This window comes from Occultella kanbiaonis, from assembly GCF_009708215.1.
Lineage (GTDB): Bacteria > Actinomycetota > Actinomycetes > Actinomycetales > Beutenbergiaceae > Occultella > Occultella kanbiaonis.
In genome coordinates, this window is sequence record NZ_CP046175.1 from 3424462 (window position 1) to 3539804 (window position 115343).

Consider the following 115343-nt stretch of genomic DNA (forward strand, 5'->3'; position numbering starts at 1 on the left):
GCTCTCCATCATCTCGTCCCACGCGACGCCGGCGGGGTATCCCTCGAACAGGTCGGCCATGTGCGGAAACTACCCGCTGGATGTGTCTGGCGCGTGTCGACGCGCACCCGGGCCGCGCGCGACGAGCACCACGAGGGCCCGGCCGCAGCATCCCGCCCCGGCGGACCGGGCGCGAAGGTGCCCGAGTACAGTCCGTCGCATGGCTACTGACTGGCGATCGGACACCGTCGAGGAGGTCCGGGCCCTCATCCTCGAGGCCGAGCCGGACGTCGAGGAGGAGGCGAAGTGGGTGAAGCCGTCGAACCCGGCCGGCGTGCCGACGTTCTCCTGCTCGGGGCTCATCTGCACCGTCGAGACGTACAAGGACAAGGTGAAACTCACCTTCGCCAGGGGCGCCGCGCTCGCCGATCCCGGCTCCCTGTTCAACGCGAGCCTCGATGCCGGCACGCGTCGGGCGATCGACCTGCGCGAGGGCGACCGGATCGAGCCGAGCACGTTCGTCGACCTGGTCCGCGAGGCGGTCGAGCTCAACCGGGCGTGAGCACACTCCTCGGGCGCGAGACGAGCGCGAGAAGGGTGCAGAGAGCGCGATCACGACCCCCACCGCGATGAACGCCTTCGCGTAGCCGAGCTGACCGGCCAGGAGGCCGACGCCGATCGCGCCGAGGACCGCTCAGCCCGCCAGCGCCACCCGCACCGGCGGCTCGGTCGCGGCGACCACCTCGTCCACCGTGACCCCTGGCGAGAGCTCCACCAGCACCAGACCCTCGGGCGTGACGTCGATGACCCCCAGGTCGGTGATGATCCGGTCCACGACGCCCCGGCCGGTCAGCGGCAGGCTGCACTCGTTCACGATCTTCGGGCTGCCGTCCTTGGCGGTGTGCTCCATCAGGATGATCAGGCGCTTCGCCCCGTGCACGAGGTCCATCGCGCCGCCGGGGCCCTTGACCATCTTGCCCGGGATCATCCAGTTCGCGAGGTCCCCGGCCGCGGAGACCTGCATGGCGCCGAGGATCGCTGCGTCGATCTTGCCGCCCCGGATCATCGCGAAGCTCGTCGCGGAGTCGAAGAACGACGCACCGGGAAGCAGCGTCACGGTCTCCTTGCCGGCGTTGATCAGGTCCGGGTCCACGTCCTGCTCGAGCGGGTAGGGACCGACGCCGAGGATCCCGTTCTCGGACTGCAGCACCACGGTGCGGCCAGCCGGGACGTAGTTCGGGACCAGGGTCGGCAACCCGATGCCCAGGTTCACGTACGCGCCGTCGGGCAGTTCCTGCGCGGCGCGCGCGGCCATCTCCTGCCGGGTCAGTGCCATGCCTCAGCCCTCCGTCCGGGTCGTCCGACGCTCGATGCGCTTCTCGATGCCCGTGCCAACGCCCACCACACGGTGCACGAACACCCCGGGCAGGTGGATCTGGTCCGGGTCCAGCTCGCCGGGCTCCACGAGCTCCTCGACCTGCGCGATGCAGACCCGTCCGGCCATGGCGGCGAGCGGGTTGAAGTTGCGTGCGCTCTTGTTGAACACGAGGTTGCCGGTGCGGTCCCCACGCAGGGCGTGCACGAGCGCGAAGTCGGTACGGATCGCGTCCTCGAGGACATATTCGGCGCCGTCGAAGGTGCGGGTCTCCTTGACCGGCGACGCGACCGCCACGGTGCCGTCGGGGTGGTACCTGCGCGGCAGGCCGCCATCGGCCACCTGGGTGCCGACCCCGGTCTGGGTGAAGAATGCGGCGATCCCGGAGCCCCCGGCGCGCAACTTCTCGGCGAGCGTGCCCTGCGGGGTGAGTTCCACCTCGAGCTCACCGGAGAGGAACTGCCGTTCGAACTCCTTGTTCTCCCCGACGTAGGAGGAGGTCATCTTGGCCAGCCGCCCGGCGCCGAGCAGCAGGCCGAGGCCCCAGTCGTCGACGCCACAGTTGTTCGAGACGACCGACAGCCCGCTCGCGCCCTGGGCCAGCAGCGCCTCGATCAGCACCATCGGGTTGCCGCTGAGGCCGAAGCCGCCGACGGCGAGCGAGGCGTGGTCGCCGATGTCCGCCACCGCTTCGGCCGGGTCGGGCACCACCTTGTCCAGTCCGTTCATGCCGTCGCCTCCGCAGCGGTCAGGGCCCTGCGGACGGCGTCCGCGACGGCGTCCGCGCCGGTGGGGCCGAGGGTGATCGTGTAGTGGTTCGTGCCGGGTACGTCGGTGAGGTCGAGCCCGAGCCGGTCGGCGTTGGCCCGCGCGTAGGACGGTGAGTACAGCCCCGGTTCCTCGTCCATCAGACCGCGCTCCGCCCGGAGCCAGGCCACTCGGTGGGTCAGATGCGCGAGGGCGTCCAGGAGGGCGTCGCCGCCGGCCAGCTCGAGGGAGTCCTCGGTCACGGCCTCGATGGTCGTGCTCGGGTGCAGATCGGGCTCGGTGCCGTAGAGGTCGTAGTCCACGTAGTCCTCGATGACGTCGTTCCACTCCGCGAATGCCGGGTGCACCCGCCAGAACTCACGGTAGGCCTCCCGGGTCGGGAACGTCATGGCGAGCCGCTGCGCGGCCGGGCCGAGCACCACCGTGCCGACGTCCGCCGGGTCCAGGTCCGGGTCCAGGTCCAGGGGCACCCCGCCGTCGACCAGGACCAGCTCGCGGACCCGGGCCGGGTGCCGGCGGGACAGCACCACCGAGGCGAAGGCGCCCATCGAGTGCCCCAGGACCACCGCGCTGGGGACGTCGAGCGCGGTGAGCACGGCGGCCAGGTCGTCGGCGTGGACCGGCATCCCGTACGGGCCGGGCAGATCCCTGCTTCGGCCGCGGCCGCGCAGGTCCGGCGCGATCAGGCGCACCCGCGGCAGCCGCCGGGCGACCTGGCCCCAGGACCGATGCGAGGCCGTGATGCCGTGCACCGCGAGCACCGGCGTGCCCTGCGGATCGCCCCACTCGCCGACGTGCATCGTGCCGCCGCGGACCGCGACGTCATGGCTGCGGTAGGTCATCGCGCCGTCCACCCCCCATCCATCGTGTAGGAGGAGCCGGTGACCATCGCGGCGGCCGGGGACGCCAGCCAGCAGGCCAGGTCCGCGACGTCCGCGGGCTCGATGAGCTCCTTGATCGCGGAGCGCTCGAGAAGGATCTCGCTGACCACCCGCTCCGGCGCGATGCCGTGCACGCGGGCCTGGTCCGCGATCTGGGCCTCGACGAGCGGGGTGCGGACGTAGCCGGGGTTGATGCAGTTGCTGGTGACCCCACGGCCGGCGCCCTCCTGGGCGATCACCTTGGACAGCCCTTCCAGGCCGTGCTTGGCGCTCACGTAGGCGGACTTGAAGGCCGAGGCGCGCAGCCCGTGCACGGAGGAGACGTTGATGACCCGGCCGAAACCGCGCTCATACATGTGCGGCAGGGCGGCCCGGACGAGCAGGAACGGCGCCTCGAGCATCAGCATCAGGATGAGGTGGAACCGGTCCGGGTCGAACTCCTCGATCGGGCTGACATGCTGGATACCGGCGTTGTTGACGAGGATGTCGACGTCAAGGTCCACCTCGCGCAGCGCGGCGACGTCGCTCAGGTCGACGACCCAGGCCTGCCCCCCGGTGCGCTCCGCGGTGGCCGCCGCGGCCTCGGCGTTGACGTCCACGGCGATCACGTGTGCCCCACGGGCGGCGAACGCCTCGGCGATCGCGGCCCCGATGCCGCTGCCCGCGCCGGTGACGGCGGCCCGCCGGCCGGCCAGGTCCGCTCTGGTCTCGTGGGTCATGATCCCTCCGGGGGGTCGGTGGCGCGCAGGGCACCTGAGATGAGTCGCATCATTTCGTCGAAGACCGCCGGCGGCACCGCGGAGGTGCCGGACGCCGTCGGGTCGGAGTCGGCGCCCGCGTCGGCGCCGGAGCCCCACAGGACCCACCGCATGCCGATCATCTCGCCGATGCCCATCAGCGCCCAGGCGGCCACGGTCGGGTCGACGTTGCCGATCTCGCCGGCGTCGCGAGCCTGGGACAGGCCCTCGATATAGCCCTCGACGATCCGGGTGTAGTGCAGCCGCAGCGCCTCCGGGGAGACGAACTCCGCCTCGCGGATCACCCGGTACAGGGCGGGGTGCTCGGCGGTGAAGGCGAAGAACGCGGCGAAGCCGGCGCGTTCGGCCTCCATCCGGGTCGCGGCGCCCCGCGACCCCTCGGTCATGGCGTGCCGGACCCGCCGGTTCAGGTCCTCGACGAGTTCGTCGAAGACGTGCTTCTTCGTCTCGAAGTACAGGTAGAACGTGCCCTGCCCGACGCCGGCGGCCTCGGTGATCTTGACGATGCTCGCCTCCGCGTAGCCGAGTTCGGAGAACACGGTCTCGGCGGCCGCGAGGATCTTCGCCCTGGTCCGGGTGCCCCGTTCGGTGCGTGGGGTGCTGCTCACTGGTGGACCTCCCGGTGGCTGTGGCTGGGCGCGCTCGGCGGCTGTGGTGCGTGCGGGCCGGGCGGTGGGTGGACCGCGTCCGTGGGCCCTTCGGTCGGGGCCCGTTCGGCGGGAGGCGGTTCGGCCGGATGCCTCGCGGCCGGTTGTCGCGTGGCCGGTCCCTGCGAACGCAGGGCCCGCCGGACGGTCTTCCCGGAGGCCGTGTGCGGCAGTTCGGTGACGAACCAGATCCGCGCGGGCACCTTGTACGAGGCGAGTTCGCGGCGGCAGTGGTCGAGAAGTTCCTTCGCGTCGGTGGCGACACCGCGGCGCACCACGACGTGCGCGACGCCGACCTCGCCCCAGCGCTCGTCCGGCTCGCCGACGACGGCCGCGTCCGCGACAGCGGGGTGGGCCAGCAGCACGGCCTCCACCTCGGCCGGGGCGACGTTCTCGCCCCCGGAGATGAACATGTCCGAGAGCCGGTCGACGATCCGGAAGAAGCCCTCCGCGTCACGGACCACGAGGTCGCCGGTGCGCAGCCAGCCGCCACGCAGGGCGAGGTCGGTGGCCTCCTGGTCGCGGAAGTACCCGGCGAACACACCGGGGCCGTGGACCAGCAGCTCCCCGGTGGCCGGTCCCTCGAGCACCTGCCCGGTGACCGGGTCGGCGACGGCGACGTCCACGTACGGGTAGGCCGTACCGGCCCAGCCGCGGCGGTCCTGCGCGAGCGCGGCCGGCACGCAGAGCACGTTCGGTGACGCCTCGCTGAGGCCGTAGCCCTGCACCAGTTTCACCCCGCGTGCGTGCCAGGTGCGCAGCAGTGGCTCGGGCATCGGGGCGCCGCCGACGATCGCGAGCCGGAGCGCGGCGAGATCGGCGTCGGCGAACGACGGCTGCTCGGCGAGCATCAGGTAGTGCGCGGGCACGCCCATCATGGTGCTCACCCGCCGCTCGGCGATCAGGTGCAGCACCCGGGCCGGTTCGAAGGTCTGCTCCAGGACGACGGTGGCGCCGGTCCACCAGGCCAGCAGCGGCTGCACGTTCCAGCCGCCCACGTGGAACTGCGGCATCACGGCGAGCACCACGTCGTCGGGGGTGACCGGCGCAGTCCGGGACAGGGACAGGTTCGTCCAGAAGCAGTTCGCGTGGGTCAGCACCACGCCCTTGGGCCGGGCACTGGTACCGGAGGTGAACGTGAGCAGCAGCGGGTCTGCGTCCTGGGCCTCCCGGGGCGGCGGCGGCACCTCCGCCGGGTTGCGGGAGGGCGTTGGCACGGCCGCCTCGACCCCGGTGCTGCCGAGTTCGCCGATCGTCGGTGGCCGGCGCAGGCGGGCGACGGCGGAGCGCGCCAGGGCGCCGAAGGCCTGGTCGGTCAGGAGCAGGACGGGATCGGCGATGGCCAGCTGGTCGGCGACCTCCCGGGCGGCGAGTCGCCAGGAGAGCGGGGTGAGCACGAGGGCGGCCTTGGCGCAGGCGAAGAACAGCACGACGTGGTCGGCGCTGTTGCCGGTGAGCGTGGCGATCCGGTCCCCTGGGGCGCATCCGGCGGCGAGCAGGCTCCTCCCGAGGGCGGTGGCCCGACGGTCCAGCTCGCCGTAGTCGACCGGGACGCCGCGGTCGTCGATGGCGACCCGGTCCGATGTCTCGCGGGCGCGTTCGGTGGTCCACCGCCCGAGGGTGTGCCACTGACCGGTGCTCGCTGGACTCATCGGGCGTCGACCTCCATGGTCTTGTTCTCCGCGCTGTCCGCCTGCTCGAGCGTGGCTCGCGCGCGGGCCACGCTACCGCCGGACCGCAGCCGGGCGACGGTTCCGGTGATCCCACCCGGCAGGAACAGCACGACCAGGATGAACAGGGTGCCGAGCAGGAACAGCGGCTCCGAGAGCGGGATCCGCAGGACCGCCGGCAGCGACTGGATGAACTCGCCGCCGGCGAGGGCGCTCAGCCGCTGGTCCAGGAGCGTGTAGATCACGCCGCCGATCACGGCGCCCCACCGCGAGCCGACGCCGCCGAGCACCACCATGACGAGCAGGGTGAGGGTGAAGTCCGCGGTCGTGGCTCGCGCCTGGGCGCCGGCCTGGACGAGCAGGTAGGCCATTCCGACGATGCCGGCGAGGCTGCCCGCGGTGGTGAACGCGAGCAGCCGGACCAGGTAGGGCTGCATTCCGATGACTCTGACCCGCAGCTCGTTCTCCCGGGTCGCGGCGGCGACGTGGCCGGCGCGGGAGCGTTCGAACCACGTCACGAGCCCGAACACGGCGATCGCGATCACCAGGGACATCCAGTACAGGTTCCTCGTGTTCGCCACCCCGACGAACGCCTCCGGGATGTTCGTGATGTCCAGGCCCAGCCCCTCCTCGCCGCCGGTGAGGCCACCGGGGTTGCGGGCCACGAGCACGGACCCGGCCTGGGCGAACGCCAGCGTCACCATCGCGAACGAGATCCCGCTGACCCGCAGGGAGACCGCGCCGACCACCAGTGCCAGCAGGGTGGCCCCGACGAACACCACCAGGACGGCGGAGACCAGGGACAGCTGCCAGTGCCGTAGCGCGATCGCGAGCCCGTACAGCCCGGCCGCGAAGTAGAGGGCATGGCCGAACGAGAGGAGCCCGGCGAGGCCGAACAGCACGTGATAGCTGAGTGCGAGCCCGGCGATCAACAGGCACAGGGCCAGCACCTGGAGGGTGCCGGGCTCGTAGGTCGCGCCGGGGAGCAGGCCGGGGATCCGGATGTTGAGCAGGGGCAGGCAGGCAAGGACGATGACACCGAGGACGCCGAGCCCGATCCGCAGTACCGATGCGCGGTTCATGCCGCCACCCTTCCCATGATGCCCTTCGGCCGGATCAGCAGCACCAGGGCGAGAGCCAGCACAACGGCGAAGTCGCCGAGGCCCTGGCCGTAGAAGTTGACGAACTGCTGCAGCAGGGCCACGAGCACGGACGCGATCGCGGCACCGGTGAGGGAGCCGAGGCCGCCGATCACCGTGACGATGAAGGCGAAGATCAGGAGCGAGGGCCCCAGGTGCGGCGAGACGATGCTGTAGAACTGCGAGGCCAGCACGCCGCCGAGGCCGGCCGCCGCGCCGCCGAGCGCGAACACGAGCGTGAACGCCTTCCGGACGTCGATGCCGAGGGCCGTGACCATGGACCGGTTCTCGACACCGGCGCGGATGATGAGTCCGTACCGCGTGAACCTGAGGAACGCCACGATCGCGACCAGCACGCCCACCGCCGCGACGATCGTGAGGAACCGGATATTCGGCACCCGGGCCCCGAGGACCACGGTGACCTCGCTCATCCATCCCGGGCCGGTGATGGTGATCGCGTCGGTGCCCCAGATGCCGGAGGCCAGGGCGCCGAGCGCGAGCGCGAGCCCGACGGTGACCAGGACCTGTTCGATGTGACGTTCGTAGAGCCGCCGGACCAGGAGGAACTCGGTCAGCGCGGCGATGGCGGCGCCGGTCAGGATGCCGGCGATCGCGCCAACCGCGAACCCGGGCCAGGTGCTCGCCCCGATCAGCCGGGACACCTCGTAACCGGCGTACCCGCCGAACATCAGGAAGGCGCCGTGGGCGAAGTTCAGGACGCCCATCAGCCCGTAGATCAGCGAGAGGCCGGAGGCGACGAGGAAATACAGGGCGCCGAGGCCGAGGCCGGTGATCGCCAGCAGCAGGACGTTGTTCATGCCGGTGCCTCCGTCGGCTGGTCGGAGTTGGCGCTGCCGGCGGTCGAGGCTGCGGCGGGGGCACCCTCCAGTGGGTCGCCGTGCACGCCGAGGTGTCGCCGCACCAGCTCGGGGTCATCGAGGAAGTCGGCGGCCGGGCCGGTGTGCACCACCCGTCCGCCGGAGACCACGACGACGTCGCGGGCCAGGGTGCGCACCACCGCGAGGTTCTGCTCGACGAGCAGGATCGGGGCGAGCTCGGCGGCCCGGACGAGGGCTTCGGCGACCTCGTTGACGATCTTCGGGGCGAGGCCCTTCGTCGGCTCATCCACGAGCAGCAGCCGGTTCGGGTTCAGCAGCGCCCTGGCCAGGGACACCATCTGCTGCTGCCCGCCGGAGAGGGTTCCGGCGAGCTGGGCCGAGCGCTGCACCAGATCGGGGAAGAGGGTCTCGACGATGTCCCAGTGCGCGTCCGGGCCCCGTTGGGCCAGCTTCAGGTTCTCGGCGACGGTGAGGCCGGCGAACACTTCGCGGTCCTCGGGCACGTAGCCGACGCCGCGCTGCACGATCCGGTGGGTCGGTTCGTGCTCGATCGGGACGTCGTCGAGCAGGATCACACCGCGACGCTGGATGAGGCCGAGGATCGCCTTGATCGTGGAGGTCTTGCCGACGCCGTTGCGTCCGAGCAGGGCGGTGACCCCGGTGGCGGGCACGTCGAGGCTGACGTCCTCGACGACCTGCTGCCCGGCGATGGTCGCGCTCAGGTTGCGGACGCTCAGAATGTGCTCGGAGCTCATGCGCTCTCCCCCAGGTACGCGGACTGGACGGTGGGGTCGGCCATGACGACCGCGGGGGTGTCGCACGCCAGCAGGGCGCCGTGGTGCATCACGGCGACGCGGTCGACGAGGCCGAGCACGACCTCGATGTGGTGTTCGACCATGAGGACGGTGCAGCCTCGGTCGCGGTGCATCCGCCTGATGATCTCGGTGAGAGCAGGGACGTCACCCGAACCGACCCCGGCCATGGGTTCGTCGAGCAGGATCACGCTCGGGTCGGTCGCGAGGAGCACCGCGATCTCGAGCTTGCGCTTGTCCCCGTGGGACAGGTTGCCCGCGGCCACGGTCGCCAGGTGGCTCAGCCCGACCTGGCTCAGGCAGTCCCGGGCGGTCGTGGTGGCACGGTCCGAGGCGCGCGGGAACGCGAGGATCGACATCGAGCCGCCCTCCTTCGTCTGCGCCGCGAGACGCACGTTCTCCACGAGGTCCAGCTGTGGGAACAGGTTCGAGGTCTGGAACGTGCGGCCGAGGCCGAGGCGGGCCCGCCGGGTGATGCTGAGGGCGCCCACGTCCTGCCCGTCGAGCTCGACGGACCCGGTTGTGGGGCGAAGCACGCCCGAGATCAGGTTGAACAGGGTCGTCTTGCCGGCGCCGTTCGGGCCGATGACGCCGAGCATCTCGCCTGCGGGTACCTCCAGGTCGACGTCGATGAGGATCCGGGCGCCGCCGATCGTGAGTCCGAGGCCACGCGTGGCGACGGCTGGTGGTGTGCTCATGGGTGCTGGCCTCCGGGCCGGGACGGGAGCTGGAACGGTGAACGCGGGCGAGCGCGAGCCGGAGGGCCGACGGCGCGAGGGCCGCCGGCCCAGCCGGTCAGCCCGCTTCGGGTGGCGCGACCGCGTCCGGCGCGACCGTCTCGATCAGCTCGGGAACCCACGTGCCGCCCTCGTCCACGAGCCGCACCTGGAACATCGGCTGGATGAGCGCGTGGTCGCCCGGACGGATCGTCATCTCGCCCTTGGGTCCGTCGAAGGTCCAGCCCTCGAGCGCGGCGACCATCGCGTCCGGGTCGTCGCCACCCTCCTCGATGGCACGGACCACCATCAGGGCGGCGTTGAAGCCGTCCGGCGAGAAGAGGTCGGGGACGCCACCGGCGGCCTCGATCCCGGCGATCATCGCGGTGTTCACGTCGTTGTCCGCCGCGCCGGCGAAGTAGTGGTTGAGGAAGTTGATCCGGTCCGAGGCCGGGCCGTAGGCCTGGTAGGACGCGGTGTCGGCGAGTCCGGTCACCACCGTGGTGGCCTCCATGACGCCCTGCTGCTCCAGTGCCTGCCACATCGCGGCGGTGGTCTCGCCGGCCCACGCGACGAAGAGCAGGTCGGGCTCGGCGTCGAGGATCTTCAGCGCCTCACCGGTGAAGTCGGTGACGCTCTCCCCCACCAGGATCGGGGTCACCGTCGCACCCGAACCGCCCAGGACGGCCTCGACGGTGGCGGCGTTGCCCTGCCCGAATGCGTTGTCCTGGGCGAAGACGGCGACGTTCGCACCCTCGACGCTGTCGAGGAACGTGCCGGCGGTGGCGACGTCCTGATAGGTCTGCCGGCCGGAGCGGAACGTGTACCCGTTGATGCCGGTGACCGTGTCCACGGCGGCCGGGCCGACGATGTAGACGGTCTGGTTCTGCTCGGCCAGCGGGGCCACCTGGAGGGCGACGCCGGACGCCGCCGTGCCGACGATCAGCGGGATCCCGCTGCCCACCATGTCCTTGAACGCGTTCACGGCCTTGTTCGGGTCGCCGGCGTCGTCGACGATCTCCAGGTTGATCTCGTAGTCGCCGACGATGTTCGTGCCGTCGGTGGCGTAGTCGAGTCCCGCCTCGAACGCGGTCAGGTACTGCTCGCCGTAGCCGGCCAGTGGGCCGGTGCGGGAGTAGATGACGCCGACGTCGATCGTCTGGACCTCGGCGCCGGTCTCGGAATCGGCGTCCGCCGTGCTGCCGGGGTCCGCCCCCTGCGTCGGTGCACACGCGCCGACCAGCATCAGTGACGCCGCGATCGCCGAGGCGGCGACGTACCTCTTCGCCAGGTACATGGGCCTACCTTTCACTTCTTCGTGAATATCGAACCTGAGAGGTGCCTCAGGTTGCAGGTATGGTGGGTCACACGGGCCCTCGGCGTCAAGTCGATCGGCCCCGGCGCGGCGGATCGGATGTCGCGGAACTCGCGCCGAGCGGCCGAGCGATCGGCCCCGGCCCGGTCGTGGGGTGACAATGGAAGCCAGGAATCAGGCGAAGGAGCTACAGATGCCCACCTCCCCCGACGACGTCGTCATCGTGGGTGCCGCGCGCACCCCGTACGGCCGGATCAACGGCGGCCTCGCGAGCCTGCCCGGCACCGCGCTCGGCGCGCACGCCATCGCCGCGGCCCTGGCCGCGGCCGACATCCCGGGCGTGGACGTCGAGGTGGTGGTGCTCGGCCAGGTGCTGCAGGCCGGCGCCGGTCAGAACCCGGCCCGCCAGGCGGCCCTCGCGGCCGGCATCGCACCGAGTGCGCACGCCATAGCGTTGAACAAGGTCTGCCTGTCCGGGCTCACCGCCGTGATCGACGCGGCCCGGCTGATCCGCACCGGGGAGGCAGCCGTGGTCGTTGCCGGCGGCATGGAGTCGATGTCGCAGGCGCCACACCTGCTCACCGGAACGCGCGCCGGTTGGGTGTACGGCGACCGGACCGCCCTGGACCACCTCGCCTACGACGGCCTCACGGACGCCGTCGACGGGGACGCCATGGGCGCGCTGACCGAGCGCGGCAACGCCGCACTCGCGCTGACCAGGGCCGAGCAGGACGCCGTCGCGGCACGCTCGCACCGACTCGCCGCGGCGGCCCGAGACGACGGCGTGCTCGCCGCCGAGATCGCCCCGGTCACGGTGCGCTCTCGCAAGGGGGACGTGGTCGTGGCTGAGGACGAGGGCGTACGCCCGGACACCACCGCGGAGACCCTGGCCGGGCTGCGGCCGGCCTTCGCCGCCGACGGCACCATCACCGCCGGCAACTCCTCCCAGCTCTCCGACGGCGCCGCCGCGGTGGTGCTGACCTCCCGCGCCGAGGCGCAGCGGCGTGGTGCACCGGTGCTCGCCGCCGTGGACGCGGCCGGTCAGGTGGCCGGCCCGGACAACTCGCTGCACTCACAGCCGGCCCGTGCGATCGCTGCGGCGCTGACCCGGGCCGGGTGGACCACCGCCGATCTGGACCTGGTCGAGATCAACGAGGCGTTCGCGGCCGTGGTGTGCCGTTCGCAGGTTGAGCTCGGCGTCGACCCCGAGCGGGTCAACATCCACGGTGGGGCGATCGCCCTCGGGCACCCGATCGGATCCTCCGGCGCGCGACTGGTGGTGCACGCCGCCCACGAGCTGGCCCGTCGCGGCGGCGGACGGGCCGCCGTCGGGCTCTGCGGCGGAGGTGGCCAGGGCGAGGCTCTGCTGCTGCGTGCCTGACCCTCCTCCACCCGAGACCTCATCAGCGGCCCGAACGTTAGGCTCACCGACCATGAGCCTGCTCGATCGCGCCCTCCGGGTGGCCGGGACCGTCGCCCGTGACCTGTTCCGCTACAGCGGCCGGAACTCCGGCTCCCGCCCCTCGGATGGCCGGTCCAAGTCCAGGCCGGGCTCGGGCGGCCGGGGACCGTCGGGCTCCGATGCGGGGCCGCCCTCGTCGGAATCCGGCACCGGCCGGCCCTCGTCCGGCGGTGGCGCCCAGCGGACCGAGCACCCGCGCACGACCCGCGAGTTCGAGCTCGGCCGAGGCCTACCCCCTCTGACCTACTCCCCCAGCGACGACGGCGACGCCGATCCCGGCGAGGTCGTCTGGGCCTGGGTGCCCTACGACGAGAACGACGGCCGGGGCAAGGACCGCCCGGTCCTGATCATGGCCCGGCACAACAAGGGCTTCCTCGGCCTCCAGTTGACGTCGAAGGACCACGACCGGGACGCCGAGGACGAGGCCCGCTGGGGCCGGCGCTGGTTGGACATCGGTTCGGGCGACTGGGACTCCCAGGGTCGCCCCTCCGAGGTCCGCCTGGACCGGGTGCTGTACCTGCCCGCGGATGCCGTGCGGCGCGAGGGCGCCGCGGTCGATCGGCGCACGTACGACCAGGTGAGTGACGCGCTCCACGTTCTCCATGGCCGCTGATCAGCCATTTCCGTGTAAACTTGCTCGTTGAGTCTGCGGCCACCCACGGCATGCGATTCACCTCTGACCGTCGCAGGTATCCCCACGCCTCAGTCCCGGTCAGGCCAGAGCCCTCACCGACGTCAGATCGCGCGAGCGAATACACAAGAGAGTCCACGTGGCAAACATCAAGTCCCAGATCAAGCGGATCGGCACCAACGAGAAGGCGCGCCTTCGCAACAAGGCCGTGAAGTCCGAGCTCAAGACGCACGTGCGTCGAGTTCGTGAGGCCGTCGACGCAGGCGACAAGGAGGCGGCCGGCGACGCGCTGAAGAACGCCTCCCGCAAGCTCGACAAGGCCGTCAGCAAGGGTGTCATCCACCAGAACCAGGCCGCGAACCGCAAGTCGTCCCTGGCGAAGCAGGTCGCGGCTCTCTGAGTCGCACCGCCCGCAACGCGGGCGACAACGCCCGACGGCGCCACTCCCCTCCCGGGGTGTGGCGCCGTCAGTCGTTGGGCCGGGTGCCGCGAGCCCACGCCGATCGTGCCCGGCGCTCGCCGTGGGCGTCCCGGTCAGGCGGGCTGCAGCTCGCGCGCGTGGATGACGTCCTCGTAGTGTCCGAGCAGGGCGTCGCCCAGCGCCGTCCAGGACCGCGGCAGTACGTCACGTCGTCCGGCCTCGCCCATCCGGGCTCGCAGGCCCGGATCGGCGGCGAGCCGCGCGACCGCGTCGGCGATCGCGCGATCGTCGTCCGGCCGCACGAGGAAGCCGGTGTGGCCGTGCTTGACGATGTCCTTCGGCCCCCCGCTCGCGGGCGCCACGACGGGTAGGCCCGCGGCCGCCGCCTCCTGCAGGGTCTGCCCGAACGTCTCCTGGGTGCCGGCGTGCACGAACACGTCCATCGCGGCGTACGCGTTTGCGAGCTCGGCGCCGTCGAGGCGGCCGAGCAGCACCGCGTCGGTGCCGGCGAGCGCGCGCTCGACCAGCGGACGGCTCGGCCCGTCGCCGACCAGGACGAGCCGGACACCGGGCGTCCGAGCCGCGGCGGCAAGTCGCTCCACCTGCTTCTCCGGGGCCAGCCGACCCACGTAGCCGACGAGCACCTGGCCCTGCGGCGCGAGCCGGTCGCGCAGCGCCCTGACCTCGGCGAGGTTGCGACGGTTCGGGTGATAATTCCGGGCATCCACGCCACGCCCCCACCAACGGGTGCGCTCGACCCCGGCCGCAGCCAGGTCGGCAAGCGTGTCACTCGACGGCGCGAGCGTCAGGTCGGCCGTGTTGTGCACGCGGCGAAGCCACCGCCAGGCGGCCGGGGCGGTCAGCGACAGCCCGTATCGGCGGGTGTAGCCGGCCACGTCGGTCTGGAACACCGCGACGCTGGGGATGCCCTGGCGCTTGGCCAGGGTCAGCGCCTGGGCGCCGATCCCGAACGGGGCCGCGGCGTGCAGCACGTCCGGGGCCAGGTCGATGACGGCCTTGACCAGGCGTCGGTTCGGCACGGCCGCCCGGAACCCCTGGAAGTCCACGCCCGCGCACTCGCGAACCTGGAACCCGGAATAGCTGGAGGGTGCGGGGCCGGGACAGACGACCACCGCCTGGTGGCCGCGAGCAGCCAGATGATCCAGCACCCGTAGGACGCTGGTCGTGACGCCGTTCACGCTCGGCAGGAAGGACTCCGTGACCACTGCGACTCTCACGACTTCCACGGTCCACGGCACGGGTGACGATCGTCCCAAGACGCCACGGCCGGAAGGTGACGAGCAGGTGGCGGATCGGAGTCTCGGTCGAAGGGTCGTGGCCGCCGCGTCAGGCGTGGTTGACCGTGCGTCGCCACGGATCGCGGTCCGCTCGCCGGCCACGTGGCGACGGTGCTCAGAGGCCGTGCTCCACGGCGGCCGCCCACCCGTCAGGGTCGTCTCCGGGTGGCACGGCACCCAGGCCCAGCCAGAGGATGAACGCCTCGAGCCACCCCTCCTCGCGCTTCGTGAGCACGCCGCGCGAGCGGTAGCCGGCCAGGAAGTGTGCCCGTGCTTCGGGAGTCGTGGGGCGCCAGCTCCGGAACCGGGTGGCCAGGTTGACGACCGCGCGCGCCACGTCGTAGACGCGGTGGTCCACGGTCATCTCGTCGAAGTCCAGGATCGCGACCACACGCCGGCCGGACATCAGGATGTTCGTGCCGCGGTAGTCGCTGTGGATGAGGTGTGGCGCCGTGTCGATGTCGGGAAGCTCCGCGAGCAGCTGAGCCAGCCGTGCGCCGGCACGCGGCGCCCGTTCGGACCTGGCTGCGTCGACCCCGGTCAGGAGCCGGCGGCGCAAATCGGGGTCCGGGACGCTCCGGTTGATCGTGGCCCCTGCCGTGGGCAGGTCTGCGGCGGCCGCGTGCAGGTGCGCGAGCGCGGCCCCGGCGGCTCGCACGGCCACGGCATCGGAGGTGTCGAGGAGGGCGCCCTCGACCAGCGGCTGCACCACCACGGACAGCGGCCGGTCGGTGTGGTCCACGACGCGCCGCGCGCCGCCGATCGACGGCAGCGGCGCGGCCACGGGCAGGCCGGCCGCGTCGAGGTCACCGAGGACATCGGCGATCGCGGCGAGACGCTCGAACGCGGACGCTCTCGAGCCGACCTTGACCACCAGCCGGCTCGTGTCGGTGCGCACCCACGCGATCGCGTTGTGGTCGCTGATCAGGACGCGTTCGCAGTCCACGACGGACACGCCCCACTCCCGGCCGAGGACGCTCGTCAGCCAGCCGGTCGCCTCGTCGACGTCGGTGAAGCCGAAGCGGGTCCGCAGGGCATCGGGCGGATGGTCGCGTTCCCACAACATGGACAGTCCGGACGGAAACATTGCCGCATCGTAGGCAGGTCGGCGCGCCGATGCCGACCCAGCGCGCCGCGCACGACGCGTTCGGCCCGACAGCCCCGACAGTGCCAAGCCGGCAACCACTTCAGCACTCTCGAGACGGCGTTCCGATGCCGCAGCCCACCGGAGTGCCGCGCCGCCAGGTGGATCCGTCACTCCAGCACTCCCGGGCGGGCGGGTTACGACGTCAGTGCCCGCGTGCCGCCGCCACGCGCAGGACGGCCCGCTCGACGGAGAACTGCGCGTCCCGGCCCTCACCCTTGACCTCGGCGTCGGCGTCGGCCACGGCGGTGATCGCCGTGGCGAGGCCTTCGGGGGTCCAGCCGCTCAGTTCCCGGCGGGCCCGGTCCACCTGCCACGGGGCGAGGCCGAGGTCCGCGGCACTGGCCCCGCCACGGCCGCGCATCGCGGCGACCTTGGCGAGGGTGCGGAGCTTGACCGCCAGGGCCGCGACCAGGGGAACCGGGTCGACCCCGGTCTCCAGCGCGTGCCGCAGGAGGGTGACGGCCTCGGCGCTGTGCCCGGCGATCGCAGTGTCGGCCACTCGGAACCCGGTGGCCTCGACGCGACCGCCGTAGTACTGCTGGACCACGTCCGGGGTGATGGTCGTGGTGGTGTCCGCGATGAGCTGCTGGCAGGCGGACGCCAGCTCGCGCAGGTCGGAGCCGAGTGCCTCGACGAGGGCCTGGACGGCGGTGTTCGTCGCCTTGCGCCCCGCGGTCCGGAACTCCGCGGCCGCGAATGCGACCTTGTCCGCGTCCCTCTTGATCACCTCGCAGGTGACGACCGGGTAGCCGGCCTTGGCGATCGCATCCAGCAGCTTCTTGCCGCGGACGCCTTTCTCGTGACGCAGCACCAGCGTGACGTCGGTGACCTCGGTGCCGGCCGTGCCGACGAACGTGAGGGCGTCGTCGAGGAACGCATCGGACATCGCCTCGACGCCGTTCACGACGATGTGCCGGTGCTCCCCGAACAGTGACGGGCTGGCGATGGTCTCGAGCTGGCCGCGCTCGTAGGTGGCGGCCTCCAGGACGGTCTGCTCGTAGTCGCCTCCGTACTCGCGCACGAGCGACGCGACGCGAGCGACGGCACGGTCGGCCAGGACCGTCTCCTGGCCGCGCACCAGCACCACGGGGGCCAGGGGCACGTCCTGCCAGGTGGGGCCGGATGCGGAACTGGGGCGACGACGAGCGGGAGGCACGGACCCAGCCTGCCACGAGGGCCGGACACGCACCGAACGCCGGCGACGGACCAGCACCGTCCCGTCCGGGCTCAAGGGCTCTGGGCTCATTGGCGCCGGGTGGCGCGCCCGCGCAGCTGCCGGACGAGCATGCCGAGTACGGCGAGCGCGGAGGCCGTGAGCACCGCGAGCAGGAGCGCTCCGCCCAGCCCACCCGGCCAGGGCACCGTGGCCAGCGGAAGGGCCGCCGTCGAGGTTGCGACGGCAGCGATCCAGGCGGTGCACCAGCCCGCCCAGGACGCGAGCACGGCGGCGAGGGCCGGGCTCAGCGGCGCGATCAGGGTGGCCAACACGCCGAGCACGGTGGCCGGCGGGACTGCCGGCGCCGCCAGCAGGTTCGCCGGGACCGCATACATGGCCACGCCGGGCTGCAGGAGCACGATGATCGGGGCGCAGGCCGCCTGGGCGGCCAGGGGGACCGCGACGCCCAGGGCGAGCGGCCTTGGCAGATACCGGCCGAGCACGCGCGCGATCGGGCCGGCTCCGAGCAACAGCCCGGCGGTGGCCACGGCGGACAGGACGAACCCGTAGGAGCGCGAGATCCACGGGTCGGCGACCAGCAGCGCGAGGATCGCCACCCAGAGCGCCGGGAGCGCGGCCCGGGGTCGCCGCAGCGCGAGGCCGAGGAGCATCACCGAGCCCATCGTGGCCGCACGCAGAACGCTGCCGCTCGGGTAGACGAGGGCAACGAACGCGAGCAGCGTCGCCGCTCCGACGCCCACCCGGAGCCACCGCGGTGCCCACCAGACGGCGAGCATCACCGCACCGAGGATGATCGCCACGTGCGCGCCGGAGACCGCGGTGACGTGGGTGAGCGCGACCGTGCGCAGGTCCTCCTCGAGGGTCGCCGGGAGGGCCCGGACGTCACCCACGGTGATGCCCGGCACGAGTCCGCGGGCCTGCGGGGCGAGGCCGGAGCTGGCTGCGACGAGCCCCGCGCGCAGGTCGCTCACCCGGGCCTGCCACCAGGGCGGCCCGCGTTCGGTCTCGACGGCACCGTCGGCGATCACCAACAGGGCCGCGCTGTCCCCTGGGTCGGTGGCACCGAGCCGGGCATCGGTGCGGACCCGGCCGCCGACGGGTAGGTCGTCCCAGCCCTCCCCCGCGATGACCAGCACCGGGACCGAGCGGCGGTGCGTGGTTCCGGAGACGTCGGCCGCGACGAGGGTGGCGGGGATCCGCAGTGTCGCCCCCGACCAGCCCGGGAGCGCCTGCGCCTCCCCGCCGATCACGAGCGTGGCGACGGCGCGCTCTCCTGCGAGCGGCGCCACTGCGGCGGATCGTTCCGCGACCCGGGGCGCCGCGAGTGCGATGACCGCCGCACCGACGAGGGCACCGAGGGCCAGGGCGGCCAGGACCCGATCCCGGGGCGCGAACCGGTGCCGTGCCCGGTGCCGGCGTCCGAGCAGGTGCAGGCACACCGCGGTGAGCACGAGCAGGCAGAGCACGACCGCTGTCGCGACGACGGGTGGCACCACCAGCACCAGCCAGCTACCGGCCCAGGCCAGCGCGGCGGCCGGCAGCAGGCGCAGGTCGAGCGGCGTCCTCACACCGTCACCAGGTCGCGCAGCCGATCCATGGTCGCCGGTCCGATCCCGGAGACGTCATCGAGCTGTTCGACGCTGGTGAAGCCGCCGTTCTCGGTGCGCCAGTCGAGGATCCGCTCGGCGAGAGCGGGGCGTGCTCCATCATGCTTAAGGGAAGCGCGGCAAAGGGTCGCGCCGACCGAGGAGCAACGACATGCGCATCATCACGATTGACTGCGAGGAGCCGACCACGGCGCCCGCCCTGGCCGCCGAGCGAGTCGAGCCGAACAGGTGGAACGGCTGGGCCGTACCGGTAGCAACGCGCGCCGCGCTGGCCGCATTCATCACGGAATGGGCCCACGTCGACCCGAACGGGATATGGCGCCCGGCGGGCGTGGTCGAGGAGGGCTCGACGCTCACGTATGACGACGGCGAGCACGATGACCCGGACGTGTGGCAGGCCGTCGGCGTCGACTCGACGGGCGCGGCACTGTACGCGCTCGACGGCTGGTGCTGGATCGAGGCGGACCGATGAGCCCGCGCCGAGGATCCTTGCTGGGCTCAGAGGTCGAGTACGTCGACGCCGACGGCAGGCCCGCTACGGGCACCGCGTGGAGTGAGGGCCCAGCCGCGCGTACCTACTGGGTGCTGCCCGCGAACGGGTCGAGCGCGCACGCCGTACAGGGTCACGTGCTCGTCTACGCCCGGCCCAAGGACGCAGGCCTCGAGGCTGTCACCCGCGCCAATGCGACGGCGCCACGCTGGGCTGCGCTCGAGCGGGCCGAGGCTCTCTCCGAGCGGATGCTGCGCGACGCACAGGCACGCGCCGAGCGAGCCCGCCAGCACGCCGAGTACCTCGAGGAGGCGGCCGCCATCGAGACCGCGCGCGAGGAGATGGCGGCGCACTGGGACGCCGAGGCCTACGCACAGTGCGACGCGCTGAGCGATGAGGAGGCGGCCGACCACACCCGCGCCGACATCGACGCGCGCCGCTGGGCCGCCTACTGGCGAGCCCGCGAGGCAGGCATGGACGAGCGCGCCGCCTACCCGCTGTTCATCGCCGAGAGCGGGCCCAGCCCTGCCGACATGATGGCGGCCCTGGGCTGGCGCGCCCGCGAGATCCGCGACGGCTGCTGGTGGGTCTACGGGCCCAACTGGGCCGTCAACCGTGAGCAGATCGAGCACGCCTACGCCCGATGGCTGGAAGGGCTCGACGCTCGCTATGGCGTGGTGCCCGACTACGGCGCCCGCAGGTGGCAGGCGCGGCGCGACGGCGAGCCCGTCGGCGAGGCTCCGAGCCCGGCGCTCGCCTACCGACTGCTGGCGGAGGTGGCGTGACCATGGCTACCTCTCTGCGCGACGTGCGCGCCGCTTTCATCGGTACCTGCGCCGGAGCCCGCGCGGCCGGGCTCGACCCGACCGACTGGGTCCTCGAGGAGGGCTCGAGCACCTACGGGCGTCTCTGGCGCATCATCGGCCGCGACCCGCGCACCGGTGGCCACTACTTCGTGCCGGGCGTCTCGGTCCCGCTGGGCACCACGCGCAGCGAAGCGCTACGCAGCCTCGAGGCGATGCGGGCCGCGTGGTCGGCCCTCACCGATCGGCGGGCGTCATGAGCGCCGTAGCGGACGCGCTCGACCGCGCGCTCAAGGACCACGGGATCTCGGCGACCGTCGAGGAGATCCAGCACGGCGCCGCCGTCGACCGGTACTGCCTACGGCTGAGCCCGGGCGTACGGGTCGCGCAGGTCACGAAACTGGGCCCGGACATCGCGCTCGCCCTGGGCGCCGACCACGTCCGCGTGACGACGGCCGGGCACTTAGTGGGCGTCGAGGTCCCCGCCCGCGAGCGGGTCGAGGTGAGCCTGCTCGACCTGCAAGATGGGCTCGCGGCCGATCACCCGCTGCGGGTGCCCGTCGGGCTCGCCATCGACGGCTCCGGCGTCTCGGCGCGCCTCGATCGCCTGCCGCACCTGCTCGTGGCTGGCACCACGGGCTCGGGCAAGTCGTCATGGACGACGGCGATCCTCGCCCACCTGCTCACCCACGCCAGCCCGGCGCAGGTACAGGTGCTGCTCATCGACCCTAAGCGGGTCGAGTTGGCGCCGTTCGCTCGCGTGCCGCATCTCGGCGCGCCAGTGGCTACCGACGTCCCGGCCGCCCTCGAGGTGCTCGACGGAGCCCTCGAGGAGATGGAGCGCCGCTACGCCCGGATGCAGGCGGCCGGCGTACGCAACGTCGCCGACCTGACCGACGCGCCGCCGTATCTGGTGCTCGTCGTCGACGAGCTGGCCGACCTGATGTTGGGCACCGGCAAGCGAGCCGAGACCGCCATAGTGCGCCTGCTGCAAGTCGGCCGGGCCGCCGGTATCCATCTCATCCTCGCCACCCAACGGCCGAGCGCCGACGTCGTCACCGGGCTCATCAAGGCGAACACTCCGAGCCGACTGGTGTTCGCCGTCCAGTCGCACACCGACTCCGGCGTGGCCCTGGGCCAGACGGGCGCGCAGGCGTTGCTCGGCGCAGGCGATGCGCTCTGGTGGCCGTCGGGCGCCAGCCAGCCCGAGCGGATCCAAGGGCCCTACGTCTCCCCCGACGACCTAGACGACCTGCTCGCCGGGATCTCCCGCATCGAGCCGCCCGCCATCGCGCTACCCACCTACGCCGACGCCGTCGGGATACTCGAGGGCCCCGAGGCCGACGAGGCAGCAGAGATCGACGCCGCCCTCGAGGCTGCTCGCGAGGAGATCCGGCAAGCCGAGATCGACGCCGCCGAGGCCGAACAGCTCGCCGTCACGGCCGTGGCCGACGAGCCAGAGCCGGCCGTGGTCGAGCCCGCCGTGGTGCCCGTGCCTGTCATCGCGCCGCGGCACACGCCGGCGGCGCCCGCTCCCGTCGTGGTGCCGCCTGTCGCCGAGGCCTACACGCGCCAGGATCTCGAGCACGCCTACGCCAAGGGACGCCACCACGGCGCCACGCTGGCCCCGCTGCCGGTACCGAGCCACCGTCCCGTGCTCGCGGCCGACAGGTGGCTGGCGGCCGCGCTGTTCCTGCTCGGCGCCGTGATCTCGTTCTTGGTCCTGCCAGCCCTGCCCGTCGCGGCAGGTCTCTGGCTCGCCTACGTCGTCACGCGCACTCGCACCCGCACCAACCAATGGAGAATCGGACCATGACCCGTCGCGCAGCCATCTACGCCCGCATCTCGAGGGACCGCGCCGGAGCCGGCCTGGGCGTCGAGCGTCAGGAGCAGGACTGTCGAGCCCTCGCCGAGCGGCTCGGTTGGGAGGTGGTGGCCGTCCATGTTGATAACGACATCTCGGCATACTCCGGCAAGCGCCGCCCCGGCTACCGAGCCCTGCTCGAGGAGATGAGCAGCGGGCACGTTGACGCGGTGCTCGCGTGGCACACGGACCGGTTGCACCGATCGCCGAGCGAGCTCGAGGAGTTCGTGACGCTCTGCGAGGCGCACGACGTCATCACGCACACCGTGACTGCCGGACCGATCGACCTGGCGACGCCGTCAGGCCGCATGGCCGCCCGCGTGCATGGCGCCGCGGCACGGTACGAGTCGGAACAGAAGGCCGAGCGCATTCGGCGCCAGAAGCAACAGGCTGTCGAGAAGGGCCAGTGGCGCGGCGGTGCGCGCCCCTTCGGCTACGCCGCCGACGGCATGACGCCGCGCGAGGATGAGGCGGCAGCCATCGCCGCGGCGACACGTGCGGTGGTGGACGGGCACACTCTCGCCTCGATCGTGCGCCGGTGGCACGCAGCCGGGCTCACCACCTCCACGGGTCGCGACCACGACGTGCGGAGCGTGCGTGACGTCCTGGTCCGTCCACGTAACGCCGGGCTCATCGAGGTCAACGACGAGCCCGCTGGCCCGGCAGTCTGGCCAGCCATCGTCTCCGAGGATCTCTGGCGACAGGGGCGATCGATTCTGCTCGATCCTGCCCGGCGCACGAACCACGTCGGCCCCATGCCGAGGTACCTGCTGTCCGGGATCGGGCGGTGCGGGATCTGTGACGCCGTATTGGTTATGACGAAGAGCGGCAAGGGTGGCCGGTCCTACGGCTGCAAGTCTGCGCGTAACCACGTCTCGAGGTCGGCCGAGCCGCTCGACCTGCTCGTGCGTGGCGTGATCGTTGAACGGCTGCGCCGGGATGACCTGGCTGACCTACTCGCCGAGAGGGACGACGGCGAACTACGCCGCGCCCAGGACAAGGCGGCAGCGTTACGGGTCCGCGAGGACGAGCTGGCGCAGGCGTACGCGTCCGGCGCCATCTCGGTCCAGCAACTCACCACGGCGAGCGCGCTCCTCCGGACCCAGCGGGAGGCGGCCGAGCACGCCGTGACGGCCGCGAGCGGGCACTTGAACGTCGGGTGGCTGGCCACCGCGCCGGACCCAGCCGAGGCGTTCCTGGCCGCGCCGCTGGATCTCCAACGGGCCGTCGTGGCCGCGCTGGTCGATGTCGTCGTGCTGCGTGCGCGGCGTGGCCGCCAGCCCGGTTGGAAGCAGGGCGGGCCCTCGCTGATCGACCCAGAGCGTGTGCTCATCACCTGGCGCAGCGACACGCCGTGAACGACACGCCGCCGATCGGCGCCATGCCGACGGGGTCGAGAACCGCTCTGGCGTGTCGCGCTAGTGCCCGGGCTACGTTGAATGCAGGACGAAGGGAGATCCAGTGAAGCACTGGCGGATCACATGCGAGGGCAGCGGTGGAAAGCAGCACTCGCCGAAGTTGCTCGGCATCATCGCGGACGCGTGGAACACCCCGTGGCCGGCCTCGAACGCGACCCAAGCGGCTCACCACGAACTTGCTGCGCGCGTCCTGGGAGACCGCTACGAGCCCGAGCCGTCCGTCGAGCCGATGGGCGGCCTAATCGGATTCGCCGTCCATGAACAGACGAAACGAGGACGCCGTATTGGCTGGCGCACCTCGAGGGGCGTCGTGCTCGCTGGTGGGGTGGTCACACTGACGTGCCCAACGTGCTCGGCCGAGCGTCCGCTGCGCGAGGTCGAAGTGCACGCCCATCTCGCCACCCTGCCCCCTGGTGCAACTGTTGAGGCACGGGCGTTGGGCCTGCTAATCTCGTCCATGTAGTTCAAGAGGAAAGGCTCCGACCTGGGGCCTGCACTCGGGGTCGCGTCGAGTTCGCTCCGCTATCCGGACGTGGCCGCCATAGGCGGCACGTTGCACACCGATCCCCGGATCACTCACGTGTCCACGGTCAACGCCGCTGTTCGCGCCAAGTACGGCGCCCCACTCCCAGACGTGGCCCGGCTCCGCGCCAGGCTCGCATCGCTTGTGCACTGGCATCCCGAGAGGGTGGACGAGATCGCCGGCCTGCGGGCCGAGATGGCGACGCTCTCACTCGAGGCCCACACCCGCGAGGTGCTCGCTGCCCACACGCTCGACGCCCACCAGCGGCAGCGACTCGTCAGCCTGCTCGAGGCCGGCGGTGCACGATGAGCGCCACTGTCGCCGAACTCCTGGCCGCCGTGCGCGCCGCCGGGCTCGAGAAGGCCGTCGCTGAGATCGCCGATCGGGCGCCCCGACTCGACGTGTCCCAGAAGGCTCGTCTCGCCGGCCTTCTCGCGAGCGACGCGTGAACGCGCGAACGCCCCGGACCGAGGAGACCGGGGCGAACGCTATCCAACGAGCCGAGCTGGCACGCCCTAGCATACTAGCCACCGCCGACAGCGCCAAAGGCACACCGAGCCCGATGAACGTGGCGCTCGGCTACGCACGATCGGGCATCCCGGTCTTTCCCTGCGGGCCCGACAAGCGGCCGCTCACACGGCACGGATTCAAGGACGCGACCACGGATCTCGCCGTCGTGCGGGACTGGTGGGCGCAGCACGCCGACGCGATGGTGGCCACGCCGACGGGCTCGGCGTCCGACCTGGCCGTGCTCGACGTCGACGTGAAGCACGGCATCGACGGTGAGGCCTCGCTAGCGGCGCTCGAGGCCGAACTGGGCCCGCTGCCCGTCACGATGGCGGTTCGCACGCGATCCGGTGGTCGCCACCTGTACTTCCGCCACGACGGCGCGAGTCGGTCATCGGCCAGCCGGATCGCGCCCGGCATCGACGTTCGGGCCGAGGGAGGCTACGTCATCGCTCCGGGCTCGCCCGGGTACGTAGTTGAGCGCACGGCCGAGAGGGCCACGCTCCCCGCCGCCTGGGCCTCTCGGCTCGCGGCGTCCTCGATCGAGGCGACATCGCCCGTGGCCGACCAGTGGGCGACACTGAACGAGAGCCGACGCGTGGCCGCGCTGGCGTGGGCATCGGCGTCGCTGGCCGGCCTCGAGTCCGAACTGCGCGCCGCGGCGTCATGGCCGGAGGGCCAGCGAGACGACTACGGGCGCGGCTGGGAGAAACTCACCGCCGACGCCTACCTGCGCGCGCTGCGGATCCTCGCGGCCGTACCCGATCTCGACGGCGCCGCTTGGAGGGCGAGGCTGCTCGCTGCCGCTCCCAGGGACGCATCGTGGACCGAGCGTGACGTGGCCGAGAAGTGGGCCAGCCAGCGCTCGGCGGCTGCGCGCAAGGGCCCGGCAGACCTCTCCAATGTCGGCGGCTCGATCTTCACCGCCACCAGCGATGCGCCCCAGGAGCCGACGGCGGGTGTGCCGGGCGTGGTGCCCGCGGTGGACTGGGCTGCCCTCTGGGCGGACCGGACCGAAGAGGAGTGGATCGTCGAGCCGATCCTGCCCGCACGGCGGCTGGTGGCCCTCTACTCCCCGCCCAAGATGGGCAAGTCGCTGCTCATGCTCGAACTGGCCGCGAGCGTAGCCGCCGGGCGGTACGTGCTCGGAGCGACGCCGGACCGGCCTCGCCCTGTGCTCTACGTCGACTTCGAGAACGATCCGAAGTCGGACGTACGCCCACGACTACAAGCGATGGGTTTCGCCCCGGAGTCCCTGGGCCAGCTTCACTACCTCTCGTTCCCGGCGATGAACTACCTCGACTCGGCGGCCGGCGCCGAGCAACTCATGGCGAACGTACGGCACTACGGCGCCGAGGTGGTCGTCATCGACACCGTCTCGCGCGCGGTTGGTGGCGAGGAGAACGAGAACGACACCTGGCTCTCGTTCTACCGGCACACCGGCCTCGCGTTGAAGCAGGCGCGGGTCGCGTGCATCCGACTCGATCACACCGGCAAGGACGAGACGAAGGGCCAGCGAGGTGGCTCGGCGAAGTCCGGCGACGTCGACGCCGTCTGGCGTCTCTCGGAGGTGGTCAAGGACGAGACATACCGACTCACGTGCGAGGCGAACCGGATGCCCGTGGCCGAGAAGGTGCTCACCATCCGCCGACTGACTGAGCCGCTACGTCACGACGTGCAGGTCGGCGGCAACTACGCCGCCTTCGAGGCGAAGGTCGCCGAGGCGATCCGCGCGCTGGATGCCGCCGACGTCGACCTGTCACTGGGGCGCGACAAGGCGCGCGTAGCCCTATCGGTTCACTTCGGCGAGGACTATCGCGTACGCAACGACGTGCTGTCTAAGGCGCTCGATAAGCGCCGCGGACCTGTCCCCGATTCGCGGGGACAGGTGCCTTCCACCGACCTGTCCCCCTCGACTGGGGACAGGTGAGGGACAGGTGATGACTTTGGCGCGAGATCCGTTGCAAACAAAGGGTTTCACCTGTCCCCAATTCTGCGGGGACAGGTCGGGACAGGCACCACCGGCCACCTGTCCCCGATGTCCCCCTCCCTATAGGGGGGACAGCGGTGGGGACAGCGGGCGGGACTGCTCGATCCGTAGTCGTAAACCGACGAGCGACTGGCCGGCGCGGCGATCGAGCCGAGGACCACCTGGCCCACCGTGCCGAAGATCCGAACCACTCTCGAGGAGTTAATCGATGACCGACTCAGAACAGGACTACCGACCAGCGGGCCACTCGACGACCCAGATGGTGCCGGAGGCGTTTCTCTGCCCGACGTGCAACGCCGAGCCGGGCGTCGACTGCACACGGACCAATCCCGGGGCACACCAGCGTCGCGTCACCCGGTGGGCGAAGTCCGCCCAACGCGTCAGTGACGCACTGGCTGGCCGACCCGACTACCGGGCCATTGCCCAACTCTCCTCGGTCGAGCTGGCCGAGGCACAACGGCGGGCCATCATCCGCTCGCTCAAGAACCGCATCATCCATCATCACCGAACCAAAGGACTCACATCATGAGCGCACGAATCCAGAAGGCCGATCCTCGCTGGGAGATGGGCACCGCGAGCAAGCTCCTCGCCGTGCTCGAGGAGATCCCCCTCACCGACGCCGCCCAGGAGGCCGCCCGCGACCTCGAGACCGCCGTGACCGAATACGGCCGGGCGATGGCCGGCGTGAAGACCGTCGACACGGCCGAGGCCGACCACGCCCGCAAGATCCGCGCCGAGGCAAACGCGGCCGTGAGCGGCGACCGCGACCCGAAGGCGATCAAGGCGCCGGACTTCGCCGACGCCCGCCAGAAGGCGACCGCGATCGCCGAGGCGACCCTGGCGAAGGCGACCGCAGCACGCGCCCACCTCGATCGCACCATCGTGGCCGAGCGCGGCGCCTGGGCGGCCATGCTGGCTGACAACATGGCTCAGACGTACGCCAGCGCCGCCGAGGCGCTCACGGCCGCCCAGGAGGCGCTCGCGACCCTGGTGAGGGCTCACGACCTGGCCACCGACGCGGCCCGCCAGTCCGACCCGAGCCGCGGCGTCAAGTTCGTGCCGGAGACCGGCCAGCTCGCGGCCCTCGAGAAGGTCGCCACCTGGCTGGCCGACCACAAGTCCCAACTCTCGGCCGTGCTACGCGAGGAGCTGCTCACCCCGCCGCTCGAGGAGCGCTACGCGCTGGCTGCCCGGCACTCCGGCCGGCTCCGGGACATCGAGCGCTCCGAGAACTGGTCCAAGACCGCGTTCTCGCTCGAGTGGTCGCCAGCCAACGACCGTCGCGACGACACGTACGTGTCCACCGCCCGGGGACCGGCACAGCCCGGTCTCGGCGGCGGCACGTCGGCCGAAGCCGAGCAGTACATCGACCTGTTCTGACGGGCGAGGCGGGGCCTACCACGGGCCCCGCCTCTCCAACCACCGACCGAAGGGAACCACCATGACCGACCGACCCGCCCCTCGAGGGCTCAAGAAGTCCGGCAAGGCGCTCTGGGCGTCCATCGTCGACGAGTACGACATCGAGGAGCACGAGGCGCTGCTGTTGCTCGAGGCGTGCCGAGTCGCCGACCGGCTCGACGCTCTCGCCGTCGCCCAGCGAGGCGCACCGCTCACCGTGAGCAACGCCCGGGGCGATGAGGTCGCCTCGCCATACCTGGTCGAGTCCCGCCAGCAAGCAATCGTGCTCTCGCGGCTCATCGCCTCGCTGCGCCTGCCGTCGGGCGATGAGGACGTACGGCCCCAGCGCCGCGGATCCGCCAGGGGCGCCTACGGCATCCGGGGCGCGGTGTGAGGCGCCGCCGGCCCAAGTCCGACACCCTGCTGCCACTGCCCGACGAGCTCAAGGCCGCGCGCACCCGAGAGGAGTGGCTGGCCACCCTCGAGGACTGGGCGGCCAGCCACGTGCCCTACACCTCACCGTGGGCCGAGGCGCTCACATGCACCCAGGAGATCGCCGCGTTCGAGTACGGGCCCGAAACGGCCGGCCAGTGCCTGCGCGAGCTGGTCAGACGTTGGCCCTCGAGATGACTCGATCGCATAGTGAGACGTCGCAAGACACACCACCCGTTCTGCGGCGGTATGTCGGTGGTCGGGAGGAGGATGCGCGTACGCCTACCAACCAACCCCAGGAGCAGGCAATGGCACCCACGGCGATATTCCAAGCGTTGAGCGTCGACGACGCCAAGACTCGACGCGCCGAGTTGCTCGGGCGCTTGTCGATCACCGAGCATGAACTGCGCGAGCGCGCTGCACGCTACGAGCTCGCTGCCAACGAGTTGGCCACCCTCGACGAGGTCGACAACCTCGACTATCTACTTGGGGAGGTCGACTGATTGTCCCAGCCGCCGCGTAGCCTCGCCGAGCAGGCGAGGGCTTTCGCGAACGAACTGACGGCAAGCGTCTATGCGGTGATCGGCTCGAACTGCGCGCCGTTCGTGGCCCGGGCGCTCACCCGCCCGGGCTCGGAGAACTTCACCGTTCGGCAGGCGCCCTCCACCGGCATCCCGCTGCCAACCCAGGGCGCCGAGCCCGTGACACTGACAGCGGACTACAAGTGCGCCTTCGATGGAATCGGCCGGCATCTGCGTATCAACAAGTCCTCTATCGCCGTCTACTACGGCGGCGTTGCGCAGGGTGAGCCGCTGTTCCGATACGAGTACGACCGCAGCATCTCGCCGAAACTGCCACGAGCTCACTTCCACGTGCACGGCCACCCATCCAACATCGCCGGCCTCATGTACATCGGCGGCGACGGCACCAAGCGAGGGCGCTACCGTCAGGACGACATCAACCGCGGCCGAGACCCAGTCCAGAGCGAGTTTCACTTCCCGCTGGGCGGCGACCGATTCCGGCCCACCCTCGAGGACGTGCTCCAGATCCTGGTCGAGGAACTGGGAGTGCAGGCTCAGGGTGGGTGGCGACAGAAACTCGGTGAGGCGCGGGCGCGGTGGCGGGACATCCAGTTGCGCGCCGCGGTGCGAGACAACCCGGCAGCCGCTGCTGGCGCTCTCGAGGATCTCGGCTACGCCATCACCCCACCGGAGGCTGGCCATCCGACAGGTACGCCCGAGCAGACCACTCGACTATGACTCAGCGGCCGACCAGTTTCTCGGCATCCCTGTACGCGCCACCCACCACCGCATCGGCGATTGTCCGGGCGTCGCCCTCATTTTCGTAACCCTGGCCGCCGTCGGTCGCGATGATGAGCCCATTGTCGGCCTTGAGATTCCACGCCCATCGGCCGTCGGCCCGCTTGTAGACCAGTCGTGTCGCCATCCTGGAAGCACCCCTTTGTAGGTCCACTGGTCTGCCCAGGCTAGGGCGAGCAAAGGGCACCGTCTCGCGAACGGGAGTCGAGTTCGCAATCCCATGACGTGACGGGTTCAGAAGCACCATGCTTCGGAGCATGATCGAACTCTGGCAACTACTGGTCGCGCTCCTGGTCGGGCTCTCCGGCGTCGCCGCGGCGATCGTCACCACGGTGCTCAACCACAGAGCCAACAAGGAGAGTGGCAGGCGTGCCGAGGATGCCGCTAGCCGAGCCGAGCGCCGTGCAGTCGACGACGAGCGGCGAGAGCGAAAGATCTCGGCGTACGGCGACTACCTCACAGCGCACGCAAGGGTGACGAAGTTCGGCATCCCAGATCAACCGGACCTAGCGACCCTGCTCCATGACACGAACCACCGAGCCCAGCTCGTCGCTTCGCGCGCGGTCCGTGCGCGGTTGCAGTCGCTCCCAGGCGGAGGAGATGAAGCGCTTCTCGGCAGCGTCGGCGATCTGCGGTCCGGTCTCGTAAGCCTCATGGTGGTGGACATTGAGAGCACATACCCGCCGGGCGCCCCCTAGCCTCAGGCACGTTTCAGCCTGCACGCACTCTCAGACGCATTGCGGTACGGGCGGCCGAGCGAGCTGGCCGAGGGGTCATGGGGCAGGGGTCGAGGCGAGCCCGGCCGGCGCGCGACCGAGGAGCTGGGTGCCCGAGCGCGTGGCCACCCTGGCGCGGCAGCGACCGGGCGCAGGGACAAGATGGCCGGATGCGCACCGATATATAAACCGTCATGGGACACGACTTGACAGCGCAGGTCCGATTCCGGGCAGTTCCTCGAGGTCCGCGGCGGTCGCCGTGTTCAGGTCGATCGGCCCGCCGGCGTCCCCGCCCGCGTCCGTGCCGGTGCCGGTGCCGGTGCCGGACTGCGTACCGGGGGCCGCGGTGGGTGGCGCGGTCTCGCCGACGGCCGGGACGTAGACCTGCTGCCCGTCCTGCAGCCAGCCGGCCAGGTTCACCGCGTCGAGATCGGCGTCGGCGGTGGGACCTCCAGCGGCCAGGACCGCGTCGTCGACCCTGGAACCTGCGGGGAGTTCGTAGACGCCGGGGATCAGGACGGAACCGGCCACATGGACGACGGCAGCCGAGTTCTCGTCCGTGGGCTGCCCGGACGCCACCGGCGAGGTGGACGGGCCAGGCTCGGGCGAACCGGGCCGGCCGGTCGTGTCGGTCGCCACGGGCGCACCGGGGGTGGACAGGGGTGGCTGGGGGACCTGCTCCGGCTCACCCCGGGGCCAGACGATGGCGAGGGCGATCCCGGCCAGAACGACCACCGCGATGCCGACCCGGGCAGCCATCGACGCGGGCATCCCCCACCGGCGCCGGGACCCGTTGGCATGCCGCCGTGGCGTGCGGGTCTTGTCGGGCCGCAGTGGCTCACCGGCCTCGTCGTAAGGCCGTGGCGCATGGGCCCCGTCGGAAGGCCGTGGCTCGACCGCACCACCGCCGGTCTCGGCAGGATCCTCGGCCCAGGGATCCGCCGGACCCTCGGACCAGCCAGCCCCCGGCGCGGTGGTGCGATCCGGTCGGTCGGCGGGCACCGGGTCCGGCACGGCATAGGCCACCCGAAGCACGCGCCGTAGCCGGTCCCGCGGTTCGGTTCCTCGACGCTCCACACCTCCGGACGCTAACTGCGGCCCGACCGGGACACGGGGCCGGCCCGGCGTCCTGGGGAGACTCCGACATCGCGGGCGGGGCTGTGGACCGAGGACACCGACCGGACGTCGGGAGCGGTGTCGGCGCCGTGGGGTGCGCCCTAGTCTGTGTTCCCATGAGCGACAACGCGACACCGGACCTGGCCGCCCTCCGGGCCGCGGCCGCCCAGGCAGAGGCGGAGGCCGCCGAGGCCCGCGCGGCAGCCGCACGGGCCGCCCTCGAGGCCGCCGAGGCCGCCCAGGCCGCATCGTCGCGGCCGGGAGGCGACGCGGCGGAGCCGGTGCCCGAGCCGGAGCGCGCCCCAGAACCGGAACCCGAGGCCGAAGCCGCGCCAGCGCCACCGCCTGAACCCGAACCGGCACCCGAAACAGCGGCAGCACCCGCGACCGAAACAGCGCCCACACCCGCGACCCAAGCAGCGCCCGCACCCGCGACCGAAACAGCGCCCACACCCGCGACCCAAGCAGCGCCCGCACCGGCGACCGAAGCAGCGCCCGCGGTCGCGACCGAGGCAACCCAACCCGCCGCCCCGCCGTCGGGCAGTGACCTGTCCGAGGCCGCGGCCGCCATCGTGGCCGGCTACCGGTTCGAGGGCGGCATGCTGCCCCTTGGCGCGTTGGTCGAGGACGACGCGGCGATCGCCCGAGCCCAGATCGGTCTCCCGCTGTCGATGATGAACCGGCACGGGCTCGTCGCCGGCGCCACCGGCACCGGCAAGACGCGGACCCTGCAGGGCATGGCGGAGGGCCTCTCGGAGGCCGGGGTGGCGGTGTTCCTCGCCGACATCAAGGGCGACCTGTCCGGCCTCGCGGTGCCCGGAGAGGGCAACGAGAAGCTCCTCGCGCGCACCACCAGCCTCGGCCAGGACTGGCACAGCGCCTCCTACCCGGTGGAGTTCTACTCCCTCGGCGGGATGGGCCACGGCGTGCCGATCCGGACCACCGTGACCGACTTCGGGCCGCTGCTGCTGGCCAAGGTCCTCGGGCTGAACGACACCCAGGAGTCCTCGCTCGGCCTGATCTTCCACTGGGCCGACTCCCAGGGCCTGGCACTCCTCGATCTCAAGGACCTGCAGTCCACCATCGCCTACCTCACGTCGGACGACGGCAAGAGCGAGCTGAAGGGCATCGGCGGGATCTCGACGGCGACGGCCGGGGTGATCCTGCGGGAGATCGTCGCGCTCCAGGCGCAGGGTGCGGACGTGTTCTTCGGTGAGCCGGCGTTCGTCACCTCCGACCTGATCCGGCTCGCGCCGGACGGGCGCGGTGTGATCTCCGCCCTCGAGCTGCCGTCCGTGCAGGACCGGCCCGCCCTGTTCTCCACGTTCCTGATGTGGCTGCTCGCGGACCTGTTCACCGATCTGCCCGAGGTCGGTGACGCGGACAAGCCCAAGCTCGTGTTCTTCTTCGACGAGGCGCACCTGCTGTTCAACGGCGCGTCCAAGGACTTCCTCACGCAGGTGGTCCAGACGGTGCGGCTGATCCGGTCGAAGGGCGTCGGGATCTTCTTCGTCACCCAGACCCCGAAGGACGTGCCGGCCGACGTGCTGGCGCAGCTCGGCAACCGCGTGCAGCACGCCCTGCGGGCGTTCACCCCGGACGACCAGACGGCGCTGCGGGCCACCGTGCGCACGTTCCCGAAGTCCGGCTACGACCTCGAGGAACTGCTCACCTCCCTCGGCACCGGCGAGGCCGTCGTCACGGTCCTCACCGAGAAGGGGGCGCCGACGCCGGTGGCGTGGACCCGGCTGCGAGCACCGCAGGCCTCGATGGACCCCGCACCGGAGGCGACGCTCACCGCGATGGTGACCGCGTCGCCGTCGAACGCGAAGTACGGCACCGCCGTCGACAACGAGTCCGCCTACGAGATGCTGACCCGGCGGATCGACTCCGACCGGGCCGCCGCCGAGGCCGCGGCACGGGCGGAGGCCGAGGCGAAGGCCCGGTCGGAGAGCGAGAAGCAGGCGTCGAAGGACCGGGCCAAGGAGCAGGCGGACCTGGAGAAGATGCAGGAGAAGCTGCGCCGGGACGCAGCGAAGGAGGCCGAGCGCTCGCAGCGGGAGGCCGAGAAGCAGCAGGCCGCGTCCGCCCGCACCAGCCGCGCCGGACTCGACTCGTTCCTGCGCAGCGCGGGCTCGGTGCTGGGCCGGGAGATCACCCGGTCGATCTTCGGCACCCGCAGACGCTGAGGATCCCCCGCCGTTCCGCGGTCTGCGGTTCGGCGAGGGACCCGGTGGAGCGTCAGCGTCCTGCTCAGAAGGTGCCCGCCTCGATCGCGGCGGTGCGCTCGGCCTGCTTGGCCGCGTCCTTGGGGTACACGCGGTAGAACAGGAACCAGTAGCCGGCGTTGATCAGGTACGGGATCGTGACCAGGTAGAGCATCACCTGCTGCAGCCCGAGGACGTCGGACAGGAAGCCCATGGCGAGGGTCATCAGCGCGCTGATGGCGCCCTGGATCAGCGAGAACAGCACGGCGAAGGCCGTCGCGGAGAGCTGCTTCGGCGCGACGGTGGAGACCATCGGGAGCACACACGCGGAGAAGCCGACCGAGGCGACCAGTCCGAAGACGAACACGATGAGGTATGCGGTCACGCCCTTGCCCCAGTCCATCTGCAGGGCCACGTAGGACATGCCCGCCATCGCGACCAGGTACAGCTGCATCAGGATGATGCGGCCCTTGGCGCCGAACCTGCGGACGAAGAGGTCGCCGATGAGTCCGCCGAGGAAGGCCGACAGCGCCATACCGGCGGAGAAGACGCTCATCAGCACGGCGGCGGAGGGAACGGACCAGCCGCGCACGTCGACCATGAAGGTGACGAAGAAGGAGAACAGGACGAGCGAGGTGACCAGGGGAAGCATGCCGGCCAGCAGGCCGATCGTGGGGATCTTGAACAGCTTCGCGGCGTCGGAGATCTTGAACCGGCCCACGTCGGGATCGTCGGAGATCGAGGAACGGCGCTTCGGCTCCTGCACGAACGCCAGGATCAGCACCCCGGACAGCACGCTGAGGCCGCCCATCGCGAACATGCCGTAGCGCCAGCCGTTGGGGTCGTTCGCGAACAGGGCGATCGCCGGGCCGAGGACCATTCCGAGCAGGGCCGCGACGGAGCGGACCGTGCCGAACGCGCGGCCGCGGGTCTTGTCGTCGAACATGTCGCCGAGCAGGCCGTTCACGATGGGCTCGGAGGCCACGGTGCCGATCACGCCGATGCCGTACAGGATCACGAGCCAGGTGAAGTCCGGCGCGAGTCCGGCGGCCGCGGTCCACAGGCCCCAGACTCCGGTGACGATGAACAGGACCCTCTTGCGGCCGAACCGGTCGGCGGCGAGCGCCCAGGCCGGGCCGAAGATCATCCGCGCGAACCGGGACAGGCTGGCCAGCACACCGAGGGCACCGAGGGAGAGCCCGAAGGCGTCCCTGATCAGCGGGAAGAACGTGTTGATGAGCGAGTTCTCGGAGTTGTCGACCGCGCTCGCGACGGCGAGGGCACCGACGGCCTTGCCGCGCCCCTTGGTGTCTTGGGCCCCACCGGTGGCCGAACCAGCCCCGGTTGCCGCGGCGACATCGCCGGGGGCTGCCGTGGTCGCCGACTGGTCGGCGGCCTTCACTTCGTCGAGCACACTCATGATCTGCCTCTCTGCCGCCGCCGGACGGACCGACGGCCATGGGTGTTGGTGGTATCGATCCATTGAGACAGAGCACGCCACCGCCCGGCAGCGGTTGCCAACCGTTGCCGGTCGGTTGCCGGGAGTTGTTCGGCGGTTGTCGGTTGTTGCCCTGACCACCGCGGACGTCACGTCGCCTTCGTGACGGCGGCCGGGACTGGGGATCCGGAGGCCCGCGACCCCGCCTACCCGAACTGTTCGAGCAGTCGGCGCAGGTTCGCAGCGACCACCCCGGCCAACTCCCAGCGAGCGTCGGGTTCCAGGGACCGGGCGATCCCTTCGTATGAGATGCACTGGTGGACGAGGTTCGCGACCGGCGCGAGCGCCAGCGCGCGGTCCACATCCACGCCGGGCGAGTGGGCACGCCAGGGCGCGGCGAACTCCGCGAGCACGGCGTCGCCGGCCGCCGGGTCCTCCTGCCGGTGGCTGCGCGCGAGGAGTGCGGCATCGAGGAACGGGTGCGCGATCGCAGCGTCGGTCCAGTCGTAGATGACCAGGCGGTCTGCATCCACCGCGACATTGCCAACATGCAGGTCGCCATGGGTGAGCGTGTTCGGGATGCCGCAGTCGGCCAGGTCCCGCAGGTGCGCTTCGACGGGCCGGCCGAGCCGGAGTAGGCGCGCGCGTTCGTCCGCGCTCAGCAGCGGCAGCTCGATGCTCGCCGCCAGGACGTCGGCGAATGCCGCCAGGGTCGGCTCGGTGCCGCGATCGGGACAGCCCGCGCGCCTCAGCGCGTCCACGTGCTTGAGCGAGCGACGCTGCACCTCGGCCATCGCCCTCGCCGTCGGCAGCGCCACGTCCTCGGGACCGGCTTCTGCGGGCGCACCGGCGCGGGTTCCGGGAAGGCGTTCAAGAAGGAGCCAGCCGCGGGCCGGCTCAGCCGCCCGCACCGTTGGCGCGAGCTCGGGTGCCAATGCGCCGATCGCGACCGTCATCGGCGGCTCTGTCCGGAACCAGTCACATGCGGCCTTGAGATACAGCGGCCGGCTCGCACCGCCGTCGGCCCGGCAGTCGAACCGGATGACGGCGGACAGGCACCAGACCTTGATCGGCTCGCCCGGTCCTTCGCGGCGCAGCCCGAGCGCGGTGACCTGCTCGTCGACCCACGCCGTGGCTTCGTCGAGCCAGCCGGCCCGGTACCAGTCGGGGCGCAGAGCCGGGGTCGGAACGGCTCCGCGCCGTTCCGCGACCGCGAGCTCGACGGCGGCACGCACGTTGGCAGGCAGTGCGAGCCGATCGATCTCGGAGAACGCGACGCGGTACTCGGCGGGCCAGGCGATCGGCTCGGTGACGTCGAGCACGTGCACCACGGCGCGCTCGCCGACGAGCCGGGCCGGGGCGATCGGTAGCGCCGCCGGGACACCGGTCGCCGCCCGCAGCTCCGTCGAGGAGACCCACCGGCCCGCGACACTCGGCAGGGTCGTGGCACCGTCCGGCGCAAGGCTGGTCAGCACATCCGGGCCGGCCAGTGCGGCGACCCAGACGCGACCGTCCCGATCCGCCGGCGCCGTCACAGGAGTCATCCTGCCCCGGTGTCCCGCCGGTGTATATCCCGAGACCTGCGCGCCCCGGCCTCAGGCAGGAACGATGTTGACCAGCTTCGGTGCCCGCACGATCACCTTGCGGATACCGCGGCCGTCCAGCGCGCGCTGCACGGCTGGGGCGGCCAGCGCCAGCTCCTGCAGCTCGTCCTCGCCGATCGACGGCGCTACCTCCAGCCGGTCCCGCACCTTGCCCTGCACCTGCACCACGCAGGTCACGGTCTCGGCGACCAGCAGCGCCTCGTCGGCCTCCGGGAACGCGTGGTAGGTCAGCGACTCGGTGTGGCCCAGCCGCTGCCACAGCTCCTCGGCGATGTGCGGGGCCACGGGTGCGGTCATCAGCACCAGCGGCTCGATGGCCTCGCGGGCGACGTGCGCCTGCGAGGTCAGGTGGTTGTTCAGCACGATCAGCTTCGCGATGGCCGTGTTCGGGCGCATCGCGGACATCTCGGTGCGCACGTCCGCGATCGTCCTGGCCACCACGCGGCGGGTCTCGTCGTCGGCCGGGGCGTCGGTGACGGTCAGCTCTCCGGTCTCCTCATCGACCGCGTTGCGCCACAACCGCTGCAGGAACCGTTGCGCCCCGACGACCGCGCGGGTGTCCCACGGCCGGGACAGGTCCAGCGGCCCCATGCTCATCTCGTACACCCGGAACGTGTCCGCGCCGTAGGCGGCGTACATCTCGTCCGGGGTGACCATGTTCTTCAGGGACTTGCCCATCTTGCCGTACTCACGGTTGACCACCTGGCCGTTCCAGGTCCAGATCGGGTCGCCGTCGGAGCCGACCTCCTCGGTGACCTCCTCGGCGGGCACGTGCACGCCGCGGGCGTCGGAGTAGGCGTACGCCTGGATGTAGCCCTGGTTGAACAGCTTGTGGAACGGCTCGACGCTCGAGATGTGGCCCAGGTCGAACAGCACCTTGTGCCAGAACCGTGCGTACAGCAGGTGCAGCACGGCGTGCTCGACGCCGCCGACGTACAGGTCGGCGCCCCCCGTGGTGGGCTTGCCGTCCGGGCCGGTGCGCGGCCCCATCCAGTACTTCTCGATCTCGGGGTCCACGGCCGCGGACGTGTTCGTCGGGTCCAGGTAGCGCAGCTCGTACCAGCACGAGCCTGCCCAGTTGGGCATCGTGTTCGTGTCCCGGCGGTAGACCTTCGGCCCGTCGCCCAGGTCCAGCTCGACGTTCACCCACTGCTCACCCCGGGCCAGCGGGGGCTCCGGGGAGGACTCGGCGTCGTCGTCGGCGTACGTGCGCGGCGAGAAGTCCGGGACCTCGGGCAGCTCGACGGGCAGCAGCTCGTCCGGCAGCGCGATCACGCGGCCGTCGGAGTCGTAGACCACCGGGAACGGCTCGCCCCAGTACCGCTGCCGGGAGAACAGCCAGTCCCGCAGCCGGTAGGTGACCGTCGCGGCGCCCAGCCCCCTGCGCTCCAGCCAGGCGGTGATCGTTCGCTTGGCCTGCGCCACGTCCAGCCCGTTCAGGCTGACCTCGTCGTTCGCCGAGTTGATGATGGCACCGTCGCCCCCGTAGGCACCGCCCTCGAAGCCCGACGGCGGCGCTACCGTGTGCACGATCGGCAGCTGGTAGGTGGTGGCGAAGTCGTGGTCACGCGCGTCCCCGCCGGGCACGGCCATGATCGCGCCGGTGCCGTAGCCGATCAGCACGTAGTCCGCGATGAACACGGGCAGCCGGGCGGCGTTGACGGGGTTGATCGCGTACAGGCCGGTGAACACGCCGGACTTCTCGCGGCCCTCGGCCTGGCGCTCGATGTCCGTCTTCGCCGCGGCCGCGGCGCGATAGGCGGCGACGGCGTCGGCGGGGGCCGTGTGCCCGCCGGTCCACGCGGAGTGGGTCCCCTCGGGCCACTCGGCGGGCACGCCCGCGTCCAGCAGCGGGTGCTCGGGGGCCAGCACCATGAACGTCGCACCGAACAGGGTGTCCGGGCGGGTCGTGAACACCTCGATCTCGGCAGCGGCGCCATCGGCACCCACGGAACTGGCGCCGTCGGCACCCGCGGAAGGGCCGCCGTCGCCCCCCGCGACCGCGAAGGTGACCCGGGCGCCCTCGGAGCGCCCGATCCAGTTCCGCTGCATGGTCTTGACCTTCTCCGGCCAGTCCAGCCGGTCCAGGTCGTCCACCAGCCGGTCGCCGTAGGCGGTGATCCGCATCATCCACTGGCGCAGGTTGCGCTTGAAGACCGGGAAGTTGCCGCGCTCGGAGCGGCCCTCCGCGGTGACCTCCTCGTTGGCCAGCACCGTACCCAGACCGGGGCACCAGTTCACCGGCACGTCCGCCACGTAGGCGAGGCGGAAGGTGCCCAGCACGTCCTCACGCTCGGCCGCGCTCAGGTCCGCCCAGTCCTGCCCGTCCGGAACGGCCCGCTCCCCCGCCGCGAAGGCGGCCTCCAGCTCGGCGATCGGGCGCGCGGCACCCACGCCGCCGCCGGGCCGTGGCGCGTCGTGGTCGTACCAGGAGTTGAAGATCTGCAGGAAGATCCACTGCGTCCAGCGCACGTAGCCGGCGTCGGTGGTGGCGAACGAGCGGCGCTCGTCGTGCGCCAGGCCCATCCGCAGCAGCTGGCGGCGCATCGTGTCGATGTTCTCGTCGGTGGTGATGCGCGGGTGCTGGCCGGTCTGCACGGCGAACTGCTCGGCCGGCAGCCCGAACGCGTCGTAGGACAGCGCGTGCAGCACGTTCGCCCCGGTCATCCGCTTGAACCGGCCGACCACGTCCGTGGCGATGTAACCCAGCGGATGTCCCACGTGCAGGCCCTTGCCCGAGGGGTAGGGGAACATGTCCAGCACGTAGAACTTCTCGGCCGGGACCTCACCGCCGCCGGCCAGGTCACCGGTCGGGTTCGGCGCGTGGAACGTGCCCTCGGCGGCCCACCGCTCCTGCCAGGACAGTTCTATGTGAGCCGCCAGGTCCGCGGTGTAGCGGTGGGCCGGGACGGCGACGTCGGTGCCGGCCGTATCGGTGACGGCGGCGTGAGGCTCAGACATGTGCGTTTCCTTGGGCAGGGCCACCGGCAGGCGGCGGCGTCACGGAGGCTGACATGAGAACGACCCCCCGCAGAACGTGGGAGGTCGGCCGCGCTGACGCGACGCCGCGTGGGCGTCCGCTGCAGATCAGCGCGGCTGGGTAAGCAACAGCTCCGTGGAGAACATCCCATCAGCCTACCGCAGCCCGATCTGCGCGGTGCCTGTGGCCGGCGGCACGGCAGACCTTGGTTCGCCTGGGCACGGACCTGCCGCACCGGGTCAGGGATGGATGCCCGCGGTGCTCTCTCGGACCACGAGACTGAACGGGACCTGTTCGTCGACAGGCGGCACCGGGCCGCCGTTCGCCGCGATCTGCGCCTCGAGCATCCGCAGCGCCGCCTCGGCCAGGGCCGAGCGGTCCGGGGAGACCGTGGTCAGCGAGGGCGTGACCGCCCGCGCATACGGGATGTCGTCGAACCCGACCACCGCGACGTCGTCCGGTACGTGCAGGCCGCGCAGGTGCAGCGCGCGCATCGCGCCGAGCGCCACCCAGTCGGTGACGGCGAAGATCCCATCGGGGGTGGCGGCGCCGAGCTCGAGCAGGGCCCGGGTCGCACGCTCGCCCTCCTCCCCCGAGTTGGCCGTGATCGGCACCATCAGCTCGGGCAGCACCGGCAGGCCCGCCGACTCCAACGCCTCGACGTAGCCCTGCTGGCGCGGCCCGGGCGTCGCCCCCACCAGCGCGATCCGTCGCCGGCCGAGCTCCAGGAGGTGCCCGACGGCGGCGCGTGCGGCCTCGGTGTTGTCGATGGCCACGTGGTGGGCCACGCTGCCGAACGTCTGCTCGCCGAGCAGCACCAGCGGGGTCCGGTCGGTGCGTGCGGCCAGGTCCGCGGGCGCGAGGTGCTGCACACTCACGATGAGTCCGTCGATCCGCTGGGGGAAGCGGCCCTCGAGCGCCTCCCGCTCGGCCGCGAGGTCACCGCCACTCTCGTGGATGAGCACGAACCAGCCACGGGCCTCGGCCCGCTCGACCACCCGGCCGGCGAGCGCCGCGAAGTACGGCATCTCCAGGCGGGGCACCACGAGCGCGATCACGCCGGAGCGTCCGCGGGCCAGGTTGCGGGCGGACAGGTTCGGCCGGTAGCCGACCTCCTCGATGGCCGCGAGCACCCGCGTGCGGGTGCTCTCGCTCACGTGCGCGTAGCCGTTGATCACGTTGGAGACCGTCTTCATCGACACCCCGGCGATCTCGGCGACGTCGGTGAGGCGAGGCTGCGGAGACCTCCGGTCCTGGACCACGGCGGTCACCCTACCCGAGCACGCGTGCGGCCTCCTCGACGAACTGCGCGGCTGCCGCGGCGGGCGTGGCCGCCCCGAAACCCACGTCCTCGTTCAGCCGCGGGAACACGCTGCCCTGCAACTCGCCGTAGCCGGTGGGCCAGGCGTCCGGCGACGGTCCGACCTGGTCGGCGATCTGGTCCACGAAGGCCACGGCACGTCCCTCCGGGGTCTGCGGGTCCAGGGCGAGCAGCTCCCGCGAGCTCGCCGAGGGTGGCACGCCGAGGGTCAGCCCGATGGACGTGATCGCGCGCTCGTCGTTGAGGAGGAAGTCGATCAGCTCCGCGGCGGCGTCGGCGTTCGCCGACGTGTTCATGACACACCAGAAGTCGAGGGCCTTGACGAACTGCCCGTCCAGGGACCCGGCCGTCAGGCCGGGCACCGGGCCGACCGCGAGCGGATACTCGGGAACCAACGGCTGGAGGAACGTGACCTGCTGCACCCACCCGAAGGTGACCGCGGCGTTGAGCTGTGAGAGCTGCGACGTCTCGAACGAGTCGCTCTCGGCCGTGACGTCCGGCGGCGGCACCGCCCCGGCCTCCCGCAGCGTCTGCCACATCACCAGCCACTCCTCGACGACGTCGGCGCCGACGGCCAGGCCCTGCTCGTCGAACAGGTCCGTGCCGTGCTGGCGCGCCCAGACCTCGAACATCTGGAAGTCGCCACCGGCGTCCGTCGATCCGTACTTCCCCGGTCCCGCGGCGTCAGCGAAGGAGGAGCAGAACTCGGTGAAGTCGCTCCAGCTCCACTGCTCGGGCAGCGCCACGCCGTGCTCCTGAGCCAGACCGGTGTTCCGGAACGTGGCGTGCGTGATCGAGGACTGACCTATCCCGTAGAGGCCGTCGTTCAGGGAGCCGCTGGTCGCGACGTCCTCGTCCAGCGCTGCGGTGTCGATGACGTCGCCCACGTGGTCGCTGAGGTCCAGGAGCGCCCCGCGGTCGGCGTACTCCGCGAGGAACGTCATGGACATCCGCAGCACGTCGGGCCCGTCACCGCCGGCCACCTGGGTGGCCAGCCGGTCCCAGTAATCGCCGAACGGGGCCTTCTCGGTGGTGATCGAGGAGTCCGGGTGGTCCTCGCCGAAGGCGGCAAGGGCGCCCTCGATGCCCTCGTGGGCGGGCTGACCGCCGTACCAGGCAACCCGCAGGGAGTCCGCCGAGCCGGAACCGTCGGCGCCGCCACCTGCGCCACCTCCGGAACGGCAGCTCGCGAGGGCACCCGCGATGAGGGCGGCGCCGCCGGCACCGAGGAACGTCCGTCGATCGATGGGTGACACGGTGACCTCCATTGGTCGCGGCACCGGCCGGGTCAGGCCCAGCGCCAGTTGTGGGGACGGTGGTTCGGCCGGTAGTGGCCTTCTGGCAGGTCGTCGGCGGCGCGCAGGAGCCACTGCACGAGCCGACGGTGCAGGTCCGCGCGAACCTCGCCATGGGCGGGGTCGTCGCTGAGGTCCTCGAGCTCGGCGGGATCGCGCTCGAGGTCGTAGAGCAGCTCGTCGCCGGTGTCGTCGACGACGAGCTTGTACCGGCCGCAGACGAGCATGCGCGTCTCACCGCTCATGGTGACGCTGTTCAGCTCGTCGAAGGTAGGCCCGTCGTAGGGGAAGTGCAGTGGCGGCCGGTCCGACTCGGCGTAGGAGACGCCGCCGAAGCCGGATTCGCCGAGGATGCTGCCGAACTCGGCACCCGGAGCGCCCTCGCCGCGCAACAGCGGAGCCAGCGACCGGCCCTGCACACCGGCGGGGATCGGTTCACCGAGCCACTCGGCGATCGTCGGCAGCAGGTCCACCATGGACACGAGCTCGTCGCGGCGCTGCGGCACGATCCCCGGCCCGCGCAGCGCCAGCGGGATGCGCATCAGGGCGTCCGACATCCCGGCGCCCTTGCGCTGCAGGCCGTAGTCGCCGAGGAAGTCCCCGTGATCGGTGACGAACACGAAGAGGGTGTTCTCGCACCGGTCGCCGAGGTGGTCGAGGAGGCGCCCGACCTGGTCGTCGATGAGGCGCAGCATCCCGAGGTAGTTCGCGCGGTAGCGTCGCCAATGCTCGTCGTAGCCGGGCCGCTTGTCCTCGATGAGCCGGCGCAACCAGCGGTAGCGCCACCCGAGCCGGTCCAGGACCTCGGGTCCGACGGCCCGCTCCGGCACGTCCGCCTCGGCGAACATGCTGAAGTACGGCTCGGGCACCTGGTAGGGATTGTGCGGCTCGGGGAAGGACAGCCAGAGGAAGAACGGCCGCTCGGCGGCCGTGGTCCCGAGTGCTTCGATGCCGCCGTCGACGATCCGGTACGGCAGCTGGGCCTCGACCCCGAACGGCGTGGGCTCGGCGGCCACGCCGTGGTCGAGCCCGCGCAACCACGCGTCGAACTCGGCGTGCTCACTGTCGGTGCCCGGTCCGCCGTCGTGCAGGTACGGGCCGTTGAAGGTGTCGAAGTCAGCCGGGCCACGATGCATGTGGGGCTTGCCGCTGAAGTGCAGCGAGTACCCGGCGCCGCGGAGCAGGTCCAGCAGGTCGGTGGCGTACCGGGCGAACTCCGCCGTGCTGTTCTGGCGCACGCCGTGCGCGCTCGGGAACCGGCCGGTGAGCAGGCTGGTGCGGGCCGGTACGCAGACCGGGCTGGAGGTGTAGGCACGGGGAAACCGCGCTCCGTCGGCGAACAGCCGGTCCAGGCGCGGCATCGTGTCCGGGCCGCCCTCGGCTGCGGTGAAGCCGGCGCGCTGCTGGTCGGTCATCAGCAGCACGATGTTCGGCTGGTCGGTGGATGTCATGGAGCCTGGGATTTCCTCTCGCGGGTCCGGCGGCCTCGCCGGGTGCGTCAGAAATCTACAGCGCTGTAGACGTCCGAGTCCAGAGATTCGCCAGATGAGTTTCTAGCGCTGTACTCGCTGGCGGCGCGATTGGACCGCCGGCCGTTTCAGACGCCACTGACCCGAGCGGGCCCGCTCGCACGGGCTCGCTCGGGTCGACGGATCAGGCCCCGGCGTGTGCCCGTGCGGTGACGACGGCCAGACGCAGCGCCTCGTCGCCGGCGCGGGCGATGCGCTCGGTCAGCGCGGGCATGGCCCGGCCCGCCACGGCGAAGTCGTCGGCGGAGGCATAGACGGCCGTCGGTGCGATCAGTGCACCGAAGTAGGCGAACAGCGGCCGCATCGCCTGGTCGATGGCGAGCTGGTGTCGCGACGAGCCGCCGGTGGCGCCGAGGAGCACCGTCTTGCCGCGCATCGCGACGGGGTCCACCAGGTCCATGAAGGCCTTGAAGATGCCCGCGTAGGAGCCACGGAACACCGGGCTCGCCGCGATCAGCAGGTCCGCGCCCTCGACCAGCTGCAGGGCCTCGTCGAGCGCGGGGCTCGGCAGCCCGAGCACGGTCGCGTTCGCGACGTCCGCAGCGTGCTCGCGCGCCTCGACGGTGCGCAGGCTGACCTCGACACCGGCCGCAGTCGCGGACTCGGCGACGGCGGAGAGCAGGTCGTCGGTGAGCGTGCGGGTGGTCGAAGGGAAGCCGACGCCGCCGGTGAGGGCGACGATCTTCAGTGGCTCGGTCATGAGCTCGGGGTCTCCGTTCTGGTGCGGATCCGGTTGGTGGTCGGGGTGTCGGTGACGGCCGCCTGCAGTCGCTGGCAGATCCGGGCCAGGGCGAGCTGGTCGGCCTCGTCCAGACCGGCGTCGACGAGGGCCGAGATGTGGCGCACGTGCCGTCGTCCGATCTGCTTCTGCTGCTCGGCTCCAGCGTCGGTGAGCGCGACGACCACACCGCGGCCGTCGTCATCGGCCTCGCGCCGGGCGACCAGCCCGGCGGCGGCCAGGCGGTCGACCATCCGGGACAGGCTCGGCTGCGAGATGAGCAACTGGGCGTTCAGGTCGCGAAGCCGCGCCGCGCCGTCGGGCATCCGGGAGAGGTTGAACAGCACGTCGTACTCACGCGAGCTGAGCGGTTCGAAGTCGCGCGCGGCCTCGAACCGCCGCATCAGCGTGACCTGCGTGCGGAACAACGCCTCCCAGGCCAGTGCGGCCGTCCTGGTGGTCATGATGCGGTGCGACCGGTGACGGTGTCCTTGACGACCTCACGCGGGGTGAGGTCGACCTCGGCGCCCTTGGCCGCGACCAGCGCCGCGTGCGTGGGGCCGTCCGGCACGTGCGCCGGCCGGTTCTTCGCGAACTCGGCGCGCAGCACCGGCACCACCTCGCCGCCGAGCAGGTCGAGCTGCTCGAGCACGGTCTTCAGGGGCAGGCCGGCGTGGTCCATCAGGAACAGCTGGCGCTGGTAGTCGCCGAAGGTGTCGCGGAAGGCCAGGGTGGAGTCGATGACCTCCTGCGGGCTGCCAACGGTCAGCGGGGTCGCGTCGGTGAACTCCTCGAGCGAGGGGCCACCGCCGTAGACCGGCGCGTTGTCGAAGTACGGACGGAACTCGCGGACCGCGTCCTGGGAGTTCTTGCGCATGAACACCTGCCCGCCGAGGCCGACGATCGCCTGGTCGGCGGTGCCGTGCCCGTAGTGCTCGAAGCGCTGGCGGTACAGGCCGATCAGCTGCTTGAAGTGCTCCTTCGGCCAGAAGATGTTGTTCGCGAAGAAGCCGTCGCCGTAGAACGCGGCGAGCTCGGCCACCTGCGGTGAGCGGATCGAGCCGTGCCACACGAACGGGGCGACGCCGTCGAGCGGACGCGGGGTGGACGTGAAGCCCTGCAACGGAGTCCGGAAGCGGCCCTCCCAGTCCACGACCTCCTCATCCCACAGCTGGCGCAGGAGCTGGTAGTTCTCGACGGTCAGCGGGATCGCCTGGCGGATGTCCTTGCCGAACCAGGGATACACCGGGCCGGTGTTGCCGCGGCCGAGCATCACGTCCGCCCGACCGTCGGAGACGTGCTGGAGCATCGCGAAGTCCTCGGCGATCTTCACCGGGTCGCTCGTCGTGATCAGGGTCGTCGAGGTGGACAGGATGATCTTGGACGTCTGCGCGGCGATGTAACCGAGCATCGTGGTCGGCGAGGAGGGGATGAACGGCGGGTTGTGGTGCTCCCCCGTCGCGAACACGTCCAGACCGACGTCCTCGGCGTGCTTGGCGATCGTCAGGATCGCCTTGATCCGCTCACCCTCGGTGGGCGTCTTGCCGGTGGTCGGATCCGTGGTGACGTCCCCGACGGTGAAGATCCCGAACTGCATCTGAACTCCTCCTCGATCTTCATGCGTTTGCATGATTCTACGGGTGTCAACGCACGACGGCGTCAGGTATTCCCGGCGGGTCGCTCGCCTTGGTCGTGGCGTGCGCCACAACGTCCCGCCGACGGCGGAGGGTCGGCTCGGCCTGTCGGCTCGCCGCTCGAACGCGAGGCTGTTGGCTCCGATCCGACGAGACGGGGCAACAATCTCGCGTTCAAGCGCGACCCCGGTCGGTCGGCCGGTCGGTCAGGGGCGGGCGGCCTCGAGGACGTCGGCCACCTCGGCGAGGGAGCGGATCAGCGCCGGCAGGCGCTTGCGGCGCGCGTCGTAACCCGCGACCACGTCGGCGGGCACCGGGACGTCAGTGCCGCCGTCGACCCCGCCGTCGACGCCGGGACCACCGACCGCCCGCAGCGCCGTGGCCAGGTCGGCGGCGCCGTCGAGGGCGTACCAGCCCAGCGCCGCGGCACCGAGCGCGGTGCCACCGGCGTCCGAGGCGATCGCGAACGGCCGGCCGATCGTGGCGGCCATGACCTCGCGCCACAACTCAGCCCGGAACGGGCCCCCGGTGGCGCGCACGGCCCGAACGGGGGCCACCGCGTCCAACAGGTCCACGATCGTGGCGACCTGCAGGCAGACCCCCTCGACCGCCGCCCGCAGGAAGTGGGCCCGGCCGTGGTGGTGGCGCACCCCGAGGAACGCGCCGGTCAGGTCCGGGTCCCACAGCGGTGCCCGCTCCGAGAGCACGTAAGGGAGCATCACGAGTCCGTCCGCGCCCGGCGGGACCTGGGATGCGAGCGCGAGGAGCTCGGTGTCCGCGTGGCCGTGCGCGAGCAGGTCCGGGGTGAACGTCTCCCCCGCCCAGCGCAGCGTGATCCCGCCGTTGCTGACGGCGCCGCCGAGGACCCACAGGTCCTCGGTGAGGGCGTAGCAGAACAGCCGGCCGGCGTCGTCGGTCACCGGCTCGTTGACGGCCATCCGGACCGCGCCGCTGGTGCCCAGGGACAGGCCGGCGATCCCGGGCGTGATCGCGCCGGTGCCCAGGTTGCCGAGCGGGCCGTCCGCCGCGCCGACGGCCACGGGCAGCCCGGCGGTCAAGCCCGTCGCGTCCGCCACGCCGTTGGTCAGGGGCAGGGTGGCGGTGGTGGGCAGCACCTCGGGGAGCTGGTCGGCGCTGACGCCGGCCAGGTCGAGGGCCAGCGGGGACCAGGCCCGGGTGTGCACGTCGAGCAGCCCGGTGGCGGAGGCGCTGGAGAGCTCGGTGACCAGGCGTCCGGTCAGGTGGGCGAGGACCAGGTCCTTCAGGCCGACCCAGCGACGCACCCGCGCGGCCAGCTCCGGCTCGTGCCGGGCGAACCAGATGAGCTTGACCAGCGGGCTCATCGGGTGGACCGGCGTGCCGGTCAGCCGGAGCAGTTCCGCGCCGCGGCCGGCCGCACGCAGTTCGCGTGCCTGGGCTGCCGAACGCGCGTCGGCCCACGTGATCAGCGGGGTGAGCGGCCCCCCGTCGGCGTCGAGCCCGATGAGCCCGTGCATCGCGGCGGACACCGACAGGCCGAGGACCCGGCGCTCGCCCAGCTGGGCGACGACATCGGCGAGCGCCGCGTCGACCCCGGTGAGGATCGCGGCGGGGTCCTGCACCTGCCAGCCCGGGCGGGGCTGCTCGAGCGGGTATTCGCGCTGTGCCGCCGCGACCGAGGCCCCGACGGCGGTGGTGGAGCGGCCCTCCCCGGCGGCGTCGGCCACCTCGAAGGCGGCCACCTTCGCGGCCGTGGTGCCGACGTCGAGGCCGATCAGCACCGGGAGAGCACCAACCACCGGGGCTACTCCTGGATCGCCGCAGCCTGGGCGACGACGGCCGCGACCAGGTCCGCGTCCGCGCCCAGGTCCGCCTGGAGCGTGTTCAGGACCGCGGGCACGACGTCGTCAAGCTCGCCCGCGTTCGCGGCGTCCTGCGCCGGGCCGGCGCCGGGGTCCTTGACCGGGGCACCGACGCCACGCAGGTGCAGCACCCACCCGGCGAGGGTGGTGGCCGCACCCACCGGGACCCGCCCGGCGGCCCGCTCGGCGTTCAGGGTGGGCAGCGTGCGCACGGGAAGCTTCTGCGAGCCGTCGCTGGCGATCTGGGCGAGCAGGTGCCGAACCCGCTCGTTGCGGTAACGGTCCAGGAGTGCGGCGCGGTAGGCGCTCACGTCCCCGACCGGCAGGCCGAGGTTGGCCTGCGCCTCGTCCCAGAACTGCTCGACCCAGGCCAGGCAGCTGGGGTCCGCGATGGCCTGGTCGATCGTGGTGTGTCCGCGCACGCTGCCCACATAGGCCAGCTGGGAGTGCGAGCCGTTGAGCAGCCAGAGCTTGCGCCGCTCGTGCGGGGCGACGTCGTCGACGACCTTCGCGCCGGCGTCCTCCCAGCGGGGCCGGCCGGCCGGGAACGCGCCCGAGATGACCCATTCGCTGAAGGGCTCGGTCGGAACCGGGGACGCGTCGTCATAGCCACGCTCGGCGGCCACGTGCGCGCGGTCGTCGGTGGTCGTGGCCGGGGTGATCCGGTCCACCATGGACGTCGCGAAGTCGACGTTCGCGTCGGTCCAGTCCACGAGGGACTCGTCGACGAGCGCCGCGAGCTCGGTGACAAGGGTGCGGGTGACCGAACCGTTCTCGGGCAGGTTGTCGCAGGACAGGATCGTCAGCGGACCGGCCCCGGCGGCCCGGCGGGCGAGCAGCCCGGCGACGAGCTTGGCCGGCATCGTGGTCACGGGCGAGCGTGGGTCCTCGCGCAGCGCCGAGACGTCGGCGAGCACCTCGGGGCGCCGGGCGTCGAGGTGGTCGCGCTCGCCGCGCACGTAGCCGTGCTCGGTGACAGTCATCGTGACGATGGCCAGCTCCGGGTCGGCCAGGTAGCCGAGGTAGGCGTCCTGCTCGGACGCGGCGTGCACGGCGGACAGCGAGCCGACCAGTTCGTAGGAGTCGCCCTCGCGGCCACGCACGACGAGCGTGTACAGGCCGTCCTGTGGGCTGAGCGCCTCCGCCTGATCGGGACGGCGACCGGTGAAGGCCGCGATCCCCCACTCGGCGGCGTCCGGCGCGTGGTGGGTGTACCAGGCCTGGTGCGCGCGGTGGAAGTTGCCCACCCCCAGGTGCACGATGCGCACCGGCGCGGCGGCCGGCGTATCGGGCAGGGATCGGGACAGCCGAGGGGTCGCAGTCACAGCTTGAACACCTTTCGCGGGTTGTTCGCCACCAGGTCGGTGATGGCCTCGAACGCCTCATCCTCGGGCAGCCGGTGCTCGACGACCAACTTCGCGATGTATCCGGCGTCCAGGCGGCGGCTCATGTCGTGGCGGGCCGGGATGGAGCAGAACGCGCGGGTGTCGTCGATGAAGCCGGACGTGCGAGCGAACCCGGCGGTCTCGGTCACGGCGGCGCGGAACCGCTGGATCGCCTCCGGTGCGTCGATGAACCACCACGGCACGCCCACGTACACGGACGGGTAGAACCCGGCCAGCGGCGCGATCTCGCGCGAGTAGACGGTCTCGTCGATGGTGAACAACACCAGGTGCAGGTTCGGGTGGGTCCCGTAGGCGTTCAACAGCGGCCGCAGCGCGTCGGTGTACTCGACCGCGATCGGGATGTCGCAGCCGACGTCGGCGCCGTAGGTCTCGAACGTCGGCGTGTGGTGGTTGCGCCGCACGCCCGGGTGGATCGTCATGACCAGGCCGTCCTCGCAGGACATCCGGGCCATCTCCGAGATCATGTGCCGGCGCAGCGCCGTGGCCTCGTCGTCGGTGACCGAGCCGGAGCGAGCGGCGGCGAAGATCCGTGTCGCCTCCTCGGTGCTGAGGATGTCGGTGCGGGCGTCGATGACGCCGTGGTCGGCCGAGACCGCACCGTGGGCGACGAAGTACCGACGGCGGTCCTCGAGTGCGGCGATGTAGCCGGCGTAGTCGCCGGTGTCGATCCCGGAGACCTCCCCGAGTCGGTCGACGTCGGCGTTCCAGGTGGCCAGCGAGGCGTCCAGGTACTTGTCCGGGCGGAACGTCGGGACCACTCGGCGCGTGAACGAGGCATCCTCGGCGAGCTGGGTGTGGGCGGACAGGTCGTCGCACGGGTCGTCCGTGGTGGCCATGACCGCGATGTCGAAGGCGTCCATCAATGCCCGCGGGCGGAACTCGGGGGTCGCGATCTTCGCGGCGATCTGGTCGTAGATCGCGTCGGCGTTCGCCTCGCTCGGACGCTCGGTGATGCCGAAGATCGGACCGAGCTCATCCTCGAACCAGTACCGCACCGGGGTGCCTCGGAAGGCGGACCAGTTCGTGCAGAGGATCCGGAACGCGGCGCGGGCGTCCTCGTCCGAGAGCGGCCCACGGCCGACCCCGAGGTCGGCCAGCGACGCCCCGTTCGCGTGCAGCATCCGGTTCACGTAGTGGTCCGGTGTGATCAGCAGCGAGGTCGGGTCCCGGAACGGGACGTCCTGCGCGATCCACTGCGGCGGCACGTGACCGTGCGGGGAGATGATCGACAGGTCCTTGACCGAGTCGTAGAGCCGGCGTGCGACGGACCGCAGCGAGGGGTCCGCGGGCAGCAGTCGATCGGGGTGGACGTCAAGGGCGGCGGTGGCTGACATGGGCCCCATCCTCGCGGACCGACCGCCCGCGCTGGCAACCCGTTGCCACGTGTTGCCGCAGGGCGTCACTCGGGAGCGATCGTGGACTCCCGCACGACGAGCTTGGTGGGCAGCACCACGGCCTCGGTTGCCCGGGCCTGGGCCCCGCGCGAGATCGCCAGCACGTTGCGGGCCGCGGTCACGCCGAGCGAGTGCAGCGGCGCGGCGACCGTGGTCAGCGCGGGGGTGACGAGCTCGGCCATGTTGGAGTTGTCGAAGCCGATCACACTCACGTCCCGCGGCACCTGCCCGCCCATGGCCCGCACCCCGCGCATGAAGCCGATGGCCATCTGGTCGTTGTAGGCGACGACCGCGGTGGTGCGCTGGCGGCCCCACTCGGCCGCAGCCGCCACGCCGCCGTTGACGGTCGGCGCGAACGGCCCGACCCGCCGGACCCGCAGCTCGAGCTCCATCGCGGCCTCGCGCAGGCTGCGCCACCGCATCCCGTCGGCCCAGGACGCCTCCGGGCCGGCGAGGTAGCAGATCTGTTCGTGGCCGAGCTCGCCGAGGTGCTCGGCCGCGCGGCGCATCCCGCGCAGGTTGTCGGTGACCACGCTGGGCACCCCGGTGACCACCCGGTTCAGGACGATCACCGGCTTGACCTTCGCGATCTGGCGGATCGCCGAGTCCGACATCCGTGAGCTCGTCAGCACGATCCCGTCCACCGTGGACAGGGCCCGCTCCAGCACGGCCCGTTCCCGCTCCGCGGACTCCTGCGTCTCGGCGAGCAGCATCGTGTAGCCGGCCTCATAGGCGGCGAGCTCGGCGCCGCGGACCACCTCGAAGAACACCGGGTTGGTCACGTCCGCGAGGATCACGGCGATCATCGACGTGCGGGTGGTGGACAGTGCGCGGGCCTGCGGGTTCGCCCGGTACCCGAGTTCGACGGCGACCGCGCGGATCCGTTCGGCCGTCTCGGCGTTGACGCGACCGGGTCGCGAGAACGCGCGTGAGACGGTGGACGGCGCCACCCCTGCGGCTTTGGCGACGTCATAGATCGTGGTGGATCTGCCTCCCGGCGGCGCTGCCACGCGGCGAGTCTAAGAGGAACTGCAACAAGTGGCAACCGCTTGCCGTCCCAGGGCCCCGCTGACTGAATTGAGCAATCGGATGCAGACGCGCCCCGACGTCGACGTCCCCCGCCCGTACCGCCACCTCGACCAGGAGCGATGACCATGTGGACCCTGTCCGGATTCTCCGATGAGATCTCACCCGACCTCGAACTGCAGGCCTCGACTGCGACCGGCCTCGGACTGACGCACATCGAGTTCCGCAGCGCGTGGAACACGAACGTGCTCGATCTGGACGCCGATCAGCTCGCCGAGGCGAAGCGGATCCTGGACGCACACGGCCTCAAGGTCTCCAGCATCGGCTCCCCGATCGGGAAGATCTTCATCGACGAGGACTTCGCGCCACACCTGGACCGGATGCGCCACGCGGCGGACGTCGCCAAGCACTTCGGCGCGCCGTACATCCGGATCTTCTCGTTCTTCCTGCGCCCGGACACCGACCCCGCGGCAGTGCGTGAGGAGGTCATCAACCGGATGCGCGCCCTGGCCGAGGTGGCCGCCGAGGCCGACGTGGTGCTGCTGCACGAGAACGAGAAGGAGATCTACGGGGACATCCCCGAGCGCTGCCTCGACATCGTGGAGACCGTGGACTCGCCGAACCTCCGCCTGGCCTGGGACTCGGCGAACTTCGTGCAGGTGGGGGTGCGCCCGTTCAGCGAGGGCTACGCGATGCTGCGCCCGCACCTGGCCTACATCCAGATCAAGGACGCCCACCTCGCCGACGGGCAGGTGGTGCCGGCCGGCCGCGGCGACGGTGAGCTCCTCGACACCGTCCGCGCGCTGCGGGGGGACGGCTTCGACGGGTTCTTCTCCCTCGAGCCGCACCTGAGCGTGACGCACAGCCTCGGCGGCTTCTCGGGTCCCGAACTCTTCACCGAGGCATGGCAGGCTTTCACGGACATGCTCAAGGCCGAAGAGATCCCCTTCGCCTGAGCCCGCGTACCACCTACTCTCGTCAGGAGAACCCCTGTGCCAACGGCGGCAGTCATCGGCTGTGGTGACATCTCGATCGTCCATCTCGAAGCCATCTCCTCCCTCGGTGCCGACCTCGTCGCCGTCGCGGACACCGATCCCGAGCTGGCCCGGGCCACCGGCGCCCGCCTCGGCGTGCCGGCGTTCACCGACCACCGCCAGCTGCTGGCCGAGGTCCGCCCGGACGTCGTGCACGTGTGCACGCCGCACGATCAGCACGTGAGCGTCGCCCTCGACGCGATCGAGGCTGGCGTGCACGTGATCACCGAGAAGCCGCTGGCGCACACGATCGCCGAGGGCGAGCGGCTCGTCGCCGCCGCCGAGGGCGCACCGGTCAAGGTGGCCGTCTGCCTGCAGAACCGGTACAACGCCCCGAACGCCCGCATGAAGGAACTGCTCGACTCCGGTGAGCTCGGCGCCGTGCAGGGTGCCTCCGCGGGTGTCTACTGGCACCGCAATGCCGCCTACTACGAGGCCAAGCCGTGGCGGGCCACCTGGGCGCGCAGCGGCGGCGGCCTGCTGATCAACCAGGCCATCCACACCGTGGACCTGCTCCAGTGGCTGCTCGGCGACGTCGAGCAGGTACGCGGCCACGCCGCCACCCACGTGCTCGGTGACTCGATCGAGGTCGAGGACACCGCCGAGTTGATCCTGGACCACTCCGGCGGCGCCCGGTCCGTCATGTTCGCCACGAACGCGCACTCGGTGAACGCCCCGGTGTTCGTCGAGGTGCTCACCGAGCGCGCGACCCTGACGATGCGTGGCGACCTGCGGGTGCAGTACACCGACGGCCGCACCGAGCATGTCGCCGAGCGCATCGCCACCTCGAGCGGTCGCGCCTACTGGGGCATCTCCCACGAACTGCTCATCGGCGACTTCTACGACACGCTCGACGACCCGGAGCCGTTCTGGATCTCGCCGGCCGAGGCCGCGAAGTCCCTGGCGATCCTGAAGAGCATCTACGCGCAGTCCCCTGACCTCGGCGCGCCGGCCGAGTCCGTCGCGCTCCCCGTGGGCGCGCGCTGACGCCGACCGCCACTCCACGCCGGACCTGACGCCGACCGCCCAGCCGCCGGCCCCGCCGTCGGCCCGTCCGGCGGAGCGCAGCCGTGCGGAACCTGAGACAGCCGCGCCCCGGCACCGGCGTCGTGGCACGATCTAGACCATCCGCCGAGCCCGCCGCGCCGGGCCGGCCCGAACCTCAACCACATCCATCCGGAAGGACACCAAGATGAGCTCGTCCCCCACCGCCACCGCACAGGTCGGCGTCGTCGGACTGGCGGTCATGGGCCGCAACCTGGCGCGCAACTTCGCCAACCACGGGCACACCGTGGCCCTGTACAACCGAACCCAGGCGCGCACCGACGACCTGATCGCGGCCCACGGCAGCGACGGCAACTTCGTCCCCGCCACCTCCGTCGAGGAGTTCGTGGCCAGCCTCGAGCGCCCGCGCCGGATCATCCTGATGGTCCAGGCCGGCGCCGGCACCGACGCCTCCATCGACTCGCTGCTGCCCCACCTCGAGGAGGGCGACATCGTCGTCGACGGCGGCAACGCCAACTACGAGGACACCCGGGTCCGCGAGGAGAAGCTGCGTGCGCGCGGGCTGCACTTCTTCGGAGTCGGCATCTCCGGCGGTGAGGAGGGCGCGCTGAACGGCCCCTCGATCATGCCGGGTGGCTCCAAGGAGGGCTACGCCCAGATCGGGCCGCTCCTGGAGGACATCTCCGCCAAGTACGACGGCGAGCCCTGCTGCGCCTACATCGGCCCGGACGGCGCCGGTCACTTCGTCAAGATGGTGCACAACGGCATCGAGTACGCCGACATGCAGTTCATCGCCGAGGCCTACGACGTGCTCAAGGCCGCGGGCCTGGACACGAAGGCGATCTCGGACGCGTTCCGCGAGTGGAACACCGGTGACCTCGATTCGTTCCTGATCGAGATCACCTCCGAGGTGCTCGACCAGGTGGACGCCAAGACCGGCAAGGCACTCGTCGACGTCATCAAGGACGCCGCCGGGCAGAAGGGCACCGGCCGCTGGACCGTGCAGAACGCCCTCGAGCTCGGGGTGCCGGTGAACACGATCGCCGAGTCCGTGTTCGCCCGGTCCGTCTCCGGGCACACGGACCTGCGCGCCGCTGCCCAGGCCAACCTGTCCGGTCCGGACCAGACGTTCACGCCCGACGACGTCGCCACCCTGATCGAGGACGTGCGCCAGGCGCTGTGGGCGTCCAAGGTGATCGCGTACGCGCAGGGCCTTGACCTCATCCGCACCGGCAGCCTGCAGTACGGCTGGGACATCGACGTGGCCGAGGTCGCCAAGATCTGGCGCGCCGGCTGTATCATCCGGGCCCGCCTGCTCGAGCGCATCCGCTCCGAGTACGCCGCCGGGAACCTGCCGACGCTGCTCGCCGCGCCGAGCATCAGCGAGGGCCTGGCGAACGCCCAGAAGGGCTGGCGCCGGGTGGTCGCCGACGCGACGCTGGCCGGGGTGCCGGTGCCGGGCTTCGCGAGCGCCGTGTCCTACTACGACTCGGTCCGGGCGGAGCGACTGCCCGCCTCCCTGATCCAGGGGCTGCGGGACTTCTTCGGTGCGCACACCTACCAGCGCGTCGACGTCGAGGGCACGTTCCACACCGAGTGGTCCGCGGACCGCTCGGAGACCAAGGAAGCCTGACCGATGGGGCACGGGCCCACGCTGAGCATCCTCACACCGGGCCAGATCGTGGCCGGCGCACAGCGGGTCCGTGCCCTGATGGAAGGCACCGGACCGCTCGGGGTCGCCTACTCCGGCGGCGTGGACTCCACGGTGCTGCTCGCCCTGGCGGTGCAGGCCCTCGGCGCCGACGACGTGGTCGCGATCCTCGGCATCTCGCCGAGCCTCGCGGCCGACGAGCGGACAGCGGCCCACGAGGTGGCGGACGTCATCGGTGCGCGGGTGGTCGAGGTGCACACGCACGAGGGTGAGAACCCCGACTACCAGCGCAACGACGTCGACCGTTGCTTCTTCTGCAAGGACGAGCTGTTCAACCGGATCTCGGACGAGGTGGTGGCCGAGCACGGCCTGGTGAGCGTCGCGTACGGCGAGAACGCCGACGACGCGAAGCGGCCGGACCGGCCCGGCGCCAAGGCCGCGACGAACCACCGGGTGCTGCGCCCCCTCGCCGAGGCGGGCGTCGACAAGGCGATGGTGCGGGCGATCGCCCGGTCCCTCGGCCTGCCGAACGCGGACAAGCCCGCGGCCCCGTGCCTGGCCTCGCGGATCCCACACCACCAGGAGGTCACCCCGGCCAAGCTGGGGCAGATCGAGACCGTCGAGGCCGGCCTGCGCCGGCTCGGGTTCGCCGACTCCCGGGTGCGCCATCACGGCGAGATCGCCCGGATCGAGCTGCTCACCGAGGACATTCCACGAGCGGCCGAGCCCGGGCTGCGCGAGCAGATCCAGACCCTCGTCACCGGCGCCGGGTTCGCCTTCGCCGCCGTGGACCTCAAGGGGATCCAGTCCGGCGCGTTCACGATGGCACTGGTCGAGGGCCGCGGTGTCTGACGGCTGGACTCCCCCGCCCGAGCTGAGCCGGCTCGTCGACCTCGATCACGACCGGGGCGCCCGCCGCGGCTACCCCGAGGCGGTCTACTGCGAGGGCAAGAGCACCGCGCAGGTCGCGCTGATCGCGGCCGCGTACGCGGCCCGGCACCGGTCGGCGACGGCGTCGCTCGCCGCGGGCGGTGACGGCGGGCCGGTCTCCGCCCACCCGGGCGAGCAGACGTCCTCGGGCGAGGCTCCCAGCGACGAACCGCAGGCCGCCCGCGCCGCCGAGCAGACGCCGTCGGCCGTGCTGTTCACCCGGGCGAGCGCCGAGCACGCCGCAGCGATCCTCGCCGAGCTGCCGGACGCCGTCGACGACCGCGAAGCGCGGCTGGTCGCGTGGCCGCCGACGCCGCCCGAGCCCACCGGCGGCCTGGTCGTCGTGGCCGCGGCCGGCACCTCCGACCTGCCCGTGGCGCGTGAGGCCGAGCTCACGGCGCGCTACCTTGGCCGGCGCACCGAACTGGTGATGGACGTCGGCGTGGCCGGGCTGCACCGCGTCCTGGCCCGGCTCGACCTGCTCCGCTCCGCCGCGGCGATCGTGGTGGTGGCCGGCATGGACGGCGCGCTGCCGGCCGTCGTCGCGGGCCTGGTGAGCGCCCCGGTGGTGGCCGTGCCCACGTCCGTCGGCTACGGCGCGGCGTTCTCGGGCCTGGCCCCGCTGCTGTCGATGCTGAACGCGTGCGCCCCGGGCGTGGGCGTCGTGAACATCGACAACGGGTACGGCGGTGGTCACCTGGCCGCCCAGATCGCGGCCACTGCGACCCCGGACGTGAGTTCCGGCCCGAACGATCGGTAACATGATCCGCAGCCCTCGCGATCCGCGGGGGCTGACGCACACCCAGGATGGAGAACATGGGCGCCACCGGCGACTATGACAGTACCGACGACACAGGGTCCGGCGCCGAGACGCCAGCCTCCGATACGGAGAGTCACAGACCCTGGCCCCAACCGGACGATGACGATCCGGAGGGCCATCAACCCGGGCCCCGCGGCCCGCACAACCGCGAGGCGGCCATCCGATGACGGAGGTCGCACTGCTCCTGCTCGCCATGGTGCTGGTGGCGGCCTGCGGCGCGTTCGTCGCCGCGGAGTTCGCCCTCGTCACCGTGCCCCGGTCCACCGTCGAGCGCGAGGCCGCTGCCGGTGACCGCAAGTCCCAGGGGGTCCTGACCTCCCTGCGGACCCTGTCCACCCAACTGTCCGGCGCCCAGCTCGGGATCACCGTCACGAACCTGGGCATCGGCTTCCTTGCCGAGCCCGCCATCGCCCGCCTGGTCGGCCCCGGGCTCGAGAACGCCGGGCTGAGCGCGTCTGCGGCCTCGTCCGTGGCGCTCACGATCGCGCTCGTGCTGGCCACCGCGATCACGATGATCTTCGGGGAGCTCGTGCCGAAGAACCTTGCGATCGCGGCCCCGCTGGCCACCGCCCGCGCGGTCGCCGGGTTCCAGCGCGGCTTCACGAAGGCGACCGCCTGGCCGATCCGGTTCTTCAACGGCACCGCGAACGCGATCCTGCGCCGCCTCGGCATCGAGCCACAGGAGGAACTGGCCTCGGCCCGGTCCGCCGAGGAGCTCTCCGCGCTGGTGCGCCACTCCGCGAACTCCGGCACCCTCGCCGAGGACACCGCCGAGCTCGTCGAGCGATCCCTCGCCTTCGGCGACCGGCGGGCCCGGGATGCGATGACCCCCCGCTCCCAGATGGTCAGCCTGCGCCCGCAGGACACCCTCGACGACCTCATCACCACCGCGAAGGAGTCCGGGCACTCCCGGTTCCCCGTGATCGAGGTGGTCCAGGAGAACGGGCACACCGAGATCGACGTGCTCGGCCTCGCGCATGTGCGCGGCGCCCTGGCGGTGCCGTTCGAGCAGCGCGCACAGACCGCGGTCGCCACCGTGGTCACCGATGCGACGCTGGTGCCGGACTCCCTGGAGCTGGACGAGCTGCTCGACGACCTGCGCGCCGGCGGCCTGCAGATGGCGCTGCTCATCGACGAGTTCGGCTCCCTGGCCGGGCTGGTCACCCTCGAGGACCTGGTCGAGGAGATCGTCGGCGAGGTCCGCGACGAGCACGACACGGACGAGTTCGTCCCTGCCGCGGGTGCGGACGGGAGCTGGCACCTGCCGGGCCTGATGCGGGTCGACGAGGCGAGCGAACTGCTCGGCGTGGAACTGCCCGAGGATGAGGCCTACGACACCCTCGGTGGGCTCGTCGCCGACGAGCTCGGCCGACTGGCCGTCGTCGGCGACAGCATCGAGCTGATCAGCGCGCAGGTACCCGGTGAGGATCGGCAACGGCTCCGGCTGGACGTGCTCGACCTCGACGGGCACCGCGTGGAGTCCGTGCGGATCGCCGTGCTCGGGCCGGTCGAGCCCGAGGACGGCGAGCACGCGCCGCCCACCCACCGGAGCGACCATGCGAGCGAGCGGGAGGACCACCGGTGAGCGCCGCCGTCGGGATTCCGCTGACCCTCGCCCTGCTGGCCCTGAACGCGTTCTTCGTCGGCGCCGAGTTCGCGCTCATCTCGGCTCGGCGTACCAAGATCGAACCGCTCGCCCTCGAGGGTTCCCGTCGCGCCCGGATCACCCTGGGAGCGATGGAGCGGGTGTCCATGATGATGGCCGGCGCGCAGCTGGGCATCACCATCGCCTCGCTCGCGCTCGGGTCGATCAGCGAGCCGGTCATCGCGCACCTGCTCGAGGTGCCGTTCGAAGCGATCGGGGTTCCGGACGCGCTGGTGCACCCGATCTCGTTCGTGATCGCGCTCTCGCTCGTCACCTACCTGCACGTGGTGCTCGGAGAGATGGTGCCCAAGAACATCGCCCTGGCCGGCCCGGAGCGGATGGCGATGGCGCTCGCGCCGCCGCTGACCGTGATCGTGCGGGTGCTGTACCCGTTGCTGTGGGTCCTGAACGCCCTCGCGAACCTGATCCTGCGGATGATGCGGGTGCAGCCCCGCGACGAGGTGGCGAGCACGTTCACGCGGGACGAGGTCGCGTCGCTGGTCTCGGAGTCCCGTTCCGGCGGGCTGATCGAGCTGAACGACGAACGTCTGCTCATGGGCGCCCTGCAGTTCTCGGACCGGGACGTGCGGTCGGTGCTGCTGCCGATGGCGACGCTGCGGACGCTGCCCGAGGGGGTCAGCCCGGCGGGGGCCGAGTCGGTCTCCGCGGAGGGCTTCTCCCGGTTCCCGCTGCGCCGCCAGGACGGCACCCTGAGTGGCTACGTGCACATCAAGGATCTGCTCGAGACCGACCCGTTGCGCCGGGAGCGTCCCGTGCCGGCCGACGTGGTGCGGACCCTGCCGGACGTGCGCGCCACCGACTCGCTGCGGTCGGTGCTCGCCGCGATGCAGGGCAGCGGGGCGCACCTGGCCCAGGTCCTGGACACCGATGGCGCCCCGCTCGGCGTGGTCACGCTGGAGGACGTGCTCGAGGAGCTGGTCGGCGTGATCCGGGACGACTCGCGGCGGTTGCCGGCGCGCTGACGCACCCGCCGGCGGCCGGTCGCCCTAGGTCCGAACGGGCCCGACGGCGGCCGGTCGCCCTCAGTCCGAACGGGCCCGACGGCGGCCGGTCGCCCGCGTCGCGCGGGCGGCAGTCGGGTCGGGGTCGCCTCGGGCGTCAGGCCCGGGTCACCCAGATGGCGGCGGTCGCCTCGGTGCTCAGGTCGACCGCGCCGGCTTCGATCTCGGTGTCGAGGTCCAGGTCGGCCTCGGAGATCTCCCGGAGCAGCTCCGGTTCGGCATCGCTGATCCTGGCGATCCGCACCGGCTGCCCGGGCGTGACGTCATCCAGGCGGTGCGCCCGCGGCAGCGCCACAGTGCCGTCCGGTTGCGGGATCGGGTCCCCGTGCGGATCCCGGGCCGGGTGGCCGAGCACGTCGTCCATCCGGCCGAGGAGCCGGTCCGAGACGGAGTGCTCGAGCTGCTCGGCGTCGTCGTGGACCTCGTCCCACCCGTACCCGAGCTGCAGGGCGAGGTAGGTCTCCATCAGGCGGTGCCGGCGCACCATCGCCAGGGCCACCCGGCGTCCCTGCACGGTCAGCCTGACGCGGCGGTACGGCTTGTAGTGGACGAGCCCGGCGCCGGCCAGCCGCTGCACGTTCTCCGAGACCGTCGGCGCGCCCACACCGAGGCGGGCGGCGAGCTCGGAGGTGCTGGCGCCGTCGGGACCCCACTCGCCGATGTTGTAGATCGCCTTGAGGTAGTCCTGCGTGACATTGGAGGTGGGCAGCTCGACGTCGTCGACACGCAGCGACCCGCCGTCGGCGCCCGCCTCGGCGGCGACGTCGCCCCCAGACGGGGCGAGCGCTCCGGCCACACCCGCGTCCGGGTGTTCACAACGCACCCCCGGTGCCAGGGTGAGGCCTGCGCAGAACTGTTGCTGCGCCGTCGCCGGCTCGTTCGTGGTGACCACCTCAGAACACCAGCAGCCACTTCTCGCCGAACGCGAGCACCGCTGCCGCGACGACGAGCAGGTACCAGAGCGCCGTGATGATCCAGCGGTTCCCGACCAGGAACGAGCGCAGGCCCGGCCCACCGGGCAGCGCGCCGTTCTGCACCGAGCGCGCCGTGGTGTGCACGAAGAGCGGGATGATCACCGCCCAGATGACCAGGCAGTACGGGCACAGCGCGCCGATCTGGGTGAGGGCCTGCACCTGCAGCCAGGTCACGAACGCGATCGCGAATACCGTGCCGGCGAAGAACCCACGCCAGTACCAGCGCGGCAGGCGCAACCCGGCCAGCAGCAGGACCCCGGTGGTGATGACGACCGGGAACGCGATCAGCCCGATCAGCACGTTCGGGAAGCCGAACGCGCTGGACTGCTCGCTGGCCAGGAACACGCCGCACCCGATCAGCGGGTTGATGTCGCAGGCGGGCGTGAAGTTGGGGTCCTTGATGACCTCGAAGTAGTCGAGGGTCAGTCGCACGGATGCCCACAGGCCGGCCAGGCCCGCGATGATCGTGAGGATCGCGTACTCGCGACGGGAGCCGCCGAGGCGCTCGTGCTCGTTCGGCACACTGCGCGCACCCGCGGGCGGGACCGGCTCCAACTCGTCGTCGAGATCGTCGTCGGCGAAGTCGTCGGCATCGGTGCGGTCCTCGGCGGCGCGTGCGTCGAGGTCGTCCGCGCCGGCCGGCAGGTCAGCGCTCGCGCTGGTCGGTTGATCGAGGCTCAAGGTCTTCGGCTCCGTCACGTCGGGAATCCTGACACCAGTATGGGACATGCCGGCCACTCACTCATCGGCCGGGTTGCCCTCCGCGTCCCCCGTGACGAACGTCTCGGGCACCTCCGGGAATGCGAACCAGTCGGAGATGTCAACGCTCGCGTCCGGGTCGATCGTGATCAGCCGGTAGTCCACCGGCAGGCTGGCCTCCGGGTCCCAGCGGATCACGGTCATCACCGACGGGTTCTGCAGCGGTCCGATCGTCGGCGTGCCGCTGCCCGCGCCGGCGGTACTCGCCGACGTGTACTGCAGCCCGAGACCGAGCTGGCGCGGACCCACCTGACGGTGCAGGTGCCCCGAGATGCTCAGCGTCGCACAACCGGCCTCCACGGACTGCCGGCCGGCGAACGGGCTGTGGATGAGCACGATGTCCACAGGCTCGTCGTCCTCCTGGAGCTGACATGCGAGCTGGCTGATCCGGTTGCCCATCTGGTTGATCGTCTCGTCCCGCTCCGGACGGGTCGGTGCCCCGAGCGAGGTGAGGGTGGGGTCGGTGTCGCCGAGGATCCGGATGCCCTGCACGTCGACCGGCTCGCCGTGCAGCACGGTCCAGCCGGCGTTCGCCTCCTGGTCGGCCGTGGTGACCGAGTCGTGGTTGCCGTCCGAGACGACGACCGGGACGCCGTCGGGGATGCCCCGGGCGAACGCGTTCACGCAGTAGGACTCGACCGACGTGCCACCCATCACCGTGTCGCCCGCGTTCAGCACGAGCGAGGACTCCGAGGCGGAGACCGCGGCCCCGACCACCGGGGCCATCCCGACGTTGCAGTGCAGGTCGCTGACGAGCAGCATCGTGACGAGCTCGGGGTCGCTCTCGGTGGTGTCGGCTGCGTCGGTGCCGGAGTCGCCGACGGCGGAGTCGTCGGTGCCGGAGTCGTCGGTGCCGGAGTCGTCGGTGCCGGAGTCGTCGGTGCCGGAGTCGTCGGTGCCGGAGTCGTCGGTGCCGGAGTCGTCGGTGCCGGAGTCGTCGGTGCCGGAGTCGTCGGTGCCGGAGTCGTCGGTGCCGGAGTCGTCGGTGCCGGAGTCGTCGGTGCCGGAGTCGTCGGTGCCGGAGTCGTCGGTGCCGGAGTCGTCGGTGCCGGAGTCGTCGGTGCCGGAGTCGTCGGTGCCGGCCGCGGCCGCACCCGCGTCGCTTGCCGGATTGGTCGGCTCGGTCCCGGACTCCCCCGACGGACTCTCCTGCGGTGTCTCACCCTCGGCGGGGGCGACCGGGTCCGCCTCGGCGGCATATGCGGCCTCGAGGTTCGTCTGCACCTCGGCGTAGAACTCGGTGTTGTCATCGATCGCGTCCACGACGTACCCGCCGTAGTGGTCCACGAGGGTCGCCAGCCGGCCGGTGATCCGCGCCTCGGCCAACGGTGTGTCGGCGAGGATGCGAGAGGTCCGCCCCACCCCGCCCGAGGTCTGGGTCGCCTCCACGAGTGGCAGCCCCACGAGTACCACCGCCAGCGCGACGCTCAGGGCCGGCACGCCCTGCCGCGCCCACGCACTCTTGACCGCTTCGCGGAGCACACCGTGCGCCGCCAGCCGGCCGAGGGCGACGCCGACCAGCAGCACCGTCCAGTACAGGATCCACCGAGAGACGACGTCCAGCACGAGACCGTATGCGGCATCGGAGATCGCGGCCTCCGGGTTGGCCAGGAACTGGCTGTAGCTGGTGAGGTCGGACGTGAGGCCCACCACCGGGTCGGTCTGAGGCGTGCTCAGCTCGATCGGGATCTCCTTGACCAGCACGTCCACGCCGAGGTTCAGCGGCAGCGGCGAGTCGACGATCAGGGCGCCCAGCGGGCCCATGTCCACCGTGACCTCCCCGTTGAGGCGCACGCTGTAGTCGGCCCGGTGTGGACCGAGGGAGCCTTCGAAGTCGGCTGTCATGACCCCGGCGAGGAGGGACAACAGACCTGTGAGCACGAACGCGACCACAGCCCGGATGGTGCGGCGAGTGCGTGGGCGCTGGCGGTGCCACCACTCGAAGCGGTGCCGAGCAGGCGGTGCTGACGCGTCCGAGTCGCTCTCCCCGTCGGCCTTCATCGGTGCGCCCGCGCCGGCCGCTTCACCAGTCGCGATGGCCGCGTCGTCAGTCGCGTCGGTCCCGGCGATGTCGCCATCAGCCGCCGCGCTGGCCTGGTCGTCGTTCCCGTCAGTCCCGGGTACGTCACCATCGGCCGCGCTGGCGTCATCGTCGATCCCGTCAGTCCCGGGTACGTCACCATCAGCCGCGCTGGCCTCATCGTCGATCCCGTCAGTCCCGGAGACCTCACCATCGGCCGCGCTGGCCTCATCATCGGACGGTCCTGCGGCGACGTGCCCCTCTACCTCCGGGTCGGCGTCACGGTCCGCTTGACCCGCCGAGGACCGGTCCGAGGCCTCCGCCACGCTGCCGTCATCTTCCGGCGGCTCGACAGTGACCCCATCAGCACCGTTCGCCGTGCCGGCGTCATCCGGTCCGGTCGAGTCCACGTCGGGTCCGCCGATACCGTCAGGCTCGGCAGCCGCGTTGGGCTCGTTGACGTCGCTCGGGTTCCGTTCGTCGTCAGGCTCAATGGGCTTGTCGCTCATACGTCGATTTTCACATTGACCCGGGACTCCCCGCGCACTCGGCCCGCCAGTCGGTCCGACAGCGAGCCATCGAACCTGTTCGACCCCCTGGCGGTTAGGTCGTCGATGCCCGTCGTCATGGCCGCCGTCGAGACGCAGTGGATGCGCACACCAGCGACATTCAGACCCCGTCGGTCCGGATCCTGTGGATGGGGGGTCATTTGGGTGTTTCGGAGCCCGTTCTGGGGTCGGTTGGATGGGCTGATGTCCGTGTATCCACAACGGAAATCGGGGTCCTTGCGCTGTCGGTGGGACGTCCTAGAGTGGAGGTCAAGCAGTCAAACAGACGTACGAATGCCAGTCAGTGTTTCGGACCATTCGACGTCGATGGGGAGGTGAGCACACATGGACGACACCACCACCACGACCGGTGCTGGTGCGTCGGGGGCGAGTGTGGCGCTCGCGTCCCGGATGCACCTGTCTCTGGCGGACCTGATGGCGGGGTCGCTGGAGGATCAGCTGATCGCGATCGAGGCCCTCACCCAGGGCATCGCGACCGCGGATCCGGTCACCGAGTCCGACCGGTACGGGTCCCGGTTCCTGGGCCACGCGGCGTTGCGGACGCACCTGATCACGCAGGCGTTGACCGGTGCCCAGCTGGACTGGATGGGCCTGGAGTCCGAGGCCGGGACCTGGGACACCAGCAAGGGATTCCGCACCTACCCGCACTTCGTGGCCAAGACCTACGGCATCAGCGGTGCCAGCGCCCGCCGGATGTCGACCCTGGCCACCGGGCTACGCAACAGTCTGCCCGCGACCCGGACCTGGCTACGGACCGGAAAGATCGGCATCGACCAGGCCCAGATCCTGCACAAGGCCACCACCACCCAAGCCGCCGTCGACGGCCTGCAGTACCCCGCCACCCCCAACAGCTCCGAGGGCACCGACCCCACCACGGCCACCGCGGCCACCGCGGCCACCGATCCTGACAGCACCGGGGACACCGGCAGCGCCGACACCGGCGCTCCCGAGGGCACCGACCCCACCGCCACCCCCGACACCGACGCCGCCGGGGACAGCGGCACGTCCGAGGCCGCCGAGGCCACCGACACCGCGGCGGCGCCCACCGGCAGCGCCGACGCCAGCGACGAGGCCGACCCCACTGCGACCCCCGACGCTGACGCCACAGGCGCCCCCGACGCCGCGGGCGCTGCCGCCGCTGCTGGTGCTGGTCGGGTGCAGACGGTGGAGGAGTTCCTCCTCGCCAACGCCGCCACCCGCTCGCCGGAGGACCTGCGCAGGTTGGTCGATCACTTCGTCGCGATCGCTGACCCCGACGCCACCGACAAGGCCCACCACGCCGCCTCCGACCGCGAATACCTCAACATCGACCGCACCATGGACGGCTACCACCTCGCCGGGTTCCTCACCCTCGAACACGGCCAATACGTACGCACCGCACTGGAAGCGATCATGGGCAAGCCCGCCGCCGGAGAGACCCGCACCTCCTCCCAACGCCGCGCCCAAGCCCTCAGCGACCTCGCCCACACCGCCCTGGACCACGGCAAAGTCGGCACCTCCGGATCCGTCCGACCCCACCTCGGCGTCCTCATCAACTACCCCGAATTCCTCGACATCATCACCACCACCGAAACCACCCAGACCGCCACTGGAGCCGGAACCGAGGAAGCCCCCGGGACCGAGGAAGCAGCCGGAGCCGAAGACTCGGCGACCGGCGAGGCGCCCGACGCAGCCGAGGCAGCCAGCCCGACGGCGCCCCCGCGACCGATCACCGAACCCCTACCCGGCCTAGACACCACCACCGACCCAGCCGATGACCCGGCCGACCACAGCCCGCGCAACAACGCCAACCCGACCGGCCCGACCGCAACGGACACGGCAGCCACCCCGGCCAACGAGCCCGGCACGCCCGCGCAAGCACCCACCCCGGCGAACCCAGCCACTCCAGCAGGCGAGCCCGGCGCTCCCGTTGCTCCCGCCGAAGCACCCACCCCGGCGAAGCCGGCCACCCCGGTAGGCGAGCCCGGCGCTTCCGCGGAGGCGCCCACCCCGACGAACCCGGCCACCCCGGCAGGCGGGCCCGGCGCTTCCGCGCAAGCGCCCACCCCGACGAACCCCGTCACCTCCCAGGACCCGGCGCACGAGCCCGACGCTCCGACACCAACGCCCACACCATCGAGCCCAGCCGCGCCAGGGCCCGGGACCAACGAACCCGTCGCCCCGGCGAAGACGCCCACCCCAGCGGACCCGGCCACCCCGGCAGGCGAGCCCGGCACTCCCGCGCAAGCACCCGCCCCCTCGCCCACGTCGGAGGCCACCGGTCTGCCCGACTGCCAATCGCGGACCGTCGGAGCACTCGGCCAACCCACCACCGACCCCAACGGCACCGCTACGCCCAGCACCAACAGCACCGCCCTGCCCGGCACCAACAGCACCGCCGTGCCCGGCGCCAACGGCACGGCCCTGCCCAGCATCGCCGTGCCCGGCATCGCCGTGCCCGGCATCGCCGTACCCAGCATCGCCGTGCCCGGCATCGCCGTGCCCGGCATCGCCGTGCCCAGCATCGCCGTACCCGGTGGCGGGCGGGACTGGGCCGCGTTACTCGCCGCGGGACCTGCCACCTTCACCGACAACACCGGACCCGTCCCCCGCGACCTGCTCGACCGCATCATCGGCTGCTCCGGCGAGACCTACCGCATCATCTTCGGACCCGACAACGAAATCCTCAACCACGGCCGAGCCCACCGCCTCTACACCGCCGCCCAACGCCGCGCCCTCATCGCCCGCGACCGCCACTGCGTCTACCACAACTGCACCGCCCCACCCGAACGCTGCGAAACCCACCACGGCACCAAACACTGGGCCGACGGCGGCAACACCGACCTCCACGACGCCGGCCTCGCCTGCTACTACCACCACCACTGGATCCACACCCACAACATCACCATGACCCGACACAACGGAAAATGGCACTTCTACCGACCCGACGGCACCGAAATCCACCCCACCAACCCGCCCTGGAACTGACCGGTTCGATGAGTGCCAAGGTCTGACTGCTGGCTCCACGACCGCAGCGGGCAAAGAAAGGCGCCGACGGCATGACCAAACAGTTCAGCCGCCGAGGTGGGCCTGGAACCCATCGAAGAGATCTCGTCTGGCATCTGCACGCCGATCACACCGGCGGCCTCCTCGCAGCGAAACGCGTGCGCACCGTACCTGCTGCAGCTGTCGGGATAGACGAGGTCGTGAGTGCTGTTGGCAGCGACGGTGCTCGCACGCAGATGATGACCGGTCGACCAGGCGCGATTCGGCGGCGAGCGACAGGCCCGGCCGACGAGCGAGCTCCAGGCTGGTCATTCCGAACGACCTGGTCCGTCAGCACCGCTCCAAGTAGTAGATGTTCGAGCGCCGATCGCCGACGACACCGGAGGCGAAGCCGAGGTAGAGCCGGGGCCGTCCTTGACGGTAATCGATCGCGAGGCCTTCGGGTTCGCGGAAGTCCAGGTCGGCCCCGGTGACGTTGTGAAGCCGCTCCACCAGCTCGCCGGTGCGCCAGTCAATACGTCCCAAGTGGGTGTTCCCGGGCACAGGGTTGGTGTCGCTGTAGCTGTTCCCGTCGATTGTGTACATGGAGTCGCCGTCGAGCGCGTAGCCCTGGAACGTGCCCAGGCCCTCCGGCCGGGCAAAGTCGGCGACCGGGTCCGGCACCCGACCGCGCAATACTTCGCGTAGCGGCAGGATCGCCACCCGCTTGTCGACCCCGCTCCAATAGCAGATCGCCATCCGGCCCGCGCGGTGGTCGATTGCACAGGTGTACTCCTGCGCGTCCGGCACCGGCTGATGATCAATCGTGCGTGGATCGTCCTGCTCCATGGTTGCGCCGTGCTGCCAGGGCACCTGTTTGAGCACGGTGCCGTACCCGTTGTCGTTCACGCGGCCTTCGATCCACAGGTCGAGCCCGCGGCGGCCTCGGTGCACCCCGAAGGAGACCGCATGCCCGTACCCGAGGAGGGTCATCCAACCGCGGATCCGCCCGCGCCGATCCATCTCGGTGATCCGTAGGTCGCCGGCCTTCCCGGCGGAGCCCGCAAGCAGCTGGGCGACGAATAGCCTGCCATGGTCGGGCTCGAAGGCGAACGACTGCTGGATGGTCTCTGACGACAGGGATGCGCCGGTGAAGAGCGGCACGGCCTCAGCGCCGAGGTCGAAGGACGGCGATGCCGCCGACGCCGGCCATGCGCCCGCGCCAAGAAGTCCCGTTGCTAGGCCGCTCACTGCTCCTAGGCGAAGAACGCTCCGACGATCCCACTGTTTCGTGTCCATCTGCTTCTCCCCATCGAGGCCGCCGTCCGGCGGCTGGAAGTCACCGAGGCTACCGATGGCGGGAGGCGCCTTCGGCCCGCGCTCCGATGAGCGGGCGTGCGCGCGGTTCCGGATCGATCGTGGCGCGGGGTCCCAGGCTCCGCGCCCGCTGGGGCTGAGACCTGCGACTCGACGCGTGGTGCTGGGCAGGTTCCCCGCCGAGGCGCCGCCGACCCCGCAGGTCCCCGCACCTGCCGCAGGTGCCTACTGGTAGCTCACGAAGTCCGGCACCGGTGCCACGGCGTAGGTCTCGGCCGGGGTCAGCATCGGGAGATCCTCGTCGATGAAGTTCTTCCAGCCCCAGTAGACCCCGGCCGGGGCGTTCACGTGGAGGGTGGCCCAGGTTCCGGCCTTCGCTGCCTGGGTTCCCTGTCCGTCGGCGTGGATGAGCAGGGCCACCTCGGCACGGGCCGTGTCGAGGTTCTCGCGGCCCTCGATCATCGAGAGGCTGAACTGGTGCAGCACGATCAGCTTCTGCGGCAACCGGTTCGTCTGGACGAAGTCGGCCAGATAGTTCACCACCGAGTTGACCTCGTCGATCCCGACATGCCCGATCTGACGCAGGTGCACCTGATCCGGCTCGAGCCGCCACTCCGGGTCGAGCGCGATGCCCACGTTCGGGTACCGCAGCAGCGACTCGTACTGCTGGACCTGGTCGAGGAAGCTCGTCCGGCCGGGCTGGAAGTCCAGCACCACGTACTGACCGGCGGCCTGGGCGGCCTCGATCAACGGCACGAATCCCTCGGCGGCCCACTCGTTGGAGTAGTTCCCGTCATCGCCGGCGCTGCCGGACGCGACCGTCACGATGATCTCGAGCGCCGGCACCACGGTGTCCGTGGTGAGCGGCTGGTACGTGGCCGCAGTATCGGCGGCCCGCTGCACGGTCGCGGGCGTGTCCTGCTCGCCGAGCAGGCCGAGCGACGGCGTGTGCGGGCTTCCGTACAGGGCGACATACCGCTTCCCGGAGAACACGAGTTGTCCACCGCCGGGCAACTGAGTCCCGGTCGCCGCTGTCTCGCTCTGCCAGGTGAACTGGGTCAGGTCACCGTAGGTGGTTCCGATGCCGACCACCGATGTCGCAGTGGCGAGCGCGGCCATCGCCTCCGCCGAGGCACGCGGGTCGCCCGGGATGGCCAGCACGGTCCCGCCGACGGCGCGCACGATGCCCACCGCGGCCACCTGGACCGGGTCACCGTCGGCGAGCGCGACGACCCCCTCCAGCCGTTCCGTGGGTTCGAACTCCGGCATCTCACCGACCGCATCCGGTGTCTGATCCGGGTCGACGGCGTCGCTCGGGTCGGGCTCCGCGGGGTCGCCGGAGCCGGTCGGTTCCGCGGGCTCGGTCGCGTCGGCGTCGCCCGCGTCGGCCGCCGAGGTGGCGTCGGTCGGGGCAGCCTCGCCCGTGTCGGAGGCGCTGGGCTCCGCCGCACCGTCGGCCGAATCCGTGGCGGCCGGGTCCGTGGTCGCCGGATCCGTGGCGGAGGGTGTCTCGGCCGGATCGTCCGCAGCGACCTCCGGCAACACCTGATCGGTCGCCAGCGCGGCAAGTGCGGCGACCTCGCCGCCCGCAGCCGGGACCTCCGCCTCGGTGAGATCGAGACCGAGCAGCTCCCCGAGGTCGCCCACGTCCCCGGGTGCCGGCTGGATGTTCAGCCCGGTGATGTCGATCGACTCGAGGACGACCCCGCCGACCGTGACCACGGTGCCGACGCCCAGGCGGATCCACTCCTGCTCCACGCCCAGGTCATCCACGCCGGTCAGCAGCACGGGCGCGCCGAGCGCCGCACCGATGGAGGCCGCCCGGGCGCTGGCGTGCACGTCTGCCGCCGGCGCGACCACGGCGACCTGCGCGGACTCGAAGAATGTCTGGCTGGCCATCATGGCCAGTTCACTCGCGTCACCGGACGCGAACAGCGTCGTCGGTTCGGCCGGAGCCTGTGTGACGGCGGCCGGCCGCGGTCCCTCGGACGTCGTCGGATCCGACGGGTCGGGATCGAGGTTCACGTTCCCGTCGCAGCCGGCCAGGACCAGGAGCGCAGCCGCCAGAACGGCGAACAACGCGCGCGAACGATGACGCAAGGGATCTCCCGCCCAGATCTCGACTCACTGACAACCCCGGTAGCCGGGGCAGCACCACTGTACGCAATGGATCTGAGCGTCCGGCGGGACCTCCTGCCAGGGTGCCCGCCTGACCGGGCTACCCGCCGGGCCGCCGGACCGGGCTACCCGCCGGATCCACCGACCCGCCGGGCCTGCCCTGCCCCCAGTCGCAGCCCCGCGTCCATCCGCTCGCCGCCGAGCACCAACGTGGCCACAACGAGCTCCCCACCCAGGCAACGCAACTCGAAGCCGCCGTCGCACTCACGCAGGTCGCCCCAACCCTCGTCGGTCAGTACCGGCCAGCTCCCACCGACCGGCGGCGCGTCCAGCGCGAGCGTGCCGGTGGTCGCGTCCCAGCGGTGCCCGGTGACGGCGTCCAGCACGCTCCACCCGGAGAGCGCACGCACGTAGTGGTCACCGCACTCCACCTGGTTGTACGGGTTCCGGCGACGTCCGTCGTACCGGCCGTGCAGCCCGCGCAGCACGGCGTCCGCCTCAGCGGTCAGGCCCTCCATGATCAGGTGCGCCGCGAGCTGCCCCTCGGAGCCCGTCCACACCTCGTCGCAGTACCTGGTGGGCACCTCGGGTCGCCCACCGCTGGGCCAGGTGCACATCAGGAGTCCGGTCTCGTCGCCGTCGGCGAACACGCGGTACCCGTTGACGAAGTCGGTGAAGCCGGTGCGCAGGTTGTGGCGCACCACCGACCGCAGCGCCGTGCGCACGTGCTCGGCCGGCAGGATGTGCCCGAGGCCGAGCAGGTGCGCCCACCACTGCCCGATCAACTGGTCGCTCAGGCACCCGGACTCCCACTGGAACACCCGCGGGTCGCCGACCTCGAGCACCTGCACGTAGTACTCACCGGTGAACAGCGCCTCGTCGTAGGCGGCGCTGCCCTTCTCGAACCACCCGCGCCACCGCCGCGCCACGTCCTCGCGGCCGACGAGCCGGGCCAGTTCCTCCCCCGCCCGCAACGCCGCGAGCCACAGGGTCCCCATGAACGGGTTGAGCCCGGCGAGGTCGATGTCGTGGGTGGACGGCTGGATCCCGTGCAGCATCCCGGTCCCGCCGGTGTCCCACCTCGCCGCCACGTACTCGACCAGCCGCTCCACGTTCGGCCAGTACCGGTCCAGCCACTCCTGCCCCGCGCCGCCGCGCACCTCCCGGTACGTCTTCAGAACGGTGCCGAGCATCCCGTCCAGCGCGGGCTCCTCCGGCCCTCCGATCAGCCGGTCCCACAGCTGTGGCAGGTACGTCGGCGAGATCACCCGGTGCGGGATGAAACCCTCCGGCGCCTGCATCACGTCGAACTCGCACTCGCGCATGTCCCGTTCGATCTGCGGGAACAGCCGGGCGATCCCCTGGGCGTAGTTGTACACGTGGGTGCAATTCAGCGGGCAGGAGCCGCCGACCGACCCACCCCACATCGTGGTCGAGGCGCCCTGCACCCCCTCGAACCCGAAGAAGTGCCCGTCGGCCGTCCGGAAGAACGTCGGGCTGCGCACGATCGCGGCCTGCGCCGCGAGATGTTCGACGGCGTCGCTCGCCAGTGCGGTCCCGCGCAGCATCGTGGTCCACGCCCGGGAGTCGGCCTCCAGCTCCGCCCAGTCGCTGCGGACCCGGGCGGCGACCGCCTCGGCGTCGGGGTACACGGTCGTGTAGTGGTTGCCCAGCCAGAACCGGGTCGGCCCCCACTCGGGTCGGATCCCGCCGAACTGGATGAAGTTCATGTACCGGTTCGGGAAGTGCCAGGTCAGCGCGAACCGCACGGTGACGCTCTCACCCGGATCGACGGAGAACTGGGCGGCCAGGCCACCGTTCCAGGTGCTGCCCTCGGGGCTCGCACCGGAGGCGGCCCAGGTCCCGCTCGGCTGCGGGTCGGCCATCGTCGTCGGCAGGTGCGCCCAGTCCTGCGCCCCGAACGGGTGCCGTGCGCGCAGGAAGTCCAGGAACTGCCGCGGGTGGGTCCACTGGGGCAGGGCCGAGGTGTACGGGGCGTCCGCGGTGAGCACCATCTGCCCGGCGCCGGGGTCCTCGGGAGCACGCGTGTGGTTCTCCAGGATCAGGTCGGTCCACCCGTCCCGGCGCCGGATCCGGTTGGTGTTGCCCCCGTACCCGGGCGCCCGGACGCCGTCCGGCGCCAGCGTCCCGTCGGAGCCGACGGCGTTCTGCACCGCCCCGCCCAGCCACCCGTGCACCGGCGTGACGTCGGTGTTCGTGATCGTGAAGGTGAACATCGCCGTCGGCAGGCTGCTGCGCTCGAGGTCCAGCGGCACCATCGGGGTGAACGCCTCGAGGCTGATCCGGACCGGCAGTTCCTCGTCGTGATAGTCGACCCGACCGAACGGGTAGGTGCCCGTGAAGGTCGTGCCGTGGACGCCGTCGGCGTCGGCGAGCAGGTCCCGCTGCCACTGCGGCACCTCGTCGTCGCTGACCATCGGGGTCCGCGTGGCGGCCGGGTCCGCCGGCGGCGCCTGGAGCACGCGAACCGCGTCGAACGGCGGCTCCCACTGCGCGATCCGGACGGCGAAGAAGGAGTACGGCAGGTCGCCGCGGTGGTTGCCGATGTTGTGCAGTTGCCACTGCCGCAGGCCACCGTCGGCGCCGATCGCGAGGTTCCCGGTGCCGATGCCGCCGAGCGGCATCGCCACGTGCCGGCCCTGCGTGTGCTCGATGGATCGGGCGACGGCGGAGGTCGCCTCCGTGGTCGGGCGGGTGTCAGTCATCGGTGCCGTTCGTCGTGGGGGTCATTTGATCCCGGAGATCCGGATGCCGCTGATGATGTAGCGCTGGAAGATCAGGAAGAGCACGATCACCGGCGTCGCGGCCAGCGTGGACCCGGCCAGCAGCAGCCCGTACTCGATGCGTCGTTCGGACCGGAACGTGGCCAGGTACTGCTGGATCTGGGTCAGCGCGGAGTCCGGTTCGGTGATCGTCATGATCGGCCACACGTACGCGTTCCAGAATGCCAGGAACGAGGTGATCCCGACCACCACGAACACCGGCTTGGACATCGGCAGGAAGATCGCCGTGAAGATCCGCCACCGGTCCGCGCCGTCGATGAGGGCCGCCTCCTCGATCGAGGTCGGGATGCCCAGGTAGAACTGCCGGATGAAGAAGATGTGCACCGCCGCGGCCGCGCCGGGGACCACCAGCACCGCGAGCGTGTTCAGCAGTCCCATCCGGGTCACGACGATGTAGGAGGTGAGCAGGATCGCCATGCCCGGGATGAACATCGTCATCAGGACGACCACCCAGATGGTCCGCTTGAACGCGAACTCCAGCCGCGCGAACGCGTACGCGGCCATCGAGTTCACGGCGAGGCTCAGGGCCGCGAACAGCAGCGCCCCACCGAAGGACACCCCGACCGCCCGCAGGAACTGCGGGTCGGAGGCGATGTCGACGTAGTTCTGCGGTTGCCAGACGTCCGGGAAGAACTGGAACGGTGAGCTGACCACCTCGTTGCGGGCCTTGAACCCGGAGATCGCCATCCACGCCAGCGGGAACAGTGCGGCGAGGAAGATGGCCGCCGAGTACACGTACCGGAGTACGGCCCAGCCCGGGCCGCCGGCGCGGGCCGACCGTCGGTGCCGGTGCACGGCATCGCGCGCCCCCGCCGACCGGGCGGGGTCGGGTTCGGTGACGATGATCGGTGCGGACGCAGCCATCAGGCATCCACCGCCTTCTCGGAGTTGATCACCCTGAAGATCACCGCGGACAGCCCGCCCAGCACCACGAACAGCAGCAGTGCCGCGGCGATCGAGTAGCCGACGGTGTCGTCGTTGGTGAAGCGTAGGAAGATGTGCAGGTTCGGCAGCAGGGTGGACTGAACCGGGCCGCCGGAGGTCATGATCAGCGGCAGCTCGTACTGCTGGATCGTGGCCACGAAGCAGGTGACGAGCAGGTACAGGCCGATGTTGCGCATCAGCGGGACCGTGATGAACACGGTCCGCTGCCACCAGTTCGCCCCGTCCAGCTCGGCCGACTCGTAGTAGCTCTCCGGGATGTCCAGGAGCCCGGCGAGCATGATCAGGGACGCGAGCCCGAGGCCGAGCCAGATCGCCGGCGCGGTCAGCGCGAGGAGGGCGGTGCTCGCGCTGCCCAGCCACGGCTGGTTCTCGAACCCGACCAGACCGATGAGCCAGTTCAGCAGCCCCTGCCGGTACTCGTAGATGAGCACGAACACGATCGAGGCGATCACCCCCGAGATCACCGTCGGGATGTAGATGCTCACCTTGAGCAAAGTCCCCATCCTCTGCCCCATCGCCTTGACGAGGTTCGCGAACACGAACGCGAGGATCAGGATCGCCGGGACCACGATCACTGAGAACCGCAGGCCCCGGCCGATCGAGGCCCAGAACACCGGGTCGGCGAGCACCAGGCGGAAGTTGCGGAGCCCCACGAACACCGACTCCGTGTAGAAGCTCCAGTTGAAGAAGCTCACGTACCACGCGTAGACGAGCGGCCACAGCACGAAGATCCCGAGCAGGACCAGCGCCGGGGCCAGCATCAGGAACGCGATCCGGTTGTCGCGGTGGGCCGGCTTGGGGCGGCGGCGCGCCCGGCCCTTGGCCGGCGGCGCCTGCGCCTGGATTGTCGTCATCTCATCACCTTCGAAGAGTTCCCCGGTCGGAAGAGTCCAAGGCCGGGTGGGTGCGCCCGGCGGGGCCGCACCCACCCGTCCTGTGTCAGCTCCCCGTACCGGCCAGTTGGGAGTTCGCGATCTCGGTGTTGATCTTGTCGTTCGCCGCGGCCAGCGCCTCGGAGACGGGGGTGCCCTGCATGGCGGCCTCGATGGCCTCCCCCATCGCCAGGCTCACGTTCCACGGGTAGCCCGGCTCCGGCTGCGCGAACGGCACGATCTCCTCCTGGATGACGGCGTTCCACGGGTTCACGGTGTCCACGTCCGGTAGGGCGCTGATCGCCTCGGCCACGGACACCCGCGGCGAGACCTTGGAGAACTGGGTGGCCTCGAAGAACGGGACCACGTTCTCGGTGTCGCCACCGAGCGCCCACTCGATGAAGGTGGCGGCCTCCTCGGCCACCTCGGTGTTGCCGTCGACGGCCCAGGTCCAGCCGCCGAGGGTGGCCGTGGTCTGGCCGCTCTGCCCGTCGAAGGACGGCATCGGGGCGACCGCGACGTTCGGGACCAGGTCGGGGTAGTCGCTGAGCAGCTGGCTGGCCGCCCAGGAGCCGTTCGCCATCATGGCGTACTGCCCGTCACCGAACGTGGACGCGTCCGGGTAGCCGACGCCGTCCGCGGGCGGCAGCGCCCCGCTGGCGAACAGGTCCTGGAACGCCTGCAGCAGCGGTGCGTAGTCCTCGGTGGCCATGCCCTCGGACCAGTCGTCACTGATCGGCAGGTGCCCGGCCACGTTCCACTGGTAGCCCCAGGTGGACCAGGACATGTCCGGCGCGTTCTGGGCCAGCCGCATCCCGAACACCTCGTCGTTCGTGAGCAGTTCCGCGTCGGCGACCAGTTCGTCCCAGGTGGTGGGTGGCCCGTCGATCCCGGCCGCCTCGAACAGGTCGGTGCGGTACCAGAGGATCGCGGACGGCTCCACGAGCATCGGGTACGCGTACTCCTCGCCGTCGACCGTGACCGAGCCGCGCACGTTCTCCTGCAGGTCGTCCCAGGCCTCGGCGCTGATCAGGTCCGAGAGCGGCGTGATCTGACTGGTGAGCGCTGCGTTGCGGACCCCGCCGTAGTTCATGGTGCGGATGTCCGGGGCGTTCCCGGCGGCCTGCGCGGCCGTCATCCGTTGCTCCCAGGCGTCGCCGGGCACCGCGGTGAGGGTCACGTGCACCTCGTCCTGGGACTCGTTGTAGGAGTCCACGACGGACTCGTACCACTCGTTCTCCTCGTCGGTGAACGACTGCTGCCAGAACGTCACCTCGGTGACCCCCTCGGGAACCTCCTCGCCACTCGCGGAACCTTCGGGGCCGCCGTCGGGCGTTCCGCTGCAGGCCGCAAGCACCAGAGCGGTGGCGGCCACGACACCGAGGCCGCCGGTCAATCTGCGTGTCGAACGCATCTCATCCTCCTTGATGATCGGCTCCGGTGGAGCCTCGGTTGGTTTCACGCGGGCGCCGGCACGAGGTCGGCGCTGTACCAGAACACGTTGTAGGGACCCCAGATCGAGAGCGTGAAGTAGATCGTGAGGCCGTCATCGCTGACGTAGCGGGGATTCAGGTACGGGCTGTACAGCCCGGGCGTCTGCGCCTGGGTGGTCAGCACGTGCGGCTCGCTCCACGGACCCCAGGGGGTGATGCCCTCGGCGAGCACCGCGTCCCCGTCCGTGGAGTAAGTCATCAGCCAGCGTTCCAGGGTGGGGCTGTAGACGACGGAGAGTTCGCCGATGGTGCCGTCCAGGATGGTCTGCGCGTCTGCCATCGACTCCGACCAGATCGGGTCCCCGTCGTCGTCGGTCCCGGCGAAGTACCGGTACGCGCCCAGGTCCTCGACGGCTTCGGTACTGGCCGGGACCTTCATCAGCTGCACCCCGCCGAACCGACCGGACGGGATGGACCAGAAGTACAGGAAGTCCTCCCCGTCCTCGGTCACCTCGGCCACCGAGACCTGGACGAAGTTCGAGTCGCCGGGCCACTGCGGGGCGGGCAGGGTCTCCCAGGTGGCGCCGTCGTCCGTGCTGCGGGCCAGGCCCGCGTGGTTGGCGTCCCACTGGCCCGGGTCGCCCCAGTGCAGCACGGACATGTACTGCAGGTAGAGCGTCTCCCCGACGGCGAAGCCGTGGGTGGGGATCTTCGTCACCTCTCCCCCGGCGTCGTTGCCGTCGTGCTCGCCGGGCACCACCTCGAGGGCGAGCCCGATGTCGTCGAGCAGCCAGCCGTCGAAGGTGAGGCCGTCGGCCGGGTCGTCGTCGGTGGTGTAGGCCACCGCGTTCGAGCGCCAGTTGCCACCCTGCCCGCCGACGGCGTCGGGGTCTCGGGTGCCGAACGTGTCCCCGAACACGAGGTAGGTCACCTCGCCGACGTTGAACATCGAGCCGAGGTCGGTGCCTGCCACGGCCACCGCGGCGGTGTCGTTGAGGGTGCTGTCCGGGCCGGTGAGCTGAGCGATCCGGGTGACGTTCGCGACGCCGTCGAGCACGAACGGGCGGTCGGGGTCGGTGTTCACGTCGGGTCCTCCTCCGGTCGAGCCGCACGCGACAAGTGCGGCGGCGGCCGCCGCCGAGATCGTCGCCATGGCCGCCCGCCTCATCCCAGCCTCGGCAGCCGCTGGCCCACCGGTGCCAGCGTGAGGTGTTCGGCCGGGGTCTCCTGGTACCAGTAGGCGGTGGAGGAGAGGTCGTCGCTGCGGCGGTTCGCATGCCCGTGCTCGATGGTGACCCGGATCGACGTGGTGAACGGCACCGGGTCCTCGATGTGGAACCGGTACGTCGAGACCTGCCCGGACCAGTTCTCACCGCCCGGCAGCGTGATGCCGTGGTACGGCGCGCTGTAGCTCTCCGACGGGCACCAGGCCGTGTTGAAGTAGTCCTCGGTGCCGGTGCCGTGCAGGCTCGGTGGCCACGCCTCGCCGTCGACGAAGATCATGTCGTCGCCCTCGCCGTACCAGTTCCACTCGGCGGTGTGGCGCAGGTTCGTCACGTTCAGGACGCAGCCGACGTAGTGCCCGCGGCCGGTGGTCTCCAGGATCGTGTAGTTGCCGTCCCCGGTGAGGTTCGGGCCCTCGAAGAGCAGCTGGGAGTTCGTCAGGCCCGCCGCGGTGGTCTCGTCCAGGCCGGCCGTCGGGTTCTCCCGGTTCCAGGACGCGTGGAACCGCCCGAGGCCGTCCTCGAGGACGTCGAAGGCGTCGTAGTCGATGTAGTAGTAGAACCAGAGCACCTCCTCCGCGCACTCGCTGATGATCTCGAACCGGGCCCGGGTCGCGAAGGGCATATGGAAGAACGAGTTCAGCGCCTTGCCGTCCTGCGGGCTCATCTGCAGCGGCGCCGACGCGTAGTTCACGGTGCGCCCGTGGCCCACCCCGAAGAAGTCCCCGAGCGGCACCAGCACCGAGGGGTGCGGCGAGTCGTCCCAGTAGACCGCCAGCACCAGCTTGCGCAGGAAGTCCCGATCGGCGCTGTCCGGGCTCGGCGCGTCCCGAGGGGCCACGGTCATCCAGATGTGGTTGATCGAACCGGCGCCGCGCAGGTCGGCGAGCTCGACGGTCTCGCCGGGGTGCAGCGTGAGCCGGTCCTCGTTGCCCCCGGACCGGTCCCAGCTGGACGCGCGCAGGCGCCGGTGCGTGCGCAGCCGCGGCAGGTCGCGCAGGCTGCTGCCGTACGGGCCGTAGCCCCCAAGGGCGGTTGCCATCTCGATCGTCTCCATCTCCTCCGCGGTCATGTCTGCCTCGCTCAGGTCCCGGCAGGCGCGCCGGCGAGTTCGAGCACCTCGGCACGGGTCGGCGCGGACGGCGCGCCGCCACGCCGGGTCACGGCGACGGCGGCCGCGGCGTTCGCGAACGCCACCGCCTCGGTGAGGGCGTCGCCGGCGGCCAGGCGGGCGCCGAGGCTGCCGCAGAAGGCGTCCCCGGCGCCGATCGTGTCCACCACCTCCACCCGGTGCCCGGGCACGTGCACCTCCGGGCGGCCCGGCTCGAGCACGAGCGCGCCGTCCGGTCCGAGGGTGACGATCAGGGCGTGGGTCCGGCCCGCCACGGCCCGGCGCGCCACGTCGAGGACCGGTTCGCCGGCGTCGGCGCCGGCGAGCTGGCGTAGTTCGCCCTCGTTGGGGATGAGCACGTCGACAGCGTCCCCGAGCTCCGTGGGGACGGTCGCCGCGGGCGCGGGGTTGAGCAGGACGCGCACGCCGGCGGCCCGGGCGATCCGGGCGGCGTGCACGGTCGCGTCCATCGGCAGCTCGAGCTGGAGGAGCAGCACCGCCGCGGACTCGATCCGGTCGCGGGCCGCCTCGACGTCGGCCACCGTGACGGCCAGGTTCGCCCGTGGGATCACGATGATCGAGTTCTGGCCGGCCTGGTCCAGCACCGGCAGACCCACCCCGGTGCCGTGCTCGGGATCGGTGCGCACGTCCGCGGCACCGATCCCCTCGCCCGCCAGGAACTCCCGGAACTCCGCGGCGAAGAGGTCGTCGCCGAGGCGGCCGATCACGGTGGTGGCGGCCCCGGCCCGCGCCGCGGCGACGGCCTGGTTGAAACCCTTGCCACCCACGAAGGTCGCGAAGTGGGATCCGATCAGGGTCTCGCCCGGGCCGGGCCGTCGGGGGGCAGTGGCGACCAGGTCGTACATGAAGGAGGCCAGCACGCAGACACCGCCGCGGCCCGTGAGTTGGGCGGCGTTCATGGGGTCACCTGCCGCGGCGTCGAGGACACCTGCCGCGGAGCGGTCCCGAGCAGCTGGTGGCCGAGCGTCCCACCCGGGTGGCGTTCGGCGAACTGTGCCGGGGTGAAGCCGGAGAGCGTCATCAGTGCGATCGCGAGGGCGTCCCCCACCGCGAGGGTCGACGCCGTCGAGGCCGTCGGGGCGAGCCCGAGGGGATCGGCCTCTCCGTCAACGGAGATGTCCAGCACCACACGGGCGAAGAAGGCCAGCGGCGAGTCCGGGTTGCGGGTCATCGCGATGATCGGCACACCCCACCCGGTGAGCATGTGCGCGAACTGACACACCTCCGCGGTCTCGCCGGAGTTCGAGATCAGGATCGCGACGTCCGCCGGCGTGGCCGCGCCGGAGTCGCCGTGCAGGGCCTCACCGGCGTGCACGAACTGGGCCGGTGTGCCGGTGCTGGTCAGGGTGGCCGCGATCTTCTGAGCGATGTGGCCGGACTTGCCGAGCCCGGAGACCAGGACGCGGCCGCTGGAGCCATGGATCAGGGTGATCGCCTCCGCCAGGGCGGGCTGGACCCGGTCCGCCGTGCGGGCGATCGAGCGGGCCTCGACGAGCATGGCGGCATGGGCGGCGGAGATCGCGTCCGCAAGGGTGGCCACGGTGCCCCTCTCAGTGCGTCGGTGCATGAGCGTTGCGTGCTGGTAATCGATTACTAGAAATCGATTACTTGAGAGTAGGTGCGGTACGCCCGGATGTCAACGGGCCACGGCCGACGGGTTGCGATGGCCAACCTGACCAGCCCGGTCACCTCCCCCGCCACCTTCACGCGCCGCCCGCCGCCGTCACGCCCCGCCCGCCGCCACGCGCCACCCAGCCGCCGCCACGCGCCGCCCGCCGCCACGCGCCACGCGCCACCCAACCGCCGTCCCGCGCCGCTCGCCCACCGTCACGCCCCGGCGAACGCGAGGTTGTTGGCTTCCGCGGGCGATCAGGAGCCAACGATGTCGCGTTCGACGGGCCGCCAGGCCGGGCTGGGCTGGGCCGTGACCCTGCCGGGGCTGGCCCGGGCCGGCCGGTCAGAGGATCTCGAGCCGATCGACGTCCGGGGCCGGCGGCCGGGTGGTGACCGGCGCGTCCAGGTAGAAGAACGCGGTGGAGGCGATGTCGTCGTGCAGCGGGAGGTAGCGGCCGCCGCTGCGCCAGCCGAGGGCCTGGAGGTCCACGGAGAGGTCGGTATCGAAATGGATCGGGTCCGGCACGTGCCAGCGGTACATGCCGAAGCGCTGCTGGGAGGCGTACAGCCCGTCCGGACGCAGCACCTGGTGCAGGCCCAGGTACGGCGTCGTGAACTCCGTGTAGCCCTGGCCGGGCACGTCGAAGTTCCACGCACCCCCGAAGTAGTCCTCGGTGCCGGTGCCACAGATGGTCGGGTACGGCTCGGCCGCCGAGGCGTCACCGTCCAGGTAGAACTTGATCTCCCCCTCGCCCCACCAGCCGGTGGAGTTCACACCCCAGGCGACGTAGGTGCCGACGTACTGTCCGCGGCCACGGACGCCGTCGAGCAGCACGTGTGTGGTCGCGTCCGGCAGCGGGTTGCTGCGTCGCCACTGCGCGTGCAGCCGGCCGGTGCGGGCCACGTCCCCGCCCTCCTCGTAGGTGACCTGGAAGTACACGACCACGGGCTCGGCACCGAGATTCTCGATGGTCAGGTGGGCGCCGTCGGAGAACGGCATCGGCCAGTAGGAGTTGAAGCCGCCGTGGGGGTTCACGGCGACCATCGCCGAGCTGAGCTGGGCGAAGGCACCCCAGCCCTGACCGAAGAAGTCCCCGACCGGTACCTCGATCGCCGGCTCGCTCGCGGAGTCCCAGTACGCCCGCAGCAACAGCCGGCGCCAGTTGTCGGTGTGCGTGGTCAGCCAGATGTGGGTGATCCGCCCGGCACCGGGGATCCGGGCCAGGTCGTAGGTCTGCCCGGGCTCGATGCGCACGCTCGGGGAGACCTTCCAGCCGACGCCCAGGTCCCGGGCGGCCTCGGCGCCGGTGCCCGTGGTGGCCCGCCCTCCCCCGCCCTTGGCGCCGTCGGGGTTCTCCGGGCTGATCGAGCGGGTCCGTACGTCTCGGAGCGCGGCGAGGTCATTGGTGAACATGGGGTCTCAATCTGTGTCGGCAGCGGTGGGGCGGGTCAGACGGTGGCGGTGGTGCCGCGGATCAGCAGGCGCGGGGGCAGGAGCAGATGGATCGGTTCGATCTCCGGGTCCTCGGCCCGCGCCACGAGGCGCTCGGCGGCCCGGGTGCCCATCTCGTCGACGGGCTGCGCCACGAGCGTCACGGCCGGACTGACCATCTGGGTCCACCGGTCGTCGTCGACACCCACGAGGGAGATCTCGTCCGGCATCCGCAGCCCGCTGGCCTGCACGCCGCGGTAGGCCCCGGTGGTCAGCGGACCGTTCATCGCGAAGATCGCATCGGGGTGGTTCCGCCGGCTGGCGAGCGCCGCCCGCACGGCGGTCTCGGCGTCGTCGATCTTGAGGTCGGTCCGCACCATCCTGGCCGGGTCGAGGCTCAGCCCGGCGTCGGTGAGCGCCATCCGGACGCCCTGGAGCCGGTCCTCGGTGGTGCTCACCCCGGACGGCCCGGCCAGGCACATGATGTCGCGGTGGCCGAGCATGAGCAGGTGCTCGGTGGCTAGCCGTCCGGCCTCGACGTTGTCCAGCAGGATCGTGTCCCCGGTGAAGTCGTGGACCCGCCGGTCGACGACCACGGTGGGCACCTGCGCGGTCAGCAACGCGCTCAGGTCGGACTCCGCCTCCGAGGTCACCGAGACCACCACGCCCGCCATCCGCTGGGCCACGGCCGTGGACAGGTAGGAGCGTTCACGGTCGAGCTGCTCGTCGGTGTTGCAGAGCATCACCGAGATGCCGGAGCGGACCGCGACGTGCTCGACCGCCGTCACCAGGGACGTGAAGAACGGGTTCTGCACGTCGGAGACGATCGCGGCCCAGACGTCCGCGCGCTGGCGCCGTAGCGCCCGGCCGTTCGGGTTCGGCACGTACCGGGTGACCTCGGCGGCCCGGCGGACCCGGACGGCGAGCTCCGGGTCGACGGTGCCGAGCCCGTTCAGCACCCGGGACACGGTCGCCGTCGAGACCCCGGCCTCCCGGGCGACGTCCGTGATCCGTGCCGCTCGCTGCTGCCCACTCACGGTGCCATCCTCCCGCCGTCGCCGGTTCCGGGCCATGCGCCGAACACGGCGAGTTCGGACACCGACGTGTACCCGGCCCAGCCCCCGGCGCGACCGACCAGCCGGACCCCGGTGCCGACCTGTGGCTCCACCGTGAAGGTGTAGGTCCGGGTCCCCGTGGCGGTCCAGTCCGCCGGGTAGGGCGGATCCACGGTGGCCGGCACGACGGTCCAGTCCGCGCCGCGGCGGACCTGTACCTGCGGTGGCGCGTCGAACCATCCGGACCCGTAATCGTGCGGACCGGAGGTGAACTCCAGTCGTTCGAAGCGGACCGGACCGGGCCACGTGTAGCCCCAGTACTCGGTGTCCTTGACCAGCCCGTTCCAGGAGTCCTCGGCCCGGTCGGTACGGCCGTCGTTGAGGACCTCGATACGCCCGCTCCGGCATGCGGTGGCGATCGCACGGGTCCCGGGCGCGGTGGCCAGGTTGCCGTCGGCAGGCTCCGCGACCGGTGCCGGTCCGGCGGTGCCCGGCTCAGGCATCGGGTCCAGGCGCAGCGGCCGCAGCGAGAAGTGGTAGCTCGAGCCGCCGTAGGTCGAGGCGCCCACGAACCAGTTGGACTGGACCCACGCGTCCCGGCCGTCCGCGCTCAGGAACTTGCTCGGGATGGTTGTGGCGTAGCCGCCGTGCCGGGGTTCGGCGGAGCGCGGGCCGGCCCACGGGAATGGGCCGAAGTCGTGGCTCAGGAACGGCCGCCACGGTCCCCACGGTGCGGGCGCCTCGTAGAACTCGAACGTGTACTCGGTCCAGGACGTGTACAGGTACCGGGCCAGTCCCGGGTTGTAGACGATCCCGCCCTGGGCGAGCACCGACCCGGGCACCGGGGGCGGCGCCATCGGGACCGGCGCCGCGGTGCCGACCCGACGGGTGTCGGTGAGGACGGCCACGCGATCGGTGAGACGAGGAGACCAGGAGGGGACGCCGTCGGGCGTGAGTCCGCTGAAGAACGCCCAGGCGGCGCGGTCCAGGACCGAGGCCGCCGGGACGCGAGCCAGGTACAGGTCCTGCGGGTCCGGTACGACGCCCGAGTACGAGGTGCGCCAGTTGTGGTCGAGGCCGTACGCGTACACGTAGCCGGCCGGGTCCGCCTCGCCCGGCCCGACGGCGTCGCGCAGCACGGCGGCGCCCGTGTTGCTCTGCCCGAAATCGAGGAACATCACCGTGGTGAACTCGTCGGTGAACATGGCGCGCTCGGGCGCGGTCCAGGTGCGACCGTAGTCGCGGGAGCGGACGATGCCGGCCGCGGGCGCCGTGTTGAACGTGTCCGGCGAGGGGCCGCAGCGCAGGTCCTGCACGGCCAGGTACAGCTCGTCGTGCCCGTCACCGTCGCCGTCGACGGCCACCATGCCGGTCGGCTTGCTGTTGAACCGGGCCGGGTCGGTCCAGACCGGCGCGACGTCCCGCCCGGACGCCAGCCGCTGCCCGCTCAGGCCGGAGGCCGGGTCGCCGTCGATGCGGTTGATGACGATGTCCGACCACGGCCCGTCGGAGAATCCGAGGCCGTCCCCGCACGCGGCATACAGGCCACCGTCGTCGGCCCACGCGCTCGGCCAGAGGTCTCCGTCGCTCGGTGAGGAGACGGTGGCCGCGTAGGAGAGGGCGGCGACCGCGAAGAAGTCCGACGGCGGGGGCGCAGTACCGGGACGTTCGGCACCGCCGCGGGTGGTTCCGTGGGCGTCGTCGCCCGTGCGGGCGGCGCGGTCGGGCGGCACGCCACGGTCCGCGCGGGGGGCCACCCCGGGTATGCCGGTGAACTCCTCAGCCTGAGTCACGCCGCCTCCAGTGCCGGTAATCGATTACGCGTAATCTACCCACACCTGGCAACCCCGGGCTCACCCGCCGCCTACTCCGCGAGTGCGAGCACGCCGTCGGCGAGGACCAGGCCGCGCTCGACGAAGGTCGCCGTGACGGCTCGCGCCACGGTGGCGAGGTCGGAGACCCCGGTCTCGGCGGCCACCGACGAGGTCACGGCGGGGTCGACATCCTGGCCGAGGGCGGCCGCGCACGCGGCCGTGACCTCGGCGAGTGGCGCGGTGTCGCCGACCTGGATCACCGAGCTGACCTGCCAGGCACTGCGGGAGACGCGCTGCGCGGTGCCGCTGATCTTGACCGCCCCGCGGGCGTTCACGCTGAACTCACCCGGACAGTACTCGGCGGGCACCGGTCCCACCCGGGCGTCGATGCCGAGCCCGGCGAACACCGCGACCAGCGCGTCGGCATGGGCGACGAAGCGGTCCCGGGTCTCGATCCGCGCCTGGGTGTCGGCGCCGTACTGCTCCACCACGAGACTGCCCGGATGCAGCGGCGCGAAGGCCCCGCCGACCGGTCTCAGGACAGGCCGGAAGCCGGCCGCGCGGGCGAGCTCGACGGCGGCCGGGTACCCGGGATGCAGTGCGTCGCGTCGGCTGAACGCGACCATCCGGCCGAGCCGGCGCAGCTGCAACAGACGCACCGGGCTGCCCGCCTCGTGCAGGAGGTGCAGGAAGCCGGGCACGTGCGCGAACGGGTCGCCGGAGTCGACGGTCCCGGCGAGTCGGTCGCGCCAGCGCGGCAGTGGCGCGTCGGCCCACTCCATCGGCGACGCGCCGGCCGGCATCACCGCGGGGGTTCGGTGCCCGACCCGGCCGGACCGGGCCCGGCGTCGGTCGCCCCATCGGAGCGGCCGGTCGTCCCGCCCTCGCGAGGGGTGTCCGACTCGAGCCCGTCGAGCTCGTCGAGCGACACCGGCCACTCGAGGGAACGAGCCCGGGAGGCACTGCGCGGGGTGTCCCGCACCTCCGTCGGGTCCGCGTCCGCCGTCGGGTCCGCGTCCGCCGGCGGGTCCGCGTCCGCCGGCGGGTCCGCGTCCGCCGGCGCGGCGGCACCGCCGGCGAGCGGTGGCGCGGGCGGGGTGGCGGCGCCCCGGTCCGACTGCGGCGCAGGGGCGGTCGCGGCCTGTTCCGACGGCGGCGCGGATCCGGCAGAGCCGTCATCGAAGGACGGCGAGGTGGTGGCATCGAGCCGGCCCGCGGTACCGGCGCCGAGCGTGCCGGCTCCGGCCGCGTCTCGTTCGGCCTCCGCGTCGGCTCCCGGCTTCTTGTTCCGGGAGCCCTTGCGCCTCCGTGCGGCCCGCTCGTTCGCATCGGCGTCCTCGCCCGGCGCCGTCTTCGAGATCTGCCCGGAGGCGACCTTGCCGCGCAGTTCCTCGAGCTCACGCTTGCGGCGCCGAGAGCTCCAGACCAGGTACCAGATCGCCACCGCGAGCAGCACGGCGACGATCACGCCTATCAGGCTCGCCAACCGGAACGACGGCGCCCGGATGAGCATGTCGGTGCGGGCCACCTCGGTGCTCTCCAGCCCACCGACGGCCACCGCGAGGGTGAGCACGTTCGGCGCCAGGAGCAGGACCGCGATCGCACCGATGATCAGCCGTGTCCGGACCGTGTACCTGGCCCGGATGGCCCACACGCCGAGCGCGATCGGGATGGCCGTGAACACGAAACCGATGGGCAGGCCGACGAGGATCCCGGCGCTGCTCACGCCGTCGACCTGATCGCCGATGAGCCGCGCCCACCAACCGGGCAGCACGGCGCTGCCGATCAGGTACAGCACCACCAGCACGGCCACGGCCGCGAGCACGATCGTCGGCCACCGCAACCACGCCGGCAGGGCGGCCTTCGTTCCGATCGTGACGTCGCGGCCGGGCTTCGCGGCCCGTCCCCCGTCCCCACCCTCGTTCTCGGGTGGGTTCGCGTCCCGGGCTGTTCGTGGGCTCATGCGGCCATCTTGTCAGGCCCGGCCGGCGCCGCATCCGCGGCACTCCGGGCTGCGACCTCAGACCAGCGAGTCCTCCCACGCGTGGTGCAGCGCAGCGAACCGGCCGTCCCCGGCGATCAGCTCCTCCGGGGTGCCGTCCTCGACGACGCGGCCCTGGCTCATCACGAGCACCCGGTCGGCGATCGCGACCGTGGACAGCCGGTGCGCGATGATCAGCGCGGTCCGGTCGGCGAGCAGCGTCTGCAGGCCGCGCTGGACCAGCCGCTCCCCGGGGATGTCCAGGGAGCTGGTCGCCTCGTCGAGGATGAGCACCGCCGGATCGGCCAGGAACGCCCGGGCGAACGAGATCAGCTGCCGCTGGCCGGCGGAGACCCGGCCACCGCGCTTGTTCACGTCCGTGTCGTAGCCGTCCGGCAGCGCCAGGATGAACTCGTGCGCCCCGACCGCGCGGGCGGCGGCCTCGACCTCCTCGTCGGACGCCTCCGGCTTGGCCAGGGCGATGTTGTCACGCACCGTCCCGGAGAACAGGTAGGCCTCCTGCGTGACCATCACGATGGCGCGACGCAGGTCCTTCGAGGAGAGGTCCCGCAGGTCGACGCCGTCGAGCGTCAGCGAGCCACCTGTCACGTCGTAGAACCTGGCCACGAGCTTGGCCACGGTCGACTTGCCGGCACCGGTCTGCCCGACGAGTGCGATGGTCTGCCCGGCCGGGATGTCCAGGTCCAGGTCCGGCAGCACCACCTTGCCCGCGCCGTAGCCGAAGGTCACGTCGGTGAACTTCAGGGCGCCCCGGGCGTGCGGCAGCGGCACGGGTTCGGCGGCCTGACGGACCGTCGGGACCTCTTCGAGCAGCCCGGAGATCTTCTCGAGCGCCGCCGACGCGGACTGGAACGAGTTGTAGAACATTGCCATCTGCTGGACCGGCTGGAAGAACCGCTTCGTGTACAGCAGGGTCGCGATGAGCACACCCACCTCGAGCGAACCGTCGAGCACCCGGAACCCGCCGATCGCGAGCGCCACGGCCACCGTGACGTTCCCGGTGAGTTGCAGTGCCGGGTCGTAGATGCCGTTCAGGCCCATGGTCCGGGCGGTGTTGGCGCGGTAGTCCTCGGTGAGGTCGCCGTAACGCTGGTTGTTGGCGTCCTCGCGGCGGAACGCCTGCACCGCTCGGATCCCCGTCATGTTCTCGACGAAGTTCACGATCAGGCGCGCGGAGGCCACCCGGGAGATCCGGTAGAGCACCTGGGAGCGCTTCTGGAACCACCGGGTGATCAGCCACACCGGGATCGCCGCGACGAGGAGCACCAGGCCTGCCTGGACGTCCAGCAGGAACAGCGAGACGGCGGTGAACACCATGTACAGGAAGCCGGACGCGAGGGACGTCACGCCCGAGTCGAGGAGCTCGCGCAGCGCCTCCAGGTCCGAGGTCTGCCGCGAGATGATCCGGCCAGAGGTGTACGACTCGTGGAACTCCAGGCTGAGTCGCTGCGTCTGCCCGAACACCCGCTGGCGCAGGTCCAGCAGCACGGTCTGACTGACCCGCGCGGCGAGTCGGATGAACGCGGCCGTGGTGGCACCGGCGACGATCGCGGCGAGCACGTACCCGCCGCTGATCCAGATGGCCGGGCCCCAGTTGCCCGCTTGCGCCTGCGGCAGCGCGGTGTCGACGGCAAGCGCGATCAGCGCCGGCCCGGCCACCCGGGTGGCCTGCGCGACCACCACGAGGGCCACCGTGACGATGAAGACGCCCCGCAGCGGAGCGAGCGTCGAGGCGAGCAACCGCAGCGACCGCCGTCGGACGATCTTGCTGTGCTCGCGGTCGAGCACGCTGTTCTCCTCGTCCGCCACCCCGATGGGCACGGACGTGGGCGCCGGGGTTCCCCTCATGAGCGCACCTTCCCCACGAGCTCGCTCTCCTCTTCCTCGATCAGGCTCGAGATCACGAACCGGTAGTGGTCATGGCTGACCAGCAGTTCGGAGTGGGTGCCCACCCCGGTCACCCTGCCGTCCTGGAGCACGGCGACCCGGTCGGCGAGCGCCACCGTCGAGGGACGGTGGGCCACGATCAGGGTGGTGGTGCGCTCGAGCTCGGCGCGCAGCTGCGCGGTGACCGCCTCCTCGGTGGTCACGTCGAGCGCGGACAACGGGTCGTCCAGGACGAGCACGTACGGGCGGGCGGCGACGGCCCGGGCGAGCGCGAGGCGCTGCCGCTGACCGCCGGACAGGCTCATCCCCTCCTCGCCGATCAGGGTCTCCACGCCGTCGGGAAGGTCGTGGACGAACTGGGCCTGCGCGACCGTGATGGCTCGGTCCAGATCCGCCTCGTCGTCCTGGCCGGGTGGTGCCCCGAACAGCACGTTCTCGCGCACGGACGCCGAGAACAGGGTGGCGTCCTCGAACGCGATCGAGACGAGCGTGCGTAGGTCCCGGCGGGTCATATCGCGCACGTCCACGCCGTCGATCCGCAGCGAACCCGCGGTGACGTCGAACAGGCGCGGCACCAGCGCGGCCATGGTGGTCTTGCCGGATCCGGTCAGGCCGACCAGGGCCATCGTCTCGCCGGCGCGGACGTGCAGGTCCACCCCGGAAAGAACCTCCTCGCGCGGCGCCTCGCTCGGTATCGAGGTCTCGGCCGGGATGAGGTCGATCGGCGGGGCATCCGCGTAGTGGAAGTGCACGCCGTCGAAGCTCACCTCGCCGCGCGGCGCCGTCACCCGGACCGGCTCGTCCGGGTCGGTGACGGCGTTCTCGCTGTCGAGCACCTCGAAGTACCGGTCCACCGCGGTCTTCGCGTACAGGGACATGGACACGAGCTCGCCGAGTCGCTCAACCGGCCCGTTGACGACCCCGGCGGTGGCGAAGAACGCCACCAGGGCGCCGACGGTCATCTGCCCGTCGACGACGAGCCAGATCCCGAGGAACACGCACAGTCCGAGCACGACCTCCGAGATCGTCATGATCGCGAACGAGAACGCGGACAGGGCGCGGGCCTTGCGCAGTTCCGTGCCGCGCAGCTCGTCGGCCTGGGTGGAGAAGTTCTTGTAGGCCTCGCGGCCCCGGCCGTACGCCTTGAGCACCCGGATGCCGTGCACGGACTCCTCGACGGTGGTCGCGAGGTCGCCGGCCTGGTCCTGGCTCTGCCGGGAGATGCGGCGGAACCGGCGCGAGAATCGGTAGGAGAAGATCACGACGGGCAGGGCGCCGATCAGATACGCGATCCCGAGCGGGCCGGACATCCGGATCATCAGCACGATCCCGACGATGATCGTGGTGGAGTTCACCACGAGCATCACGATCCCGAACGAGAGCCAGCGGCGCAGGCTGGACAGGTCGCTCATGGACCGGGACAGCAGCTGTCCGCCCGGCCACTGGTCGTGGAAGGAGACCGGCAGGTCCTGCAGGTGCCGGAACAGCGACATCCGCAGGCCCGCCTCCACGCGGGTGCCCGGGATCAGGATGAATGCCCGCCGGGCGGCGATCAGGCCGGCCTCGAGGATCCCGAGACCGAGGACGAGCATCACGGCGAACCAGACCCCGGAGGTGTCACCGTCCTCGACGGACCCGAGCAGCGGACCGTTGACGGCGAACTCGAGGACCTGCGGGATCGCCAGCGCGCAGAGGCTGGCCCCGAGGGCACAGACCATCCCGGCGATGAGGCGAGGTAGGGCCGGCTTGACGAACGGATAGAGCCGGGCGAGGGTGGCGACGATCGGCGTGTCCGCCGAGGAGGTCGCTGGGCGGGACTTCACGAGTGCGTCTGGGGGGTTCGAACCTTCAGTGACGGCATGGCAGAGCTCTGACCTCCGAGGGTGCAGGTCGTTGGTGACTTCCGCATCGGTTGTCCGACGGACGCAGTCGGCGCGAGATACGGCGGTTACCTCAACACTACTCTCATCGTCGCCACAGATCCACGCTGATTTCGATACGTGGGACGACGACGGCGGAGCTCACCCCCGTGGTCCACGCACCCGGATCGTTGGCGTGCCTGGGCTCCCCCGGCCGGTGCCGGGGTCTGGGTCAGGCGGTCTTCTTGGTCCGCCGCCGGGTGGGTCGCTTGGCGGTTTCGGAGTCCTCGTCGGAGTCGTCCTCGGCGTCGTCCGTCCCGGTCTTGGCCTTCGTGGAACTCGATTTCGTGGAACTCGACTTCGAGCCGGCGGACTTCGTGCCGGACTTCGCGCGGGTCGACGTCGTCTTCGACTTTGCCTCGCCGTCGTCGTCGGAATCGTCGCTCGATCCGGCCGCACCGGTGCTCGCCGTGTCACGCTTCGCCCGGGATGCCTCGACGCTGCGGCGCAGGGCCTCCATCAGGTCGAGCACCTCGCCGCCCTCCTCCGCCTCCTCGGGCGCCTCGTTCTCGAACGCCTCGCCCTTCTCGAGCTTGGCCTCGATCAGGCGCTTCATCTGCGCCTGGTAGTCGTCCGTGAACTCCCCCGGCGCGAAATCGGACTCGTAGCTGCTCACCAGCGCGGCGGACATCTGGAGTTCCTTCGCCGAGACCTTCACGTCGTCGGCCAGGCTCGGGAAGTCCGCCTCGCGCACCTCGTCGGACCAGAGCAGCGTCTGCAGCAGCAGCACGTCACCGCGCACCCTCAGCGCCGCGAGCCGGGTCTTCTGCCGGAGCGTGAAGGACACGATCGCGGTGCGTTCGGACTCCTCCAGGGTGCGGCGCAGCAGCACATAGGACTTCGTCGAGGCGGACGTCGGGGCGAGGTAGTAGGAGGAGTCGAGCATGATCGGCTCCACCTGCTCGCTCGGTACGAACTCGAGCACGTCGATCTCCCGGCTGCGCTCGGCCGGCAGGGTCTGCAGGTCCTCGTCGGTCAGGACCACCGTCTGCTCACCGTCGGAGTAGGCCTTGTCGATGTGCTCGTACGGCACCACCTCGCCACACACCTCGCACTTGCGCTGGTACCGGATCCGGCCGCCATCGGCGTCGTGGACCTGGTGCAGCTTCACGTCGTGGCTCTCCGTGGCCGAGTAGACCGAGACCGGCACGTTCACGAGCCCGAACGTGATGGCGCCCTTCCAGATCGACCGCATCGGCCCTGCCTCTCCTCGACACCTGCAACTGTGGGGTTCCCAGTACACACGTCCTGTGGACCGAGCGCCAGAGTACGCGGCGTCCAGGCGCGCCGTCAGCCGGCCCGTTCGTCCAGCCGTCGGAGCTCCACCTGCGGCCGCGCCCCTGCCTCACCGTAGAAGCGGCCCTCGCGTGCCTTGACCGCGGCGACGAGCACGAAGCTCAACGAGACCAGCAGAGCCCACGAGCCCCATTTGCCGGCGTGCACCATCCGCCAGATCTCCGCCTGATCGGGGTACTGCCAGGCGCCGAGGAACGTCGCGGCGTTCTCGGCGACCCACAGGAAGAAGCCGATCAGCACGAACGAGACGGTCAGCGGCATCGCGTACCGGCGGGTGCCGACCGTGTAGAACACCCGGCTGCGCCACAGCGCCACCACGAAGCCGGCAGCGATCAGCCACCGCACGTCGGGGAGCACGTGGTGGGTGTAGAAGTTCGCGTACGCGGCCGCGGCCAGGAGCACGGCCGGCACCCAGCGGAAGTCCGTCACGCGCAGGTCGAACCGGCGGAACGCCTGGCACAGGTAGGACCCGACCGCCGCGTACATGAAGCCGGAGTACAGCGGGACGCCACCGATCATCGCCCACGCCTGCTCCGGGTAGGACCACGATCCGGCGTTCACCTTGTACAGCTCGAGCGCGAGGCCGATCAGGTGGAACGCCCCGATAACGGCCACCTCACGCCCGGTCTCGAGGCGCAGGAGGTAGAACACGAGCGTGATGGCGAGGCCGTACAGCAGCAGCGCGTCGTACCGGGCGATCGGCAGCGGCACCACGGAACTCACTGCGAGCCCGGCGAAGATCGCCGCGGCGAACAGACAGCACTGCACCTGGAGCCAGCCGAACCGCAGCAACTGCCCGACGGCGGCTGCCGCCCTTCTCGAGGGAGCCGCTACCAGGGCGAGCGTTCCGTGGGTCACGGGCACGAGCGTGCCAGCGGCGCCCGCCGAGCCGCGCGCCCACGGCGCGCGATCCGCAACACTCGCCCAGCACGCCCACGCAACCTCCCCGGTCCGTCCACGACGGCTCCGGACGAGCGGAACGCCGTCGAGCCCGGGACCTGCGCGCCGGTCGCCCGAACCGTTGTCCGGAACCGCCGGACGGCGCAGGATGACGGGATGCGATCGAAGCAGGATCTCGTCGCGGCGCTGCTCGCCTTCCCCCCGGGTCATCCGTATGCGAAGTGGAACGGAACCCACTGGCGGCTGGTCGAGATCGCCGACTGCGGGGTTCCGGTACCGAGCTCCCGGCTCGAGCCGGGCGTGGCGTCGGAGCTGACCTGGCTCCTGCCCGGTCTGGCACCCGACCAGGTGCTCCGGGTGGGCGGTCGAGCCCGTCGGCACGCCTCGATCGAGGGCAACGCGGTGTACGCCCTGTCCCGGCTCGGGTACGGGGGCGATGACCGGACCGGTCGGCTCGTCGACGCCCTGCTCGACTGGCAGTGGCCGGACGGTGGGTGGAACTGCGACCGGCACCCGGGGGCGTGGCGTTCGTCCTTCCACGAGTCGGCCATCCCGGCGCTGGCCCTGGCGACCTACGCGGCGGCCACCGGGGCGGTGGCGGCCCGTCGTGCCGCCGAGCGCACCGCGGAGCTGCTGCTCGAACACCGGCTGTTCCGGTCGACCTCGACCGAGGAGGCGATCCACCCGTCGTGGACCGTGCCGCACTACCCGTCCTACTGGCACTACGACGTGCTGATCGGACTGCGGCTGCTGGCCGCCGTCGGGCGGCTCGGCGACCCACGCGCCTCCGACGCCGTGGACCTGCTCGAGCATGCCCGGCGTGGCGACGGTCGGTTCGCCGGCCGCAGCTGGTCCTCGAGCAGGCAACCGGCCGCCGTCGACCGGGGTCGCGGAGGCGAGAACCTCCTGCTGAACGAGCTCGCGGGCACGGTTCTGGCCGAACGGGCCGCCGCCGGCCGATGAGGTGACGGCCGTCTCGTACCCGCGCCGTCGGCCGCCTGTCACCATATGGGGATGGCCCGTAGTTCCGAGACGTCCGTGGTGGTGGACGGCCGCCGGGTGCGCCTGACGAACCTCGACAAGGTGCTCTACCCCGCGACCGGCACCACGAAGGCCGAGGTGATCGCCTACTACTCCGAGATCGCCCCGGTGATGCTGCCGCACTGCTCGGGGCGGCCGGCCACGCGCAAGCGCTGGGTGAACGGGGTTGGCACCGAGGACGATCCCGGCCAGGTGTTCTTCACGAAGAACCTCGACTCGGGCACGCCGGACTGGGTGGTCCGCGCCGAGCTGGCGCACAGCGACCACACGAACGTCTACCCGCTCGTGGGCGACCGGGCCACCCTGGTCTGGCTCGCCCAGATGGCTGCCCTCGAGATCCACGTGCCGCAGTGGCGGTTCGACTCCGCCGGGCAGCCACGCAACCCGGACCGGATCGTCTTCGACCTCGACCCCGGCCCCGGCATCGACCTGCCGCAGGTGGCGCAGGTGGCGAGCCTCGTGCGCGAGGTGCTCGCCGGGATGGGCATGGACGCGGTCCCGGTGACCAGCGGTTCCAAGGGGATCCACGTCTACGCGGCCCTGCCCGGCGCACACCCCTCCCGGCAGATCAGCGACCTCGCCAAGGAGCTCGCCCGGAGCCTGGAGGCCGACCACCCGGACCTGGTGGTCTCGGAGATGGCGAAGGCCAAGCGCGTCGGCAAGGTGTTCATCGACTGGAGCCAGAACCACTCGAACAAGACGACGGTTGCCCCGTACTCCCTGCGCGGGCGCACCCACCCGACCGTCGCCGTGCCCCGCACCTGGGACGAGCTGGCCGACCCGGAGCTGCGGCACCTGGACCTGACCGAGGTGCCGGCCCTGGTCGCCGAACGCGGCGACGCGATGGCTGCACTGGAGGGCCTCGCCCACGCCATGGACACCGCCGGCGGGCACGGCCCGGACCGGCTGACCACCTACCGCGCCAAGCGGGACGCGGCGAGGACCCCGGAGCCGGTGCCGCATGCGCCGCCGCCGGACGTCACCGAACCGGTGTTCGTGATCCAGGAGCACCACGCGAGCCGGCTGCACTGGGACCTGCGGCTTGCCCACGACGGGGTCCTGGTGAGCTGGGCACTGCCGAAGGGGGTGCCGACGGACCCGGCCGGCAATCACCTCGCCGTGCAGACCGAGGACCACCCGATGGAGTACCTGACGTTCCACGGGTCGATCCCGAGGGGCGAGTACGGCGCCGGCGAGATGACGATCTGGGACACCGGGACCTACGAGCTGGAGAAGTGGCGCGAGGGCAAGGAGGTCATCGTCACCCTGACCGGGGCCGACGGCGGTGGGCTGGCCGGGTCGGTCGGGCGCAGCGCCCGCTTCGCGCTGATCCGCACCGGCAGGCGCGACGGCGACGAGAACCACTGGCTGATCCACCTCATGAAGCCAGCCGGCACCGGCGCGCCCGCCTCCCCCGCACGCTCGCCCCGACGAGATCGCACCGCCGCCGTGACACCTCACGGCGTGCCCGACACCGCCGCGGCCGAGCCCGCCTCCCCGGCCGAGCCGGTTGCCCCGGCCGAGTCCGCGTCCCCGCCCGAGCCGGTTGCCCTTGCCCGGCCAGTTGCTCCGGCCGAACGGTCCGACGCCGCCGGGCGGCGGCCGGTCCTCCCACCACCTCGGCCGATGCTCGCCACGCTCGGATCGCCCGCGGACGTGCCCGGTGGACCGGGCTGGGCGCTGGAGATGAAGTGGGACGGGATGAGGGTGGTCGCCGTCGTGGACCGGGATGCGGACCCGGTGGTGCGGCTGTGGGCCCGGAGCGGACGCGACATCACGGCGACGTTCCCCGAGCTGGCCGTGCTGACCGACTGTGTCGGCGTGGAACGCGTGGTGCTCGACGGCGAGATCGTCGCCCTTGACGCCGGCGGTCGCCCGGACTTCGCCGAGCTGCAGCCGCGGATGCAGGCCACCAATGAGCGGGAGATCGCCGCGGCCGCGGCCCGTCGGCCGGTCCACCTGATGCTCTTCGACATCCTCGAGCTGGACGGCACCCAGCTCCTTGAGCAGCGCTACGACGACCGTCGGAGGGCACTCGAGACCCTCGTCGACGCCCCGGACGGCGGCATCGTGCAGGTGCCCCCGGTGTTCGACGGCGACCTCGACGCCGCCATCGCGGCCTCCCTTGCCTGGAACCTGGAGGGCGTCGTGGCCAAGCGGCGCGACTCGCGCTACCTGCCCGGCCGGCGCGCGTCCGGGTGGGTGAAGATCAAGCACACCCGCACCCAGGACGTCGTCATCGGGGGCTGGCGCCCCGGGCAGGGCGGCCGCACCGGGCAGGTCGGTTCACTCCTGGCCGGGGTCCACGACGACGACGGTACCCTGCGCTACGTCGGCCGAGTGGGATCGGGGTTCAGCGCGGCAGAGACGGTGGCCTGGGTGCGTGAGTTCGCGCCCCTGGCCCTGGCCCGGAGCCCGTTCGAGGACGTGCCCGCCCTGGACGCCCGGGACGCACACTGGATGGAGCCCACTCGGGTGGGCGAGGTGGCGTTCGGTGAGTGGACGCCGACGGGTCGGTTGCGGCACCCCCGCTGGCGCGGCTGGCGACCGGACATCGATCCGGCTGCCGTACGACGCGACGGCTGACCGCACCGGACGTCGGGTCAGGGCACCGGCTGGCCTGTCAGAGCGCCGGCGGGCCCGTCAGAGCACCGGCTGGCCTGTCAGAGTCCGGCCGGGACCCGACGGCGTCGAGCGCCGTGGGCGTGCGGTGCCTCGTCGAACGGGTCCAGATCCTCGAACGGCGACCGGCCGTCCAGCGGCTCTCCCACGTCGAACGGCTTGCTGTCTACGAACGGCTCCGTGCCGGCGACCGGCCGGAGGTCCTCGAGCGACTCGGCGTCGGCGTCGGACCGGCGACCATCGATGGACGAGTCCTCGCCGAACGACTCGGCACCGGCGAGCGCGCCGAGTTCGACGACCGGAGCGGGTCCGGCGAGACGCTCGGACTCGGCGACCGGCTCCGGATCCGTCACGCGCTCGACCGACGCGCGTTCCGCCGTCGCCGGCTCCGGACCAGTGACACGCTCGACCGACGCACGCTCCACCGTCGCCCCGGTGGCAACGGCTGCCACGGGCGCCTCGACCTCCTCGACGACCTCCGCCACTAGCGGTGCGGGGACGTCGAGCCCGGCCTCGGGGGCCGGCCCGGCGACGGCGGCGAGGGGCGCCACCGGCGCCGCCGATACCGCGCTGGCGCCGTGCACCCGCGGCACCACGTAGACGAAGCCCCGGCCCGGCCGGTTGCGCAGCCGCAGCACGGGCTTGAGGTCGCCGCGGCGGGCCAGGATCGTGCCGACCACGGCCACACCGAGCAGCGGGCCGATGGCGCATGCCGCCAGGCCGGCGTGGGCGCCGTAGTGCTCGGCCACCCAACCGATCAACAGGCCGGAGAAGGCCTGCGCGCCCATGTTGATGAGCACGTACAGGGACAGCACCCGGCCGCGCATCGCCGGGTCGGCGCTCGTCTGCACCAGGGTGTTGCTGCGGGTCAGGTAGAGCAGGCAGCTCAGCCCGACGCCGAAGAGCGCCACCAGGAACAGCCAGAACACGGACAGCACCGAGGCCACCAGGAGCAGGATCCCGAGCGCGGCGGCACCTCCGACGAGGGTCCGCAGTCGCAACGTCCGGGCGCGGCCGGCGAAGATCGCACCGGTGCAGGCGCCGGCGGCGAGCGTCGAGGTGAGCAGCCCGTAGCCGCTGGCGCCGGCGCCGACCACCTCGTTCGCGTACTGCGCGAGCACCGTGGCCATGTTCACCCCGGTGATCGCGACGAACCCGACCAGCACGCAGGCCCAGAGGATCTCCGGTTTGCTCCGCACGTGGGCCAGCCCCTCGCGCAACTGTCCCTTGGCGCGGGCCACCACGGGTGCGAGGTGCATCTCGGACCGGCGCATCCGGAAGATCAGGAACGCTGCGATCCAGCAGGCGATCGCGTTCGCGACGAACGCCCACCCGTTGCCGACCAGGGCGATCAGAGCGGCGGCGAAGGCCGGACCGATCAGCGCACCGAGCTGGAACACGGAGGTGTTCAGGCTGATCGCTCGGCGGAGCAGTTTCGGGCCCGCGATCTCGTGGATGAACGCCTGCCGGGCCGGGTTGTCCACCACGATCGCCATGCCGCCGAGCAGCGCCGAGGCGAGTACGTGCCACACCTCGACCGCACCGAGCAGCGTCAGGATCCCGACCACGAGGGTGAACGTGCCGAACAGCGTCTGGGTGATGGTGAGGATCCGCTGCCGGTTGTACCGGTCGGCGATGACGCCGCCGAACAGACCGAACACCAGCATCGGCGCGAACTGCAGCGCGACGGTCAGGCCGACCAGGGCGGCGGAGCCGCTGAGTTCCAGCACCAGCCAGTCCTGGGCGACCCGGGCGGCCCAGCCGCACGTGCTGGTGAGCACCTGCGAGGAGACGTAGAACCGGTAGTTCCGCACGCGCAGGGCGTCGAGGATGCCAGCGCCGGCGGTCGGCGAGCGGAGGGGTCTGAGGGCGAACGGGGACGGGAGCCTGGTGAGGCGGGCCGAAGGCACAGAGGTCCTTAGTGAAGTGCGCGAGTAAGTGAGTCGGAGTCGGACCGAGAGATGGATCTCGAGGCGAGCACCGAGGCATCGAGGCGGTGCTGCGAGCATCGGGTCGACACCTCGGAAGTGAGGCGGTACCGCCAAGCCTAGGCAGGCTTGACCCATAAGTCGAAGCCATACATCCTATAAGTGCCATTGCCAATCGCAATGACTGCGACGACATGATCGAATCGTTACGACGACGAGGTGCGGCCTTTGTTCGATCCCACCCTGCTGCGTACCTTCCTGGTACTGAGCGACACGTTGAGCTTCACCCGGACGGCCGAGCGGCTGGGCATCTCCCAGCCGACGGTGAGCCAGCATGTCGGCAGACTGGAGCGGGCCGCGGGCCGTTCGCTCGTGCTGCGGGACACCCGGGCGGTCACCCTGACGGACAACGGCGAGGCGATGGCCGGCTTTGCCCGCACCATTCTCGCGGCCCATGACCAGGCCGTGGCGTACTTCACAGGTTCGGCGATGAGCGGGCGGCTCCGGTTCGGCGCGGCCGACGATCTGGCGCTGACCCAGCTGCCCCGGATCCTGCGGGACTTCCGTCAGCTCCACCCGCAGATCAGCCTCGAACTGACGGTGGCCCAGTCCGGCCTGCTCCACCGCCGGCTGCTCGCCGGGCACCTGGACCTGGTGTTCATCAAGGAGAACCCGGACGAGACCGAGGGCCAGCTGGTCCGACGCGACCGGTTGGTCTGGGCGGGCCTGCCGAGCACCCGGATCGACCCCGGCGACGTGGTGCCGCTGATCACGTACCCGAACCCGAGCCTGAGCCGGCTCACCGCGGTGCGCGCGCTCGAGGACGCGGGACGCACCTGGCGGGTGACCTGCACCACGCGGGAGATCAACGGTGTGCTCGCCGCGGTGCGGGCCGGCCTCGGAGTGACCCCGCTCGCGCAGAGCCTGATCCCGGCCGACCTCTCGATCCCGCCGGCCGGATCCGGTCTGCCGCCGCTGGGCGACGTCGACCTGACGCTGGTCGCGAACCCCCGCGCTCCGGTCGCACCGGTGGCCGCGCTGACGGCGGCGATCCTGAGCAGCGGGGCGGATCCACTGGCGCCCGCCCGGCGCTGAGGCTGGTCGTCGCGACCGGGCGGGCCGGTCGAGGACTCAGTCCTTGGACTCGAGCGCCTTGGCCTGCTGCACGAAGTAGTCGACGAACAGGCGCCCCACGGTCAGCACCACGAACCCGAGGGCGAAGCCGCCAATGAGCATGGCCAGGCCGCGCAGCAGTTCCCCCGCGCCTCCGTAGGCGCCGACGTATGCGAACTGTGCGATCGCGTTGAACAGCCCGCCTACGGCCAGCACCGCGGCGAGCACGATGATCGCGATGTAGGCGAGCTTCGCGGTCTTCAGCGTCGACGGCGTGGCGAACTCCGTGTCGAAGAGCCCCGGGCCACCGGGCGCCGTCGGGTAGGGCGCGCCGCCGTACTGACCGCCGAAGCCCGGCTGGCCGAACTGGCCGGGCTGCTGGGCCTGACCGGGCTGCTGCGGCTGACCGGACTGCTGGCCGTAGCCGCCGGCCTGGCCGTATTGATCCTCCTGACCGGGTGCCTGGCTCGCCTGGCCGTAGGCCGCCTGGCCGTAGGCCGCCTGGCTGGCCTCGTCGTAGGCCGCCTGGCTGGCCTCGCCGTACGCCGCCTGGCTGGCCTCGCCGTACGCCGCCTGGCTGGCCTGACCATAGGACCCCGGCGCCTGACTCGCCTGCCCGTACTCGCCCGCCGGGTTCTGCGGTGTGCCGTACTGGCCGGGGACACCCTGCGGCGACTGCGGTGGCTGGTACTGGCTCATGTGTCTGGTAACCCCTCGGGAGTGCGTGGTCGGTCGCGGGCATCCGTCGCCCACGATCAGTCACCCTAGGCCCAAACGCAGCCGCCCCCCGGGAGGCGGGTGGGCAGTCCTGCCCGTCGGCCCACCGATCGCCCGATCCGATCCCGGGTCACCCGCCGGGTCCTGGCCCGTCCGGCCTTGTGCCCGGCAACCACCGCTCAGTACCGTCGGGGGCGGGTCGCCCGCCGTCGGGTGCGATCGAGCACCCCGGCACGATCGAAGAAGGAGATACCCGTGAGCGACGTCAGCGCCACCGGCTTCCTGCGAGAGGACACCAGCGGCCTCGAGCTCGTCTTCGAGCGCACCTTCGAGGCACCGATCACCGAGATCTGGTCCACGCTGACCACCTCCGAGGGCACCGCCGCCTGGATCGGCACCTGGACCGGGGACCCCCGCGAGGGTGGCGCCGTCTCCTTCACGATGACCGCCGAGGAGAGCGCCGAGCCGGAGGACGTCTCGATCCTCGAATGCCAGGCACCGACCCGGCTCCAGGTGGAGTTCGCCAGCGAGGCCGGCGTCTGGCACCTCGAGGCAGACCTGCGCGAGGTCGACGGCGTCACCACCCTCGATTTCTCCCAGCTGCTGGACCAGGGCCAGGACGTCACGAGTATCGGCCCCGGCTGGGACTTCTATCTGGACCGCTTGGTGGCGTCCCGGACCGGCGCGCCGATGCCCGTCTGGTCCGATTACTTCCCGGCCTTGAGTGCGTACTACGCGGGACTCGGCTGATCCACTGTCGCGGGGCGACGCCGTCAGGCAGGATGGGTCGGACAACGACACACCGCCGTCACGCGAAGGAGCGACCATGACCAGCCACGAGGTCCGCGCAGGAGTCACGGACCTGGAAGGTCTGGCCCGCGAACACCTTGCCCTTGCCGCAGCGTCTCCGCACGGACGCAGCGCGCACCTGTTCGTCCACGACGGGCCGCTGCGCCAGACGATGGTCGCGATCGTCGCCGGTTCCGGGCTCGCCGAGCACAATGCCCCACCCGCGGCGAGCCTGCAGGTGCTCACGGGGCGGATCGTGCTCTGGAGCGCCGACGCCGAGGACGAGGTGGCCGCCGGCGGCGTCATCTCGATCCCCCAGGCCCGCCACGGCGTCCGCGCGCTGGAGGACTCCGCGTTCGTGCTGACCGCCGTCACCTCGACGCCGTTGGGCGGGCGGGACTGGGGCATCGGCCAGGAGCACTGACGGCGGGAATGCTCCGCGGCGTGGGCCTGTTGCCACCCATATGACGAAGCCGACCCTGACCGTGGACATCTGGTCCGACATCGCCTGCCCGTGGTGCTACATCGGCAAGCGGAAGTTCGAGGAGGGGCGCCGCGCCTACGACGGCCAGGTGGAGGTCCGCTACCACTCGTTCGAGCTCGCACCGGACACCCCGGTCGACTTCGAGGGCAGCGAGGTGGACTTCCTCGCCACCCACAAGGGGATGCCGGCCGGTCAGGTGCAGCAGATGCTCGACCGGGTGACCGCGATCGCGGCCGAGGTCGGCCTGAGCTACGACTTCGACACGCTCCGCCACACCAACACCCTGCTCGCCCACCAGGCCCTCCATTTCGCGAAGGCCAACGGCAAGCAGCACGAACTCCTGGAGCGGTTGTTCGCCGCGTACTTCGAGCAGGGTCGTCACCTCGGCCGCGCCGAGGAACTGGCCGACCTCGGTGCCGACGTCGGCCTGGACCGGGCCGCCCTGCTCGCCGCGCTCGAGTCACAGACCTACGCCGACGACGTCCAGGCCGACCTCGACCGGGCCCTCGCCCTCGGGATCTCCGGCGTGCCCTTCTTCGTCATCGACGGCAAGTACGGCGTGTCCGGGGCGCAGAGCCCGGAGACGTTCACCCAGGTGCTCGAGCACGTGGCCGCCGACGAGGCCCGCGAGGGAGCCGGCGTTGAGTGAGGCAGTCTTCGGCGCGGCCCCGTCGATCGAGGTCGGTCCGAGCGCGGCATCTGGTCCGGTGACGCCGGGGGGCCCGACCGGCCTCGCCGCGATCCCCGGGCTGCCGGAGCTCGGGGCGGTCGGCTGGTGCGGGCCCGACGGCGTGTGTCACGTTCCTCAGGACGTCGCGGCGGCCCGCGCGGGCACGGAGCCCGCGGCCGAGCGGGTGAGCCGCTCGCGCAACGCGGCCAGCTGAGCCGACATGGCCGTCGGTAGCCGGTCTCCGAACTGCTCGAAGTAGTCCTCGGTGAGGTCCGCCTCGGCGAGCCATGCTCGGGCGTCGACGTCGAGCAGTGCCGCCAGTGCGCCGTCGGGCAGGTCGAGCCCGGCCAGGTTCAGCTCGCCCGCGGCCGGCAGCGTCCCCAACTGGCTCGGCCGGCCGGAGACCTCCCCGGCGACTCGACGCAGGACCCAGTCCAGGACCCGGGAGTTCTCCGAGAACCCGGGCCACAGGAACGTCCCGTCGGCGCCCTTGCGGAACCAGTTCACGGCGAAGACCTTCGGTGCGTCCGCACCGAGGACCTCCCCCATCCGCAGCCAGTGGCCCCAGTGGTCGGCCATGTTGTAGCCGCAGAACGGAAGCATCGCGAACGGGTCCCGGCGCAACTGCCCGACCGTGCCCTCTGCGGCCGCGGTCTGCTCGGAGGACACCGTGGCGCCGTAGAAGACCCCGTGTGCCCAGTCCTGCGACTGCATCACCAGCGGCACGTTGCTGGCGCGACGCCCGCCGAACAGGATCGCGTCGACCGGGACGCCGTCCGGATCGTCCCAGCGCTCGTCGATCACTGGGCACTGGTCCGCGGCCACCGTGAACCGCGAGTTCGGGTGCGCGGCGGGCCGCCCGTGCGCCGCGCCGAGGCCTGGGGTCCAGTCCCGGCCCTGCCAGTCGATCAGGTGCTCTGGAGCGTCCGGCGTGAGCCCCTCCCACCAGACGTCGCCCTCGTCGGTCAGCGCGACGTTGGTGAAGATGACGTCGTGGGTGAGGGTCTCGATCGCCGTCGGGTTCGTGGTGATCCCGGTGCCGGGGGCGACGCCGAAGAAGCCCGCCTCCGGGTTGATGGCCCGGAGGCGACCGTCCGGCCCGGGCCGCATCCAGACGATGTCGTCGCCGAGGGTGGTCACCTTCCAGCCGGGAATGGACGGCCGCAGCATCGCCAGGTTCGTCTTGCCACAGGCACTCGGGAACGCGGCGGCCACGTGGAAGGCACGGCCCGAGTCGTCGGCGAGCCGGATCAACAGCATGTGCTCGGCGAGCCAGCCCTCGTCGCGGGCGATCGCCGACGCGATCCGCAGCGCGTAGCACTTCTTCCCGAGCAGAGCGTTCCCGCCGTACCCGGAGCCGAACGACCAGATCTCCCGGGTCTCGGGGAAGTGGGTGATGTACTTCGTGTCGCTGCACGGCCACGGCACGTCGGGGATCGTCTCACCAGCGGTGCCCGTGAGGGGCATGCCGACCGAGTGCACCGCGGGCACCCAGGACGACCCGGCCGCGATCTCGTTCAGTGCGGCCGTACCCACCCGCGTCATGATCCGCATGCTGGCAACGACGTACGGCGAGTCCGTGATCTCGATGCCGACCTGCGAGATCGGACCGCCGACCGGCCCCATCGAGAACGGCACCACGTACATCGTGCGTCCGCGCATGCTGCCGGCGAACACACCGTCGAGGACCTCACGCATCTGGGCGGGGGCCATCCAATTGTTCGTGGGGCCGGCGTCGACCTCCCGCTCGGAGCAGATGTAGGTCGCGGACTCGACGCGCGCCACGTCGGAGGGGGCGGACCGGGCCAGGTAGGAGTTCGGGCGTAGCTCCGGGTTGAGCCGGATCAGCGTGCCGGCTCGCACCAGGGTCTCGATGATCCGGTCGCTCTCCGCGTCGGACCCGTCACACCACTGCACGCCGTCGGGCTGGGTCAGCGCGGCGATCCGGTCGACCCAGGCGGTCACCTCGGCGAGCGGTCCGGGTCGCGTCGCGGGCACGGTGCTCCCGGCCACGGTGGTCGCGGGCACGGTGCTCGCGGGCACGGTGCTACCCGCCGGGGGCCGGCGGGTCGGCCGTTCGGCGCCGAACGGGACCGGGACGTCGAGGACGTCTGCCTCGGGCTCATCGATCGCGGAGAGGAACATCGGGGGTGACCTTTCGTCGCTGCCGGGAGGGGTGTGACTCCACACTGACGCGACTCGTGTGCGATTCTCGGGAGGATTTCCATGCAACTTTCGTCGAAGTTGCCTTATGGTCAACTCATGCGCCACACGAGCGAGCAGTCACCTCGGCCGGCCCTCACCGTGCCGGTGATCCCGCTCCCGGGAGAGCCGGTGGTCGACGCCGCCTCGACCGCCCCGGACGGCCTCACCCTCGGCCGCCGGATCCGGCACTTCCGCAACCGGCAGGGCCTCACCCTCTCCGAACTAGCGGGCCGGGTGGACTCCACCACGAGCCAGCTCTCCCACGTCGAGAACGGCAACCGGGAGCCTCGGCTGTCGCTGATCACCGCCATCGCGGCCGCGCTCGGGGTCAGCGTGGCGGAACTCCTGGAACCGGGGCCACCACCGGATCGTCGGGCCGAGCTCGAGATCGCGCTCGACCGGGCGCAACGGAGCTCCCTGTACGCCGGGCTGGGCGTCGCCCCGGTCCGGCCCGGCCGGAACACGCCGCTGAACGTGCTCGAGTCCCTGGTCGCCCTCCACACCGAGTTGGCCCGGCGGGCGGCCGAGGCGATCGCCACCCCCGAGGAGGCCCGCCGGGCGAACACCGAGATCCGGATGATCATGCGGACCCGGGACAACTACCTGCCCGAGATCGAGGAACTCGGCGAGGACCTGATCCGCCGGGCCGGGTACACCTCCGGTGCCCTGACCCACAGCACCGTCTCGGAGATGGCCCGGACCCTCGGCTTCGAGATCATCCATGTGCCGGACCTGCCCCACTCGACCCGCACCGTGACGGACCTCGCGAACGGGCGGATCTACCTACCGCCGGCGTCCATCCCCGGCGGGCACGGCCTGCGGTCCCTGGCCCTGCAGGCGATCGCCCACCGGGTGCTCGGGCATGTCCGGCCGGTGAGCTACGCGGACTTCCTCCGGCAGCGCCTGGAGATCACCTACTTCGCCGCCACCTGCCTGATTCCCCGCAGCGCCGCCGTCGACTATCTCTCCGAACGCAAGCGGAGCCGCGACCTGGCGATCGAGGATTTCCGGGACGCGTTCGGGGTGACGCACGAGGCGGCCGCGCTCCGCTTCACGAACCTCGCCACCTCACATCTGGACCTGCCCCTGCACTTCCTGCGGGTGTCCGACGACGGCGCCCTGTACAAGGGCTACGAGAACGACGGGGTGGGCCTGCCCGCGGACGTGCACGGAGCCATCGAGGGCCAGTACGTGTGCCGGCACTGGGCGGCCCGGGCCGCGTTCGAACGACGCACCCGCACCACCGAGTTCCATCAATACACCGACACCCCGGCCGGTACGTTCTGGTGCTCGACGCAGACCGGACGGTCCGACGCCGGGGAGTTCTCGATCACGGTCGGGGTGCCGTTCAACCATGCGAAGTGGTTCCGCGGCCGTGAGACCGCCCGCCGCGCGGCCTCCGGCTGCCCCGACGAGTCCTGCTGCCGGCGTCCGGCAGCCGACCTGGGCCGACGGTGGCAGGAGCACTCCTGGCCGAGCGCGGCACTGCACACGCAGATCCTCGCGCCGCTGCCCTCGGGCACGTTCCCGGGGGTGGACGATGCTGAGGTGTACGCGTTCCTCGAGGCGAACGCACCGTCGGAGGGTCCCTGACCGGCGTACCCTCTGCGGGTGAGCAACGATGTCGCCCCGGACTCCCCCACCGACGACGACGCCGTGGCGGCCCTGGTGGCACTGGTCCGGATCCCGACCGTCTCGGTGGCCGGCGAACCCTCCACCGGGGCACCCTTCACGGAGTTCCTCGCCGAGCACGCCCGCCGTTTCCCGTTGATGCACGCACGGCTGCAGCTGACCCTGCTCGAGGGCACGGCGATGCTGTTCCACTGGCGCGGCGCGTCGAGCGAGCGACCCGTCGTGCTGATGGCCCACCTGGACGTCGTCGGCGTCGAGACCGCCGACCCGTGGCGGCACCCCGCGTTCTCCGCGGAGATCGCCGACGGTGAGATCTGGGGCCGCGGGACGCTCGACGACAAGGGCTCCCTGACCGCGCTGTGCCTCGCCGTGGAGCGGCTGCTCGCGCGCGGCGTCACGCCGGCCCAGGACATCTGGCTGAGCTTCGGCAACGGCGAGGAGGTATCCGGTGCCGCCGCGTCGGCCGCCGTCGAGCACCTGCGGACCGCCGGCGTGCGGCCCTGGTTCGTTCTCGACGAGGGTGGCGCCGTCGCAGCCCGCGCGTTCCCGGGCGTCGCCAAGCCGCTCGCCGTCATCGGGGTCGCCGAGAAGGGCACCACCACCGTCGAGCTCACCGTGGCCGGTCGCGGCGGCCACTCGTCCACGCCGGCCCGCGGGGACGCCGTCGCCCGTCTGGCCCGGGCGATCGTGCGGCTGGACAACTACACGTTCCCCGGGTCGCTGCCCGCCCCCACCATCGAGATGCTCACCCGCCTGGCGCCGCACGCGGCGCCCGCGATGCGCCCGGTCCTGTCCCGCACCGGACGGTTCGGCGGGGCGATCACCAAGGCGCTGCAGGTGGCGGGTCCGGAGTCGGCCGCCATGACCCGGACGACGGCGGTGGTCACCACCCTGTCCGGCTCACCCGGGCACAACGTGCTCGCCTCGGTCGCCCGCGCCGGTGTCAACCTGCGGATCATGGTCGGCGACACGGTGACCGGAACGGTCGAGCGGATCCGCCGGGTGATCGGAGACGACCGCGTGCAGATCACCGTCGGCGACGCGAACGAGCCATCGCCGGTGTCACCGTGGGACAACGACGCGTTCCGGCTGATCGAGGCGGTGATCGCCGACTCCCACCCGGACGCCGTCCCCACGCCGTACGTGATGATGGGTGGCACCGACGCCCGGTTCTTCACGACGATCTGCCCGCGGGTGTACCGCTTCGCCCCGTTCCGGATGAGCAAGGAGCAGCGGGCCTCGGTCCATGCCTATGACGAGCGGATCGGCGTGCGCGACTTCCTCGACGGCATCGGTTTCTACACCCGGCTGATCGAACGAGTCGCCTGATGGACGACCGGACCACGTCGACGCCGACCGCCTCCGCCGGACCCGTGACCATGTCGACTGCGGCCGGTGTCGGCCTGAAGCAGGGCCTGTGGGCCGTCGTCGGCTTCCTCATCTGCGTGGAGATCGCCTCCGGGATCCTCCAGGGCTTCTATACCCCGATCTTCTCCGACATCGCCGTGCACCTGGGTATCCAGGACGCCGACGTCAACTGGTTCGAGGCAGCGCAGCTGATCGTGTCGGCGCTCTGCGTGCCGCTGCTGGCCCGGCTCGGCGATGTGATCGGGCACCGCAGGGTGTTGCTGCTCGCGACTGCGATCACGGCGCTCGGGTCCTGGATGCTCGCGTTCTCCCCCACCTTCTCCACGTTCCTGATCGGCTGGGCACTGCAGGGCGCGTACGTGGTGTGGCTGCCGCTGGAGGTCGCGATCATCCATCGGCGCACGGCGGCGAGCGGCCAGCAGGCCCGGCTCACGCGGCGTGCCTCCGGCTTCCTGGTGGCTGGGCTGGAGATCGGGGTGATCATCGGGGCACTGACCTCCGGGGCGCTGGTCGCCGCGACCTCGATGACGGTGCTCCTGATGCTGCCGGCCATCGCCGTCACCGCCTGCTTCGCCGTCATCTGGTTCGGCGTCGAGAACGTCCCGGGGACGTCCACCGGCGGCATCGACTGGCCGGGGCTGGGCATGATCACCGCAGTCATCGGACTCGTTATGGCCGGGCTGATCACGATCCGGCTGCAGGGACCCGCGAGCCTCCCGGCGTGGGCGCTGATCCTCGCCGGCCTCGTGCTGGTGGTCCCGTTCGTGCGGATCGAGCGAGCTCGGGCCGAGCCGCTCATCGACGTGCGGGTGCTGATGCAGCCGGCACAGTGGCCGGTCCAGCTGACGGCGTTCCTGTTCGGGATGTCCGTGCTGGGGGCACAGATCCCGCTGTCCACGTTCGCCCGCACGGACCCGGCGACGGCGGGGTTCGGCCTGGGTGCGAGCGCCGGGTTCGTCTCCACGCTCGTGGGGCTGTACGTGATCTCCATGGCCGGCGGTGCCCTGCTCGTGCCGGTGCTCGCGAGGCTGGTCGGGCCGCGCCGATCGCTGGTGGTCGCGGCGCTGCTCGTCGGAGCGGGCTACGCGCTCTTCCTGCCGTTCCATGACACCACCTGGCAGACGATGGCGAACATGATGGTGGCCGGCCTCGGCTCCGGCGCCCTGGTCGCCTCCCTCCCGGCCGCGGCGGCCGCCGCGGCACCGCCCGAGCGCACCGGGTTCGCGACCGGGATGACGAACGCGACGAAGACGCTGGGCGGCGCGATCGCGTCCGCGGTGTTCGCGATCGCGCTTGCCTCGACCGGGTCCCTCGAGGGACCGGCGGCCGGGCACGCGTCGCTGACGGGCTACCTCACCGTGTGGGCCGTGTGCGCAGCCACCGCGTTCGTGGCCGCACTGTGTCTGCTGCTGGTGCCGCGGTCGGCGTTCCAGGACTGAGCCGGCTCTGACCGAGTGAGCCACCGGTGGACCGGGTCCACCTAGGCCGTGACGACGTTGCCCTCCTGGACCTGCACCGCGACCTCGGGCAGCGGCTCGTCGGCCGGCCCGGACACGACCTCGCCGGTGAGCTGCTCGAACTCCGACCCGTGGCACGGGCAGTACAGGAGTTCCTCACGCACCCGCACGCTGCAGCCCTGATGGGTGCAGATCGCGCTGAACGCGACCACCTCGCCCTCGGTCGGCTGCGCGACGACCAGCTCCACGCCGTTGGCCGTGGTGACGACGAGCGAACCACCCACCGGAACATCCGCGAGTGCGACCAGGGTCTCCCCCGCTGTCGGCTCCTCGGGCTCGGGCTGCGCACTGCAGGCGGCCAGACCCACCATCGTCACCCCGCCTCCGGAGGCGAGCAGGACCTGGCGGCGGCTGGGGCACGGGCACATGCGGGCAAATCTACCCGGGCACCCGTGGGCGAGCGCGCGGACCTGCGGCGCGGTCACCCTGGTCCGCCGCACGAGGACACCCTCGCCAGGCGGGGCCTCGCCCACGACCGGCGGGGATGCCGGTCGGGGGCGAGGCGGTCGGTCGGGATCAGACGCGCTCGGGGAACTTGCCCTCCGAGCGGATCCGCGTGTTCAGCTCCTCGAGGTAGAGGTCCTCGTCAAGGTCGAGGGGGACCTCCTGCCCCGTCCAGCTGGACAGGTGGATCGCATTCGCGAGGCGGACCCCGTTGATGCCGTCGGAGCCCGGCGCGAGGAGCGGGGTCCCGTCGATGATGTTCGCGGCGAAGTTCTCCAGGACCCCCGAGTGCTGGGCGCCCCAGGGCCGGGTGTACTCGATCGTCTCGGTCGTGTAGAGCGCCTCCGTGTCCTGCTTGCCCATGAACAGCTGCTTGACCTCTTCCATGGACATGGTGTCGCTGATCTCGCGCTCGTCCCGGACCAGGCGGTGCACGGTGGCAGTCTTGGAGTCGTCGACGATGATCTTGCCCTTGTCGCCGAGGATCTCGAACCGGTCGGTTCCGATGATGTCGTGGGTCGCGGTGACGAGCACGCCGGTGGCGCCGTCGCCATAGTCGAGCACCACGGTCACCTCGTCCTCGACGGCGATGTTCCGCCGGAAACCGTACGCGACCTTCGCGAAGACCGACTCGGGCACCCCGCAGATCCACTGCAACAGGTCGAGCTGGTGGGGCACCTGGTTGACCAGGACGCCGCCGCCCTCGCCACCCCAGGTGGCGCGCCAGGCGCTCTGGTCGTAGTAGCCCTGCGGACGCCACCAGGTGGTGATCAGCCAGTTCGTGCGGCGGATCTTGCCGATCTCGCCGGACTCGACGATCTCCTTGATGCGCTGGTAGAGCGGGTTGTTGCGCTGGTTGAACATGATCCCGAAGGTCAGTTCGGGCTTGGTCGCGGCGAACTCGTTGAGCTCCTTGACCTGCTTGGTGTAGACCCCGGCCGGCTTCTCCACGAGCGCGTGGATGCCGCGGGACAGGGCGGCGATGCCCATCTCCGGGTGCAGGAAGTGCGGCACGGTGGTGACGACGGCGTCGACGTCGCCGCTCTCCAGCATCTCGACGTAGTCCTCGTAGACCGACACACCCGCGTAGGTGCTCTGGGCGAACTCGCGCTTGGCCGGGTCACGGTCCGTGATCGCACCGATCACCATGTTGGGCACCAGGCCCTCGTCGATCATCTTGGCGTACATGCCGCCCTGGGTACCGAGCCCGATGATGCCAAGTCTGACCTTGTCTACCACGTTGGAGTCTCCTGAAGTCGTTCGAGTGGGGGCATCGCTGCCGTTCCCCAGAGGCTAGGCCGGGTCACCGGGGGTGCCCTATCTGTTGCCGCCTGTTGCCGCCTGTTCCCGCTGGGTGCCGACGGCCCTCGCGCACGGTCTGTACGTGCCGCATCCCAGGGATCGGTGCCAAGATGTGCCAATGATCGTTGTGACCACGAATGAGATCCCCGGCTACCGCATCGACGCCGTCATGGGTGAGGTGATGGGTCTGACCGTCCGCTCCGCGAACATCGGGCAGAACTTCGTCGCCTCCTTCCGCTCGATCGGCGGAGGCGAGGTCACCGAGTACACCCGCCTCGTCTACGAGAGCCGCCAGGAGGTCATGAACCGGATGACCGTCGAGGCGCAGCGGCGCGGCGCGAACGCCGTGATCGGCATGCGGTTCGACACCGGCGACATCGCCCAAGCGTTCAGCGAGGTCTGCGCGTACGGCACCGCCGTCTACGCCACCCCGATCGGCGAGGACGAACAGGGTCACACGAAGCAGTCGGTCGAGCAGGCCAAGAACCCGGCCAACGTGGCCCCGGCCCCGGCGCCGAACCCCGGTCAGCCACAGGCTCCCGGCTACGGTGGGGCGTCCGGGCAGCCGCAGGGTGGCTACGGTCAGCAGCCGGGTGGATACGGTCAGCAGCCAGGTCAGCAGGGCCCGCCGCCGGCCGGTGGCTACCAGCAGCCGCCCGCGGGTGGCTACCAGCCGGGCTACTGACGACTCGCTGGCGCCCTGCGTCGGCAATCTGGGTCTCCCGACCGAGCTGTGGATCGACGGTCACACCACTGCGGCCGCCGTCGCTGCAATCGACGGCTGCCCACCCAGGGGCCCACACGTGCCGCTGTGACGCGACGCCGGTGACATGATCCGGTGATGTCCGAAACTGGCCATCCCGGTCACTACGAGGTCGCCGTGCGCTGCCCGCTCGTCGTGCTGGCGGTCGCCGGCGCGCCGCATCAACTGGAACTGCTCGCCAAGCGGCTCGCCGACGACTTCCCCACCGAGCGCTTCGTCGGGATCCTCTGCGCTGCCGACGACGACGGCTTTGCCACCACGCTCAGCATCCTGCGGGCCGAGCTCGAAGAAGTGATCTTCACCGACTCCTCGGCACCCGAGGGTCTCCTCGGCGCGGACCTCGCGATGCGAGCTCTCGAGGAGTACCAGATGGGCCAGGACTTCGTGTTCACCGTGGCCGACCTCGGCGAGGCCATCACCTACGCGATCGATGTCCTCACCGATGAGAAGCGCAGCGACTGGGAGGGCACAGCGATCCTCGTCCTGGGATCCCGAAGCGACCTCACCGCCGCACGACGGGCCGTATCGGCATCCGGAGGCAACGCCCCACCCTGACCTGGTCCTCTGGGGAGCGACCTTGCGCCGCCGACGCAGCGGCGTGGCAGGGACACTAGAAGTCGACGGGGTCGCGGGCGATCGGGCAGGTCATGCAGTGCCCGCCGCCACGCCCGCGGCCGAGTTCGGCCCCGACTATCTCGACCACCTCGATGCCGGCGTCCCGCAGCAGCGCGTTCGTCAGCGTGTTCCGGTCGTAGGTGATCACCACGCCGGGCTCGAGGGCGACCGCGTTGTTGCCGCTGTCCCACTGCTGACGCTCGGAGGCATACGCGTCCCCGCCGGTCTCGATGACCCGCATCCCGGACAGTCCGAGCGCCTCGGTGACGACCTTGAGGAACGTGCCCTCCCCCTCGTCGATGACGTCGAGTCCCCCCGGCACGTCACCGGGCAGGAGGGTGAACGTGTGCACGCCGTCCATGATCCGCGGATACAGCGTGACCACATCCCGGTCGGCGAACGTGAACACGGTGTCCAGGTGCATGGCCGCACGCAGCTTCGGCAGACCGGCCACCACCACGCGCTCGGCCGCGCCCTGCGCGAACAGGTTCGCCGCGACCTGTGTGATCGCCTGCCGGGACGTGCGCTCGCTCATCCCCATGAGCACCACCCCGTTGCCGACCGGCATGATGTCACCGCCCTCGAACGTGGCCTGGCCCCAGTCCGCCTCCGGGTCGCCCCACCACACCTGCGAACCCGCGAACGAGGGGTGGAACTCGTAGATCGCCTTCATCAGCAGGGTCTCGCCGCGCCGGGCCGGCCAGAACAACGGGTTCATGGTGAGTCCGCCGTACAGCCAGCACGTGGTGTCGCGGGTGTAGAGGGTGTTCGGCAGCGGGGGCATCAGGAACTCCTGCGCGCCGCGGGACTCCCGGGCCATCGTCAGTGCCGCCGACCGGAACTCCGCCGGCAGGTCTCCGGTCGCGAGGCCGCCGATGAGGTACTCGGCGAGCGTGGCCGCGTCGAGGGTGTCCAGGTACGCGCGGGTGTCGACGATCACGCCGAGACCCACCTCGTTCGGCACGATCTTGCGATCGAGGAGCCAGGCGCGCGCTGCCGGGATCGCGATGGTCTCGGCGAGGAGGTCATGGAGCTCGAGAACGTGCACGCCCCGGTCGACCATCTGCGTGACGAAGTCGGCGTGGTCGCGCTGGGCGTTCTCCACCCACATCACGTCGTCGAAGAGCAGAGCGGCACTGTTGCTGGGCGTGAGTCGCTGATGGGCCAGCCCGGGCCGGCAGACCAGTACGGTCCGCAACCGGCCGACCTCAGAATGCACGCCGTGAACGATGTCCGGGTCCGCTGCGGTGGGCATGCCCGAGCCTCTCACGCCGCCTCCGTCAGGGCGCGACGATCAAGCAGGAGCTCGACGCAGTGGCCAGGACCCGACCCCGGGCATCCCGAAGGTCCGCCTCCGCGAAGGCGGCCCGGCGACCGGGCTTGGTGACCCAGCCGTGCGCCGTCACCGGGCCGGTCTCGGCCGAGATCGACCGCAGCAGGGAGATCTTGATCTCCAGGGTCGTGTACCCGACGCCGGCCGGCAGCGTCGAGTGCACCGCGCAGCCACAGGCCGAGTCCAGCAAGGTGGCGGCGAAGCCGGCGTGGACAGATCCGATCGGGTTGTAGTGCGAGTCGTCCGGGATGCCGGTGAGCACCACGTCGCCCTCGGCGACGGAGACGAAGCCCATGCCCACGTGGGCCGCGATCGGCGGCGGCGGCACGACGCCGTCGATCACCGCCTGCAACTGCTCAAGCCCGGTCCGCTGGAACGCGCGGGCGACCTGGGGCAGCGGGTCGCGGTAGTGCAACGTCCTGGTCCGTTCGGCCTCGGCGGTCATCGTTCCACTCCTTCGTCGCACCCGGATCGCCGACCCTGTCGATTGCTCGGTCGGCCTCGCCACCGTACCGTCGGAGCCAGCGATGACCGCCGATCTGGGAGCCATGGACATGAGCGATGACTGGGTGGCGCCACCCGTGCACGACGACGACCTCGTGCGCGCGAACACCGGGCACGGCTGGCAGGAGTGGGTCCGCCTCCTCGACTCCGGCCCGGGCCGTGCGGCCGGCCACACCGAACAGGCCCGCTGGGTGCGCGAGGAGCACGGCGTCGACGGCTGGTGGGCGCAGAGCGTCGTCGTCGGCTACGAACGGATCGTCGGGATCCGGCTGCCCGGCCAGCGGGCGGACGGCACCTTCACGGTGTCCCGGTCCCGCCTCCTCGATGCCGATGCCGGCAGCTGGCGGGCCCGACTGCTCGACGACGGAGCCCGAGCCACGCTCTTCGCGCCGCCGACCACGTCGCTGCGCTCGAAGCCGGACGCACGAAGCCTGCGCTTCGACCTCGCCGACGGCGCCGACTCGCTCGGCATCATCGCGGTCGCGCTCGACCCGGTCGCGGAGCGGGTCCGGCTGACCCTCACGCACGAGAAACTGCCCGACGCCGCTGCGGCAGAGCGGTGGAAGGACCGGTGGGCCGAGTGGGTCGCAGACCTCGGGACCGAGTAGTGCCGATCGCCGCATAGGCTGGACCGTTGGAGCAGCACCCGAGGAGAGGCGGTCACAGATGCCGGGTGGCGAAGAGATCCTGGTCGAGACGGTCGACGAGCGCGGACGGGCCACCGGAGTCGCCGAGAAGCTCGAGGCGCATCGCGAACCCGGTGTCCTGCACCGGGCGTTCTCGCTGTTCGCGTTCGACGGCGCGGGGCGACTCCTGCTGCAGCGTCGGGCTGCCGGCAAGTACCACTCCCCGCTGATGCTCACCAACAGCGCCTGCGGTCACCCGTTCCCGGGCGAGGCGCCGGTGGCGGCGGTCGCTCGCCGCGCCGCCGAGGAGCTGGGCACGCCGGTGGACGACCTGACCGAGCTCGGCATCGTGCAGTACCACGTGCATGACGGCCGACCGGACTGTACGAGCGTGAGTACAACCACGTCTTCGCGGGCCGGGTGGACGCAGGGTCCGTCGCGGCCGACCCCGAGGAGATCGCCGAGGTCGTGTTCGTCACGGGGGCGGAGCTGGCCGCGCTGCGCGCGGCCGAGCCCTTCACGGCCTGGTTCGACGACGTCTGGGGCCTCGCTCAGCCATACCTGACCGACTGGGGCTTCCGGACCGGTTGAACCGGCGACCGGTCCGCGCAGCACCCCGCCGGCCCTTCGCGAGACCGCCACGACTCCCCCACGACACCTCCGCCGCACCCACGGCGCCGCGGCCCCCACGCGCATTCCACGGCCGGCCGAGTCACTAGGATGTAGCCCGTTCCGCCCTGCGGCGATCGGTGCCGTGGGCAGCCTGCCCGAGATGTCGAACTACTCACGAAAGCCTGCGATGCCCCGAACCCGTCCCGCCCGGTACCCCCGGGTCAGGGTCTGCAGCGCCTCGTGATGGTGGCGTCGACTCCGCTCGTGGGCGCCGGCCGAGACGGCGATGTC

General features: G+C 71.4%; 102 protein-coding genes and 2 pseudogenes (2 of these 104 only partly in view). 43 read left to right on the forward strand and 61 right to left on the reverse strand.

Features of this window, described 5'->3' with window-relative positions; genetic code table 11:
* Positions 1–60: the 5' end (the start) of a circularly permuted type 2 ATP-grasp protein gene (locus GKS42_RS15775; RefSeq protein WP_154794692.1), read on the reverse strand. The gene continues 1569 nt to the left of window position 1, outside the view; only the first 60 of its 1629 coding nucleotides appear in the window; it begins with the start codon at positions 58–60; its stop codon lies beyond the left edge, outside the window.
* 139 nt (positions 61–199) lie between these two features.
* Here GKS42_RS15775 and GKS42_RS15780 point away from each other — a divergent pair, with 139 nt between their 5' ends.
* A complete protein-coding gene (locus tag GKS42_RS15780) occupies positions 200–541 on the forward strand; it encodes a DUF1801 domain-containing protein (protein WP_154794693.1) in 342 nt (113 codons plus the stop codon).
* Between the two features lie 132 nt (positions 542–673).
* On the opposite strand, the gene GKS42_RS15785 is transcribed toward GKS42_RS15780, so the two are convergent.
* From GKS42_RS15785 to GKS42_RS15835, 11 genes are all read right to left on the reverse strand, one after another.
* Complete coding sequence (locus tag GKS42_RS15785; RefSeq protein ID WP_174791083.1) at positions 674–1315, reverse strand: CoA transferase subunit B; 642 nt, start codon at positions 1313–1315, stop codon at positions 674–676.
* A gap of 3 nt (positions 1316–1318) precedes the next feature.
* Positions 1319–2083 carry a CoA transferase subunit A gene (locus GKS42_RS15790; protein ID WP_154794694.1) on the reverse strand — a complete coding sequence of 255 codons (765 nt, stop codon included), beginning with the start codon at positions 2081–2083 and terminating at the stop codon, positions 1319–1321.
* Entirely contained in the window at positions 2080–2964 is an 885-nt protein-coding gene (locus GKS42_RS15795) for an alpha/beta fold hydrolase (protein ID WP_154794695.1), read from the reverse strand. The genes GKS42_RS15790 and GKS42_RS15795 overlap by 4 nt, the downstream gene beginning before the upstream one ends.
* On the reverse strand, positions 2961–3722 hold the full coding sequence (locus GKS42_RS15800; protein ID WP_154794696.1) for a 3-hydroxybutyrate dehydrogenase: 762 nt from the start codon (positions 3720–3722) through the stop codon (positions 2961–2963). The genes GKS42_RS15795 and GKS42_RS15800 overlap by 4 nt, the downstream gene beginning before the upstream one ends.
* Positions 3719–4369, reverse strand: a complete 651-nt coding sequence (locus GKS42_RS15805) for a TetR/AcrR family transcriptional regulator (protein ID WP_154794697.1) — start codon at positions 4367–4369, stop codon at positions 3719–3721. The genes GKS42_RS15800 and GKS42_RS15805 overlap by 4 nt, the downstream gene beginning before the upstream one ends.
* On the reverse strand, positions 4366–6060 hold the full coding sequence (locus tag GKS42_RS15810) for a class I adenylate-forming enzyme family protein (RefSeq protein WP_154794698.1): 1695 nt from the start codon (positions 6058–6060) through the stop codon (positions 4366–4368). Before GKS42_RS15810 ends, GKS42_RS15805 begins: the two co-directional genes overlap by 4 nt.
* A complete protein-coding gene (locus GKS42_RS15815; RefSeq protein ID WP_154794699.1) occupies positions 6057–7160 on the reverse strand; it encodes a branched-chain amino acid ABC transporter permease in 1104 nt (367 codons plus the stop codon). The genes GKS42_RS15810 and GKS42_RS15815 overlap by 4 nt, the downstream gene beginning before the upstream one ends.
* Positions 7157–8035 carry a branched-chain amino acid ABC transporter permease gene (locus tag GKS42_RS15820; protein WP_154794700.1) on the reverse strand — a complete coding sequence of 293 codons (879 nt, stop codon included), beginning with the start codon at positions 8033–8035 and terminating at the stop codon, positions 7157–7159. The genes GKS42_RS15815 and GKS42_RS15820 overlap by 4 nt, the downstream gene beginning before the upstream one ends.
* Positions 8032–8811 carry an ABC transporter ATP-binding protein gene (locus GKS42_RS15825; protein ID WP_154794701.1) on the reverse strand — a complete coding sequence of 260 codons (780 nt, stop codon included), beginning with the start codon at positions 8809–8811 and terminating at the stop codon, positions 8032–8034. Before GKS42_RS15825 ends, GKS42_RS15820 begins: the two co-directional genes overlap by 4 nt.
* On the reverse strand, positions 8808–9566 hold the full coding sequence (locus GKS42_RS15830; RefSeq protein WP_154794702.1) for an ABC transporter ATP-binding protein: 759 nt from the start codon (positions 9564–9566) through the stop codon (positions 8808–8810). Before GKS42_RS15830 ends, GKS42_RS15825 begins: the two co-directional genes overlap by 4 nt.
* Before the next feature lie 97 nt (positions 9567–9663).
* Positions 9664–10881 (reverse strand): substrate-binding domain-containing protein, encoded by a 1218-nt coding sequence (locus tag GKS42_RS15835; protein ID WP_154794703.1) that lies wholly within the window; start codon positions 10879–10881, stop codon positions 9664–9666.
* A gap of 211 nt (positions 10882–11092) precedes the next feature.
* Between GKS42_RS15835 and GKS42_RS15840 the strand changes: the two genes are divergently transcribed.
* From GKS42_RS15840 to rpsT, 3 genes are all read left to right on the forward strand, one after another.
* A complete protein-coding gene (locus GKS42_RS15840; RefSeq protein ID WP_154794704.1) occupies positions 11093–12280 on the forward strand; it encodes an acetyl-CoA C-acyltransferase in 1188 nt (395 codons plus the stop codon).
* A 52-nt stretch (positions 12281–12332) separates the two neighbouring features.
* On the forward strand, positions 12333–12974 hold the full coding sequence (locus tag GKS42_RS15845; protein ID WP_154794705.1) for a type II toxin-antitoxin system PemK/MazF family toxin: 642 nt from the start codon (positions 12333–12335) through the stop codon (positions 12972–12974).
* A gap of 157 nt (positions 12975–13131) precedes the next feature.
* On the forward strand, positions 13132–13392 hold the full coding sequence (rpsT, locus tag GKS42_RS15850; protein ID WP_154794706.1) for a 30S ribosomal protein S20: 261 nt from the start codon (positions 13132–13134) through the stop codon (positions 13390–13392).
* A 134-nt stretch (positions 13393–13526) separates the two neighbouring features.
* Here the strand turns inward: rpsT and GKS42_RS15855 are convergent, their stop codons facing one another.
* The 5 genes and pseudogenes from GKS42_RS15855 to GKS42_RS15875 all read right to left on the reverse strand — a co-directional run.
* Entirely contained in the window at positions 13527–14651 is a 1125-nt protein-coding gene (locus tag GKS42_RS15855) for a glycosyltransferase family 4 protein (RefSeq protein WP_154794707.1), read from the reverse strand.
* A 175-nt stretch (positions 14652–14826) separates the two neighbouring features.
* Positions 14827–15798 (reverse strand): phosphotransferase enzyme family protein, encoded by a 972-nt coding sequence (locus GKS42_RS15860; RefSeq protein ID WP_154794708.1) that lies wholly within the window; start codon positions 15796–15798, stop codon positions 14827–14829.
* Positions 15799–16000: 202 nt separating this feature from the next.
* Positions 16001–17014: a DNA polymerase III subunit delta gene (gene holA / locus GKS42_RS15865; RefSeq protein WP_232847692.1), complete on the reverse strand. Its 1014-nt coding sequence runs from the start codon at positions 17012–17014 to the stop codon at positions 16001–16003.
* A gap of 86 nt (positions 17015–17100) precedes the next feature.
* On the reverse strand, positions 17101–18603 hold the full coding sequence (locus GKS42_RS15870) for a ComEC/Rec2 family competence protein (RefSeq protein ID WP_154794710.1): 1503 nt from the start codon (positions 18601–18603) through the stop codon (positions 17101–17103).
* Positions 18600–18728 (reverse strand): annotated as a pseudogene (locus GKS42_RS15875) (ComEA family DNA-binding protein); the annotation flags it as partial. The gene GKS42_RS15870 and the pseudogene GKS42_RS15875, both read right to left, overlap by 4 nt.
* Before the next feature lie 65 nt (positions 18729–18793).
* Here GKS42_RS15875 and GKS42_RS15880 point away from each other — a divergent pair.
* The 14 genes from GKS42_RS15880 to GKS42_RS15940 all read left to right on the forward strand — a co-directional run bounded on the left by GKS42_RS15880 (position 18794) and on the right by GKS42_RS15940 (position 29326).
* Complete coding sequence (locus GKS42_RS15880; RefSeq protein ID WP_154794711.1) at positions 18794–19114, forward strand: hypothetical protein; 321 nt, start codon at positions 18794–18796, stop codon at positions 19112–19114.
* A gap of 17 nt (positions 19115–19131) precedes the next feature.
* The gene (locus GKS42_RS15885; protein WP_154794712.1) at positions 19132–19917 is read left to right on the forward strand and encodes a hypothetical protein; all 786 of its coding nucleotides are present in this window, start codon (positions 19132–19134) and stop codon (positions 19915–19917) included.
* A gap of 2 nt (positions 19918–19919) precedes the next feature.
* Positions 19920–20195, forward strand: a complete 276-nt coding sequence (locus GKS42_RS26040; RefSeq protein ID WP_168217859.1) for a hypothetical protein — start codon at positions 19920–19922, stop codon at positions 20193–20195.
* Positions 20192–21751: a DNA translocase FtsK gene (locus tag GKS42_RS15890; RefSeq protein ID WP_168217860.1), complete on the forward strand. Its 1560-nt coding sequence runs from the start codon at positions 20192–20194 to the stop codon at positions 21749–21751. The genes GKS42_RS26040 and GKS42_RS15890 overlap by 4 nt, the downstream gene beginning before the upstream one ends.
* Positions 21748–23157, forward strand: a complete 1410-nt coding sequence (locus tag GKS42_RS15895; RefSeq protein WP_168217861.1) for a recombinase family protein — start codon at positions 21748–21750, stop codon at positions 23155–23157. Before GKS42_RS15890 ends, GKS42_RS15895 begins: the two co-directional genes overlap by 4 nt.
* A 640-nt stretch (positions 23158–23797) precedes the next feature.
* Positions 23798–24049: a hypothetical protein gene (locus GKS42_RS15900; protein WP_154794715.1), complete on the forward strand. Its 252-nt coding sequence runs from the start codon at positions 23798–23800 to the stop codon at positions 24047–24049.
* Positions 24046–24189, forward strand: coding sequence for a hypothetical protein (locus tag GKS42_RS15905; RefSeq protein WP_154794716.1), 144 nt, complete (start codon positions 24046–24048; stop codon positions 24187–24189). Before GKS42_RS15900 ends, GKS42_RS15905 begins: the two co-directional genes overlap by 4 nt.
* A 113-nt stretch (positions 24190–24302) precedes the next feature.
* Positions 24303–26177 (forward strand): bifunctional DNA primase/polymerase, encoded by a 1875-nt coding sequence (locus tag GKS42_RS15910; RefSeq protein ID WP_154794717.1) that lies wholly within the window; start codon positions 24303–24305, stop codon positions 26175–26177.
* 268 nt (positions 26178–26445) lie between these two features.
* Positions 26446–26766 (forward strand): zinc finger domain-containing protein, encoded by a 321-nt coding sequence (locus GKS42_RS15915; protein ID WP_154794718.1) that lies wholly within the window; start codon positions 26446–26448, stop codon positions 26764–26766.
* Positions 26763–27617: a hypothetical protein gene (locus GKS42_RS15920; protein WP_154794719.1), complete on the forward strand. Its 855-nt coding sequence runs from the start codon at positions 26763–26765 to the stop codon at positions 27615–27617. Before GKS42_RS15915 ends, GKS42_RS15920 begins: the two co-directional genes overlap by 4 nt.
* A gap of 61 nt (positions 27618–27678) precedes the next feature.
* Positions 27679–28029 (forward strand): hypothetical protein, encoded by a 351-nt coding sequence (locus tag GKS42_RS15925; RefSeq protein ID WP_154794720.1) that lies wholly within the window; start codon positions 27679–27681, stop codon positions 28027–28029.
* Positions 28026–28265 carry a hypothetical protein gene (locus GKS42_RS15930; protein ID WP_154794721.1) on the forward strand — a complete coding sequence of 80 codons (240 nt, stop codon included), beginning with the start codon at positions 28026–28028 and terminating at the stop codon, positions 28263–28265. The genes GKS42_RS15925 and GKS42_RS15930 overlap by 4 nt, the downstream gene beginning before the upstream one ends.
* A gap of 110 nt (positions 28266–28375) precedes the next feature.
* On the forward strand, positions 28376–28570 hold the full coding sequence (locus GKS42_RS15935) for a hypothetical protein (protein ID WP_154794722.1): 195 nt from the start codon (positions 28376–28378) through the stop codon (positions 28568–28570).
* Positions 28571–29326, forward strand: coding sequence for a hypothetical protein (locus tag GKS42_RS15940; RefSeq protein ID WP_154794723.1), 756 nt, complete (start codon positions 28571–28573; stop codon positions 29324–29326).
* A 1-nt stretch (position 29327) separates the two neighbouring features.
* On the opposite strand, the gene GKS42_RS26045 is transcribed toward GKS42_RS15940, so the two are convergent.
* The gene (locus tag GKS42_RS26045; protein ID WP_168217862.1) at positions 29328–29513 is read right to left on the reverse strand and encodes a DUF1508 domain-containing protein; all 186 of its coding nucleotides are present in this window, start codon (positions 29511–29513) and stop codon (positions 29328–29330) included.
* Positions 29514–29643: 130 nt separating this feature from the next.
* Here GKS42_RS26045 and GKS42_RS15950 point away from each other — a divergent pair, with 130 nt between their 5' ends.
* Positions 29644–30084: a hypothetical protein gene (locus tag GKS42_RS15950; RefSeq protein ID WP_154794725.1), complete on the forward strand. Its 441-nt coding sequence runs from the start codon at positions 29644–29646 to the stop codon at positions 30082–30084.
* Positions 30085–30294: 210 nt separating this feature from the next.
* Here GKS42_RS15950 and GKS42_RS15955 read toward each other — a convergent pair whose 3' ends face one another.
* Positions 30295–30861, reverse strand: coding sequence for an SLBB domain-containing protein (locus GKS42_RS15955; protein ID WP_154794726.1), 567 nt, complete (start codon positions 30859–30861; stop codon positions 30295–30297).
* A gap of 473 nt (positions 30862–31334) precedes the next feature.
* Between GKS42_RS15955 and GKS42_RS15960 the strand changes: the two genes are divergently transcribed.
* Positions 31335–33407, forward strand: coding sequence for a helicase HerA-like domain-containing protein (locus GKS42_RS15960; protein ID WP_154794727.1), 2073 nt, complete (start codon positions 31335–31337; stop codon positions 33405–33407).
* Positions 33408–33471: 64 nt separating this feature from the next.
* Here GKS42_RS15960 and GKS42_RS15965 read toward each other — a convergent pair whose 3' ends face one another.
* The 13 genes from GKS42_RS15965 to GKS42_RS16025 form a co-directional block, all read right to left on the reverse strand.
* Complete coding sequence (locus GKS42_RS15965; protein ID WP_168217863.1) at positions 33472–34845, reverse strand: MFS transporter; 1374 nt, start codon at positions 34843–34845, stop codon at positions 33472–33474.
* Positions 34846–35069: 224 nt separating this feature from the next.
* The gene (locus GKS42_RS15970) at positions 35070–36398 is read right to left on the reverse strand and encodes an aminoglycoside phosphotransferase family protein (RefSeq protein ID WP_168217864.1); all 1329 of its coding nucleotides are present in this window, start codon (positions 36396–36398) and stop codon (positions 35070–35072) included.
* Positions 36399–36458: 60 nt separating this feature from the next.
* A complete protein-coding gene (gene leuS, locus GKS42_RS15975; protein ID WP_154794730.1) occupies positions 36459–39428 on the reverse strand; it encodes a leucine--tRNA ligase in 2970 nt (989 codons plus the stop codon).
* A gap of 258 nt (positions 39429–39686) precedes the next feature.
* Entirely contained in the window at positions 39687–40709 is a 1023-nt protein-coding gene (locus GKS42_RS15980) for a LacI family DNA-binding transcriptional regulator (protein WP_210769199.1), read from the reverse strand.
* Positions 40710–40719: 10 nt separating this feature from the next.
* On the reverse strand, positions 40720–42024 hold the full coding sequence (locus GKS42_RS15985; RefSeq protein WP_168217865.1) for an ABC transporter substrate-binding protein: 1305 nt from the start codon (positions 42022–42024) through the stop codon (positions 40720–40722).
* 32 nt (positions 42025–42056) lie between these two features.
* Positions 42057–43514, reverse strand: a complete 1458-nt coding sequence (locus GKS42_RS15990; RefSeq protein ID WP_154794732.1) for a sulfatase-like hydrolase/transferase — start codon at positions 43512–43514, stop codon at positions 42057–42059.
* Positions 43515–43716: 202 nt separating this feature from the next.
* The gene (locus GKS42_RS15995; RefSeq protein ID WP_154794733.1) at positions 43717–44292 is read right to left on the reverse strand and encodes a CE1759 family FMN reductase; all 576 of its coding nucleotides are present in this window, start codon (positions 44290–44292) and stop codon (positions 43717–43719) included.
* The gene (locus tag GKS42_RS16000; protein WP_154794734.1) at positions 44289–44774 is read right to left on the reverse strand and encodes a MarR family winged helix-turn-helix transcriptional regulator; all 486 of its coding nucleotides are present in this window, start codon (positions 44772–44774) and stop codon (positions 44289–44291) included. Before GKS42_RS16000 ends, GKS42_RS15995 begins: the two co-directional genes overlap by 4 nt.
* Positions 44771–45907 (reverse strand): LLM class flavin-dependent oxidoreductase, encoded by a 1137-nt coding sequence (locus GKS42_RS16005; protein WP_154794735.1) that lies wholly within the window; start codon positions 45905–45907, stop codon positions 44771–44773. Before GKS42_RS16005 ends, GKS42_RS16000 begins: the two co-directional genes overlap by 4 nt.
* A gap of 243 nt (positions 45908–46150) precedes the next feature.
* Positions 46151–47722 carry a gluconokinase gene (locus tag GKS42_RS16010; protein WP_154794736.1) on the reverse strand — a complete coding sequence of 524 codons (1572 nt, stop codon included), beginning with the start codon at positions 47720–47722 and terminating at the stop codon, positions 46151–46153.
* A 5-nt stretch (positions 47723–47727) separates the two neighbouring features.
* Positions 47728–49110 carry a mannitol dehydrogenase family protein gene (locus GKS42_RS16015; RefSeq protein ID WP_210769200.1) on the reverse strand — a complete coding sequence of 461 codons (1383 nt, stop codon included), beginning with the start codon at positions 49108–49110 and terminating at the stop codon, positions 47728–47730.
* Positions 49107–50525, reverse strand: coding sequence for a glucuronate isomerase (uxaC, locus tag GKS42_RS16020; RefSeq protein WP_154794737.1), 1419 nt, complete (start codon positions 50523–50525; stop codon positions 49107–49109). The genes GKS42_RS16015 and uxaC overlap by 4 nt, the downstream gene beginning before the upstream one ends.
* A gap of 65 nt (positions 50526–50590) precedes the next feature.
* Positions 50591–51595 (reverse strand): LacI family DNA-binding transcriptional regulator, encoded by a 1005-nt coding sequence (locus GKS42_RS16025; RefSeq protein ID WP_154794738.1) that lies wholly within the window; start codon positions 51593–51595, stop codon positions 50591–50593.
* Between the two features lie 144 nt (positions 51596–51739).
* On the opposite strand from GKS42_RS16025, the gene GKS42_RS16030 reads away from it, so the two are divergent.
* The 7 genes from GKS42_RS16030 to GKS42_RS16060 all read left to right on the forward strand — a co-directional run bounded on the left by GKS42_RS16030 (position 51740) and on the right by GKS42_RS16060 (position 59679).
* Positions 51740–52567, forward strand: coding sequence for a sugar phosphate isomerase/epimerase family protein (locus GKS42_RS16030; RefSeq protein WP_154796763.1), 828 nt, complete (start codon positions 51740–51742; stop codon positions 52565–52567).
* A 36-nt stretch (positions 52568–52603) separates the two neighbouring features.
* The gene (locus tag GKS42_RS16035) at positions 52604–53632 is read left to right on the forward strand and encodes a Gfo/Idh/MocA family protein (protein WP_154794739.1); all 1029 of its coding nucleotides are present in this window, start codon (positions 52604–52606) and stop codon (positions 53630–53632) included.
* Between the two features lie 205 nt (positions 53633–53837).
* On the forward strand, positions 53838–55283 hold the full coding sequence (gndA, locus tag GKS42_RS16040; protein ID WP_154794740.1) for an NADP-dependent phosphogluconate dehydrogenase: 1446 nt from the start codon (positions 53838–53840) through the stop codon (positions 55281–55283).
* Positions 55284–55286: 3 nt separating this feature from the next.
* Complete coding sequence (larE, locus tag GKS42_RS16045; RefSeq protein ID WP_154794741.1) at positions 55287–56153, forward strand: ATP-dependent sacrificial sulfur transferase LarE; 867 nt, start codon at positions 55287–55289, stop codon at positions 56151–56153.
* Complete coding sequence (gene larB / locus GKS42_RS16050; protein WP_232847693.1) at positions 56146–56991, forward strand: nickel pincer cofactor biosynthesis protein LarB; 846 nt, start codon at positions 56146–56148, stop codon at positions 56989–56991. Before larE ends, larB begins: the two co-directional genes overlap by 8 nt.
* A 223-nt stretch (positions 56992–57214) precedes the next feature.
* Positions 57215–58636: a hemolysin family protein gene (locus GKS42_RS16055; protein WP_154794742.1), complete on the forward strand. Its 1422-nt coding sequence runs from the start codon at positions 57215–57217 to the stop codon at positions 58634–58636.
* On the forward strand, positions 58633–59679 hold the full coding sequence (locus tag GKS42_RS16060; RefSeq protein ID WP_154794743.1) for a hemolysin family protein: 1047 nt from the start codon (positions 58633–58635) through the stop codon (positions 59677–59679). Before GKS42_RS16055 ends, GKS42_RS16060 begins: the two co-directional genes overlap by 4 nt.
* A 136-nt stretch (positions 59680–59815) precedes the next feature.
* On the opposite strand, the gene GKS42_RS16065 is transcribed toward GKS42_RS16060, so the two are convergent.
* Genes GKS42_RS16065 through GKS42_RS16075 form a run of 3 tightly spaced genes read right to left on the reverse strand, consistent with a single transcriptional unit; the run spans position 59816 to position 63980 of the window.
* Positions 59816–60610 carry a metal-dependent transcriptional regulator gene (locus tag GKS42_RS16065; RefSeq protein ID WP_232847694.1) on the reverse strand — a complete coding sequence of 265 codons (795 nt, stop codon included), beginning with the start codon at positions 60608–60610 and terminating at the stop codon, positions 59816–59818.
* A 1-nt stretch (position 60611) separates the two neighbouring features.
* On the reverse strand, positions 60612–61391 hold the full coding sequence (locus tag GKS42_RS16070) for a vitamin K epoxide reductase family protein (RefSeq protein WP_154794744.1): 780 nt from the start codon (positions 61389–61391) through the stop codon (positions 60612–60614).
* Positions 61392–61430: 39 nt separating this feature from the next.
* Positions 61431–63980 carry a metallophosphoesterase gene (locus GKS42_RS16075; RefSeq protein ID WP_154794745.1) on the reverse strand — a complete coding sequence of 850 codons (2550 nt, stop codon included), beginning with the start codon at positions 63978–63980 and terminating at the stop codon, positions 61431–61433.
* Positions 63981–64364: 384 nt separating this feature from the next.
* Here GKS42_RS16075 and GKS42_RS16080 point away from each other — a divergent pair, with 384 nt between their 5' ends.
* Positions 64365–67007, forward strand: coding sequence for an HNH endonuclease signature motif containing protein (locus GKS42_RS16080; protein WP_154794746.1), 2643 nt, complete (start codon positions 64365–64367; stop codon positions 67005–67007).
* Between the two features lie 348 nt (positions 67008–67355).
* On the opposite strand, the gene GKS42_RS16085 is transcribed toward GKS42_RS16080, so the two are convergent.
* From GKS42_RS16085 to GKS42_RS16175, 19 genes are all read right to left on the reverse strand, one after another.
* Positions 67356–68255, reverse strand: a complete 900-nt coding sequence (locus GKS42_RS16085) for a phage baseplate protein (protein ID WP_154794747.1) — start codon at positions 68253–68255, stop codon at positions 67356–67358.
* 291 nt (positions 68256–68546) lie between these two features.
* Positions 68547–70421 (reverse strand): hypothetical protein, encoded by a 1875-nt coding sequence (locus GKS42_RS16090; RefSeq protein ID WP_154794748.1) that lies wholly within the window; start codon positions 70419–70421, stop codon positions 68547–68549.
* A 143-nt stretch (positions 70422–70564) separates the two neighbouring features.
* The gene (locus tag GKS42_RS16095; RefSeq protein WP_154794749.1) at positions 70565–73165 is read right to left on the reverse strand and encodes a GH116 family glycosyl-hydrolase; all 2601 of its coding nucleotides are present in this window, start codon (positions 73163–73165) and stop codon (positions 70565–70567) included.
* Between the two features lie 21 nt (positions 73166–73186).
* Positions 73187–74107, reverse strand: a complete 921-nt coding sequence (locus GKS42_RS16100; RefSeq protein ID WP_154794750.1) for a carbohydrate ABC transporter permease — start codon at positions 74105–74107, stop codon at positions 73187–73189.
* The gene (locus tag GKS42_RS16105; protein WP_154794751.1) at positions 74107–75042 is read right to left on the reverse strand and encodes a carbohydrate ABC transporter permease; all 936 of its coding nucleotides are present in this window, start codon (positions 75040–75042) and stop codon (positions 74107–74109) included. Before GKS42_RS16105 ends, GKS42_RS16100 begins: the two co-directional genes overlap by 1 nt.
* 85 nt (positions 75043–75127) lie before the next feature.
* A complete protein-coding gene (locus tag GKS42_RS16110; RefSeq protein WP_154794752.1) occupies positions 75128–76474 on the reverse strand; it encodes an ABC transporter substrate-binding protein in 1347 nt (448 codons plus the stop codon).
* A gap of 44 nt (positions 76475–76518) precedes the next feature.
* Positions 76519–77646, reverse strand: a complete 1128-nt coding sequence (locus GKS42_RS16115; protein ID WP_232847695.1) for a glycoside hydrolase family 183 protein — start codon at positions 77644–77646, stop codon at positions 76519–76521.
* Between the two features lie 11 nt (positions 77647–77657).
* Positions 77658–78788: a glycoside hydrolase family 172 protein gene (locus tag GKS42_RS16120; RefSeq protein ID WP_232847696.1), complete on the reverse strand. Its 1131-nt coding sequence runs from the start codon at positions 78786–78788 to the stop codon at positions 77658–77660.
* A gap of 11 nt (positions 78789–78799) precedes the next feature.
* Positions 78800–79747 (reverse strand): ribokinase, encoded by a 948-nt coding sequence (locus GKS42_RS16125; protein ID WP_154794754.1) that lies wholly within the window; start codon positions 79745–79747, stop codon positions 78800–78802.
* Positions 79744–80415 carry a KpsF/GutQ family sugar-phosphate isomerase gene (locus tag GKS42_RS16130; protein WP_210769201.1) on the reverse strand — a complete coding sequence of 224 codons (672 nt, stop codon included), beginning with the start codon at positions 80413–80415 and terminating at the stop codon, positions 79744–79746. The genes GKS42_RS16125 and GKS42_RS16130 overlap by 4 nt, the downstream gene beginning before the upstream one ends.
* A 390-nt stretch (positions 80416–80805) precedes the next feature.
* Positions 80806–81876, reverse strand: a complete 1071-nt coding sequence (locus GKS42_RS16135; protein WP_154794755.1) for a glycoside hydrolase family 172 protein — start codon at positions 81874–81876, stop codon at positions 80806–80808.
* Positions 81877–81911: 35 nt separating this feature from the next.
* Positions 81912–82931, reverse strand: a complete 1020-nt coding sequence (locus GKS42_RS16140) for a LacI family DNA-binding transcriptional regulator (RefSeq protein ID WP_168217866.1) — start codon at positions 82929–82931, stop codon at positions 81912–81914.
* Positions 82928–84742, reverse strand: a complete 1815-nt coding sequence (locus GKS42_RS16145) for a DUF4185 domain-containing protein (RefSeq protein ID WP_168217867.1) — start codon at positions 84740–84742, stop codon at positions 82928–82930. The genes GKS42_RS16140 and GKS42_RS16145 overlap by 4 nt, the downstream gene beginning before the upstream one ends.
* A 71-nt stretch (positions 84743–84813) precedes the next feature.
* Positions 84814–85545, reverse strand: a complete 732-nt coding sequence (locus GKS42_RS16150) for a lipoate--protein ligase family protein (protein ID WP_168217868.1) — start codon at positions 85543–85545, stop codon at positions 84814–84816.
* A 20-nt stretch (positions 85546–85565) separates the two neighbouring features.
* A complete protein-coding gene (locus tag GKS42_RS16155) occupies positions 85566–86726 on the reverse strand; it encodes a hypothetical protein (protein ID WP_154794759.1) in 1161 nt (386 codons plus the stop codon).
* Between the two features lie 57 nt (positions 86727–86783).
* Positions 86784–88613, reverse strand: a complete 1830-nt coding sequence (locus GKS42_RS16160) for an ABC transporter ATP-binding protein (RefSeq protein ID WP_154794760.1) — start codon at positions 88611–88613, stop codon at positions 86784–86786.
* A complete protein-coding gene (locus GKS42_RS16165; RefSeq protein ID WP_413230928.1) occupies positions 88610–90475 on the reverse strand; it encodes an ABC transporter ATP-binding protein in 1866 nt (621 codons plus the stop codon). The genes GKS42_RS16160 and GKS42_RS16165 overlap by 4 nt, the downstream gene beginning before the upstream one ends.
* A gap of 268 nt (positions 90476–90743) precedes the next feature.
* Positions 90744–91766: a non-homologous end joining protein Ku gene (gene ku, locus GKS42_RS16170; RefSeq protein WP_154794761.1), complete on the reverse strand. Its 1023-nt coding sequence runs from the start codon at positions 91764–91766 to the stop codon at positions 90744–90746.
* Between the two features lie 95 nt (positions 91767–91861).
* Positions 91862–92725, reverse strand: coding sequence for a DUF817 domain-containing protein (locus GKS42_RS16175; protein WP_232847697.1), 864 nt, complete (start codon positions 92723–92725; stop codon positions 91862–91864).
* A 198-nt stretch (positions 92726–92923) separates the two neighbouring features.
* On the opposite strand from GKS42_RS16175, the gene GKS42_RS16180 reads away from it, so the two are divergent.
* Positions 92924–93730 carry a hypothetical protein gene (locus GKS42_RS16180; protein ID WP_154794763.1) on the forward strand — a complete coding sequence of 269 codons (807 nt, stop codon included), beginning with the start codon at positions 92924–92926 and terminating at the stop codon, positions 93728–93730.
* Between the two features lie 51 nt (positions 93731–93781).
* Positions 93782–96394: an ATP-dependent DNA ligase gene (locus tag GKS42_RS16185; protein WP_154794764.1), complete on the forward strand. Its 2613-nt coding sequence runs from the start codon at positions 93782–93784 to the stop codon at positions 96392–96394.
* Between the two features lie 77 nt (positions 96395–96471).
* Here the strand turns inward: GKS42_RS16185 and GKS42_RS16190 are convergent, their stop codons facing one another.
* Positions 96472–98244: an MFS transporter gene (locus GKS42_RS16190; RefSeq protein WP_232847698.1), complete on the reverse strand. Its 1773-nt coding sequence runs from the start codon at positions 98242–98244 to the stop codon at positions 96472–96474.
* A 342-nt stretch (positions 98245–98586) separates the two neighbouring features.
* On the opposite strand from GKS42_RS16190, the gene GKS42_RS16195 reads away from it, so the two are divergent.
* Complete coding sequence (locus GKS42_RS16195) at positions 98587–99453, forward strand: LysR substrate-binding domain-containing protein (RefSeq protein ID WP_154794766.1); 867 nt, start codon at positions 98587–98589, stop codon at positions 99451–99453.
* A gap of 36 nt (positions 99454–99489) precedes the next feature.
* Here GKS42_RS16195 and GKS42_RS16200 read toward each other — a convergent pair whose 3' ends face one another.
* The gene (locus tag GKS42_RS16200; protein WP_154794767.1) at positions 99490–100170 is read right to left on the reverse strand and encodes a hypothetical protein; all 681 of its coding nucleotides are present in this window, start codon (positions 100168–100170) and stop codon (positions 99490–99492) included.
* Between the two features lie 273 nt (positions 100171–100443).
* On the opposite strand from GKS42_RS16200, the gene GKS42_RS16205 reads away from it, so the two are divergent.
* The 3 genes from GKS42_RS16205 (at position 100444) to GKS42_RS16215 (ending at position 102110) form a co-directional block, all read left to right on the forward strand.
* A complete protein-coding gene (locus tag GKS42_RS16205) occupies positions 100444–100938 on the forward strand; it encodes an SRPBCC family protein (protein WP_154794768.1) in 495 nt (164 codons plus the stop codon).
* A 76-nt stretch (positions 100939–101014) separates the two neighbouring features.
* Complete coding sequence (locus GKS42_RS16210; RefSeq protein ID WP_154794769.1) at positions 101015–101401, forward strand: cupin domain-containing protein; 387 nt, start codon at positions 101015–101017, stop codon at positions 101399–101401.
* 40 nt (positions 101402–101441) lie between these two features.
* A complete protein-coding gene (locus tag GKS42_RS16215) occupies positions 101442–102110 on the forward strand; it encodes a DsbA family oxidoreductase (protein WP_154794770.1) in 669 nt (222 codons plus the stop codon).
* Positions 102111–102266: 156 nt separating this feature from the next.
* On the opposite strand, the gene GKS42_RS16220 is transcribed toward GKS42_RS16215, so the two are convergent.
* Positions 102267–104276, reverse strand: coding sequence for a phosphoenolpyruvate carboxykinase (GTP) (locus tag GKS42_RS16220; protein ID WP_154794771.1), 2010 nt, complete (start codon positions 104274–104276; stop codon positions 102267–102269).
* 117 nt (positions 104277–104393) lie between these two features.
* Here GKS42_RS16220 and GKS42_RS16225 point away from each other — a divergent pair, with 117 nt between their 5' ends.
* From GKS42_RS16225 to GKS42_RS16235, 3 genes are read left to right on the forward strand one after another with little or no spacing between them, the layout of a single operon-like run.
* On the forward strand, positions 104394–105929 hold the full coding sequence (locus GKS42_RS16225; protein ID WP_154794772.1) for a helix-turn-helix domain-containing protein: 1536 nt from the start codon (positions 104394–104396) through the stop codon (positions 105927–105929).
* An 18-nt stretch (positions 105930–105947) separates the two neighbouring features.
* Positions 105948–107297, forward strand: coding sequence for a M20/M25/M40 family metallo-hydrolase (locus tag GKS42_RS16230; protein WP_154794773.1), 1350 nt, complete (start codon positions 105948–105950; stop codon positions 107295–107297).
* Positions 107297–108775, forward strand: a complete 1479-nt coding sequence (locus GKS42_RS16235) for an MFS transporter (protein ID WP_232847699.1) — start codon at positions 107297–107299, stop codon at positions 108773–108775. Before GKS42_RS16230 ends, GKS42_RS16235 begins: the two co-directional genes overlap by 1 nt.
* A gap of 41 nt (positions 108776–108816) precedes the next feature.
* Here the strand turns inward: GKS42_RS16235 and GKS42_RS16240 are convergent, their stop codons facing one another.
* A complete protein-coding gene (locus GKS42_RS16240; protein ID WP_154794774.1) occupies positions 108817–109221 on the reverse strand; it encodes a QcrA and Rieske domain-containing protein in 405 nt (134 codons plus the stop codon).
* Between the two features lie 148 nt (positions 109222–109369).
* A complete protein-coding gene (locus tag GKS42_RS16245; protein ID WP_154794775.1) occupies positions 109370–110536 on the reverse strand; it encodes a Gfo/Idh/MocA family protein in 1167 nt (388 codons plus the stop codon).
* A 181-nt stretch (positions 110537–110717) separates the two neighbouring features.
* Here GKS42_RS16245 and GKS42_RS26245 point away from each other — a divergent pair, with 181 nt between their 5' ends.
* The gene (locus GKS42_RS26245) at positions 110718–111284 is read left to right on the forward strand and encodes a YbjQ family protein (RefSeq protein WP_154794776.1); all 567 of its coding nucleotides are present in this window, start codon (positions 110718–110720) and stop codon (positions 111282–111284) included.
* A gap of 156 nt (positions 111285–111440) precedes the next feature.
* Positions 111441–111917, forward strand: a complete 477-nt coding sequence (locus tag GKS42_RS16255) for a hypothetical protein (protein ID WP_154794777.1) — start codon at positions 111441–111443, stop codon at positions 111915–111917.
* A 55-nt stretch (positions 111918–111972) separates the two neighbouring features.
* On the opposite strand, the gene GKS42_RS16260 is transcribed toward GKS42_RS16255, so the two are convergent.
* Together GKS42_RS16260 and GKS42_RS16265 are read right to left on the reverse strand one after the other, a co-directional pair.
* Positions 111973–113232, reverse strand: a complete 1260-nt coding sequence (locus GKS42_RS16260) for an arginine deiminase (RefSeq protein WP_154794778.1) — start codon at positions 113230–113232, stop codon at positions 111973–111975.
* 25 nt (positions 113233–113257) lie between these two features.
* The gene (locus tag GKS42_RS16265) at positions 113258–113755 is read right to left on the reverse strand and encodes a PaaI family thioesterase (RefSeq protein WP_154794779.1); all 498 of its coding nucleotides are present in this window, start codon (positions 113753–113755) and stop codon (positions 113258–113260) included.
* A gap of 82 nt (positions 113756–113837) precedes the next feature.
* Here GKS42_RS16265 and GKS42_RS16270 point away from each other — a divergent pair, with 82 nt between their 5' ends.
* The 4 genes and pseudogenes from GKS42_RS16270 to mvk form a co-directional block, all read left to right on the forward strand.
* Positions 113838–114422 (forward strand): DUF4287 domain-containing protein, encoded by a 585-nt coding sequence (locus GKS42_RS16270; RefSeq protein ID WP_154794780.1) that lies wholly within the window; start codon positions 113838–113840, stop codon positions 114420–114422.
* A gap of 58 nt (positions 114423–114480) precedes the next feature.
* Positions 114481–114750, forward strand: a pseudogene (locus GKS42_RS26570) (NUDIX domain-containing protein); the annotation flags it as partial.
* Positions 114751–114860: 110 nt separating this feature from the next.
* On the forward strand, positions 114861–115031 hold the full coding sequence (locus tag GKS42_RS26575) for a hypothetical protein (protein WP_232848150.1): 171 nt from the start codon (positions 114861–114863) through the stop codon (positions 115029–115031).
* Positions 115032–115316: 285 nt separating this feature from the next.
* A protein-coding gene (mvk, locus tag GKS42_RS16280) for a mevalonate kinase (RefSeq protein WP_168217869.1) crosses the window boundary here: on the forward strand, positions 115317–115343 show its beginning. 948 nt of this gene lie beyond the right edge of the window; the window shows 27 of its 975 coding nt (coding positions 1–27); the start codon lies at positions 115317–115319; the stop codon falls past the right edge of the window.

Excerpts from the sequence above, each read along its gene's own strand:
- GKS42_RS15780 (WP_154794693.1), top strand. The coding sequence starts at position 200 with ATGGCTACTGACTGGCGATCGGACACCGTCGAGGAGGTCCGGGCCCTC.
- GKS42_RS15785 (WP_174791083.1), bottom strand. The coding sequence starts at position 1,315 with ATGGCACTGACCCGGCAGGAGATGGCCGCGCGCGCCGCGCAGGAACTG.
- GKS42_RS15790 (WP_154794694.1), bottom strand. The coding sequence starts at position 2,083 with ATGAACGGACTGGACAAGGTGGTGCCCGACCCGGCCGAAGCGGTGGCG.
- GKS42_RS15795 (WP_154794695.1), bottom strand. The coding sequence starts at position 2,964 with ATGACCTACCGCAGCCATGACGTCGCGGTCCGCGGCGGCACGATGCAC.
- GKS42_RS15800 (WP_154794696.1), bottom strand. The coding sequence starts at position 3,722 with ATGACCCACGAGACCAGAGCGGACCTGGCCGGCCGGCGGGCCGCCGTC.
- GKS42_RS15810 (WP_154794698.1), bottom strand. The coding sequence starts at position 6,060 with ATGAGTCCAGCGAGCACCGGTCAGTGGCACACCCTCGGGCGGTGGACC.
- GKS42_RS15815 (WP_154794699.1), bottom strand. The coding sequence starts at position 7,160 with ATGAACCGCGCATCGGTACTGCGGATCGGGCTCGGCGTCCTCGGTGTC.
- GKS42_RS15820 (WP_154794700.1), bottom strand. The coding sequence starts at position 8,035 with ATGAACAACGTCCTGCTGCTGGCGATCACCGGCCTCGGCCTCGGCGCC.
- GKS42_RS15825 (WP_154794701.1), bottom strand. The coding sequence starts at position 8,811 with ATGAGCTCCGAGCACATTCTGAGCGTCCGCAACCTGAGCGCGACCATC.
- GKS42_RS15830 (WP_154794702.1), bottom strand. The coding sequence starts at position 9,566 with ATGAGCACACCACCAGCCGTCGCCACGCGTGGCCTCGGACTCACGATC.
- GKS42_RS15835 (WP_154794703.1), bottom strand. The coding sequence starts at position 10,881 with ATGTACCTGGCGAAGAGGTACGTCGCCGCCTCGGCGATCGCGGCGTCA.
- GKS42_RS15840 (WP_154794704.1), top strand. The coding sequence starts at position 11,093 with ATGCCCACCTCCCCCGACGACGTCGTCATCGTGGGTGCCGCGCGCACC.
- GKS42_RS15845 (WP_154794705.1), top strand. The coding sequence starts at position 12,333 with ATGAGCCTGCTCGATCGCGCCCTCCGGGTGGCCGGGACCGTCGCCCGT.
- GKS42_RS15860 (WP_154794708.1), bottom strand. The coding sequence starts at position 15,798 with ATGTTTCCGTCCGGACTGTCCATGTTGTGGGAACGCGACCATCCGCCC.
- GKS42_RS15880 (WP_154794711.1), top strand. The coding sequence starts at position 18,794 with ATGCGCATCATCACGATTGACTGCGAGGAGCCGACCACGGCGCCCGCC.
- GKS42_RS26040 (WP_168217859.1), top strand. The coding sequence starts at position 19,920 with ATGGCTACCTCTCTGCGCGACGTGCGCGCCGCTTTCATCGGTACCTGC.
- GKS42_RS15890 (WP_168217860.1), top strand. The coding sequence starts at position 20,192 with ATGAGCGCCGTAGCGGACGCGCTCGACCGCGCGCTCAAGGACCACGGG.
- GKS42_RS15895 (WP_168217861.1), top strand. The coding sequence starts at position 21,748 with ATGACCCGTCGCGCAGCCATCTACGCCCGCATCTCGAGGGACCGCGCC.
- GKS42_RS15905 (WP_154794716.1), top strand. The coding sequence starts at position 24,046 with ATGAGCGCCACTGTCGCCGAACTCCTGGCCGCCGTGCGCGCCGCCGGG.
- GKS42_RS15910 (WP_154794717.1), top strand. The coding sequence starts at position 24,303 with ATGAACGTGGCGCTCGGCTACGCACGATCGGGCATCCCGGTCTTTCCC.
- GKS42_RS15915 (WP_154794718.1), top strand. The coding sequence starts at position 26,446 with ATGACCGACTCAGAACAGGACTACCGACCAGCGGGCCACTCGACGACC.
- GKS42_RS15920 (WP_154794719.1), top strand. The coding sequence starts at position 26,763 with ATGAGCGCACGAATCCAGAAGGCCGATCCTCGCTGGGAGATGGGCACC.
- GKS42_RS15925 (WP_154794720.1), top strand. The coding sequence starts at position 27,679 with ATGACCGACCGACCCGCCCCTCGAGGGCTCAAGAAGTCCGGCAAGGCG.
- GKS42_RS15935 (WP_154794722.1), top strand. The coding sequence starts at position 28,376 with ATGGCACCCACGGCGATATTCCAAGCGTTGAGCGTCGACGACGCCAAG.
- GKS42_RS26045 (WP_168217862.1), bottom strand. The coding sequence starts at position 29,513 with ATGGCGACACGACTGGTCTACAAGCGGGCCGACGGCCGATGGGCGTGG.
- GKS42_RS15950 (WP_154794725.1), top strand. The coding sequence starts at position 29,644 with ATGATCGAACTCTGGCAACTACTGGTCGCGCTCCTGGTCGGGCTCTCC.
- GKS42_RS15955 (WP_154794726.1), bottom strand. The coding sequence starts at position 30,861 with ATGGCTGCCCGGGTCGGCATCGCGGTGGTCGTTCTGGCCGGGATCGCC.
- GKS42_RS15960 (WP_154794727.1), top strand. The coding sequence starts at position 31,335 with ATGAGCGACAACGCGACACCGGACCTGGCCGCCCTCCGGGCCGCGGCC.
- GKS42_RS15965 (WP_168217863.1), bottom strand. The coding sequence starts at position 34,845 with ATGAGTGTGCTCGACGAAGTGAAGGCCGCCGACCAGTCGGCGACCACG.
- leuS (WP_154794730.1), bottom strand. The coding sequence starts at position 39,428 with ATGTCTGAGCCTCACGCCGCCGTCACCGATACGGCCGGCACCGACGTC.
- GKS42_RS15990 (WP_154794732.1), bottom strand. The coding sequence starts at position 43,514 with ATGACATCCACCGACCAGCCGAACATCGTGCTGCTGATGACCGACCAG.
- GKS42_RS15995 (WP_154794733.1), bottom strand. The coding sequence starts at position 44,292 with ATGACCGAGCCACTGAAGATCGTCGCCCTCACCGGCGGCGTCGGCTTC.
- GKS42_RS16000 (WP_154794734.1), bottom strand. The coding sequence starts at position 44,774 with ATGACCACCAGGACGGCCGCACTGGCCTGGGAGGCGTTGTTCCGCACG.
- GKS42_RS16005 (WP_154794735.1), bottom strand. The coding sequence starts at position 45,907 with ATGCAGTTCGGGATCTTCACCGTCGGGGACGTCACCACGGATCCGACC.
- uxaC (WP_154794737.1), bottom strand. The coding sequence starts at position 50,525 with ATGTCAGCCACCGCCGCCCTTGACGTCCACCCCGATCGACTGCTGCCC.
- GKS42_RS16030 (WP_154796763.1), top strand. The coding sequence starts at position 51,740 with ATGTGGACCCTGTCCGGATTCTCCGATGAGATCTCACCCGACCTCGAA.
- gndA (WP_154794740.1), top strand. The coding sequence starts at position 53,838 with ATGAGCTCGTCCCCCACCGCCACCGCACAGGTCGGCGTCGTCGGACTG.
- larE (WP_154794741.1), top strand. The coding sequence starts at position 55,287 with ATGGGGCACGGGCCCACGCTGAGCATCCTCACACCGGGCCAGATCGTG.
- GKS42_RS16055 (WP_154794742.1), top strand. The coding sequence starts at position 57,215 with ATGACGGAGGTCGCACTGCTCCTGCTCGCCATGGTGCTGGTGGCGGCC.
- GKS42_RS16075 (WP_154794745.1), bottom strand. The coding sequence starts at position 63,980 with ATGAGCGACAAGCCCATTGAGCCTGACGACGAACGGAACCCGAGCGAC.
- GKS42_RS16080 (WP_154794746.1), top strand. The coding sequence starts at position 64,365 with ATGGACGACACCACCACCACGACCGGTGCTGGTGCGTCGGGGGCGAGT.
- GKS42_RS16095 (WP_154794749.1), bottom strand. The coding sequence starts at position 73,165 with ATGACTGACACCCGCCCGACCACGGAGGCGACCTCCGCCGTCGCCCGA.
- GKS42_RS16100 (WP_154794750.1), bottom strand. The coding sequence starts at position 74,107 with ATGGCTGCGTCCGCACCGATCATCGTCACCGAACCCGACCCCGCCCGG.
- GKS42_RS16105 (WP_154794751.1), bottom strand. The coding sequence starts at position 75,042 with ATGACGACAATCCAGGCGCAGGCGCCGCCGGCCAAGGGCCGGGCGCGC.
- GKS42_RS16110 (WP_154794752.1), bottom strand. The coding sequence starts at position 76,474 with ATGCGTTCGACACGCAGATTGACCGGCGGCCTCGGTGTCGTGGCCGCC.
- GKS42_RS16115 (WP_232847695.1), bottom strand. The coding sequence starts at position 77,646 with ATGGCGACGATCTCGGCGGCGGCCGCCGCCGCACTTGTCGCGTGCGGC.
- GKS42_RS16120 (WP_232847696.1), bottom strand. The coding sequence starts at position 78,788 with ATGACCGCGGAGGAGATGGAGACGATCGAGATGGCAACCGCCCTTGGG.
- GKS42_RS16125 (WP_154794754.1), bottom strand. The coding sequence starts at position 79,747 with ATGAACGCCGCCCAACTCACGGGCCGCGGCGGTGTCTGCGTGCTGGCC.
- GKS42_RS16130 (WP_210769201.1), bottom strand. The coding sequence starts at position 80,415 with ATGCACCGACGCACTGAGAGGGGCACCGTGGCCACCCTTGCGGACGCG.
- GKS42_RS16135 (WP_154794755.1), bottom strand. The coding sequence starts at position 81,876 with ATGTTCACCAATGACCTCGCCGCGCTCCGAGACGTACGGACCCGCTCG.
- GKS42_RS16150 (WP_168217868.1), bottom strand. The coding sequence starts at position 85,545 with ATGGAGTGGGCCGACGCGCCACTGCCGCGCTGGCGCGACCGACTCGCC.
- GKS42_RS16155 (WP_154794759.1), bottom strand. The coding sequence starts at position 86,726 with ATGAGCCCACGAACAGCCCGGGACGCGAACCCACCCGAGAACGAGGGT.
- GKS42_RS16160 (WP_154794760.1), bottom strand. The coding sequence starts at position 88,613 with ATGAGGGGAACCCCGGCGCCCACGTCCGTGCCCATCGGGGTGGCGGAC.
- ku (WP_154794761.1), bottom strand. The coding sequence starts at position 91,766 with ATGCGGTCGATCTGGAAGGGCGCCATCACGTTCGGGCTCGTGAACGTG.
- GKS42_RS16180 (WP_154794763.1), top strand. The coding sequence starts at position 92,924 with ATGCGATCGAAGCAGGATCTCGTCGCGGCGCTGCTCGCCTTCCCCCCG.
- GKS42_RS16185 (WP_154794764.1), top strand. The coding sequence starts at position 93,782 with ATGGCCCGTAGTTCCGAGACGTCCGTGGTGGTGGACGGCCGCCGGGTG.
- GKS42_RS16200 (WP_154794767.1), bottom strand. The coding sequence starts at position 100,170 with ATGAGCCAGTACCAGCCACCGCAGTCGCCGCAGGGTGTCCCCGGCCAG.
- GKS42_RS16210 (WP_154794769.1), top strand. The coding sequence starts at position 101,015 with ATGACCAGCCACGAGGTCCGCGCAGGAGTCACGGACCTGGAAGGTCTG.
- GKS42_RS16215 (WP_154794770.1), top strand. The coding sequence starts at position 101,442 with ATGACGAAGCCGACCCTGACCGTGGACATCTGGTCCGACATCGCCTGC.
- GKS42_RS16220 (WP_154794771.1), bottom strand. The coding sequence starts at position 104,276 with ATGTTCCTCTCCGCGATCGATGAGCCCGAGGCAGACGTCCTCGACGTC.
- GKS42_RS16225 (WP_154794772.1), top strand. The coding sequence starts at position 104,394 with ATGCGCCACACGAGCGAGCAGTCACCTCGGCCGGCCCTCACCGTGCCG.
- GKS42_RS16235 (WP_232847699.1), top strand. The coding sequence starts at position 107,297 with ATGGACGACCGGACCACGTCGACGCCGACCGCCTCCGCCGGACCCGTG.
- GKS42_RS16240 (WP_154794774.1), bottom strand. The coding sequence starts at position 109,221 with ATGTGCCCGTGCCCCAGCCGCCGCCAGGTCCTGCTCGCCTCCGGAGGC.
- GKS42_RS26245 (WP_154794776.1), top strand. The coding sequence starts at position 110,718 with ATGATCGTTGTGACCACGAATGAGATCCCCGGCTACCGCATCGACGCC.
- GKS42_RS16255 (WP_154794777.1), top strand. The coding sequence starts at position 111,441 with ATGTCCGAAACTGGCCATCCCGGTCACTACGAGGTCGCCGTGCGCTGC.
- GKS42_RS16260 (WP_154794778.1), bottom strand. The coding sequence starts at position 113,232 with ATGCCCACCGCAGCGGACCCGGACATCGTTCACGGCGTGCATTCTGAG.
- GKS42_RS16265 (WP_154794779.1), bottom strand. The coding sequence starts at position 113,755 with ATGACCGCCGAGGCCGAACGGACCAGGACGTTGCACTACCGCGACCCG.
- GKS42_RS16270 (WP_154794780.1), top strand. The coding sequence starts at position 113,838 with ATGACCGCCGATCTGGGAGCCATGGACATGAGCGATGACTGGGTGGCG.